Genomic DNA, 97660 nt, shown 5'->3' with positions numbered 1-97660 from the left:
TTTTTATGCACGGATTTAAGTAATTGAACATTTTGAGTATTTTTAATATTGAAATCTCTTTAGTGCAACACTAGTGGCCTTAATTATCATTAATAAAGTGTACGCCAAAATAAAAAACTATTCCCAATCCATTGAAAGTGGAATGATTTTATCTACAGCTTTTATGAACTCTGGGAATTACGGAGCACCAATTATTTTATTTGCCTATGGTGAAATCGGATTCGCCTACTCTGTTTCTTTTCTAGTTCTTCAAGCGATCATTATGAATTTTTTTGGCGTCTATTATGCAGCAAGAGGGAAGGCTGGTATTGGAGTTGCGTTAAAATCGGTATTTGAAATGCCAGCAACATATGCGGTCTTGGTTGCACTGGTCTTAAAAAGCTTAAATTGGGATATACCTAATAATCTATTCCTAACGATTGATATAATCGCAGAAGCTACAGTCCCAACAGTTATGGTCATTTTAGGGATGCAATTAGCACAAATTAAATGGGACAAGTTTAATTGGGGATACATTACATACGGTGTTTTTGTCCGATTAATCATTTCGCCTATCATTGCACTTGCCATTGTCATGATGTTTCCTTTTGATCCGCTTCTTGCAAAAGTACTAATTGTATCAGCCGCTATGCCTTCTGCAGCAACCATTGTCATGTATGCTGTACAATTTAACTCAGAACCAAAACTGGTCTCGAGCATCACATTAATTACAACGTTAGTAAGTATATTTACCATTACATTGTTGTTAGCCATCTTAGGATAATCAGATAAGGAGTGGTTTAAATGAGTAAATTTAAAGTAGTTGTGACGGATTATGAGTATTCAACATTGGCACCAGAGCAGGACGTGTTAAGCGAAGTTGACGGAGTTGAATTCATTGCAGTACAGTGTCAAACAGAAGATGAGGTTATTAAAGCAGCAAAGGATGCAGATGCTCTTATTAATCAATATGCTCCAATTACGAGAAAAGTAATTGAGAACTTACCTAAGTTAAAAATCGTTTCTCGTTATGGTGTCGGAGTCAACACAATTGACATTGATGCGGCGACGGAGAATGACGTTATAGTTGGCAATGTGACGGACTATTGTATGGATGAAGTGTCTGATCATGCTTTTGCTCTTTTGATGGCTTGTGCTAGAAAGGTTGTTTTGTTAAACCGAGAAGTGAAAAGTGGAAGATGGGATTTTAAAGTGAGTGTGCCGATCTACCGTCTTCGTGGAAGCGTTCTTGGTTTAATTGGTCTTGGAAGAATCCCGCAATTGTTAGCTGCGAAGGCTCAAGCGTTTGGCATGAAGGTTGTTGCTTTTGATCCATTTGTTCCAAAACATGTGGCGGAAGGATTACAAGTTGAGTTATTAGAGTTAAATGAGTTATGCGCTCAAGCTGATTTTGTATCTGTTCATGCTCCGTTAATTGAGAGCACAAAAGGTATGATCGGAGAAGAACAATTTAAAGCAATGAAAAAAGAGGCATTTATTATTAACACAGCAAGAGGACCAGTTATTGATGAACAAGCTTTAATTGCTGCTCTTGAGCAAGGAGAAATTGCGGGAGCTGGACTTGACGTTGTTGAGGAAGAGCCTATTCAAGAAGACAATCCATTATTAAAGATGGATAATGTCATTATAAATCCGCATGTTGCCTGGTACTCGGAGGAAGCTCAATTAGAATTAAAAAGAAAAACGGCTCAAAATGTAGCAGATGTTTTAAATGGATTTTATCCAAGTTATCTATTTAACTCGAATGTAAAGGAAACGGTAAAGCTAAAAAACAGGAATTAGGAAGACAGAAATTACGATGTATTTGTGAAATGTACATCCTAACTATTGAAGAAAACTAGTATGAGCTTTATAAAACGGTTGCCGTCATCTAAGATGTAAAAATAAATAAAAGACCTGTAGCTAAGCTAAACGCCCTGTCCGGTTTAGGGGTAGCAGTGCTACAGGTCTTTTTGCTATTTGCTGATATGGAAAATCGTCGTTGACCTCATTACGAGTTATGTCTTTTAGGGAATTAGAATAGTAGAAATATTAAAAATAAGATATGATGAGAGATGACATATTATTCGATTTGCGAAAAATAAAGATTTAGCTTGTTGGGGGAATAAAGATGAAACTCTTCTCATTTTTAAAACCATATAGATTTCCTATTGTGATCGCATTAATCCTTATGTTTGTAGAATTAGTGGTCGAACTGATGCATCCATTTTTTTTAGCTAAAATCATTGATGAAGGAATTATGAAAGAAGATATCAATGTGATTATTTATTGGGGTTCGATAATGGTGGCGATGTCATTACTTGCGTTTATTTCAGGTATCATTAATTCGTTCTATGCAGCTCACGTTAGTCAAAGTACGGGGTTTGATATTCGCTCTGGTTTATATAAAAAGATTCAAATGTTTTCATATGAACAACTTCAATGTTTTCAAACATCTTCATTAATTACCCGAGTGACAAATGATGTGACACAGATTCAAAATACGATCTTTATGAGTTTGCGAATCATGTTAAGAGCACCTTTACTCATAATTGGAGGAACCGTGATGGCATTACTGGTTAATGTCAGACTTGCTCTCATTTTAGTCATTACAATTCCTCTGCTTATCTTTTTTTTAATTTGGATGATGAGAAAAGGAGCAACTCTCTTTAGTAAGGTACAAGAGAAATTAGATGGGGTTAATCATGTAATGCGAGAGAATTTGGTTGCCATGAGGCTTGTGAAAGTGTTTGTTAGGCATGATTTTGAGAAAAAACGTTTTAATCAAAGCAATGAGCAGTTGATGGAGAAAACCGTATCAGCCCTTCGATTAATGGAAGTTGCTATGCCTGTCTTACTCCTACTTATGAATCTAGCTATTATGGCCATTCTTTGGTTTGGGAGTTTTTCGGTGAATACGGGAGGAACACAAATTGGTGAGGTAGTGGCCATTATCAATTATGCGACTAGAATTACATCGGCTTTAACTGTTTTTTCGATGATCATCATTGTTTTTTCACGTGCCCGAGCTTCTGCTGAACGAATTTCAGATGTACTTGAATCAGATTCAGAGGAAGAGGTTGAGCAGAAACCTACCACAACTTTGATAACGGACGGATCGGTGAGTTTTCACCATGTATCATTTCATTATCCGACGATGAATACCTACGCAGTTAAAGATCTAACCTTTCATATACAGGCTGGAGAAACATTAGCCATTTTAGGAGCAACTGGCTCTGGAAAATCTACCTTATTTCAGCTTATTCCAAAGCTATATGAAGCGTCAGAGGGTCAGGTCTACATAGATGGAAAGTCACTGAAAGATTTTTCAACGTTTGAATTGCGCTCTAATATTGGGTATGTTCCACAAGAAGTCTTTTTGTTTTCTGGTACGATCAAGGAAAACATTCAATGGGGAAACGAACATGCCACGATGGATGAAGTTGTGGAAGCTGCAAAGCATGCACAAATACACGATGTTATTAAAAGTTTACCCAACCAATACGATACGAAAATAGGTCAAAAAGGCGTGAATCTTTCAGGTGGTCAAAAGCAACGATTATCGATTGCTAGAGCACTTGTGAGAAAGCCTAAAATCTTATTATTAGATGATAGTACAAGTGCATTAGATGTTAAAACAGAGTCTTTATTTATAAAGGCTTTAGGCGAATATCAATGTACGACTTTGGTCATTACTCAAAAATTAAGTACCGCTAAGCATGCAGATAAAATTATTCTTATGGATGACGGTCGTATTGTTGGAGAGGGGAATCATGAAACTCTTCTGCAAGAATCAAGCCTTTTTCAAGCGATTAATCAATCACAACTAAGAAGGGAGGTTTTGCAAGATGTTTGATCCTTTAACAAAACCGTTTCGTTATAAACGAATCCCTCTTGCTCCTAACAAAAAAGGAAGTCTGTCTCAACCATCCAAAGGAAAAGCTCGCCCGAAAAACTGGGCAAGTACGCTTAGACGAATTTGGAGTTATCTTGCTGTACACAAATGGTATTTATGGCTAGTCATCGGATTGGTTGTTTTAAGTTCCTTTTTAGGTTTGTTAGGTCCCTTTTTAATTGGGATGGCCATAGATGATTTTCTTGAAGAATTTAATATGAATGGTCTTGTACTACTGTTGGTATTCCTTCTTTTTATATATGTTTTTCATTCAACGGCTACTTGGTTACAAAATTATTGGATGATTGGTGTAGCTCAAAAAACTGTATATGAGATGAGGAATCAATTGTTTCATCGACTGCAACGGCTACCGATTTCCTATTTAGATAAAAAGCAACATGGAGAGTTAATGAGTCGCTTGACAAATGATATTGAAAACATCAGTACGACCCTGAATACATCAGTTATTCAAATATTTTCGAGTTTGCTTACGTTTGTTGGTATTATCATTGTCATGCTTTGGTTAAGTCCGCTTTTAACGATTATTACCTTACTTGTTGTGCCTTTGATGGTATTTGGAATGAAATGGATTACTCGTCGGACAGGTGTGTTTTTTAAAGAGCAGCAACGACATCTAGGTGATGTAAATGGATTTATTGAAGAAACAATTTCAGGACAACGAATCGTTAAAGCATTTTCCAAAGAGCAAAAGGTAGTTACTCAATTCCAAGAGAAAAGTGGAAATTTAAAGCAAGCTAGTTTTTGGGCGCAAACATACTCAGGTTTTATTCCTAAGTTGATGAATGTGTTAAATAATATGAGTTTTGCTTTAATTGCCGGTATTGGAGGGATTTTAGCTTTTAATCAATTAATTACAGTCGGTGTTATTGTTATTTTCACGGAATACTCTAGGCAATTCACAAGACCTTTAAATGATCTTGCCAATCAATTTAACACACTCTTATCTGCTATAGCAGGAGCTGAGAGAGTTTTCGATATTCTGGATGAGGAAGAAGAAAAAGATGACCAATTTGCTGAATCTATTCAAACGGTCGAGGGTCATGTTTCCTTTAAGGAAGTTTATTTTTCGTATAACGATCATGATAAAACGATCAAGGATCTTAGCTTTAATGTGAATGCGGGCGATACCGTCGCTTTAGTTGGACCGACTGGAGCGGGTAAAACGACGATTATTCATTTGTTGTCTAGATTTTATAATGCGCAAAGTGGTCAAATTATGATTGATGATCGTGATATAACGAGTATTAAACGAGAAAGTTTACGTGAGAAAACAGGATTTGTCCTTCAAGATTCTTTGCTTTTTCAAGGAACAATTAGAGAAAATATACGTTATGGTAGACTCGATGCCACTGATCAGGAGGTAGAAGAAGCTGCGAAACAAGCAAATGCCTACACGTTTATCAGCAAATTGCCGGAACAATTTGATACGGTTTTAGAACAAGATCATACCGGACTTAGTCAAGGACAGAAACAATTAATTTCTATTGCTAGAGTCATGCTAGCGAACCCTTCCATTCTAGTATTAGATGAAGCTACTAGTAGCATTGATACGATTACAGAGATTAAAATTCAGGAAGCGCTTGAGAGACTTATGAAGGGGAGAACGAGCTTTGTCATTGCGCACCGTCTGAACACGATTAGACGAGCAAACCTCATTTTAGTGTTAAGAGGTGGAAAGCTAGTAGAAAAAGGAACACACCGTGAGTTGGTGGCGAATCAAAGCTATTACTATGAGATGGTCCAACAAACAAATGATAAAGAGGTAGAAGTGTTTTAGGTTCTTGACGAAATTTATAGCAAATAATTACAGGTAAAATGAGTGAGTAACGATAGAAAAATATAAATAGGTCTAAATGAGGTTTAGAGAGATCTAAACTTCTTTTTCATTTGTTAGGAGATGTTATTTACCTTAAGTTAATAAATTAAGTGTTTTATATTTCGTTTAGTTAAAAAAACACTTAATTATATTAACAAATGGTATTATAATGAGGTTATATAGTTACAGAGAGGGTGGTACATATGAAGCAAGCATACCGCGCAACGACGATGGGACCGCATGGCATGATTACATCTCCACACTACTTAGCTTCACAAGCAGGAGTCAATGTCTTACAGAACGGTGGGAATGCTATCGAGGCCGCCATTGCTGCTGCGTCAACGATTGCCGTTGTCTATCCACATATGAATAGCATTGGTGGAGATAACTTTTGGTTGATCTATAATGCGAACACAAAAGAAATGAAAGCTCTGAATAGCAGCGGACGAGCGGGTGAAAATGCAACCATCTCAACCTACAAAAGACAGCAGATGAGTAAAATACCTGCTAGAGGTTTTTTATCAGCTAATACAGTGCCGGGAGCTGTTGCAGGCTGGGATCGGGCCTATCAATATTCCAAAGAGCAACTGAAAGGGACATATCCGTGGAAACGTTTATTACAGTCAGCTATTGATTATGCAAAAAATGGATTTGCTGTAACACCGAGCCAGGAGTATTGGACGAAAGTAAATATAAACGTAAATGATACAGAATTTAGATTTTTACAGCGATTTGAAGAGTTTTCACGTGTTTTTTTGAAAGCTGATGGCTCTCTTTATAACAGAGGAGATTTGATGAAGCAACTGGATTTAGCGCAAACTTTAGAGGCGATTGCGGATGAAGGGAGCGATGTTTTTTATAAAGGTGCCATTGCTCAACAAATTGTAAAAGATTTGCAAGAGAATGGGGGAATCCTTACTTTAGATGATTTTAAATATCACACATCTGACTGGGTCGACCCGATTAGTGTTGATTATAGAGGCTTAACGGCATACAATTTGCCACCCAATACACAAGGTATGGCTTCTTTATCAATCTTAAATATATTAAATAACCTTGACCTCTCCACTATTAAAGAAGGTTCTACTGAATATTATCATTTATTGGTTGAAGCTACGAAACTAGCTTTTGCGGACAGAGATAAGTGGTTAACCGATCCTGAATTCGTAGATATTCCTCTAGGTGACTTACTTTCAAAATCGCATGGCATGAATTTGGCGCAACAAATTAATAAGGATTTCTCGCAGGTTATGAATAAACAGTTAGATCCTAAAGGAGACACGGTCTGGTTCGGTGTAGTCGACAATGATGGCAATGCGGTATCCTTTATTCAAAGCATCTATCATGATTTTGGTTCGGGGATTATTCCGAAAAATACAGGTGTACTCTTACAAAATAGAGGTAGCTTTTTCTCGTTAGATGAAAACCATGTTAATTGTTTAGAACCGAATAAAAGAACATTCCATACTTTAAATCCTGCAATGCTATTAGATGGGAATGCTCTAAGATTGGTATACGGAACGATGGGTGGAGAAGGTCAGCCGCAAACACAAGCCGCGCTCGTAACGAGAATTATTGATTACGAGTTTGATATACAAGCAGCCATCGAGGCACCTAGGTGGTTGTACGGAAGAACATGGGGAGCTGGGTCAAATAATTTAAAAATGGAAGCGCGAATCCCACAAGAGATCGTTCAGTCTTTACAAGATCTTGGGCATGATATTGAAGTTGTTGAGAAATTTACTGATGTCATGGGACACGCTGGAGCAATTCTTGTGGATTCAAGGAGTAATATTAAACTAGCTGGTGCCGACCCTAGGGGAGATGGGGCGGCAATAGGTTATTAAATAATCAGAATGAATGATTTTACAACGGGGGCTTACAATTGAAAACTCATTTAAATTTATTTATTGCTTTTTTTAGATCAGGCATTTTAGGTTTTGGTGGTGGACCATCTGCCATTCCACTTGTGCATAAAGAAGTCGTTACGACGTTTAAATGGATGAATGATGATGAATTTAGTGATGTGCTTGCATTAGGAAATACGCTACCAGGGCCGATCAATACAAAAATGGCTGGTTATATTGGGTATCGTGTGGCTGGGGTAACAGGAATGATTAATGCTGTACTATCCTCAATCGTCCCATCTATTCTAATGATGATTGTATTATTAACGACATTAACAACATTTAAAGATCAGCCATGGGTTGCAGGGATGACGAAAGGAGTTATCCCAATCGTTGTTGTGATGATGGCTGTCTTAACATGGGATTTTTTAAAAAAATCGAATCAAGGATTGGGCTGGAAGATAAGCATATCGATTTTATTAATAAGCTATTTGTTAATTGAATTACTTCATGTCCACCCTGGTATCATTATTGCGGTTCTCCTTTCTTATGCTTTATTAAAGCCAACCAAAAAACAAGAGATGGTTAAAGGGAAAGAAGGTGCAAATTAAATGATTTATTGGGAAATCTTTATTGCATTCTTTATACCAGGAATTTTAGGGTATGGGGGAGGTCCGGCCTCAATTCCTCTAGTAGAATATGAGGTAGTGGCCCGTTATCAATGGATGACAGTAGAAGAATTTAGTGAGGTTTTGGCATTGGGAAATGCTTTACCAGGACCAATTGCAACGAAAATGGCAGGATATATTGGGTATGAGGTAGGAGGCATTCTTGGAGCTATCGTAGGTGTTTTTGCAACCGTGGCGCCTTCTCTTATTTTAATGATTGGGTTACTAGGACTATTATATAAATATAAAGAATCACCAAAAGTAAAGCGAATGACGGCACTCGTTCGTCCGACGATTGCGATTCTTTTGGGGGTCTTAACGTATCGCTTTTTAGAGAGTTCTTATTTTGGTGCCGGCATTTGGCATACGTTATTTTTATTAATCGCTGGATTTGTATTATTGGAGAAATGGAAAGTCCATCCTGCATTTGTCATTATAGGGGGGCTTGGCTATGGAGCTATTTTTTTAAGTTAATATTAAATAGGTTAGAGAGGTGAATGATGCCTCTCTTTTTGTTTTGGTTAAATCGTACATGATTACAGAATGTTAGACATATGCTTGGATAGATGGGAGGGAGTTACAATGGAAGTTTCAGTTCGTTCTGGAGATAGCTTACCGTATTATAGCCAACTTTTTTCACTACCCATGCAAACGTTAATTGACGCGAATCGCTCCATTACTCCTAATCAACTTCATGTAGGGATGAAGGTTAGTATTCCTGGTTATAGGCTAGTTCCTTATAAAATACAAGTAGGAGATTCTCTTTGGCGAATTTCAGAACGTCTTGAGATGCCACTCGATCGCTTAATTCTTATTAATCAAAAAATAAATCCAGCTACTATGCATGTCGGGCATTATATCAATGTACCTAAAGAAGTTGAGGAAAATAAATAATTTATTTTAAGACGGGTTTGGTAGAGGATAGAACACTTGAATTTTATCAAGTGTTATTTTTTTTACGTTAAGTGGAGGATAAAGAAATCTCCAAATCATTAACATTTTTAATTAAGGGATGTATAGAGTGGTGAATCTTTTTTACACAAAGTTTCAAATTTTGCAGGGTGATTAGGAGAGTTTGTCGAATATATGCGTTATAGATAAGAATGTGTCAAGTATCATGGTAAACAGGTGGGGAGCCTTTAAATGATTGCTGAGAAACTCCTATTTCATGTCTTAATCGTATTGATGCCTATCTTAGTGGTAAGTTTTTTTGTCGATGGTCGGAAAGAAAAGCAATCAAAGACAGTACTAATTGTGCTGTTAACGATTGCCTCCATTTTTTGTATGGTGTTTTCCTATGAAGAAAAAGGATTACACTGGGATTTACGGTATGTTTTACTACTGCTTGCATTTTTATACGGCGGACGTAAGGCAGGCTGGATCGTGTGTGGCGTTTTACTTGTGACGAGGACGATCATTGATGAGGATAGTTTACTAATTGGGTATTTAGTTATTTTAGCCGCTTCTATTATCTTTCATTGTGCTTATTATAGCTATCAACTCAAAGTACAAAAATGGGATCGGGTTCGGTTTTCGCTTCGACTTAGTCTGTGGCCTAGTTTGATTATAGTAACTCTAGTTGGTGTCTATTTGGTAGTAACAGGGGATCTCGAAACTGAAATAGGACAATATATAACGTATGTTATTGTCTTTACGAGTACACTTGTTATTGCCACTGGTTTTTCCATTCTCTTACTTGAACAACTGAAGGAAAGAATCCGTATGCAAGAAGAAATGCAGCGAGCTGTTAAAATGAATGCCATTAGTGAACTAGCGGCTTCTATTGCTCACGAGGTAAGAAATCCTTTAACGGTGGTCAAAGGTTTCTTGCAACTTATGGAAAAGGATGAGCAAGGCAAGAAGAAAGAGTACTTTTCCATTGCACTCTCTGAAATGAAACGGGCAGAAGAAATTATTAATGATTATTTGAACTTTGCAAAGCCGCAAATGGTTTCTTCAAAGACTCTTGAGGTCAATCAAGTTTTAAGTGAGATTATTAATATTTTGACACCGTATTCCTTGAAGGAGAATGTAGAGCTAACTTTTGCATCGACAAAGGAATTATTTATAAACGTTGATCGAAACCAGTTTAAACAAGTATTAATTAATCTTATCAAAAATGCCATTGAGGCGACTCCTAAAAATGGTAACGTGCATGTAGATTTAAAGAAGGACCGTACTCTAGTTAAAATCACCATTTCTGATACAGGGGAAGGTATGTCTGCTGAGCAATTAGCAAAAATAGGTACTTTATTTTACTCTACAAAGGAACAAGGCACTGGACTCGGTACCATGGTCTCTTTTCGAATTATAGAGGATATGGGTGGGACGCTCAGATTTGAAAGTAAGTTACAACAAGGAACGTCAGTAACTATAATATTGCCTTTGGTTCAAATCGTACAAAATGAAAAGGCAATAAAGAATAACTGCTCGTAAAGAGTAAAAGGGAATAAAATGAATGAGGATACAGAAATATATAAGTTTAACAGGAGCTTTATCAAGAAGAGAAGTGAATCGCCTGATAGCCCTAGAGCGAGTGACAATTAATGGCGTGGTTGCAGTGAAAAATAGTATGGTGACTGAAGGAAGCTTAGTACGAGTAGACGGACAAGAGCTTAAACATAAAAAAAGAGACATTTACTTATTGTTAAATAAACCGTTAGGGATTACTTGTACGGCACAACCTGCTGTGAAAGGTAACATCATAGACTTTCTTCAATATCCTGAAAGAGTTTTCCCTGTTGGCAGATTAGATAAAGATTCTGAGGGCCTGATATTGCTGACCAATGACGGCGATATTGTAAACAAATTAATGAAAGAAGAAGGAAATCATGAAAAGGAATATGTGGTTACCGTCGATCGCCCTATTCCAGATCATGTGTTGATAAGTCTTGAGCAAGGTGTGGAGATTTTAGGACAACAGACGAAGCGGTGTAGAGTCAAACGTCAATCCTGTGATACATTTACAATTGTGCTTACGCAAGGGTTAAATCGACAAATCCGAAGAATGACAAAAGCCTTTGGATATCATGTGAAAAGATTAGTGCGAATTCGCATATTAGATCTATCTATTCAACAATTGGATGTTGGTCAATGGCGAGAATTAAATGAAAGTGAAATTGTACAATTGAAAAATCAACTTAGATCCAAGTGATAAATAAACTTGGATTTTTTTATTTTGCGGCATGAAATTCATTGTTTTTTTCCTATATGAACCATATTTCTTGAACTTGTCTCATATCATTTAGGGACAGGTAGTAGGGGAGAGAAACGATGAATATTTTTTTAAGAAGTGCATTATTGTTGATTGTTGCTGCTTTCCTAGGGGAATGCATTGAATTTTTGATTAATATGGTACTAGCGCGCGAATTGGGAGAAGAGGGACTCGGTTTATACATGTCCATTTTACCGACGATTATGTTTATCGTTGTGATTGCCAGTTTAGAACTTCCGATTTCCATTTCTAAGTTCGTTGCGGAGAAAGATCCAATATTTCATCGTAGTATGTTATTGCATGCATTACGATTTGCGGCCATTTGTACGATTGTATTTTCACTAATAGCTTTATGGTTCCTCCCGTTAATTCCTGTATTTGATCGATACCACCCGCTTGTACCTTGGTTCTTTCTATTACTCATACCAGTTATTGCTTTTTCCTCTGTGGCAAGAGGGTATTTCATGGGTGCTCAAAGAATGGGGAAAATTGCGGTTGCCAACTTTTTGAGGAGAGCCGGACAACTCTTGTTGCTAATTGCCATTTTTCAAGTTACTTATTTTGAATCAGAGATAGCGATATTAATTGCCTTATGCACACTTATTGCAAGTGAATTTCTTGTTCTTGGTTATTTATTTATCTCCTTTCTCATAGAGATGCATGTGCTGAAAGGAAGACCTAGAGCTCACTTACCTGGAAACAAAGTGCGTAAAAGTTTATTAGAAGTGTCCATTCCGACAACGGGTTTACGGATATTCCATGCGGCAACCTTTGCTGTGAAACCCTTTTTTATTAAAGAAACCTTAGTTCGTGCAGGGATGATTGATACGGTTGCAATGGTGCAATATGGAAAAATGGCGGGAGTCGCCTTTACAATTGGTTTCTTTCCAGCCTTTATTGCACATTCGTTACTCATTGTATTAATCCCAACCGTCTCTGAAGCTTATGCAAAAGGGGATTTAGCACGACTGCGTTCCTTGTTAAGAAAAGTGATGTTAGTTACGGTATGTTATGGAGTTCCTGCTGTTTGTATCTTTTATTTTTGGGCGGAGCCACTAACTGGACTTTTCTTTGAGAATTCACCTGCAGTTCGATATTTGCAATTATTGGTCCCATATTTCCTGTTTCATTTTTTTGTTATCCCAATGCAGGCTTTTTTAATTGGACTCGGTTTAGTAAAAGATGCATTTGTTCATGCTCTCTATGCCACGCTGTTATCGTTTGCAATGATGTATTTCCTAGGTTCAATGCCTAGTTTACAAATGGATGGGATTATTATGGGTATGAACATGAGTGCTGTCTTGCTAACGTTGTTGCACTATGTGACGATATGTAAAAAAATTAAAGTGAATTTATTTTTAAAATAAGATTTTATTAAACTTTCAAAAGCGGTGTTCTTGAGATGAACACCGCTTTTTGTCTTGCTCATAAGGCGTTCTTATTTATAGGGTTAAAAGTATATCTCATCATATTTTAGAGAAAATACCAATGAATGTAAGACTTTTGGGTGTAACGATCAGTGGTAGAGTGCTCAAAAAACGCGCTGTGCAATATTATCGTTGACACCCTTGTATATACAAGTTAAAATAAGGCGAAAGTTAATTTGTATATACAAGTATAATTTAGTGAAACCGCAAACAAAGTTTTGTGTTTGAACAAATAAGGGGGATGTAGGATGAGCAAATATACAGACTCAGCAAAAAAATTGCTTGAGCATGTTGGGGGTAGTGAGAACATTAATGTGGTTACTCATTGTGCCACTAGATTACGGTTTGTATTAAATGATCCGAGTAAGGCAGATGTAAAAAAGGTAGAAGAAATCGACATTGTGAAAGGGACATTTACACAAGCGGGACAGTTTCAAGTAATTGTGGGGAATGAAGTACCAACCTTTTACAATGAATTTACAAAGATCGCTGGTGTCGGGGATACGTCGAAGGATGAAGCTAAAGTAGCAGCCAAACAAAATATGAATGTGCTTCAACGTATGATTGGGCATCTAGCTGATATCTTTACACCTTTAATTCCTGCGTTAGTCGTCGGGGGTCTTATTCTAGGTTTTAGAAATGTGATTGGTGAAATCAATATGATCAATGGTGGTACACAAACATTGGTCGAAGTTTCACAATTTTGGGCAGGGGTCCATGCCTTTCTTTGGTTGATAGGGGAAGCTATATTCCACTTCTTGCCAGTTGGTATTACATGGGCCATTTCAAGAAAAATGGGTACAACTCAAATATTAGGTATTGTTTTGGGTATCACTTTAGTGTCTCCTCAGCTCCTAAATGCCTATGGAGTAGCAGGTACAGACGCCATTCCATATTGGGATTTTGGATTCGCGCAAGTTAACATGATTGGGTATCAGGCGCAGGTTATTCCAGCCATTCTAGCTGGTTTTGTACTAGCGTATCTTGAACTAGGGTTACGTCGAGTAATCCCGAATGTTGTTTCAATGATCTTTGTCCCTTTCTTTGCGTTAATTCCAGCTGTGTTAGTAGCACACGTTGTTCTAGGTCCTATTGGTTGGACGATTGGTTCTTGGGTTTCTAATGTTGTTTATACAGGATTAACCTCAGCTTTTGGTTGGTTATTTGCAGCTTTATTCGGCTTTGCTTATGCACCATTAGTTATTACAGGTCTCCATCACATGACTAATGCCATTGACTTACAGTTGATGAGCGAATTTGGTGGAACGAATTTATGGCCAATGATTGCTTTATCAAACATTGCCCAAGGTTCTGCTGTTGTAGCGATGATTATTTTAAATAGAAAAGATGAAAAAGAGAAGCAAGTTTCTGTACCTGCGGCCATTTCTTGTTACCTGGGTGTCACGGAACCAGCCATGTTTGGGATTAACTTACGCTATGTCTTTCCATTCTTAGCAGCTATGGTTGGATCTTCTTTAGCAGCTATCATTTCAGTAGGTAGTGGAGTAATGGCTAACTCTATTGGTGTTGGTGGTATCCCTGGTATTCTATCTATCCAAGTTCAACATATGCTTGTTTTTGCAATCGCAATGGTAGTAGCCATTATTGTGCCGATTATTTTAACGATGGTACTTGCTAAAACAAAAATGGGTGTGAATGCATACAAGCGTTTAGGTAAGTAAATTAAATGGGATATCGAGTAGCAACCAGCAGTGGTTGCTATTCCCCTTTTGATAAGTAGTTCTTTCTGATTCATATTTAGTGAGCAAAAGAATGTACGCCCCTTGTAGAAGATAAAGAATACATGAAAGAAGTTACATAAAGGATGGTGCAAAGATGAACGAATGGTGGAGAAAGTCAGTGGTGTATCAAATTTATCCGAAAAGTTTCAATGATACAACAGGTAATGGTATTGGTGATTTGCAAGGAATTATTGAAAAGTTAGATTATCTGAAAGAGCTTGGTGTAGATGTACTATGGTTAACTCCTGTTTATGCATCGCCGCAAAAAGATAATGGATATGATATCTCTGATTACTATTCCATTCATGAAGAATATGGAACGATGGAAGATTTTGATCAGTTACTTGAAGAAACGCACCAGCGTGGAATGAAGCTTATTATGGATCTTGTTGTGAATCATACGTCAACTAAACATAAATGGTTTAAGGAGTCACAAAAATCAAAAGAGAATCCATACCGTGATTTTTATATTTGGAAAGACCCGGTAAATGGAGAAGAGCCAACGAATTGGGTTTCGAAGTTTGGAGGGAATGCTTGGAAGTTTGATGAGGAAACGGGACAATATTATTTACACCTATTTGATGTGTCACAAGCTGACTTGAATTGGGAAAATGAAACGTTACGAAAACATGTGTATGATATGATGCATTTTTGGTTTGATAAGGGCATTGATGGCTTCCGTTTAGATGTGATTAATTTAATCTCAAAAGATCAAACTTTTCCAAATGATGACGGTAGTATGGCACCTGGTGATGGACGAAAGTTTTATACGGATGGGCCGCGTGTTCATGAATTTTTACAAGAGATGAACCGCGAAGTGTTATCTAAATACGATAGTATGACTGTTGGGGAAATGTCTTCAACATCCATTGAGCATTGTATCAAATATTCAAACCCAAAAAGCAAAGAATTAAGCATGACGTTTAATTTTCATCATCTTAAAGTCGATTACCCTAATGGAGAAAAATGGGCGATTGCAGATTTTGACTTTTTCGCTTTGAAGAAAATCTTATCGAAATGGCAAGTTGAAATGAACAAAGGTGGAGGTTGGAACGCTTTATTTTGGTGTAACCATGATCAACCAAGGGTGGTCACTCGTTATGGAAATGATACGACGTATCATGAAGAATCCGCTAAAATGTTAGCAACGACGATCCATCTTATGCAAGGAACACCTTATATTTACCAAGGTGAAGAGTTTGGAATGACAGACCCTGCGTTTGAATCGATTGATCACTATCGTGACGTTGAAACACTTAACTATTATCAAATCATGAAGGAAAAGGGTTTGCCTGAAGAAGAGATTATGGAAATCATCAAGCGGAAATCACGTGATAACTCTCGTACACCTGTTCAATGGAATGATTCTCCACATGCCGGTTTTACAACTGGGACACCTTGGATACCGGTAGCTCCAAATTTCAAAGAAATCAATGCGGAAAAAGCAGTTGGAGAGCCAACATCCATTTTTTATCATTACAAAAAATTGATTACTCTACGTAAGGAACTTGATCTAGTTACGACGGGAACTTATCGAATTCTCGCTCAAGATGACCAAAACGTATTTGCTTATGAACGTTCAAGCAACGGTAATAAACTGATCGTGATAAATAATTTTTACAGTAATGAGACGTCTTTTTCTTTACCAGAAGAATGGCATGAGTGCATAGAGAAAAGTAAGTTACTAATATCAAATTATGCTGAAGGAAAAAATCTTGAAAAAACATTGATGCTTCGTCCTTATGAGTCTCTCGTTTACTATAGCTAAACATGATACACTCAAGTTGGGTGATGATCTATGAAAAATAAGTTCCGAGTGATTTATGAGGACTTAACTCAAAAAATACAAAGTGGGCAATTCCAAGCCAATGACTTACTTCCATCAGAAAATGAATTAGCTGAAACATACAAAGCGTCTAGAGAAACGATACGAAAAGCATTAAAGCTTCTTTCTGAACACGGGTATATCCAGAAGATGCAAGGAAAGGGATCTGTTGTACTAGACATATCGAAGATTAACTTTCCTATTTCTGGACTTGTCAGTTTTCGAGAATTAGCCGAGAAAATGGGCAAACGTGAACAGACGGAGGTGGTTTCTCTAGAAAACCATCTAATGGAAAAAGAGATCCAAGAACATTTTCAAATGTGTGGACAAGTAGAGTCATGGAAAGTCATTCGTGTGCGGGAAATAGATAGAGAACGTATTATTTTAGATAAAGACTTCTTGCTAGCTTCGGTCGTTCCAGGCTTAACAAAGGAGATCTGTGAACGTTCTATTTATTCCTATATTGAAAACGAGTTGGGTCTAACAATTAGTTTCGCTAAAAAAGAGATTACAGTTGAAGTGCCTAATGCAGAGGATCAAGAACTGCTGGATTTAGCTGGTTATGATACGATTGTTGTAGTAAGAAGCCATGTCTACTTAGATGATGCTACCATGTTTCAATATACGGAATCGAGGCATCGACCAGACAAATTTCGATTCGTTGATTTCGCTAGACGTCAAAAGTAATTCTATGAGCATACAAATTCGTACTTGATAACGATTCTCTGTATAATGAATCTAAAGTGTGGGAGGCGATTAGAATGAGTGTTCATGATTTTACAGTCTTGAAACCAAATGGCAACGAAGTACAACTCGATTCGTATAAAGGCAAAGTTCTTTTAATTGTTAATACGGCGACTAAATGTGGTTTAGCTCCTCAATTTAATGGCTTGGAAAAATTACACCAAGAGTATCAAGATCAAGGGCTTGTGGTCTTGGGATTTCCGTGTAATCAATTTATGAGCCAAGAACCGGTTAATGATGACCAAATGGAGGAAACATGTAAGCTTAACTTTGGTGTCACATTCCCACTTTTTGCAAGAATTAATGTAAATGGGAAAGATGCTCATCCGCTTTACAAATATTTAAAAAAAGCGAAAAAGGGCATATTGAGTTCAGAAATTAAGTGGAACTTCACTAAATTCCTAGTTGATCAAAATGGTCAAGTAGTGGAACGCTACGGACCAAATGTGGAACCAGCTAAAATAGAAGCTGATATAAAAAAATTAAAAAATTTGTAAGATCCGACATGCCGTTCATGAGAACGGCATGTTTTTTTGACGAATTCATGAACGAGAATGGCACATATACGGTAAACAAAAGAAAGTGAAGTATGATGCAAGTACAGGTGTAAAATGTTGGCTCCAGCCTACAATAGAGAAGAAAGAACATATAGAGATGGGTGAGTAATGATGACGAATGTGCTTGCAGAAGCAAACTATTTTATTAACAGTTGCTACAAGGAACTTGGTTTAAATGAGAAAGCAATAAAGAAACGACTAACCATCATAGAAGAAGAAATTAAGGAAACAGGTACGTATACTCATACATATGAGGAATTAGCCCATGGCGCGAGAATGGCCTGGAGAAATAGCAATCGATGCATTGGCCGTTTGTTTTGGGAATCGATGCATGTGTTAGATGAGAGATTGCTTGAAACAGAAGAAGAAATTGCAAAGGCTCTGTTTTTTCATATGCAGTATGGAACGAATGGAGGAAGAGTTATTCCTACGATCTCTATCTTTAAACCAGGGCACGTAAGAATTTGGAATCATCAATTGGTTCGTTACGCTGGCTATGAACAGAAGGAAGGTGTTCTTGGAGACCCTGACTCTGTTGCTTTGACAAAATGGTGTGAATCGCTTGGGTGGGAGGGTGAAAAGACGGCTTATGATATCCTCCCTCTAGTTATTCAAGTCAATAGTAAAGAACCTAAATGGTTTCCTATACCGGAGCAGTGTGTGGTTGAAGTAAAGGTGACTCACCCAACTATCGTGGAATTTGAGCGACTTAAATTAAAGTGGTATGCAGTTCCATTCATTTCTGATATGAGATTAGAAATTGGAGGTATTGCTTATCAAGCTGCACCTTTTAATGGGTGGTACATGGGAACAGAGATAGGTGCTAGAAACTTAGCTGATCAAAAACGGTACAATGTGTTACCTAAAGTAGCTGATGTCTTAAGGTTAGAAACCAAACGTGACTCTTCTTTGTGGAAGGATCGCGCACTTGTTGAATTAAATATAGCGGTCTTACACTCTTTTAAGGAAGCGGGTGTGAGTATGGTTGATCACCATACAGCAGCCAAACAATTTAAACAATTTGAAGAAAGAGAAGTTGGACAGGGCAGGAGTGTAACAGGAGACTGGACCTGGCTCATCCCACCTGTTTCACCTGCAGCTACACATATCTTTCACACTTCTTTTAATGATACCGTAGTGACACCCAATTATTTTTATCAAGAGCGCTTGTACTAAATATAAACGCTTCTTACTAAAGATGTGAACGTACAACAGGCCAACTAATGCATGAAAGCTAATTTTGCGTTAAGATAGAAGGAAAGCTAATCAAATGAAGGCGGAATAAAAATGAGTATTTTACAGGTTGAAGGGTTAACTAAAACGTTTGGAGAAAAGATATTATTTAATGATCTATCATTTACGATCGGTGACAAAGAGAGAATTGGTTTAATTGGCGTGAACGGTACGGGGAAATCTACATTGCTTAAAATTTTAGCAGGGATAGAATCACCGGACGAAGGGCAACTCATCCATGCAAATGATTTTCAAATAGAATACCTCCCTCAACAACCCGATTTAAATGAAAACTTGACGGTTATTGAACAGATTTATTTTGGCGACTCTGCTGTAATGAGAGCGATGCGAGCATATGAACATAGTCTGTTGTTATTTGAGAAAGACCCAGAAAAAGAAGAATACCAGAAACAATTTATGAAAGCACAACAAAAAATAGATGAGCTTGATGCTTGGGAGGCAAATACTTTAGCTAAAACGGTTCTTTCTAAGCTAGGAATTAAAGATTACCAAGCTTCAATAAAGGAACTATCTGGTGGGCAAAAGAAGCGAGTAGCTATTGCGAAAGCGCTCATCCAACCAGCGGATTTGCTTCTATTAGATGAGCCAACAAATCATCTCGATCACGAAACAATAGAATGGCTAGAAGGCTTTTTGTCTTCTTACAAAGGCTCCATTATCTTGATTACGCATGATCGTTATTTCTTGAACCGTGTGACTAATAATATGTTCGAGCTCGATCAAGGCCGCTTGTTTAAATACCAGGGTAATTATCAGACTTTCCTCGAAAAAAAGGCGGAGCGAGAACTTGAAGAGGCAAACAGAGACCAAAAGCGTGCCAATATCCTAAGAAGAGAATTAGCTTGGTTACAACGTGGGGCTAAAGCAAGAACGACGAAGCAAAAGGCTAGAATCCAACGTGTCGAGGCTTTAAAAGAAGAAGAAGGATTTTCCGGTCGTGGAGAATTTGATTTTGCAATCGGTTCAAAACGCTTAGGAAAACAAGTTCTAGAGTTACAACAGGTTTCTAAAAAGTTCGGCGAACAAACTCTAATCTGGTCCCTAGATTATCTAATAGTAAAAGGGGAGCGATTAGGGATTGTGGGTCCAAATGGTAGTGGGAAAACGACATTATTAAATATGTTGGCTGGGAGAATTACTCCTGATGAGGGTGACATTACAACTGGGGAAACCGTAAAGATCGGGTATTACACTCAGGAGGATGAGGAAATTGATGGAAGTTTACGAGTTATCGATTATATTAAGCAGATAGCAGAAATCGTGTATACCGTCGATGGAACGGTCATTACAGCTGAGCAAATGCTTGAGCGTTTCTTGTTTCCAAGATCAATGCAGTATACGTACATTCACCGCCTATCAGGTGGTGAGCGTCGACGTTTATATTTATTAAGGGTACTGATGTCTGAACCGAATGTACTGTTTTTAGATGAGCCTACCAATGACCTAGACACAGAAACGTTATCGGTACTAGAAGACTATCTTGAACAATTTCCTGGCGTTGTGATTACCGTTTCGCATGACCGCTATTTCTTAGACCGAGTGGTAGATCATCTACTTGTATTCAAAGGAGCCGGTATGGTTTCTCGTTTTCAGGGAAACTATACAGACTATTTAGCTCATGAATCTGAGCAAGAAGCATTCGAACCAGTAAAAGAAAAAAGTGCTGTAGCAGTTTCTAAAAAGGAACCAAGAAAAAAACTTTCATATAAAGATCAACTTGAATGGAATCAAATTGAAGAGAAAATTATGAAACTTGAGGAAAAAATAGAAGGGCTAGAACAAAGCGTAATCGATGCAGGAAGTGATTATGGGAGAATTTCTGAGGTTATGAAAGAAAAAGAAGAAGTGGAATCTCAACTAGAGCAAGCAATGGATCGTTGGACAGAACTTTCGATGTTAATAGAGGAAATAGAGCAAAATAATTAAACATATAAAATGTCGAGGCGTCAAGGTGGAGAATTCCTAAATTGACGCTTCTTTCAGTTTTGGCAAAGGACAAGAGCGAAGTAGCTATTTCTTTGACGAATTAATAGGTAAGGGTGAAAGAGGAAAATCTAAAAAAGTTACCGCTTTCTTTTTTTTTGTGAATATTGATTGAAATTGATTGAAATTGATTGATTATGAGTGTTATTGGTTGTATACTAACCTTGTAGATAAGTTGAGGTGAATAAAATGTTAACAATAGAACGGCATCAGAAAATTCTCGACTTATTAAAAAAACGAACAATCGTTAAGATGAAAGAGCTAGTCGAAGAGTTAGATGCTTCTGAGTCTACGATAAGAAGAGATTTAACCGATCTCGAAGGTGAAAAGAAATTAAAGCGTATTCATGGAGGGGCGACGTTGCTCCAAAAAAAGTTAGATGAACCATCAATCGCTGAAAAAACAGTCAAAAACAGTCATGAGAAAAAGAGAATAGCAGAAGAAGCAGCTACTTTCATTGAGGATGGAGATTGTATTTTTCTTGATGCAGGGACGAGTACAGTAGAAATGATTCCTTTTCTTAAAGGAAAGGACATTGTAGTTGTTACAAATGGATTAACTAATATTGCCCTGTTAGCGGACTTAAATATTACAACACACGTTATTGGAGGATATGTAAAAGCTGGAACGAAGGCTTTTGTTGGACGGAATGCCATCCGTACTCTTGAGACATTTCGATTTGATAAAGCTTTTTTAGGAGTGAATGGGGTAAGTGAATATGACGGATGCACTACTCCAGATCCTGAAGAAGCATTTATAAAAGAACATGCGATAGCAAGATCGAGACAGAGTTATGTGTTATCTGATCACTCTAAGTTTGGCGAAGTATCTTTCTCGAAATTTGCCGATTTAGACGAAATTACTCTGATTACTTCTAACGTAAATGAAGAAATAACAAACAGCTTTAGGACTATAACAAACTTAGAGGTGGTTTCCTTATGATTTACACTGTTACTTTAAATCCAGCACTTGACTATTTTGTTCAATTAGATCAAGTGAATCTTGGAGCCGTTAATCGTTCCGAATCTGATCATAAAGCACCAGGCGGTAAAGGAATTAATGTTTCAAGAGTGCTGAAGCGACTTGGCCATCAAAGTGAGGCGTTAGGATTCATTGGGGGCTTTACCGGTAAGTACGTACAAGAAGTAATTGAAAAAGAAGACATTCATACCAATTTCATTGAGGTGAATGGAGATACAAGAATTAATGTGAAAATCAAGAGTCAAAAAGAGTCTGAGATCAATGGAAGATCACCGGAAATTACGGTTGGTGATCTTGAACAATTAAAAAATCAACTTTCTCTTTTGAAGGAAGGCGATGTTCTCGTACTTGCCGGAAGTGTTCCATCGACGATTCCGGTTGTCATCTATGAAACATTATGCCATGAGGCACGTGAAAGAAAAGCGGAAGTCTATATCGATTCAAGTGGTGAACCGATGAGAAAAGTGTTAGGGGCAAAACCGACGTTTATAAAACCGAATCATCATGAATTAGGCGAGTTGTTTTCTGTTGAAGTAACTAAGCCGAAAGAAGCTGTTCCTTATATTCAGAAGCTTGTAGAACAAGGGATTCAATATGTATTAGTTTCTTTTGCAGGAGACGGGGCGATCTTAGCAACGAAAGATCAGCTATTATTTGCGAATACACCTAAGGGAGTAGTGAAAAATTCAGTTGGAGCTGGTGATTCAGTCGTGGCTGGTTTCGTAGCTGCTCAAAAAGAAAAAATGCCATTGAAAGATGCTTTTAAATTCGCAGTAGCTTCAGGAAGTGCTACAGCATTTTCAACGGCATTTGCAAAAAGAGAACAAGTAATAGCTTTAACAGAAGAAATAACAATCTCTGATTGGGGAAAGGGTGAGTAATATGAGAATTTCAGATTTACTAAAAAGAGAAACGATTGTCCTTAATATGAGTGCTTCAAACAAAGAAAGTGCTATTGATGAGCTAGTTTCGAGTTTAGACAAAGCAGGTAATTTAAACAGTGCTACTGAGTATAAAAAAGCTATTTGGGCACGTGAAGAACAAAGTACAACAGGGCTTGGAGAAGGGATTGCGATTCCACATGCTAAGAGCGATGCAGTTAAAGTGCCTTCGATTGCATTTGGTCGTAAAGTAGCGGGTCTTGATTATGAAGCCCTTGATGGTCAGCCTACGCATTTATTCTTCATGATCGCGGCTTCAGCTGGAGCAAATGAAGCGCATCTCGCTACATTATCAAGATTATCTACTTTCTTAATGGATGAAGCGTTTCGTGATAAATTAATGAAAGCTAACTCAGAAAATGAGGTCCTAGAGGCCATTGATAGAAAAGAAAATGAAACATTAGAAAAAGAAGAAAAAGAGCAAATGAATGCTAAAGATGGATATACCATTTTAGCAGTAACAGGCTGCCCAACGGGGATTGCTCATACGTATATGGCAGCAGATGCCCTAAAAGCAGAAGCTAAAAAACAAGGACTGACAATCAAAGTTCAAACGAACGGTTCAGGTGGTGTGAAGAATCGTTTAACAGCCGAAGAGATTAAACAGGCTCAAGGAATTATTGTTGCAGCTGACACAAAAGTAGAGATGGAACCATTTGAAGGGAAGCCTGTTTTACAAGTTCCTGTTGCGGATGGGATTAAAAGACCAAAAGAATTAATTAATCAAATTACTTCAGGGGATGCCCCGACTTATCACGGAAACTCTAAGAACTCAAGCGAAGACTCTCAATCTACTACAAAAGGGAAGTCTGGTTTTTATAAGCATTTAATGAATGGGGTTTCCAATATGCTACCATTCGTAGTTGGTGGGGGTATCTTAATCGCAATCTCTTTCATGTTTGGAATAGAAGCGTTTGATCCAACTCACCCATCTCATAATGCTTTTGCTGAGATGTTAATGACCATTGGTGGTGGAAATGCGTTTGGACTGATGATTCCTGTTCTAGCGGCATTTATTGCGATGAGTATTGCAGATCGTCCTGGGTTTGCTGCCGGTATGGTAGGTGGTTTGATTGCCTCAACAGGTGGCGCTGGATTCCTTGGAGGATTAATTGCTGGTTTCCTTGCTGGTTATTTAGCATTATTTGTACGCCAAGCTCTAGAGAACTTACCACAATGGCTTGAAGGAATTAAAACGGTTTTATTTTACCCAGTTATTAATATTTTCTTAACAGGTATGGCTATGCTTTGGTTAGTTGGTCCACTGTCTGCTTTCAATGCAGGTCTTGAAAACTGGCTTGGAGGTATGGGTACAACGAATATGATCTTACTAGGTATTATACTTGGTGCGATGATGGCTGTTGATATGGGAGGTCCAATTAACAAAGCTGCATTCACATTCGGTATTGCCATGATTGATGCTGGTAACTTTGGTCCACATGCTGCTGTCATGGCAGGTGGAATGGTTCCGCCACTTGGAATTGCTCTTGCAACGACTTTGTTTAAGAGTAAATTTACGAAGCAAGAACGTGAGGCTGGTAAAACGAACTATGTATTAGGAGCTTCTTTTATTACGGAGGGGGCTATTCCGTTCGCTGCAGCAGACCCAGGTCGAGTGATCCCTTCAATTATCGTAGGTTCTGCTGTTGCTGGTGCACTTACTGCCGTATTTAAAATTGGATTACCAGCTCCGCACGGAGGGTTATTCGTTATTCCACTCGTTTATGGAAATGCATTTATGTATTTAATAGCTATTATTATTGGGGCGATTGTTACTGCTTTAATGTTAGGTTTTTGGAAAAAGAAAACAGTTTAAAAGATTGTTAGGCGGGAGAGAATCTTGATTCTTTCCTGCTTTTTATTTGTTCTTTTACATGCTAAAATTTCTTTGTAATCCGTAATAAATCCACTGAGAGTAGGTATAGCAATGGTGAACCCTAAATTTGAAAAAATGGAGCAAACGTGGTTTCCTCATACAACGATAGATGAACTTCAGTCAAAAATGGATGAAGGCGAGTTAACTTCAAAGGAACTGGTTCTTATTTATTTGAGCCGAATTGCCCGATTTGATCAAGATGGACCTAAGTTGAATTCTGTTATTGAGGTAAATTCAGAGGCCCTCCATATCGCAGAAGCGTTAGATTTTGAACGTGCAAAAACGGGGAAGAGAGGTCCTCTTCATGGGATTCCTATCTTATTAAAGGACAATATTGATACGGCTGATAAGCTACATACTAGTGCAGGTTCACTTGCGTTAAAAGATTCTTATGCTAAGAAGGATGCTCCATTGGTGACGAAACTTCGTGAAGCCGGGGCAGTGATTTTAGGGAAAACCAATATGTCGGAGTGGGCGTATTTTATGTCTACTGAAAATATGCCCAGTGGATACAGTTCGAGAGGTGGACAAGTAAAAAATCCTTATGGTACCCAATTCGATATCGGAGGATCAAGTTCAGGCTCTGGAGCAGCTATTGCGGCGCAGCTGGCTACGGTTGCCATTGGAACTGAGACTTCAGGTTCTATTTTAAGTCCTTCAAGTCAAAATAGTCTTGTGGGGATTAAACCAACGGTCGGACTCGTTAGCCGAAGTGGGATGATTCCGATTTCACATACGCAAGATACAGCAGGACCAATGGCGAGAACCGTAAGAGAAGCTGTGTATACACTAGCTACTATAATGGGGAAGGATCGTTCGGATGCTGCAACATTGAAGAATCCACTAACAGCAGAGTCATTACTTGAAGCACTTAAAGAGTCCACCTTAAAGGATGTAAGAATGGGTATAGTAAGAGAAAGCTTTTTTGATCAGTTGTCAGTAGAGAAGAAAGCGGTGATGGAGCAAGCGATTGAACAGCTAAAGCTTGGAGGCGCTACCATTGTTGACAATGTGGTGATGCCATCAGCTAAAGAGAAATGGACAATTGATGTTCTAGTCTATGAATTCAAAGCTAATTTGAATGCGTACTTATCGAACTTGAGTCATCAGGTTTCCGTTCGGACACTGAATGACGTCATTCGTTATAATCAGGAAGATAGCCAAGTAAGATTGCAATACGGGCAATCACTGTTAACCAAGTCTGAGAAAACAAGTGGCACATTAACAGAGAAAGAGTATTTAGATGCTTTACAATTTGACCAATATCATTCTACGATTAATGGAATAGATGCTACTCTTGCTGAAAACCAACTCGATGTACTTGTGTTTCCGAATAATATTGGAGCAGCTATTCCAGCTAAAGCAGGTTATCCATCAATCACGGTTCCTGCTGGATATACAAGAAAAGGAGAACCTGTTGGAATCACTTTTACTTCTAAGGCGTTTTCTGAGGAAAAGTTGATCAAGGTAGCTTCCGCTTTTGAACAGGCGATGAACGCAAGAAAGAATCCACAACTTTTCTAAATTGTGTTATACTAACCAAGTCAAAAAAATAATGTTTATCCACTAGGGGTGTCATGTGACTGAGAGAGGTATGTCCTCAACTCTAAGTACCTGATCTAGTTCATACTAGCGTAGGGAAGTGGCTGAGTAATGAATCAAATGTTTGTTTAATCGTGCAGACATGACCAATTTCAATTACTAAACCTCTTTTTGTGGATAAAACAAAATGGAGGTTTTTTAGTATGAATCGCGATCGCTTACTTACAATGATCGAGGTAGCTGTAATGACGGGCTTAGCTTTGGTCTTAAATCAAGTGAAATTTGGTGCACTTTGGGCAATGGGTGGCTCGATTTCTCTCATTATGGTTCCGATCTTTGTTATTGCTTTTAGACGTGGGTGGAAAATGGGGATTGTAACAGGCTTTCTAGTGGGTATGCTTAATCTTATTACTGGTGGATATGTTGTTCATCCAATACAGCTGCTTCTTGATTATCCGGTTGCTTATCTTGTTTTAGGGTTCGCAAGTCTTTTTGCTTTGAAGAGGGATTCAGTTCCTAGTGTGAAGATGATTGTTACAGGATTAATTTTTGCAACGACTTTGCGTTTTCTCAGTCATTATACGTCCGGTGTCGTTTGGTTTGGTGAGTATGCACCAGAAGGGTGGAATGTATATTTATATTCGTTCTTCTATAATATCTCTTACCTAGTTCCAGAAATGTTACTAACACTTGGAGTATTAGTACTTCTCGCGAAAAAATATCCGCAATTCTTTCGGGCGAACCATCAACGGCAATTCGTCGATGCTGCTTAAATGCTTGGGCTAAGTCTATAAGATTTAGTCCTTTTTTGTTAGGAGAATAACCAAGATGATATAATGTAAGGAGTACAAGGATCGGAAAGGAGATTCGTTTAGATGGAACAACATCCTATTATGAAAAAGCTTCAGTGTAAACTAGAAAACCAACCAGTTCTTATTTTACAGGCACCTAAGGAATATCAGGAGGTCATGGTTGATTTCGAAATAGACATTCATACGGAACCTAAAATGGATGAGTATGGATTTATTCATATGTTTGGAACAACAAATGAAGAGTTGAAAACGGTGGCTATTCAAGCTGTTGGTTTGCTTAAAGAAGATGGTTTACTCTGGCTTAGTTATCCGAAGAAATCGTCGAAAAAATACAAAGGTTCTGACTGCAGTAGAGAAACGGTTGCGACTTTATTAGGAGAGAAAGGGTTTGAGCCAGTTCGCCAAGTAGCAATTGATGAGGATTGGTCAGCGCTTCGCTTTCGTCACGTTAGTCTTATAAAAAACATGATAAGAACATTTGCTGTAACGAAAGAGGGGAAAGAGCGTACAAAAGGGGAGGGATTATCATGAAAATAGCTAGTTATCAAATGGATCTAACCCCTGGTAACCCTATCGAAAATAGAAGGAGAGTCCAAGAATGGGTAGAGACTGTTTGTAGGGATGGGGAAGTTGATGTTCTGGTTTTACCTGAAATGTGGACAACAGCGTATACGCTTCCTACATTGAGAGAAATTGTAAAGGCTGATCAAGGGACAACGGAACCCTTCTTGCAAAACTTAGCAAAGACATTCAATGTAAATTTGGTTGCAGGTTCTATTGCAGTGGAAGAAGAGGGAAGTATTTATAATCGTTCCATTATCATGAATCGCGAAGGGAAGATCGTCCATACCTATGATAAGATGCATCTCGTTCCAATGTTAGATGAACATATCTACTTAGAGGGAGGCAAGAGTTCAGTACGTGTGTTTGAATTAGATGGAAAGAAGATGGGTGTCATTATTTGTTATGATCTACGCTTTCCTGAGTTAGTGAGAACACTAGCCTTAGAAGGAGCAGAAGTCGTTTTTGTTGTGGCAGAATGGCCAGAAGCAAGAGCGTCGCATTGGGAAGTTTTGCAGCAAGCTAGAGCGATTGAAGATCAAGTATATATCGTTAGCTGTAATCGTGTCGGTGCTTATAATGGTGTTCAGTTTGCAGGTCGCTCTATGGTCATTAATCCTTGGGGAGACATACTTGTTAAAGCGTCATCTACAGAGGAAGAAACCATTCGTGTGGATTTAGATTTAAACGAAGTTCAACGCATAAGAAAAGAGGTACCCGTTTTTTCCAGTAGAGTACCCAAGTTATATAAGCTAGATTGAGAATTAACTTTCTCTCTGACTAGTACGACATGATGTTAACATGTGTTCTTAGTAGATTCGTTATAAGAAATAGATTAATATGGAAATGAGTATAAGGGTCGAAATCCTATTGGTTTTTTTGACCCTTTGTTTGTGTCTAAATGGTAAATTAATGTAGCGAATTATAACTACTTTGATTATAATTAAAGTAGTGGACACTATCGTGTTGAATTTTATCAGCAAAGCAGAAGTCGTATCTGAAAAACAGTTAAGCTAAGCATTCTCGTTAATGAGTAGCATAAAAAGTGTTGAAACATTTTTTATGTTCAACACTTTTTATTTGTTATTTAAAGTTCTTTAGACTTTCTGTAATTTATCAATAAACTTCAATGAACGGCCGGTACCAATGGCAACAGCTTCTAGTGGATTAGGAGCGATATGAACAGGAACTGAGATCTCCGTTGCTAGCCATTCTTGCATCCCATTTATCAAAGCCCCTCCACCAGTTAGGGTAACGCCTTGATCGACGATGTCTCCACTTAATTCAGGGGGACAATCTTCTAGTGTCGCTCGGATCGATTCAAGCAGTTGAAGCATGCCTTCTTTTAATGCTTCTTGGATTTCGACTGATTGCAAGGTCACGGTCTTAGGCAAGCCGTGCACTAAATCCCGCCCTCTAACTTCTGTTTCTAATATTTCATGGTCAATAGGTGCATAACCAATTTCCATTTTTATTCGTTCAGCTGTTCGTTCACCAATGATTATATTATACGTTTTTCGAACATGTTGGATGATGCTATCGTCGAATTTATCTCCACCAATTCGGATGGAATGACAGGTTACTACACCACCAAAGGAAATAATAGCGACTTCGGTTGTTCCACCACCGATATCGACCACGACATTAGCGATAGGTTCTTCTACCGTTAAGTCGGCGCCAATGGCTGCGGCTAATGGCTCTTCAATAATATGTGCATGTTTGGCTCCGCAACTTCTAATTGCATCTAATATCGCACGACGCTCAACTGAGGTTGAACCAGAGGGGGCGCAAACGATGACGCTTGGTTTTCTAACTGATAAGTTCAGTTTCTTACTAGCCTTTTTCATGATTGCTTTTAGCATATGTGTTGTCATATTAAAATCAGCGATAACACCGTCTTTAAGAGGACGCACTGTAACGATGTTAGCTGGAGTTTTTCCTACCATGTTTTTAGCTTCTAAACCTACAGCTAGTACTTCATTTGTATCAATATTAATAGCTACAACAGACGGCTCGTTTAGAATTATGCCTTTTTCTTTGCTGTAGACGAGTGTATTGGCTGTTCCTAAGTCTATTCCTATTTCTGCATGTTTCCACATTTTTTTCACCATCTTTTGTGTTTTAGTTTAGGCTAGACCTGATTGTAACAATAAAAGAAATGTAAATATAGATGACAGTGTACTCATCTTCTATGTAAGAATATGAGAGGAATATGGGACTTATAAGGTATTTTGACGAATTGTAGGCTTTTTTTAGGTCTTTAGTCCTTGGTGGAAATAAAAGAGAGTGACGAGAAAAGTCGTATTAGGACTTTTTCTGTCACCCTCAAAGGAAGTAAACAAAGTCTGTTAAAGAACCTGAATCGGTATTGAAACTTATTTTGTTTCTTTATATAGGTATGCTAAAACGTGGGCTTTATACTGTTCAATTTTACTTCCTTCGAGATATCGAATACCTCTGTCTTTCAGTTGCTTGACATACCAACCTTTACTACCAATTTACATCTTAACATCACCCTTTTCATCAAAATAAATAAACAGAACGAGAAAGCAATGTGGCTAACTCGTTCTGTTTTTATAGGAGTGAACCCTGGCTTTTACATATATATGCTTAGGATGTTAAGAAGATGCTAAGAGAATGAAAGGTCCCGCCGTTAACCGGAAGGACCCTTTATTACTTACTTTTGCTTAATGGAGATAACAGAGTCACCTGTTCCAACTTGTTGTTGTTCTTTACTGATGTGAACATACTCACCTTCTGCAAGGTTTGTAAACACAATCGGAGTAATAGAAGAAGTTGCATTTGCTTTAATGAAATCTAGATCAAAGCGTAGCAATTCTTGTCCTTGTTTGATCTTATCATCTTGTTTAACAAGAGTTTCAAATCCTTCACCCTTTAGGTTAACAGTATCAAGACCAACGTGGATTAAAATTTCTTTTCCTTCATCTGATAAAATACCGATCGCATGCTTAGTAGGGAAAAGGTTAATGATGGTACCAGAAACAGGTGATTTCACAAGTCCTTCAGTTGGCTCGATTGCAAAACCATCACCCATCATTTTCCCTGAGAAAACTTGGTCAGGAACTTCCGTAATAGGGAGGACTTTCCCTGCTATAGGTGAAACAAATGAGATATCTCCTACAACAGCTCCGTTAGTAGTTGTTGTTTCTTCTGTTGGAACTGGTGTACGACCACTGATAATATCTTGCATCTGTGTTTTAATCTGATCGGAACGAGGTCCGAAAATAGCTTGGATGTTATTACCCATTGTCATAACACCTGAAGCACCGAGTTTCTTTAATGTGTCTTTTTGGACTTTTTCAACATCATTTACACTTACGCGAAGACGAGTGATACATGCATCTAAGTTTGTTAAGTTTTCTTTGCCACCTAGTGCTTTAAGTACGTCATATGGTAACTCAGATGTACCACCAGCTGATGCAGGCTTATCATCTTCTGCCATATCTTCACGACCCGGTGTCATTAGATTCCACTTCTTAATAGCGAAACGGAAACCGAAGTAGTAAATGACAGCGAACACAAGACCGACTGGAATAACGAGCCACCAATCTGTTCTGTTCGGAAGGACCCCAAACAATAAGAAATCAATAACCCCACCAGAGAATGTCATCCCAATTTTAACATCTAGGATTTGCATAACCATAAATGATAAACCGGCAAACACTGTGTGAATCGCAAATAGAACCGGAGCAACAAATAAGAAACTAAATTCGATTGGTTCTGTAATCCCTGTTAAGAAAGAAGTTAAAGCGGCAGAACCCATGATACCAGCAACAATTTTCTTTTGTTCTGGACGTGCGCAGTGGTAAATAGCTAATGCTGCAGCAGGTAGACCAAACATCATGAATGGAAACTTACCAGTCATGAATGTACCAGCCGTTAATTCAGCGCCGTCACGAATTTGTGCGAAGAAGATTCGTTGGTCACCACGAACAATATCCCCGGCTGCATTTGTATATTGACCAAATTCAAACCAGAATGGTGAATAGAAAATATGGTGAAGCCCGAATGGAATCAAGGCACGTTCAATAACCCCAAAAATAAAGGCAGATACGGTTTGATTCGTTTCAACCATTAGGTAAGAAAGGTTGTTTAACCCTACTTGAATCGTTGGCCATACAAAGTATAGGGCAAGACCTAATAATAAACCGAAAAACGCTGTTGCAATTGGAACGAAACGTTTTCCTGCGAAGAAACCGAGGTAAGACGGGAGTTCAATGTTAAAGTATTTTTTGTACGTATAGGCAGCGAGCAAACCGGCTATAATCCCTCCAAATACTCCTGTTTGTAAAGTTGGAATACCTAGTACATATGAGATACCTGGATCACCTGATACCATTTCCTGTGTCCAATCACCATACCCACCAATGACACTCATCGTTACATTAATAATTAAGTAACCGATAAGAGCAGCAAGTCCAGCAACCCCATCTCCATTTGAGAGACCAATGGCAACCCCAACTGCAAATAAAAGAGCTAAGTTGGCAAAAACGATGTCACCAGCACTTTCCATGATGCTAGCAAGCATGATAATCCACTCTGCATTTAGAGCTGGAATACGAGCCACTAGATCTGGGTTTTGAAGAGCATTACCGAAGGCAAGCAAGATCCCGGCAGCTGGTAATAGTGCAACTGGGAGCATAAGTGCTTTACCGACACGTTGCAAGACTCCAAACGAATTTTTAAACATAATGATTCCTCCTTATAGCTATAGTTTGAATAGTAAATTGAATTTTATGCAACAAAAAAGGCATGAGTGGTAAGGGATAGACAACACTTAGAAAAATTCCTCTAAGTGTAATCATTTCCTTTCCTCTCATGCCTGCATAACCAGTAACACGTAAAAAAGTTTATGATAATAGCATTTTATTGCTTTGAAAGTCGTTGAAGGTGAAGAGTTAAATAGACAGCTTCAGCATCTGGAACCGACTTTTTCAAAGTCTGTTGCATAATTTTCATCAATTTCCAAGACAAATTGTAGCATAACGGATATTCCACTTGCAATACTTTTTTTAAGGGTTCTTGATTTTCGATGTATTGATCTTTATTAATCCGCTCAATAGCATGGTGAAGATGACGAACTAATCTAAGGTAATTAAGATCTTTTCGATCAATATCGACTTGAAGAGATTCCTCAATAACATGAATTAACTCAGCGATCAACTGTGTATGTCTGTTGACTTCCATTAGCGATCGCCTCGACAGCGCGCTATGAATGTGCAGGGCGACAAAACCGATCTCACCAGGTGGAATATCAATGTTTAACTGTTTATTTAAATACTCGATTAATTCATTAGCAACGGTAAACTCCTTTGGATAGGCAAGTTCCGTTTCTGAGAGAAATGGATTTTTGATATCCAACCCTTGTTTTACTCGCTTTATCGCATAAAATAAATGATCTGTCAGAGTAATATGAATGTGCTCGTCCAAACGATTTGAAAACCTATCTTCGACAATTTCAATAATATCGTTCATAAGACCGATAAAATTTTCATCAACATAATCAAGGAGTTGTTTATACTGCTCTTGATCTTTCGCTTCTCTTAATACAAAGAATTTTTCAGCTTGTTCTCCTGCTACGGAATCCCCAGTTTTTTTCCCAAAACCCAACCCTTTTCCAATAAGGACAACTTCCTCATATTCAGGGTGTTCTGCGACAAGAACATTGTTATTTAGTACTTTCTTCACTATTAACATAGGTGCTCCTCCTCTCAAAATTGATGAATTTTGTCGAATGATACGTATTTATACTTATTTATCTTAGCTCGTAAAGGCTTTCTCGTCAATGAACTACCACTATTTCAGTTAATGTAAAAAAATAGTCGCAATTTCATGATAAATCTACTACTATGAAGGTTGAATTTATGATTAGGAGCTGTATTTTTAGTGGAAAAGCCTTTAAGTTATAAAGAGTTGTCTAGCAAGGTGGAATTGATTAATAAACGTCAGTATGATTATGATCTCCCGTTTCTAGATGTAGTAGATCAAGTTTTAGACGAAAGTGAAGGGAAGCATGTTAAAAATGTCTTAGCGGAGGCATTTGAGAAACTTCTGTCCCAAGTAAGTACGGAGGTTAATAAAATTGAAGACGAAGTAAGTTTAAAATCATCATGTACTTTGGGGTGTGCGCAATGTTGTTTCCTTCCAATCGTAATCACGCGCTTAGAAGCAAAATTAATGTTGATGTTCATTAATCAAATGGACAAGGAAAGAAAGAAACAAGTCTTAAATCAAGTATCGGCCTATATCGATAAATACTCTTCACTATTAAGCGATGTTAAGCAAATTGATTTCAAAAAAGATGATGCTTATAAAATAAAGTACAAACAGTTAGGAATCCCTTGTGTGTTTCTAGATCAGAAAACAAACAGTTGTATGGTCTATGAAATTAGACCGATCTCTTGTCGTACGTATGTAAATTATGTCGATGCAAGTGTGTGCTCCAATGAATATTTACCCAAGGAGCCTCTTAACTTTGAATTTATGCAGCGGTTTTATGTTCAAGGCATGGATGAAGTTATTCAAGAAATACTTGAGGTCGTCGAGGGCAAGTCCCTTGGTTTTTCCTATCCAGACGATGCGGCAGAGGTAAATTATTTACCGCTCTTACTTCAGGAAGAGTTGGACGCTTTATTGAATCGTTGAGATTAAATCAACTCCCCTATACAAATGATGAAATTAGTTGGAGGGTGTGTGCAAAATTGTTTACGATATATAGAATTCTGCGCTGATTTATTGAGGTTTACTCTAAAGAATAGATGTTGGCGATATTAAAGAAGCTTGATTTAGGGAATTGGTTGTTTTGCATACAGAGAAGAGCGCTTTGCATGAGAGGAAGTGATACCTCTCTAATGATGTTGATTTGAGTAGTAGCGTGAATGGCATCCAAAGAAGAACGCTTTGGATGAGAGGAAGTCATTTACCCACCCAAAGAAGAGCACTTTGGGTGGGTAAATGACTGTAACAAAATTTTCTAAATCTTTTTCGTTTAGTATGTACATTACTCGTGTTATTATTAAAATATGTTGTTAGTTATTCTGAATGAGTGGGATACTGCATAGGCTTAAGTACGATAATCAACCATTGATGTGACTCACTGTTTTTTTTTGTTTCAGATAGAATGTTTTTCAGGGAGGGATTGCTGGTGGAGAAGGAAGAAGTTTGTACGTATTTTGAAGATCGAGTTTTAAAAGCCAAAAATCAATTTGAACGAACGGTTGATTGTAAGCATACGGAGTTTGATGATCTTTACCCGTATATGACGGAACAGCCTCAATTTTTCTGGTATAAACGCTATGTTGCATGGCAGGAGTTACTGACCGTAGTGAAAATTGCGGAAGATATGGACGTGGAGTGGAAGAATTTATTTTTAGAAAAGCAAGCGGCTTTTGTTGAAGGTCGAGTGTTAGATGCGAAAGTATTAGATGATTGGTATGAAGAACAGGAAAAGTTAGAAACAGAGTCATCTAAAAATGAGTAATCGACGGCCCCCTAAGTTATCTTAGGGGGATGTTTTTTTGAGAGGGAGGTAGCAAGGTGAAAAAAATATCTATTGTGATCGTATTTCTAGTATGGATCATTACAGCTTGCCAAACGATGATAGAGCCTGAGAGAGACGAAGTTGATTTAGATTCGAAAGAAAAAGGAGAAGAGACTTCAGACAAGATAGAGGACCCTGTTACAGAAGACGAAGATGATCAGGTTGAAATGGACTTAGCTACATACGAAAATCGTCAACCACTTCAGTGGGGGGAAAGTGTAGAAGGCGTGAAAACGAGAATAAATACGGATGAAAAAGTGATTGCTCTGACTTTCGATGCATGTGGAGGACCTTTTGGAAATGGGTATGACGAGGAATTGATGAATTTCTTAAAAGAAGAACAAGTACCAGCTACGTTATTCTTTAATGAACGATGGATTAAGGAACATGAACAAGCTTTCCTCGATTTAGCGAACAATCCTTTGTTTCAAATTGAAAATCATGGTACTGATCACGTGCCTTTGTCTGTAAATGGTCAGTCAGCTTGGGGAATAAAGGGTACTGACAGCCCTGTCTCCATTCAACATGAAGTTATGGGGAATCAAGAAACGATTAAAGCTTTAACAGGAAGGGCCCCGACTTTGTTTCGCTCAGGAACGGCTTATTATGATGAAGTCGCAGTGGAAATTGTGAATGAATTAGGAATGGAAATTGTGAATTTTGATGTTTTAGGTGATGCAGGAGCAACGTATTCAGCAGAGCAAGTTCATCAAGCAATACTTGGAGCAACCAATGGATCGATTGTTCTTTTACACATGAATCAACCAGATAGTGGAACTGCAATGGGAGTCAAAAAAGCTGTTCAAGACTTAAGAGACAAAGGGTTTACATTTGTTTTACTTGAAGGTATGGATCTTAAATAAACGTTTAATTAATCTCAAAAATAGTAAGAGGCTATTGAAAAAGGTCAAAATCAACCTTTCTCAGTAGCCTCTCTTGGATTTTTCTCTTCTTTTTAATTCAGTGTAATATGCGAGTCGCGATGTTGATAGATGCCATCAAGTTTGTCGCCGATATCTTCTTCAATCTCTTGGTTTGATGGGAGAGAGTCATAGCTCTCAATGATTGTAAATGTTTCAAGGCAGAGAAGGTGGTATGGAAATTTTTCACCAAGATCTTCTATAATGGCATAAAGTTTATTTCCTTTTGTGCTTATAAGGTCACCAGGCTCTTTAATTGAACGTTTGCGATTAATGGTTACATTCATGCTGGATTGCACCTCGTTTTTAGGACCATTATTGACAAGAACTACTGCCTGTAAACATTTTAAAGATTATTTTTTCTTTTCGTTCGCTTTATTACTTCCGTTATCAATCATTTCACTTGAAACATCTTCGTTTAATAAGTTTTCTTTAGGGGTTTGATTGTTCGTTAACGCTTTACCTTTTTGTCTATTTCGTTTATCCATGGACGAAGCCTCCTTGTGATTGTCTAAAAATGGTTTCACTGTTACTATTTCATTAGATCAAAATCTTATTCAAAGAGTAGGTGTCATTGTGGCAAAAAAGAAATATTATGTTGTCTGGAAAGGAAGAAAGGCGGGGATTTTTACGACATGGGCTGAATGTGAAGCTCAAGTAAAAGGTTTCACAGGAGCCAGATTTAAATCCTTTCCGAGTAAAGAAGAGGCTGAAGCTGCTTTTACAGGTGGGACAAATTCAAGTGGCTCTAAAATAAAGTCAAAAACGGTAAAGCAAGAAGTAAATGAGGAAGTAGATTGGGATAGCATCTCGGTTGATGTAGGCTGTCGGGGGAATCCTGGTATTGTTGAATATAAGGGTGTAGACACAAAAACAGGAGAAATTCTATTTGCTCATGATGAAATTCATATTGGTACGAATAATATGGGGGAATTTCTTGCTATTGTCCATGGATTAGCTTATTTGAAAGAGCAAGGGAGCTCCAAAACTATTTATTCCGATTCAATGACAGCGATCAAATGGGTCAAGCAAAAAAAGGCGAAGTCCACATTAGAGCGTAATGAAAAAACAGCATATATATGGTCTTTAATGGACCGGGCAGAAAAATGGCTACAAACAAATAGTTATAACAATAAAATAGCCAAGTGGCATACAGAACAATGGGGAGAAATAAAGGCTGATTACGGACGTAAATAGTATGTTAGTCTTCACTGTATAAGGGAAAAAGAGGGAAACGATGCAACTAACGTTAGGAATCTTGATTTTACTGTTCATTTTGTCTTTTCTATCACTCAAAGAAGTTTTTTCAAAAAATAATCAGAATGGAATAGAAGTAGAATCCCCCGTATTCTATCTTCTGACGTCTTTTGTTATGACCTTTGTTCCGGTTCTTATCAATCCAGTTGGTGTCGATCTGATTCTTATTATTTTTTTGATCTTCATTGCAGTTATAACAGGTTGGAGGTATTACCGGCTTCCTAAAATAACTCTCTATCAAACCGATTGGCTCTTTGCAGTCAGTACGGTTCGTAGAGTGCTTGATCATTTAGGTTATGACTATGAAAAAGAAGTTAAACAGAAAGATATTTCGGAGTCTCATGTCTATATATTTCAATTAGAGAACAAAAAAGGGGCTAGAATTGAAATAGAATGGGAGCAGGATGAAGAAGATAATGCAAAGAAAAGAGACATAATGATAAGATTTAAAAGTCTGAATAAAATAGATAATGCTGTTTATTTGCATGGCCAAGTTCTAGAGGCCTTCCGTTTAAGAAGAGAAGGTCAACGATCATCGAAGCAAACATTTATGAAGAGAATGAAGAGTGTGTTTGCGATCGTGGTTCCAATAGCATACTTACTATTTATCATATTGAAATAGGAGAGAGAATCATGTATGTCGATCTGTTAGAAAGACAACGATTATTTTTTCATCAAGGAAAAACTCGAGATATCTTTTTTCGCAAAGAGCAGTTAGAAGTTTTAAAAAGGTCCATTAAAACACGTGAACATGATTTGATGAACGCGTTAAAGGTCGATTTGAATAAGTCGACCGAGGAAGCGTTCCTAACAGAAATTGCTCCTCTTTATCAAGAAATATCTCATACCATTAAACATTTAACAAAATGGTCTAAACCTCAAAAAGTAAAGGCACCTATTTCTCATTTTGGTTCTAGGGGAGTTGTGTACTCAGAACCACATGGCTTAACGCTTATTATCGCTCCATGGAATTACCCTGTTCAATTAGCATTTGCGCCTTTAATTGGAGCCATTGCAGGTGGGAACTGTGCTGTGATAAAACCATCGGAGTTAACTCCGAACACTTCTAAAATTATTAAAGAGCTTTTGAATGAATCTTACAGTAAAGATTACATTTGCGTTGTAGAAGGTGCGGTAGAGACAAGTCAACGATTGTTAGAGCAACCATTTGATTATATTTTCTTCACAGGAAGTGTGGCAGTTGGAAAAGTAGTAATGGAAGCGGCCGCCAAGCAACTAATTCCTGTTACACTAGAGCTTGGAGGCAAGAGTCCAGCAGTTGTTGATAAGAGTGCCAAGCTAGACTTGGCTGCTAAACGAATAGCTTGGGGAAAGTTTATTAATGCAGGGCAGACATGTGTAGCTCCTGATTATGTGCTCGTCCATGAAGAGGTAAAAGATAGTTTTCTCAATCATTTAAAGAAACAGATGGATGAGTTATTCTCACAAAAGATAAAAAGTGGGAGTTACCCTAGAATAGTGAGTGAGCGCCACTTTGAACGATTACTTTCATTCTTAAATGAGGGTGAAGTGATTAAAGGTGGAGATTTCAATCGTGAAAACCTTGTGATCTCACCTACACTGCTTGAGGAAGTTGATTGGAACGAAACAATGATGAAAGAAGAAATATTCGGACCTCTTTTACCTATTTTTTCTTATCGAGAAGCGGAAGAGGCAATCTCAATCATTCGTGATCGACCATGCCCATTGGCATTTTATATATTTGCTGAGAATGAAGAAATGCAGAAACGGTTTATTCATGAACTTCCATTTGGCGGAGGGTGTATCAATGATACGGTTATGCATTTAGCTACACCTTATTTGCCGTTTGGTGGAAAGGGTGAAAGTGGAATAGGTGCTTATCATGGATATAACAGTTTCTTAGCTTTTACCCATAGAAAAAGTATATTGAAGCAGACAACTCGATTTGATCTACCTATTCGTTATAGACAGGATGAAAAGGCAATGAGTCTCTTAAGGAAGATCTTCCGTTAAATAAGCATTTAATGAAGAGTTTTTTCAATAGGTTTACTTAAGATGAGAAAATAATAGAGTGCTCCATAGGTATTAAACCTGTAGAACATTGGTTCTACAGGTTTTTTGTCATTAAGAAAAAGTAATTTCAATTCTTTCTTTAAAATAATTATCGTTTATCGTTGACATTGGTTTGATCGTTTTGTAAAATGATAAACGTAATCAGTTAATAATAATTATAAAAAAGAAGTTATTGTAGTTTCTGAACTTTGTAATTCAGCAAGTATTACATTTACATTCTATAATTCTCTAATTCTCTATTCCTATTAATAGAATTCATCTATACATGAATAGGAGTGGAAGAAAAAATGGAAATGGCTGGGTTGGGTGGTAGGTACTTCTTTAACGTTCTAAGTACATTGCGATACATAATTCCAGCAATGTAAAAGTTACCTGATGAAACGACCAAAAACGTTGTTGATCACTCCTTAAATGTGTTCCATATTTAAGGGAATAGGTTAAAAACTAAATAAACAAATGTTTTAGAGGAGGAATAAATATGAAAAAATTATCAACAAATCAAGGTGCTCCTATTTACGACAATCAAAACTCTCGTACGGCTGGTCAACGTGGGCCGACTTTACTTGAAGACTATCAATTAATTGAGAAGCTAGCTCATTTTGATCGCGAGCGTATTCCTGAGCGTGTTGTACATGCCCGTGGTGCTGGAGCTCATGGTGTATTTAAAGTAAAAAATGACTTAAAGCGTTATTCAAAAGCCGCATTGTTTTCAGATGTAGGTAAAGAAACACCAGTGTTTGTTCGTTTCTCAACAGTTATTCATGGTCTCCATTCTCCTGAGACTCTTCGTGACCCACGTGGTTTTTCAACTAAATTTTATACAGAAGAAGGAAACTGGGATTTAGTAGGAAATAATCTTCCAGTATTCTTTATTCGTGATGCGATGAAATTCCCTGACTTAGTTCATTCTTTAAAGCCAGACCCTCGTACTGGACTTCAAGATCCTGATCGTTACTGGGATTTCTGGACGCTAAGACCTGAAACAACGAATATGTTAATGCATCTATTATCAGATGAAGGAATTCCTGCTGATTACCGTCATATGCGTGGTTCGAGTGTTCATGCTCTTAAACTAGTTAATGAGTTTGGTAACACGGTTTATGCTAAGTTCCGTTGGGTTCCAAAGCAAGGTGTGAAAAATCTATCAGCTGAAGAGGCTGCTGAAATTCAAGCTAACAACTTTAACCATGCGAGTCAAGATTTATATGAAGCAATTGAAAATGGTGATTTTCCAGAGTGGGACTTCTATGTTCAAATTCTAGAGCCAGCTGATATGGATCATTTTGATTTTGATCCACTTGATGCAACAAAGGATTGGTTTGAAGAGGATATTCCGTATCAACTTGTTGGAACAATGACACTAAACAAAAACCCTGAGAATATCTTTGCTGAAACGGAACAAGTTGGATTCAACCCAGGTGTAGTAGTACCAGGAATTGAGCCTTCTGAAGATAAATTACTTCAAGGCCGCTTGTTCTCGTACTCAGATACACAACGTTACCGCGTTGGTCCTAACTATTTACAACTACCAATTAACTGTCCATTTGCCCAAGTAAGCAACAATCAACGTGATGGTGCAATGACATTTAAGCAACAAGAAGAACGTATTAACTACGAGCCAAATCGTTATGAGCACACGCCAAAAGAAGATGGTGCTTATACAGATGCCCAAATGCCTATTCAAGGTGTTGCTGGCAGACGAGAAATTGATAAGACGAACAATTTTGGTCAAGCTGGTCAAGTTTACCGTCGTTATTCTAAGGAAGAGCAAGACGCTCTAGTGAAAAACCTGACAAATGACTTACAATCTGTTGCTGAGCAAACGAAACTTCTTGCTGTATGTAACTTCTACCGTGCAGATGAAAGTCTAGGAAGTCGTCTTGCAGAAAACTTAGGATTTGATATTTCTCCATACTTGCAACACATTAATAACTAATTCTCAGAAAAAGGAAGGCTCTCTGGAGTCTTTCTTTTTATATTACATAAAAAAGATGAGAAGAGTTTAGCTACCAAAAAAGAAATCAATTATATTTGATGCGGTTGAAGTTTGACTATTATATAGTTCTGAGTAACCGCAATTTGTGCAATAGACAACAAGAAATTTATTGTGCTGAATGTCAAACATTTTGGAAAGACCTGTTCCAGTAGTAGCTGGATAAAATACTGGAATTATCAGAAAAATGAAATCTTTAATAGACGACGTTTGTTAGTTTCCATTATAATTAAAATATAATTGTTTAGTTTTTCGAAATAAATAGATCGTTAAGGGGGAAATAACATATGAGTTTTGATGCGCATACATATCCTTATTCATCTCAAAGAAACGTTGTATACGGCAGAAAAGGGATGGTTGCTACTTCGCAGCCGTTAGCAGCTGAAGCTGGATTAGATATATTAAAACTTGGAGGTAATGCGATTGATGCAGCGATTGCAACTGCTGCTTGCTTAACGGTAGTAGAACCAACATCTAATGGCATAGGCTCTGATTGCTTTGCTTTAGTGTGGGTAGATGGAAAGCTTCATGGACTTAATGGAAGTGGTCAGTCACCAAAAAACCTGTCGATTGAGGCGGTTAAAGAAGCTGGTTATGAAAAAGAGTTACCTAAGTTTGGAATGGTTCCGGTGACCGTACCAGGAACTCCTGGAGCTTGGGCGGAGCTTTCGCAAAAATTCGGAAAATTATCATTAACAGATGTATTAGCACCTGCTATTAAATACGCAGAAGAAGGGTTCCCTCTGTCTCCTACGCTCGCTAAATATTGGGGTAATGCCTACAAAGCTTATTCACGTTCCGTAGAAGGAGACGAATTTAAGCCATGGTTTGAGACTTTTGCGCCTAATGGAAAAGTTCCTAAAGCCGGTGAGATGTGGAAATCTTCTGGACATGCCTATACGCTACGGTTAATCGCAGAAACAAACGGAAAAGCCTTCTATGAAGGAGAGTTGGCGGATCAAATTGATGCCTTCTTCCAACAGCACGGAGGCTTTTTAAGAAAAGAGGATTTAAAAGCATATAAGCCTGAATGGGTTGAGCCGATTAGTGTTGAGTATCGTGGCTATCAGGTTTGGGAAATTCCACCGAATGGCCAAGGGTTAATTGCGTTAGAAGCGTTGAATATTTTAAAAGGTTATAGATTTACAGAAAAAGAATCAGTCGATACGTATCATAAGCAAATTGAAGCCATAAAATTAGCTTTCGTTGATGGAATGAAGTATATTACAGATCCGAGTTCGATGAGTGTTTCTGTTGATGAACTTCTTTCTGAGGAGTATGCGAATACACGTCGCGACCTAATTGGTGAAGAAGCGATTACTCCTGAGCCGGGGACACCACAAAAAGGTGGAACGGTCTATTTAGCTACAGCTGATGGTGAAGGAAACATGGTATCTTTCATCCAAAGTAACTATATGGGCTTTGGTTCTGGTATTGTTGTTCCTGGGACGGGGATTGCGATGCAAAACCGTGGACATAACTTTTCACTTAATCCAAGCCACGACAATGCCCTCAAGCCAGGCAAGAAAACGTACCATACGATTATTCCTGGCTTTCTCACAAAAGGAGACGAGGCAGTAGGTCCATTTGGTGTAATGGGTGGGTTTATGCAGCCACAAGGTCATGTACAAGTGGTTGTTAATACAGTTGATTTTGCATTGAATCCACAAGCGACCTTAGATGCTCCGCGCTGGATGTGGTCAGTAGGAAAAAGAGTTCATGTTGAGCGTTCTCTTTCTCCACATATTGCAGAGGCTTTAACCCGAAAAGGACATCAAATAAAAGTGGAAGTAGATGGTGGGCCGTTTGGAAGAGGTCAAATTATTTGGAGAGATCCTGAAACTGGAGTCTTAGTTGGAGGAACGGAGTCAAGAACAGATGGTCATATAGCGGTTTGGTAATTTTATCTATCAAGATGTGAGAAGAACGTTAAGAGATGAATCCTCCTAACGTTCTTCACTTTAGTTAGACTTTTTATTTATTTATTTATTTATTTAACGACCAAGGAGTTAAAGGTGTCCGAGTCGAACTATTTATATAGATGTGTGTTCATTACAATTTCATGCCACTACGGCTTTTAAAACGTCTAAGCAAAATATGACTTTCAACTCTAGTGATTCCTTTTAAAGCATATAGTTCTTCATTAATAAACTGTTCTAATTGCTCAAAGTCCTCGACAAGTACATGCATATGAAGGGTACTAGGACCTGTCATTTGATAGCAACTAGCTACTTTAGGATTCTCTGCTAATGTTTCTGCTACTGAAACGAGACATGTCGGTTCGCAATCTACTTCAAAAAAAGCCGAAACTTTTTTTCCTATTTTATCTGAATTGATCACAACGCTAAATTTCTCGATTATTTCCTCTTCCATTAGCTGATTGATACGTTCACGAATAGCTACGCGAGAGAGCCCGAGTTCTTTTGCGATATCTACATATGACATACGCCCATTAATCGTTAAGAGCTCTAGTATTTTTCGGTCGGTAGTGTCTAGTTTCATTCCTGTTTTCACACCCCTTTGTAACATAGATATCCACATTATAGAACATTTTGTAAGGTGAAAACATCTTTCTTAGTATTTGTGGTTTAATTGTTAAAATTCTGATAAACTGTTATTACGGGTATCGAAATATTGAGGAGGAATCGTTTTATGAAGTTTCCGGAAGTTTGGGATTTAGAATCGATTTTTAAAGGTGGAAGCACGTCAGAAGAATTTAAATTATTTGTGGCAGAAACAGATCAACTTTTGGAAAATCTAGATCATCTACTTAATGAGGAAATGACGCTAGACCGATTAGAAGCCTATATACATAATGTACAAGTTTATATGCAGCGTTCGAGAGAGGCTGGAGCTTTTATTAGCTGCTTAACAGCACAAGATGTAAAAGACAAAGAAGCTATGCTATGGCTTGGAAAGATCACAGAACAAAATACTCAAATTCAAAATATTTGGGGCGTTCTTGAAGATATAATGGTTGCTCTATCTACAGAGGAGTGGAACCGTTTAATCTCACGTCCTTCTTTGTCAGGTGTCATTTTCAATTTAGAAGAGCGTCGTACACAGGCAAATGAAAAATTGCCTCCAGCACAAGAAAAGTTAGCAGGACAACTTGCTATTGACGGCTACCATGCATGGGGAAATGTTTATAATAGTGCAGTTGGTCGTATGCAAATTCCATTTGAAGAGGATGGAGAAGAAAAATTATTATCAGCAGGTCAACTGCAAAACCGTTTAAATAGTGCTGATCGTGACGTGCGAGAGAAGGCGTTTGATATTTCAGAGAAAGCGTGGGAAAAAGAAGGAGATTTATTTGCTTCCACCTTAAATCATTTAGCGGGTTTTCGCCTAAATTTATATAAAGCAAGAGGATGGGATAGTGTATTAAAAGAACCACTTGCCATTAACCGTATGAAAGAAGAAACGTTAGATGCTATGTGGCAAACAATTACAGATAATAAACCGAAACTATATAAGTTTATGGAACGTAAAGCGCAGTTACTAGGAGTCGAAAAGCTTGCGATGCATGATGTTCATGCTCCACTACCAGTTGAAGGGGATACAACGATTTCATATGAAGATGCTTGTGAGCTAATTATTAAGCATTTTAACACGTTTAGTCCGAAATTGGCTTCGTTTACAGAGGGAGCTCTACGTGATGGATGGATTGAAGCAGAAGATCGCTCTGGAAAAAGACCAGGTGGATTTTGCACATCATTTCCTTTATCTAAACAGTCGCGCATTTTTATGACTTACGATGGCACGATGGCGAATGTCGCAACTTTAGCTCATGAGCTTGGACATGCCTATCATGGGCATTGCTTAAAGAATATGGACCCACTTGCACAACGATATGCGATGAATGTAGCTGAGACGGCCTCTACATTTGCTGAAACGATCATCTCGGATGCTTTAGTGAAAGAAGCTCCTTCAGAAGATGTAAGGCTATCATTACTTGAAAATAAAATCTCGCGCTCGCTCGCTTTCTTTATGAATATTCATTCGCGCTTTCTATTTGAAACAAGGTTTTATGAAGCTCGTAAAGAAAAAATGTTGTCAGTTGATGAGCTGAATTCAATAATGGAAGAAGCTCAAAAAGAAGCTTATGGAAATCAACTTTCATCGTATTCGCCAACTTTCTGGGCGTCAAAATTACATTTCCATATTACAGGTGTTCCGTTTTATAATTTCCCGTATACGTTTGGTTTCTTATTTAGTCTTGGTATTTATAAAAAAGCGCTCGAAGCTGGACGTTCATTTGAAGATGATTACATTGCTTTGCTACAGGATACAGCGAGTATGACAGTTGAAGACTTAGCTCTGAAGCACCTTCAAATTGATTTAACAAGCAAAGATTTCTGGCAGGAAGCCATTGACCTTGTGTTAGTAGATGTTGATGAATTTATGGAACTGACAGAAAAGTAACAAAATAAGATGGCAGAGAGGACTAAATCCATTACGATTTAGTTCTTTTGCTTGTTGCCACATTTACAAGTAAATAAAAAGCCACCTGTTTTCCTAAAAGTTAGGATTAAACGGATGGCATTAGGAGACATCAATGTCACTATTCATATTTTCACTCCAAAGTTTAGTTAGTGTATTGGCTTATCATTTGTTCAACTTGTTCTTGTGTTACAGTTTGAATGAATTTTATCATATCGATTGGCTGCATCCCAAATAGCTCGCATTGTTCAGTGTATTGTCGATAAGCTCTCTCGTACGTTTCCATTTAGCATCCTCCTTTACTCCGCGTTTTCTTCTTGAAAGTAAGTTGTTTCATAAATGTGTTCAATATCAGCATCTGTCATATAAAGCAAATCATCACGATGAATCCTTCTTGTCTGTTCAATATATCGGACCATGTTTTGGCGCTCCATTCTACTCATGATTAATTCCTCCTCTCTTTCTGTTTTATAACAATAAACCTATGTTATTTTCTATTATATAACAGATTAAAGGTGAGTCAACAGCTATTTTGAAATTCTTTGAATTTTTGTTAGAACTTTAGATGGGAAATCAAACAGTTTTCATACATAAAATGCTTGTAATTGTTTTTTAAGCTCGAAAAATTCCATATAAATAAGGTATAATATAACCTAGTTGTATTAGGGGAAAGATTAAACGCTATAAAGCGATAAGACGCTAATGTGAGATATAAATGGAAAGAGAGTGAGTTACGTTATGGGTCGTAAATGGAATAATATTAAAGAAAAAAAGGCGTCAAAAGATGCAAATACAAGCCGGATTTATGCAAAGTTTGGTCGTGAAATCTATGTAGCGGCAAAGCAAGGTGAACCAGATCCTGAATCAAACCGAGCGCTTAAAGTTGTACTTGAGCGTGCAAAAACATATAGTGTACCGAAATCAATTATTGATCGTGCCATTGAAAAAGCCAAAGGCGGCTCAGAAGAAACGTATGACGAACTTCGTTATGAAGGATTTGGACCAAATGGATCAATGGTTATCGTTGATACGTTAACAAATAACGTCAACCGTACAGTTGCTGAAGTGCGTTCTGCGTTCAAGAAAAATGGCGGTAACATGGGAGTAAGTGGATCAGTTGCATTTATGTTTGATGCCACAGCGGTAATTGGTCTTGAAGGAAAGACAGCAGATGAAGTACTTGAACTTTTGATGGAAGCAGATGTCGACGTTCGAGATATTATAGAAGAAGATGAAGCGGTTATCGTTTATGCTGAACCAGACATGTTTCATGCAGTCCAAGAAGCGTTTAAAAATGTTGGGATCACAGATTTTACCGTAGCTGAATTAACAATGCTTGCTCAGAATGACGTAACACTTTTGGAAGAAGATCAAGTTCAATTTGAAAAATTGATTGATGCATTAGAGGATTTAGAAGATGTACAGCAAGTCTATCACAATGTTGATTTTGGTGAGTAAAAAATAGTCGAGCAAAGCCGAATCGAATATAAGGGAACAAAAGAAGTCGAGTGTAAAATCGAATAGGTTTTTATACTCGGCTTTTATTATTTGTTTTTTTTCTTTTAAACTGCTCAAACGAAAAGCCACCCATATTTGGATAACTTTTCGTTCGAGGATTACTTCGTATTTACGCTTTTTTAACAAATTCAGATTTTAATTTCATCGCTCCGAAACCATCAATTTTACAATCAATATCGTGATCCCCTTCAACTAGACGAATATTTCTTACTTTTGTTCCTATCTTTACGACTAGTGAACTTCCTTTTACTTTGAGATCTTTGATGACTGTTACAGTATCACCATCATTTAGAATATTTCCGTTTGCATCTTTGATCGTCTTATTCTCTTCGATTGTTTCAGTTTCTGACTCAAGGGTCCACTCATGTCCACATTCTGGGCAAACAAGGAGATTTCCATCTTCATATGTATATTCTGAATTACATTTTGGACAATTTGGCAAATTAGCCATAATCTTAATTCCTCCGCTCGTTAATAATCATTCAAAAGACAAAGATAACCAATATTTCTTATAGACTAAAAAAACGTTCAACAGAAGCACAAGTAAATGCATTCTTATGCTTTTTCCCTTATTACGTACGATTCAATTATTATAGCAGAGATGGATTAGTATAAGTGTAGCCTTTTATAATGAAATGCAAAATATTTTCTGATCTAGAGACCTAACTATACACTTTAGGTACTTCAAATCACGAAAAACGAGAATACACTGTCATAATTCCCTCTTTGGTACTTCATGTCTTTCCCTTTCCCTTTTTTATTTCGAGTCACGGAAAATAAACTCTGCACTTCGTACACTTTGAATACATTACACATTGTAGTTGAAGATGTATTAGACTTAAAAGTATTTGAAGATTGAAGAGATTTGAATAGAGCACAAAAATCTTGAGGACATTTTTCCTCAAGATTTTGTGGTTTATTAAAAGATTTAGTGAGGTGCTTCCTGTCTCAAATATCGCTTATCTTTCATAAACAGACGCCAGAACCAGATGAAAACAGGAATGAGTATGGCCATCCCAACCCCATAGCCGATTAACAAGGATTGAAACATGATCTCATTTGTGAATGTATCGTAGATCGTGACATTTGGATAAAGGAAGTAGGGCATATGGGCTGAACCATAGGCAAAGCTCGCTAACCCAAACTGTAAAGCAATTAAGAGTACGGCTACTCGTGGTTGGCCGACACTTACTTTTTTAGACGGCCACCAAAGGGCACTATAACCGGTGGCAAAAGCTAGTAAGGATAAGGTGAATAGCAACCATTCATTAGCCATATTTTCAAACATCCAAAACGCTTCTGGAATTAACGTGAAAATTGCACCTACAGCAAAGGATAAGGTTATAGGTCCAAGGATAATCGCATTTTTACGGTATACATGATATGTTTCTTCTGAATTAGCTTCACGTGCATAATCACTTAATAACAAAGAGGACAAAAATAGCTCTGTACTAAGTCCAAATCCTAAATGGGTGTAGAAAGTAGGGCTTGTGAACAGCTGATTGAGCAAGACATATTGTCGATCGCCAATCGTTTCAACAAATCCTCCTATTGCGGCTGGCAAAATACTAATTAGTAGGGCAGGAATTAATAATCCTGTTACCCCTGAAATGATAACGAGCATATTAGTGTATTTTTGAACGGTGTAAGAATAAACCATGAAGGCACTTCTAATCGTTAAAAAGAATAGAACCAAGCAAAAAGGCACAATCATTAGTGTTCCTAGTGTTGCTGCAGCGCCAGGGAAAAAACCAACTAAGGCGACAACAAGTAAGACCAAAAATACGTTGGTCACTTCCCACGAAGGAGATAAATAACGATTTGCAATACTTGCGGCTTTTGTATCCGTTCTTTTCCGGTAGTACATCGCCCAAAATCCGGCTCCAAAGTCAATCGATCCCGCAATAGCGTACATAAAGAGAAAGATCCAAATAATAATTATCGCAATATAAACAGATTCCATGAGATCACTCCTCTCTAAACAGATTTTTAGTTAATGGTATGCAATTCTTCTGATACAGGATTTCGATAAAAATAAAAATGCATGACAAGTCCTGTAATAACAAGCAGTACAACATAAAGGGAGATGAACAATACAAAAAGCATACCTAAATTTCCTGAATTGGTGGCAGCCTCACTTGTCAGTTGAAATCCATAAATGGTCCAAGGTTGTCGACCTGTACAACTGAAAATCCATCCCGTCTCAATCCCGATCATAGCAAGTGGTCCTGAAACAACAATCCCAGCTAAGAGCCATTTAGGGAATGGCTTTTGTTTTTTACGACCTAGAAACCAAAATAACCAATAGATTCCGGCAAGGGCAAGGAGCGCTGAGCCTATTCCGACCATAACGTTAAAGAGTGTATGAACAAATAAAGGGGGCCACTCTTCTTCGGGATAATCATATAATCCGCGAACTACTCCGTCAGTAGAGCCTGTTGCAAGCCAGCTGAGCATACCAGGGATTTCAATGCCGCCAACAACTCTCCCAGCTTCAGGATCAGGTGTGCCCATAATTGCCAATGGAGCATTGGGTTGGGTTTCAAATAAACCCTCTGCTGCAGCGAGTTTAACAGGAATATGCTCATGTAACATGATGGCTGTATCGTGCCCACTATTAGCTGTATAGACAGACATGAGCAAAGCAACAGCAAGTGAAAGAGACAAACCTTTTCGATGATAAGTAGTTTCTCTATCGCTAAGTCCTCCACGGAATAGCTTATAAGCAGCAACAGCTGCAAGAACAAAGGCTCCTGTCATATATGCACTTCCGACCACGTGTAAGGAAGTCACAAAGAAACTAGGATTGAATACAGCAGCTAAAGGTTGTACATTTGTAATTTGACCATCAACCATTTCAAACCCTCTAGGGGTATTCATCCATGCGTGAGCATCTGTAATTAGAACGGCTGAAGCCGTTGCGCCAAGTGCAACAAAGAACACACTAATAATTCTCATCGTCGGAGAAAGACGATCAGCAGCATATACGTAGATAGAAAGAAATAATGCTTCTAGAAAGAAAGCAAAAATTTCAATTTGAAAAGGAAGAGCAATGACTTGCCCTACAATTTCCATGAAGCCTGGCCAAAGAAGACTAAGCATGACAGCTACGATTGTTCCTGATGGAATCGCAACCCCAAGTAAGATCGCAACGCCCTTTGTCCACCTCTTGGCAAGAGTGCCATAATCCCCGTCTTTTCGAATGATCCGCATGATCTCAGCAAGAAGTATCATTAACGTAATTCCTACACCTAGAGTTGCGAAGATAATATGAAAAGCAATTGAAGAACCAAAAATTGTGCGCGCAAGCATGACATTATCCATTTTTCTTACTTCCTTTCGAATCAGATAGATGTAAAAATATGCTCATTTAGAAAAAATGATCATAACGAAAAAATCACATCTAATGCTTATACTGTGCGTTAACATCATTAGTAATATTCGTAAAAAGATCCATTTAATTAAATAAAAAGAACGAGTTACCGTAACTGGTAACTCGTTCTCAATATTATTTAGTATAATTTTTATCTTGTTCAGTTGTCTTAGACGAACGTTCATCGAGTCGTTCATCGATTTTCGCTAAGGCTTCAGGATCATTTAGTAATTGCTTTTTATTTTCTAACACTAATTCTTCAAATGAAGTTGATTGTCTTCGCATTTCCAGCCCACCTTTTAATAGTGAAAATATCTTCTACACCATTGTAACAAGTAAAACACTATAATAATAGAATAATTGTTACAATTTTTAGAATAAAATAATATTAGCAAAATTTGTCGATTTAGGAAAGGGAAATGTATACCGATCGAAAACCACAGACTTATCCACAGTGTTTTATCTTGTTTTAGTGGATACTCACAAGGAAATGAGAATTATACACAAGTTTATAGGTAGTTATCAACAGTTTGTGTTGATAAGTCTGTGTATAAAAAATGTGCCTGTACAAGATAAAAAAACTATTTACAAAAACGGCTTCTATTGTTAGAATATTTTTAACAATTAGAAAAAGTAACTGTGACGCTGTGTTGAAAGTGAGCGACTGCTCGATCAACTACATTATATAAAAAAAAAAGGGAGAGAGAACCATGACCGTATCAGAGAAAAAAATGATTGAAGAAATGCAAAAGAAATTAGATCGTTTAGCTAATGAATTAAATGAACTTAAGAAATCAGGGCACGATGGATTTGAAAAATTAGAAACAGATCATTTCTTAACACAAGCGTATAACTAACGCGCATAATTTAAGAGTGTCTAATGAATTTAATTAGGACACTCTTTTTTGGTTGTGCAGATAAATATTAAAAAGAGGAGTGCTATTCTTATGACCGTTCAATCGGAAACGATTCATCAACTTACCATTCCCACTCCATTTCTGGTAGGACCTGTTCACGTTTATTTAATTTGTAGTGATACGTTAACACTCGTAGATACGGGCCCTTTAACACTAGAAGGAAAAGCATCACTAATCAGTCAATTAGATATTCTCGGTTATAAACTGGAGGATATCGAACAAGTTATCCTAACACATCATCATCCAGATCATGTCGGGCTTGCGGGACTTTTTAAATCAGCTGTATTAATAGGACATCGATATTTACGCCCCTGGTTAAGGAAAGAGGATCAATTTTTTAAAAGATACAAATCGTTTTTTGAAGAGTTTTATCATGCTCATGGCTTTTCACAATCAAATATTGAAAAGGTTTCCAAGTCTAGTCAAGCATATATGAGTTTTATTGAGAAGACAGACTTGGATGTGATTGTAAGTCATGGAGATGAAGTTCCTGGCCTAAAAGGTTGGCGTGTATTAGAAGTTCCAGGTCATGCGCAGAATCATATTATGATTGTGCGAACAAAGGATCATACTGCTATTGGAGCTGATGTGCTTCTAGGATCAATCTCTTCAAATGCCTTATTAGAAGCCCCGATGGATGGTGGGCAAGAGAGGCCCAAAACACTTATTCAATATCGAAAATCCTTACAGCTCGTCCAGGATTTAAATTTACAATTATTAATGCCTGGCCATGGGGAAATAATTATGAACGTTAATGACCTAATTGATCAGCGTCTAGAAGGCCATCTTACTCGGGCCAATGTCATTAAGAATTTATTAGGTAATAAACGTTTGAGTGCGAACGAAATTAGCTATCAGCTATTTAAGGAGAAACATCTTAAACAACCCGATTTAACTTTTTCTGAGACTTTAGGGCATTTAGATTTATTAGTAGAGCAGAGTGATCTAATAGTCACAGAGATAGAAGGGATTTATTTATATCATAAAATTGAATGAGTAATCATTCAAAAATAGATCTGGTTAGACCTTTTCTTTTTCTGACTTTTCTTGCTAGAATAAGAGTTAGAAGATAAATAAGAGGAGGGACTCTGTTGGACAAGAAAAAAAGCAACTCATTAAAGTTAGTCTGGATTTTTGGATTACTACTTGTTTCAGTTATACTAGCTAAGAGGGAATGGAGAACTAGAATTTTAGCTGAGCTAAAACAGGCAAAAGAAACAACTGAAAATACGATTGAGTTCATTAGAGATAACCGCGAACAAGTCTTTGAACAAGTAAGAACGACTGTAACCGACGTTTCTACTGTAGTTCGAGATATCACAAATGATGTAAAAAAGATTAGTGAGACTGCCTCACATTTGAAAGAAAGCTCCGAAGAAATTGTTAAAGCAACAAAAGAAGCAGCGGATGAAATGAAGAATTTAAAGAAGAGTTTACATAGTGGAGATACAAATCCTTTTAGATAATGCTTGGTGTAGAGACTCAAAAAGAGCGTAAATTACCTTTTGAGTCTCTTTATTATGTTACTCTATTTTCATTTTTTCGATTTTTGGATTTACGAGAGGGAAAGATTTATGCGACTCTTTGGATTATATACTACTAGCAGGCCAAACTCCATGATGTTCAGAGCAAATGTAACTAATTAAGAAGGGGCAATGCCTAATGAAAGTGGAGATAAAAGTGGCATTGCGCTGCTTCAAATGGTCATTCCTCGTTGCAAGAAAGCTGTTCTTTTGAATACTCAAAAAGCATCGATATAAGTCGATGCTTTCTGTCATGTATTTGTAAGAGGTTTTTTAAAAGAGGTAACAGCGAGGAAGACAACAAATAACATGGTGCTAATAATGAGAAAAAAGCTCAACCCACCAATAAATTGAATAAAGACTCCACCTAAGTAAGGACCTAATAAACTCCCTAAACTAAAGGCAATGCCACAAAGGATATTTCCAGTAGGTAAAAGAGATTTTGGAGTTAAATCGGTCATATAACTGATCCCGAGTGAAAAGGTGGACCCAACAAGCATACCAGCTAAGAACAAGCAAATCGTTAATCCAATAATGGTTTGTTCTAAGAAACTAGCGATGAAAAAGGATAGGCTTCCGAAGAACAAAATGAGAGATAAGATTCTTTTCCTTCCATATTTATCGCTTACTATCCCCAGGGGAAGTTGAAAAACGATTCCTCCAAAAGCAAATGATGCTAATAAGATCGATACCTGAGTGACATCTAGCCCGATTCTCAACCCGTAAATGGGGAAACTTCCATTGAGAGAAGCTTCTAAAAATCCGTATCCTAAAGCTGGTAACAAAGCCACCCAAGCATATTTGAGAGTTTTACCGAAACGACTTGCAGTGTCCCAGAAAGAGGACAATTCTAATGCTTGTTCAGGAAAATCATTACGTAAAAGAAATAAAAACAACCAAGCCACTAAACAAAGCCCTGCTGAAATCATAAACGGTAAAGCTTCGTTAATCGAAACTAAGGGTGTTATTAAAGGTCCAGCAGCAAAGCCGATTCCAAAGAACAAACCATAAATGCTTATGTTCCGTCCACGCTGTTCTTTTGGGGTGGAAGAAGTAATCCATGTTTGAGTACCAAAGTGAAGAGCGTTATCGCCAATCCCTATGCATAAGCGAAGGAAGAACCAAAACCAAAACGTTTTCCACAAAGGGAATAAGGCTAATGCGATTACCACGATCAAGCCACCTGTTAGAATGATGGGCTTATACCCATATCTTCTTAAGGGAGGTTCCATGAATGGAGAAATAATTAGAATTCCTATATATAGGGCGGTTGCGTTTAAACCATTTAAGGTAGCAGACACCCCGTCTTGTTCAAAGATTATCGAGATAAGTGGTAGAAGCATACCTTGGCTAAAGCCACTTATAGCAACAATGCTTACTAATATCCAAAAACGCAAGCGGTCCATATTATTATTCCCTCACTTCTAAAATGCGACTTTTTTATTTTATCTCCTTCTATCTCAAAATACCATATGTCATTAAGAGAAAGAACATGACGTTCACTTAGGAGACTGTTACAATAAAAGACATGTATATTGAAGGAGGGAAACGAATGGAATTTACAATGAAAGAAAATAGCTTTGTAACAGAATTTGAATTTGGAACACTTGAAGTGTCTGGGAATGCCGATTATGGATTTAGGCCATATCAACTTCTCGTTTCTTCCATTGCTGTATGTAGTGGTGGCGTGTTAAGAAAAGTGTTAGATAAAAAGCGAATAAAATACGAGGATATTAAAATAAATGCTAACGTGAAACGAAATGAGGCAGGTGTGAATGAAGTGACAGACATTCATATTCACTTTGTTCTTGTTGGAATAGACGGAACTGATGAAAAAATAGCGAAAGCATTAGAAATCGCAACGAAAAATTGCCCGATTGTTCAGTCCGTTAAAGATTCTATCCGTATAACAGAGACGTTTGAACGCGTAGAATATGAATAGTAAGGATATACAATCCCTGGTCGCCTTAGCATGTGGAGCAGTGCTACAAGGGGCGGCCATGGCTTTGTTTTTATTCCCTCATAATATCGCATCTGGTGGAGCGGCGGGTATCGCTATTTTAGCTGAATTATGGTTCGATATTCCCCATGCAGTCACGATTTGGGGCTTAAACCTTTCTCTCCTCCTAGTGTCATTACGGTGGATAGGATATAAAAGTAGTTTTAAGACGATCTATACGGTAACGATTACTTCGTTTACAATCTCCTTGATTCAATTATTCCCCATTTCATTTGCCGTTCCCATTTATTTGAGTATGGTAATTGGTGCGGGTCTGTTTGGATTTGGAATTGGGGTGCTCTTTCGAAACGGAGCTTCTTCAGGTGGGTTAGCGATCATTGCCCATATCTTTTATCAAGTTCAAGGGATTTTGCCTGGTAAGTCTCTATTTGTGATGAATATGTTTGTTTTCTTAATCGTTTCTTATTTCATCGATTGGCGTTTGTTTGTATTTGCAGTTGTTACACAATGGGTTGCAACAAAGGTTCTTAATCAAGTCGTAATCTATCCATTAACTAAAAATGAAACGAAAGATACCGCTGTTTCGGCTTAGCCTTTGTTTGATTAAAGAGGGAGAATAACATGTTACAATCTAAACAATTAGATTTTACGGAAGGCCGTATCATGAAAAAGATGATTCTGTTTTCTTGGCCGATTTTTCTGACCAACTTACTGCAATCTTCTTATCAATTGATTGATTCGATTTGGGTGGGAAACTTATTAGGGCCCAGTGCGTTAGGCGCGATTACGATCTCAGCAACAGTTGTGTTCACCATCCTTTCTTTTATTATTGGTTTAAATGGAGCGACATTGACGGTTTTAAGTCAACGAAGAGGAGCCAATGATGAAGAAGGATTAAAAAATTCTCTAAATGCATTTGTGTTTGTTTTAGGTACATTAGCTCTTTTGCTAGGTTTGATTGGTTTTTTGTTTTCAGGTCATATTTTACGCTTTATGGGGACTCCCGGTGATATCTTGCCGCTTGCTCAATCTTATTTACAAATTAATTTTATTGGAATCTTGTTTTTATTTGGGTACAACTTTATTGGAACCGTGTTAAGGGCGTTAGGTGACAGTAAAACACCGATTCGTTTTATTATCATTGCGGTAGTACTTAACACAGTATTGGATCCGCTATTTATTCATGTATTTCAATGGGGGATTGATGGAGCGGCTTATGCTACGATTATTTCTCAAGGGACGGCGTTTCTTTATGGGCTCCTTTATTCAATTTATAAAGCAAAGGTACCGTTTCAAATTCCTCGACTTCCGGAAAGAAGGTATTTTATCGTTTTGTTTAAGCTGGGACTGCCTGCCGGATTATCAATGATGACAATTTCAGCAGGGATATTAGCCATTATGACCGTGGTAACAGGGTATGGTGAAGAGGTTGTAGCTGGTTTCGGAGCTGCGCAACGATTAGACAGTTTAATTATGCTTCCAGCACTCACTCTCGGTTCTGCCGTAAATAGTATGGCTGGTCAAAATATTGGAGCACAGCTATGGGAGCGAGTAAATGACATTGCCAAACAGGCAATCATACTTATAAGCATTGTTTCCATTACAATCAGTACGGTCATTTTTTTAGGAGCAGAGCAGCTAATCAGATTATTTGTACAAGATGAAGGAACAGTGCAGTTTGGGGCCGTCTATGTTAAAACAATTGCTTTCTTTTATCCATTTTTAGGGGTGAATTTTGTTCTAAATGGAATAGCCAGAGCAGCTGGTGCGATGTTTCCGATTCTAATCCTTAACATTATCTCTTTTTGGATATTAAGATATCCTTTAACTGCTATTTTCTCAAAATGGCTAGGTGAAAGTGGCATTGCTTTAGGGATGGGGCTTAGTTTCGTCATTAGCAGCGTAGTGGCTTCGGTTTATTATTTCCGCGGAAATTGGCGGAAGATTAGTGAAGATGTTGGCGAAAAAACGGGTAATAAAGAAAAAAATAAAGAAACTGATCAATAGAATAGAGGAAATGTTTATATGAAATCAGTTATGATTAGAGCTTTAAGTTATATCGGGGGGTTGTTAATTGTCTCCTTTGGAGTAACATTGACCATCTTGGCTGGGCTTGGTGCAGGTGCCTGGGATGCATTGAATGTAGGATTGGCCATTCAAACACGATTTTCGGTTGGGAATTGGGTTATATTTGTTGGAATTATCTTGATTGGTGTAAATGCGCTATTAACTAGAACTAAGCCGGTAGTCCATTCTTTGCTTACAATTCTCATCCTAGGATATTTCATTGATTTTTGGCTAATTATTGTATTTAATGATATGTTATTTAGTGGATTTATGTTGCAAATGATTATTCTCTTAATAGCTATAGTCGTTATTGCTTTTGGAGCATCTATATATATGCAAGCTGAATTCGCGCTTATTCCAATAGATGGTTTTATGTTTGCGATAAGGGATGTTTTAGGAGTTAAGTTAATGGTGGCCAAAACGATTGCTGAGCTAATTGCATTAGTAGCTGCATTTATAGTGGGTGGTCCTATTGGAATAGGAACGATTCTTGTCACGTTTTTAATTGGCCCATTAATTCAATTTTTCTTCCCACGAATTGAAAAAAGAATTAATTGGAAAGCGATTCAATAAAATAAAAAAGAGTAACAAAAAGCAGCCTGAGACAATCTTCAGGCTGCTTTTTGTTACTCTTGTCCTTGTTGTTTCGCTCTTTTATTTGTTGCATCAACAGCTTGACCAATTATGTCCACAAACTGGTTATCGGCAAGTGTAGCGAGTCCTGCCGCTGTTGCACCGCCTGGAGAGGTTACTTGCTCTCGTAACTGAGCAGGCTCACGATGCTTATCCAACATAGCGGCGCTACCGATCACCATTTCAAGGACAAGCTTTCTTGCTTGCTCTTTGGTAATTCCAAAGGATAGAGCTGATTGCTCAAGAGCTTCGACAAAATGATATAAAAAGGCTGGTGCACTGCCAGTAATGGCGGTTAAATCGTGGACCTGTTGTTCCGTTAACTGCTCTGCAGTTCCAATAGCCCCAACGATCTGCTGAAAAAGCGCTTGTTGTTCTTTCGTCACATATTGCCCGAATGTATAAATAGACATCGATTTTCTAACATCTGCAGCGGTATTTGGCATCAGCCATGCGACTGCTGTCCCCTTTGGTAAAGCAGCTTCTAACTTTGTTGGGCCAATTCCAGCAGCGACGGTAATCACAAATTGGTGCGATTGAATCATCGGGTTCATTTGATCTAAGACTTTATCGTGTACAGATGGCGGACATGCAAGAATGATCACATCTGCTTGTGGAAAAATATTTACCCAATTAGAGACAGTCTGCACGGGATATTTAATTCCTAGAGTGTGAAGGCGTTCTTGATCACGGTGGTTGGAAATAGTTATTTTGACGTTTAATTCATTCTGAAGCATTCCAGAAAAGATGGCTTCAGCCATTCTCCCAGCTCCAATAAATAAAATATGTAATGGTTTTTGCATGGTATCCTCCTTTTGGAAAGGTTCCTAATATTATGTTTCTGCAATGGCTCCATACGATGTGAGCAAAAGCACGCTCAGATTTTGCTTAAGAGCTGGCATTGTTCGCTCAGTGCAAAGAGTGAAAAGAGTGAAAAGAAAATAAGAAAGCTCCTTTTTTTACTATATCTACGTTACCAGAAAAATGAAGCTTTCGGAAGCGATGGATAATATTTGCCGGAACGCTCACACTAAACTTAATAATATGTCTTCTAGAATAATTAAGGAGGTAATACAGATGAATCGAATAATCGTAGCATTGGTTGCGATATTCTTATTAGCAACATCTGCACACATTTTTGCAGAAGATGATGTCAAAAAGGAAGAGAAAAAAGGATTTACAGTACCAGACTCTGTTGTTAAAATTTCAAAAGAAAATACGTACACGAATCCAACACAGGATTTGCCATACCTTCAACCAAGTGAATTAGCAAAAGAATTGTTAGAGAGCACAGATGTGAAAATTGAAAATCCTGACTTAATTCGTATTTTAAATGAATCAACTATTAATGACTCAAAGTTAGCACTAGGATTTCGTGCTTCAATCTACCTTGGAGAGTGGCCATTAGCATACGATTCAGATGGAACAGAAGTAAACTGGGAATACCAAAAAGTAAACACGAATTATTTGGACAATCGTGGAGGGCGTTCACCACAAAAATTGACATACTTCCAAGAGCAACAAAAGAAAGTAAGTGGTGGTCTCACAGCAAAAATTCCAAATAGTGACGCTGTGAAAAAAATGATGATGATTAAAGCAACAGAGCATACGAACCTACCTTTATCATTTGAAACGGTCATTGGCCAAGGGACAAAAAAAGGAAACACTTACAACATTGCTCCTAAGCAAGTAGGGTATTTAAATAGTTTTGTTCCAGCGGCAAACGAAAAAGGTAAGGTCACGTATGGAGAAGTATACTTAACCTTTAAAGGTGGCAAGCGCAAGCTAGAAGTGAAAAATGTCACACAACAAGGAATTGGTGCGTGGATTCCTATTCAAGATCATCTATCCTTTAGCTTTGTAGCAGCGAATCAGCCTAAATAATATAAACCACTCGGAAATTCAAATCCGAGTGGTTTTTTTACCTATTTTGTTAATGGGACTCGCGATACTTTAATTCCTTCCGTTATCTGAAACCTCTAACGTCATATGTTTGACTTTTTCTTTGTAAAATCAACACTAGGATAGTAAGCATCTTTTACTAGTACGTTCGGTCCTAGGCATTGAACAGATGGGCAATGACAATTGAGTGATTTAGCAAGATTAGAGTTCATCCAAGTGGAATAGGCGTCTACTAAAGTAGTGTTCTGAATATTGCCTAATGGAGGAGTGTCTCCGAAATCTGTTACTATGATATTCCCATCAAAAATGTTTACATTAAGACGAGAACGCCCATCAGGATCGTTTCGAACGGTTACATCCTTTTCTGAATATAACCTTTTTTGTAAGCTTAAATCTGCTTCATTGTCACTACAAGGGTAAAAAGGTAAAGTGCCAAAAAGCATCCAAACATTTGGATCTCGTACGTCTAACAAGCGATGGATGCCTGAACGAATCTCTTCCAATGAAGCAACTTCGAGGTTGCTGGCAAAATCACTTGGGTACATTGGATGAACTTCATGACGTTGACAACCCATTTCAACAATTTGTTCATGAATTTGTTCTAGATGTGGAAGAGTCCGTTTGTTAATCATCGTTTCTGCTGAAACAAGGACGCCTTGACTCGTTAACGCTTTAGCGTTTTCTACCATACGATGAAATAAAGACGCTCTTTGTTCAAAACTTGGCTTACGATCCATCACAGCGAAACCAATCTCAGCAAAATCGTTAACACTTCCATAGTTATGTGAAATATGGAGAACATCAAGATATGGGATAATCTCCTCGTAACGTTTTAGATCCAATGTTAAATTAGAGTTAATTTGAGTACGAATGCCGCGTTCATGTGCATATTTCAGAAGTGGTACAACATAATTGTTAACTGATTTTATTGAGAGCATCGGTTCCCCTCCTGTGATGCTAAAAGCACTCAAAGTCGGGATCTCATCAAGTCTTTGAATAAGTAAATCCAGGGGCAGGGGATCTGGATCTTTTGGCTGTAACGTGTACCCAACTGCGCAATGTTCACATCGCATATTACATAAGGTAGTCGTCGTAAATTCAATATTGGTTAAAGTTGGCTTTCCAAACTTTTTTATATCCTCATACGCTTCCCAAGGGTCGAAGGAGGGCGTTATCGTTGGCAATGAATCAATCACAAAGATCGTACTCCTTTAAAAAAATATTACTGGTCTCATCATAACGTAAAAACCGATGTTTCAAAAGAGCTAGTTTTGACTGCTGACCTTCATTGTGATTGAAGATAGAATCTGTTACACTCTATTTGAAATGATGTGTCATAAAAAGGAGAGAATGAAATGGGTGGAGCAATTCATGATAAAAAAGAACAAATGAACTATTTGCATAATAGATTAAATATGGTTATGACCGTTCTAGATACGATTGAGCCGGAAGAAGCTGGAGTGGAAGAGATTGATCGTCTTCTTGCAATGCTAGATGATATTGAGACAAAATGTAAGCAATTTCGTCACGATTGGTCTGAATAAGGAGTGGTATCGTGAATCTATATTTGATTCGACATGGAGAATCAACAGGGAACCTTGCGGGTAAAATTCAAGGGTGGGAAAATTTCCCTTTGTCTGACTTAGGTCGCAGGCAAGCTGACCTTCTCGCAAATTATCTCAAAGAGATACAGCTCGACTACATTTATAGTAGTGACCTTGTGAGAGCGTCTGATACTGCAAAGACTATAGCGAAGAAAAAAAGCCAATCGGTAAATGAGTGGGATAAAGTCAGAGAGGTTCACCTTGGACCGTTACAGGGATTATCCCGTTCTGAGATCTATGAAAGATTTCCAGAGACTATTGAAAACTCAATTCTAACATCGGGTGTTGTCGGAACAGAAACAATTGAAGAGTTAACAGCCAGATGTCAATATGTGATCGAACAGCTACAAAGAGCTCATAAAAATGACCATGTTGCCATTGTGTCTCACGGTGGATTTATTAGTATTTTGCTCATGTACCTCCTTACTGGAGAGCAGTGGCATATGCTGCACCGACCATTTCAAATTGGGAACACGAGTATTAGTCATATAGAGTGGCCTAAAAATCGAACGAAGCCACTTATTCATTATATTAATCGAACCGGACATCTAGATGTCCTAACTGAGGAATCAGCGAATATGGGTTTATTGTAGGGCGCTCTTCTTAAACAGGGCGTCTATTTTTATTGTCGTAAGTTAGTGGGGAGATCGTTTAAAGGAGTGACAGATTAATGTTCCGGACTCATAGACAAATAGGAGAAGTCAGAGAAAAAAGTATCAGCTTTCTCTAAATGTAAGGTGTTTTCCTAATCTTGGTCTGTACACGCTTCCACTTTTCCCTTTCGGAATTTTTGGACTAGCATTATAATAGATATGATAAGAATCTGTTGTACGGAAAAGGAGATGGATGAAATGAGAAAATTAGAAGAAAGCATGTATCAACTGATTGTTGAAACATCTACTAATCTACCAAATGATGTACGTCGTGCGATTGCTGCAGCTAAAGCTAAAGAGAATGCAGGTACACGCGCAGCTTTATCATTATCTACAATTACTGAAAATATAGGAATGGCTGATGAGAACGTTTCACCTATCTGTCAAGATACAGGAATGCCTACGTTTGAAGTAAAGGTCCCTGTTGGTGTAAACCAAATTGAAATGAAAAAAGCGATCCACGCTGCTATCGCAAGAGCAACAAAAGACAGTAAACTTCGCCCAAATTCTGTAGATTCTCTAACTGGAAAAAATACAGGCGATAACCTTGGGGAAGGGACACCTGTAATCCATTTTCATCAGTGGGAAAAGGATGTTATTGATGTTCGCTTAATCTTAAAAGGGGGGGGCTGTGAGAACAAAAACATTCAATACAGCTTACCAACTGAATTAGAAGGTTTAGGCCGTGCAGGTCGTGATTTAGATGGAATTCGTAAATGTATTATGCATTCGGTTTATCAAGCTCAAGGTCAAGGTTGTAGCGCAGGTTTCATCGGTGTAGGAATTGGTGGAGACAGAACGACTAGTTATTCTTTAGCGAAAGAGCAGTTATTCCGTACTGTTGACGATGTCAATGAGAATCCTGAACTTCAAAAGCTTGAAGATTATGTTCTTGAAAATGCGAATAAACTTGGAATTGGAACGATGGGATTTGGTGGAGAAGCAACTTTACTTGGCTGTAAAGTTGGCGCCATGAACCGCTTACCAGCTAGTTTCTTTGTGTCTGTTGCTTATAACTGCTGGGCTTATCGCCGTTTAGGGGTTGTGCTTGACCAAGAAACAGGAGACATTCAAGAATGGCTTTATAAAGATGGGGAAAAAGTAGACCTAAACGAAGCTGAAAAAGAAATTGCAGCGACCGAAGAAGCAACTACTGAAGTGCGTGAAGTGGTTTTACAAGCGCCAATTACAGAAGAGCAAATTCGTGAACTAAAAGTCGGTGATGTCGTTATTATTAACGGAATGATGCATACAGGCCGAGATGCGATTCATCATCACCTAATGGATCATGACGCTCCAATTGATTTGGACGGTCAAGTGATCTATCACTGTGGTCCTGTAATGATGAAAGATGATCAAGGGGAGTGGCATGTGAAAGCAGCTGGTCCAACAACAAGTATTCGTGAGGAGCCTTATCAAGGCGATATCATGAAGAAATTTGGTATCCGTGCTGTAATAGGAAAAGGCGGAATGGGTCCTAAAACATTAAAAGCACTAGAAGAACACGGTGGAGTTTATCTAAATGCGATTGGTGGAGCAGCACAATATTATGCTGACTGTATTAAGAAAGTAAAAGGCGTGGATTTAATGGAGTTTGGAATTCCAGAAGCGATGTGGCATTTGGAAGTAGAAGGATTTGCAGCGATTGTGACAATGGATTCTCATGGTAATAGTTTGCATGCAGATGTAGACAAGTCTTCACTAGAAAAACTAGGGCAATTTAAAGAGCCTGTTTTTAAATAAAATATGTTTAGGGTCGCTGTATAAAGCGGCTCTTTTTTCTTTAGAAAAAGGTACTTTACTTACTCAATTCATCCATTTTACCATGTCAATCGGTAAGGATACATAAAGGATTTATATCGTGAGAAACTAACAAAAAAAAGAGGGAGAAGATGCTTGATGTTAAAAAAGACACCTGTCCTTGCTACATTTATATTTGTAGCCATTTTTTGTTGCTTATCTCCAGTCGCTTCAGCGTATAGCAATACGGTCTATAATTGGAGTTACAAGCCTGAGAAAGATAACAAACCAGTTACCACAGAGCCAGAATACTTAGATATGCTAGAAAGAGCGAATGGTTTTTTTATTGGAGATACAACCCAAAAAGAGCTCTATCTAACTTTTGACAACGGTTATGAAAATGGCTATACGGAAAAGGTGCTTGATGTCTTAAAGGAAAAAGAAGTTCCAGCCGCTTTTTTTGTAACAGGTCATTATTTAAACGATGCTACAGATCTAGTCAAACGGATGGTCGATGAAGGTCATATTGTCGGAAATCATTCGTGGCATCATCCTAGTTTACCTGGAGTAGGAGACGGTCGGTTAATGAGTGAGTTAAACAAGGTAAGAGAACGATTTACAGAGATTACAGGGGTAAAGGAGATGAATTATCTTCGCCCGCCAAGAGGTCAATTTAGTGAGCGTTCTTTAATGCTGTCCGAAAAGCTAGGCTATACTAATGTCTTCTGGTCGATGGCTTATAAGGATTGGGAAGTCGATAAGCAAAAGGGTGGAGATTATGCGTATAATCAGATTATGAAGAGAATACACCCAGGTGCAGTCATGCTCATTCATTCTGTATCTAGTGATAATGCCGAGGCTTTGCCGCGAGTGATCGATGATGCTCGTAAGCAAGGGTATGTATTTAAGAGCCTTGATGATTATATGTTCAAAAAGCAAACAGATGGATTGCCTTTTCCTTAAAGTGACGGGGTTAAGTGGCTTCTGCTCCTTAAGAATAATCATTTGTTCCTGCAGTCAATCGATTCGCAGAAAAGATTATAGATAACACGGATAAGAGAAGAAATGTGCTTAGTAAATACGGTTCGCTGATAAAAATGGTTTTTCGCAGATATCCTTAGGACTTCGCTGATATATCTAAAAAGTCGCAATAAAAATCCCGCTACGAGAGTTACTCACAGCGGGATTCCATTAATTTGCGAAGCTTTCTTGACCAATAGCAGATGCAATCGTTTCTAATGTACTAACATCTGTTACATCAAACGCGATTGGTTGTCTGCTTCGAACAACCATCATACCAATCTCTTCTTTCATCGAATTAGTGATTGGAAACTTAAGTTCTCCGTTGCATTCCCATCTAAGGTCATCTTCAAATGAAGAAGCTGCCACTAATTTGTGATCTAAATTTTCATACATATAAATGCCTACCCAATCAATATAAGGGACTTGTTCAACAAGACTTTCCACTGTCTTATCAAAAATAGAATTTAGACTTTCTTTCTTAAATACGTGCGCCATAATTTGTAGCGATGCTACATCTGTAGGTATAGACAAAATTATCTCTCCTCTTTTCGTACTTTCTTTGTCCTATTTTAGCAGATTAACACTCTTTTTCGGTCTAGTAAGTTTAGGAAGAAATGTGCGAACATGCTATAATAGGATCGCACTGAAAGGAAGGTGTTAAATATTGAAACAAAAACAAGGAAATCAAACAATTAATATGGAAATTGGCCAGCAATTTCCTTTAACGATAAAACGTCTTGGAATTAATGGAGAAGGGGTAGGCTATTTCAAGAGACAAGTGGTCTTTGTTCCTGGTGCGCTACCGGAAGAAGAAATCGTTGCAGAAGTGACGAAAGTAAGCCCACGATTTTCAGAAGCAAAAGTAGTGAAAATTCGTAAACGTTCCAAGGAGCGAATTGAACCACCATGTCCAATCTTTTCAGAGTGTGGAGGTTGCCAATTACAACATATGGAGTACCAAGCTACATTGAGGGAAAAACGAGATATTGTCAAACAAGCCTTTGAGCGTCATACGAAAATAGGCGTTGATCAATTACAACTCTTACCTACAATTGGAATGGAAAACCCATGGGATTATCGAAATAAAAGTCAACTTCAAGTGGCTAAAAGAGGCGAAAATGTACTTGCAGGTTTGTATGCGTCTAATTCACATAAATTAATTGATCTCTCAGAATGTAAGGTACAACATCAAGCTACCAATAAAGTAACGCAAGTAGTCAAACAAATTTTAGCAGATTTAAATATCTCCATCTATAATGAGCGAAAACATAAGGGAGTCGTTCGAACTATTGTCACGCGGGTTGGATTTGCAACAGGACAAGTGCAAGTAGTCCTTGTAACAAAGGATGACACTCTACCTAAAAAAGAGGCGATTGTAGAAGAGATTCAAAAAAGACTGCCTGAGGTTACTTCGATTATCCAAAATGTAAATGGACAAAAAACATCGATCATCTTTGGCGAGAAAACCGTTCATTTGGCGGGTGAAGAAACGATTGAAGAAAAGTTAGGTGATCTTTCTTTTGAATTATCGGCACGCGCTTTCTTCCAACTTAATCCTACACAAACCGTTAAATTATATAATATGGTGAAAAAAGCAGCCCAGTTATCAGGGAAAGAAAAAGTAGTCGATGCGTATTGTGGAGTGGGAACAATTGGACTTTGGCTTGCAAAAGAAGCAGCTGAAGTACGAGGAATGGATGTCATTGAAGCATCTATTGAGGATGCAAGAAAGAATGCAAAAAATCATGGCTATCATCATGTAATCTATGAAGTCGGAAAAGCAGAAGAATGGCTACCACGCTGGAAAAAGGAAGGGTGGAAACCAGATGTCGTGGTTGTTGATCCTCCTCGAACAGGCTGTGATGACAAACTATTACAGACAATCATCGAAGTGAAGCCAAAAAGAATGGTGTATGTGTCATGTAATCCATCCACCTTAGCTAAAGATGTTGATCGTTTGAGTAAGAAGGGGTACAAGGTGAAGTCCATTCAACCTGTTGATATGTTCCCGTGGACGGCTCAAGTAGAGAGTGTAACGGAGTTAGTTTGGAAATGATTTGATCCTATCGCAAAAAACGGATTAATGATAAGCCATTTGTCAAAAGGCTATTGAATTGGATTAACCAGGGATAGTAAATAGGGAAGAAAGGTAAGTCAGGATGAATATTTGAGATAAAGGCATTGCTAGTGCAAGTATGGTTTATCTTTATCTTAAGTAAACTTGGAGGTATGACTTTGGAGGACGTATCAAAACAAGAGTGTATTCAAGCGTGTATCATTAAGATTCAAACTGAGTCACTGCTATATGGACATTCATCTCCCCATATGAAAAAGTATACGGACTTTTACAAATTACCTGTACATATTTGTAAACACGAGTATGGGTACGTCGATGCAGTCGGATACAAGTTGTTTGTTCAACGATTCTGTCCAAGTAAACCGCTTAGCACCGTTTTTCTTTTACATGGCTACCTTGATCATGTAGGGTCATTTGCAACAGCCATTCATTTCCTAGTAGAAAATCAGTATGAAGTAATTGGGTATGACTTACCGGGGCATGGGCTTTCTAGTGGAAAACGTGCAACTATTAGCAAATTTGAGGATTATTTAGCAACATTACAGGTCGTTTATGATGTAGTGGTGCAAAAATCAACCAATCACCCGTTACTTGTTGCACACAGTACGGGAGCCATGATCGCTCTTGAATATGCTAAGCGTACAAAAGAAAACTTTCAAAAGATGGCTTTTGTTGCACCTCTTTTTCAACCGCATCTCTGGAAACTCTCCAGATTAGGGCTTATTCTGACTACACCATTTCTTCAATCGCTAACAAGAGTATTTCAAAAAAATTCTAGTGACCAAAGCTATCTGCTATTTACAGAAAAAGACCCGCTTCAAGAAAAACGTTTACCTGTTTCTTGGCTTCACGCTTTAAATGCATGGATAAGAAAAAATAAGCGCAGTCGCACGGAAAACCTTTCATTCTTAATGATACAAGGCAATCGAGATAAAACAGTTGATACAAGATATGGATTTAAGCAGGTACGCTCCTTGTACCCTAATAGCTCAATTGTGTTAATAGACAAAGGTCATCATCAGCTCTTAAATGAATGTGCAGTTATCAGGGAACAAACCTTTTCGATTTTATTGAGATATTTTAAAAAAGAAGATAAAAATGAGGTTCTCTCATAATTATCTTCTTTTCCAACTACTCTTCTGTGTCATATTTACTCCGGCGATTCATCTCTTCAGCTTGTCGATAAGCGTCTAACATTCCCCAAATCCACATGATAGGGTAGGTAATAAAACCAATAAAAATGAACATGAGACAGGCATTAATAAACTGGATAATCATAAAAGCAATACCTTTGCCAATTTGACCATTGTAAATTTGACCTAAGCCGCACCACAGTGCGCTTAGAACAGCAGCTAAACCAGCATTCTTGAGAGGTTGATCAGGACGTGTAGACATGTAATTTTACCCCCTTGTTAATAACCTGTTACAATTAATCGTATTATGATAGTGCCAATTTCATAACTGAAAGTTCTGAGGAGGATATTATGCAACGTATTCAATTAACGGAAGATTTATCGTTTTCTCGTCTCATACATGGTTTGTGGCGTTTAGATAGTTGGAATCAAGAGAAAAAGAAAACACTTGATTTAATCAAGTATGCGATGGAGCAAGGAATTACGACATTTGACCATGCAGATATATATGGAGGTTTTACTTGTGAGGAATTGTTTGGACAAGCGCTCTCGTTAGAACCATCTATACGTGAGAAAATGGAGCTTGTTACTAAATGTGGGATTGTTTTTGAGGCACCGGCTAGGCCACAACATAAGTCTCATCACTATAATACGTCGAAAAAACACATTATAGAGTCAGTGGAAAATTCATTAACAAATTTAAAAACGGATTACATCGATGTCTTACTTATCCATAGACCAGATCCGTTTATGAATCCGGAAGAAGTGGCCGAAGCTTTTAGACAGTTGAAAAATTCTGGTAAAGTCCGTCACTTTGGTGTATCTAATTTTAAACATCATCAGTTTACGATGTTGCAATCTTATCTAGATGAAAAGCTTGTTACGAACCAGATTGAACTTTCCGCTTATCAGTTAGAGAATATAGAAGATGGTACATTAAATCTATGTCTTGAAAAAAGAATGGCACCAATGGCATGGTCCCCTTTAGCAGGTGGGGCTTTATTTAAGGGAACTGATGAGAAAAGTGTTAGACTTAGAGAAACACTAGAGAAAGTAAAAGAGGAAATAGAGGCTTCGTCAATTGATGAAGTGGCCTATGCATGGTTACTTGCTCATCCAGCAAAGATTATGCCGCTTATAGGTTCTAGTCAAAAAGAGAGAATGGCCAGGGCTGTTCGATCTTTAGAGTATCATCTGACGTTAGATCAGTGGTTTGAGATTTTGCAAAGCTCGATGGGGCATGATGTCCCTTAATAATAGAAGGGCATCTCCTCATTGGAAGAGATGCCTATAGCTGTTTACTTAAGATAATCGCCTACATTTACTACCTTTCCATCTGGAAAATTACGAGCGGTAAGTAAACGAATGATCACTTCGGCAACGGTATTCGGAGGAAGCAACTGGCCCTCATTTTTATAGGCTTGAAAGGTCTCGACATTGATAAAGTCCGTTTTATCAGTGGAACGGATTTGTTCTTGCATAGCGGTATCCATAATGCCAGGGCCAAATGAGCATATTTGGACAGGATGAGCTGAACCGATTTGATCGGTCGCCGCATTCTGACTAAAGAGATCAAGTCCAGCTTTGGATGCCCCGTAACAGCTCCAGCCATAATGGTCCGTTTTCCAGCTCCAGACGAAATATTAATCACCCTTTTTTCACAAATGAGATCTTTCGACTGTTTGATGAATTCTGATGTTATAATGATAGGTGCGAGTAAGTTAACATTTAAGTTTGTAATAATTTCTTCAGGTAGAGCACGATCGATCGGTTTAATAGGATTAAGTAGTCCCGCATTATTAATAAGATGTATCAATTCGTATCTGCAAAACGTACCTTTGAAAAAATGCTTTGCATAAGCTCTGGAATATCTTGTAAGTGGTTTAAATCAAAAGGGAAAAATTCATAAGGTACTTTATGCTCGTTAGCTAATTTGGCTAATTGTCTATTATTTGAGCGAGCTACGCAAAGGATGCTTGTATCTCCTCTTTCAATTAACTGCTTCACAATTGCTTCTCCAAGACCTTTGGAGCTGCCAGTTACAACAACATAATTCATATAAAACCCTCCTCGGTTAAGTGAGCACTTAAAAATAGTTTATCAAAAAGAGAAGGGATTCGCTTCAAATTGGAGAAAGTTTTAGTGACTCTTAGTTAACAAGTAATTACATAAAAATATGAGGTAAAGGAGAGATGATATGGACCTATACAAAGCTCATTTTATCCATCCGCACACTCAAGTGCCACTCATCGTTTATTTTAATAAAAGTGATGGATATGTGACGTTCGAAAAAGATAATGAGGTTCTGAAGCTATTATTACAATTAGAAATAGGTCTTACAAAGGATGAAAAATTCTTGAGGAATATTAGCCAAACGTCAAATCTTTGTCAGACTCAATATCCAGTTAACTCTTTTAATGAGGTCTACCAATTTTTAGAGCAACTAGGGATAGAAAAGGAAGAGCTTACATTTAAGCAATTATTTCTTCATTAATATTTAATATTTGAGGGGTTAGAGAATGAAAATACTAATTACATGTAAATTACCTGATCAACTACTTTTACCTTTAAAAGAGAAATATGAAATTGTAATGGCAGAGACTGAAAATGAACCAATGAGTCGTAAGCGTTTACTATCTGAAATAGAAGAGGCAGACGGTTTATTTACAAATGTTGCTGATACGATTGATGAAGAAGTATTTGACCGAGCGAAACATTTGAAGGTAGTAAGCACAATGGCTGTAGGATATGACAATATTGATCTAGAAGCGGCTAAAGAACGAGGCATTTTAGTTGGCCATACACCAGGTGTCCTAACAGAAGCAACAGCAGATTTAACCTTTGCCCTTTTAATGGCGACGGGTAGAAGGCTGCTGGAGGGCATGGATGTGATTCGAGAAGATCAATGGAAAAGCTGGGGTCCATTCTTCTTAACAGGTCAAGAAATCTACGGAAAGACCATTGGAATTATAGGAATGGGAAGAATCGGACTTGGTGTAGCTAAAAGAGCAAAAGGCTTCTCGATGGATATTCTTTATCATAACCGTAGTCGAAAGGAAGAGGCCGAGGTTGAGCTAGGAGCAAGATATGTAGAATTTGATGAGCTTTTAGAGCAAGCTGATTATGTAGTACTTCTCGCTCCTTCTACAAAAGAAACTTATCATATGATGGGTGCAGCGCAATTTAACAAAATGAAGGAATCAGCCGTATTTATTAATACCTCCAGGGGACCAAATGTAGATGAAGACGCTTTATACGAAGCTCTACAATCAAATCAGATTTGGGCGGCTGGATTAGATGTGTTTCAAACGGAACCGATAGATGCTAAACATAAATTATTAACGTTAAAGAATGTCACGGCTCTTCCTCATATTGGTAGTGCTGCGATTGAAACACGAATGAACATGGCTCGTTTAGCAATCAATAATCTTGTAAACGGATTAGAAGGAAACGCTCTTGTCCATCAAGTGAAATAGCTGTTTTTTGTGTGTAATCCTATTAAACCTATAATAGGATTACTATTGTTTTTATATCGGTAATGGGAGGATATATGAAGAAGTTAATCATTATTAGTAGTATTTCTCTTACGTTGATCATAGTCCTCTGCTATGCTTTGAACGAGATATCTAGCTCTAGAACCTTTCAATTCTTTGGCGGGCTTGTTGAAAAAGTTAAGACAGAAGCTCCCATCGTAGCCTTAACCTTTGATGATGGGCCTGGTGTTCATACAGAAGATATATTAAACATCTTAAGGGAAGAGGAGGTACAAGGTACTTTCTTCTTAACAGGGAAAGAGATAGAGGCTTATCAAGAGGATGCCATAAAAATTGTAGAGGCAGGACACGAAGTCGGTAATCATTCGTATTCACATCCACGGATGATTCTAAGATCTCCCACGTTTATAAAAAAAGAAATCGAAAAGACCGATGAATGGATTCGGCAGATAGGATATGAAGGTGAGATTCTGTTTCGACCACCATATGGGAGAAAGTTCTTGTTTTTACCTTACTACCTTCACCAACAAGACAGAGAAACGATTTTATGGAACTTAGAGCCCGAAACCTATCCAGAAATTGCAGTAGATTCACAGAAGATTATTGACTATGTTGTGACAAATATTGAACCTGGTTCCATTATTTTATTGCATGTCATGTATGAAAGCCGAAGAGAGTCATTACAAGCCGTGAGAGGAATCATCGTCTCTCTAAAGGAGCAGGGGTATACATTTACAACGGTTTCTGAACTATTAAAATATGATAATCAGTAAAACGAAAAACGCGCTAGAATCACTAATATGACATATCGAGACAGTCTGTTTAAAAGAGAGAAAAAGATAACCATCTGTCGATCGACTTTAGAGAAAGTAAGGGCTCCATTGTTCATAAAAAAAGACGGCGTAAGCCGTCTTTTCTTATATTAATCTTCATCCACAGGATAAACACCATTTTCATCATGCACTTCTCTACCCGTAATAGGAGGATTAAATACACAAACCATGCGCATATCTCCCTTTTCACTTGCACGAAGTAAGTGTTCGTCGTGCTTATCTAACACATAAATTTCATCTTTCTTGATTGGCCATACTTTTCCATCAGCAAGAGTTTCTACTTCGCCTTCACCTTCAATACAATAAACAGATTCAAGGTGATTTTGGTACCAGATGTGAGTCTCTGTACCAGCTTTAATAATCGTATCGTGTACAGAATAGCCCATGCCATCTTTTTTTAGTACTAGACGACGACTAACCCAATTGCCTCCGTCTACATCGTGCTCTGTTCCAATTACATCTGCTAATTTAACTACTTTCATGTTTAAATACCTCCAATGAATTTATGTAGAGGAGTACAAGGCCTCCTCTATATATTGTTAAGATATAACTAATTCTTTTGCTCCAAGAACAGCTTTTACACTGTCCTCAATAATCTTTAGACCTTTGTCAAGACCTTCATCATCAATAATAAGTGGTGGGAAAAGCTTAAATACTTCATCCTTTGGACCGGACGTCTCCATAATTAAGCCACGCTCAAACGCTTCGGCTGCAACACTTGAAGCAAGCCCATCAATCTTAGTTTCAATTCCGACCATATATCCACGGCCTTTGGCTTCACCCTGTAGCTCTGGGTACTTAGCTACAATTCCTTCTAAGAAATTAAAAATCTTCTCAGATTTTTCTTCGATATTCTTTTCGAAACTTGGATCTTCCCAATAGGAAAGAGCAGCAGTAGCTGTTACAAAAGCATGGTTATTTCCACGGAATGTACCGTTATGCTCTCCAGGTTCCCAAATATCTAGATCAGGACGAATTAATGTAATTGCGAGCGGCAAACCATAGCCACCGATGGATTTAGACATACATACGATATCAGGTTTGATTCCTGCTTTTTCAAAACTAAAGAAGGTTCCAGTACGACCAACACCTGCTTGAACATCATCGACGATAAGCAGAATGCCCCAACGCTTGCAGATTTGCTCTACGCGTTGTAACCACTCGAAACTTGCAGCATTAATACCGCCTTCACCTTGGACTGTCTCGAGGATCATTGCAGCAGGGATATCAACACCGCTACCGCCATCCTCTAGGAAACGCTCGAGATACTCCAGAGTGTCGAGGTTGTCGTTAACAAAGCTATCATAAGGCATTGTTACAACATTTTGTAATGGAATTCCGGCACCTTTACGCTTGAAAGCATTACCTGTAACGGAAAGTGCTCCAATGGTCATTCCGTGGAAGCCATTTGTGAAACTAATAATGTCTGTGCGACCAGTTACTTTACGAGCTAGCTTTAACGCACTTTCAACGGTATTGGTTCCAGTAGGACCTGGGAACATGATTTTATAGTCAAGATTTCTAGGTTTTAAGATTACTTCATTAAAGGTTGTTAAAAATTCAGCTTTGGGAGCTGTAGCCATATCTAGTGAATGTGTGATGCCATCACTTAAGATGTAATCAACTAGTTTTGCTTTCATCATTGGATCATTGTGACCGTAATTTAGCGCACCAGCACCAGAGAAGAAATCAATGTATTCTGTACCTTTCTCATCCCACATTTTATATCCTTTTGCTTTTGTAAAAACAGTTGGAAAACTTCTGATATAGCTACGTACCTCTGATTCAAGTTTCTCAAAAATGGTAATATCCGTTTGACTCATATTCATTCTCCTCCTATATTACCCATACGGGGTAATGTATATATTGTTTTTCACTAATCCCTAGTCTTACTGTGTGTTATCTCTTTTTGATAGGACCTACACGGAAGGTTAGTTCTTCTTCATGTCCTTCTTCAGGGAATAAGTCCTCAGAAAAACATGCACTTACTTCACATTCAGTATGATAACTACGGGCTAAGCGGCGAAACAACGCTTGAGATGCTTCATTTGACGGAGTTACAGTTGCTTCCACATATTCAACTTCCTTGCAACCAGATCGGCTAACAAGTTGATGTAATAACTGAGAAGCTAAGCCCTTTCCTCGTTGCGAAGCATGAACTCCTATTTGCCAAACGAAAACTACATCTTGTCGCTCTGGAGGAATGAAAGCAGTGACGAATCCAACAAGTTGATCGTTTTCTTTTGCGACAACACACGTTTCTGCAAAAAATTCACACATCATAATGTACTTATAAGCAGAATTTTGATCGAGTGTTGACTCATTTACTAATTCCCACATTGCCGCACCATCTTCAACAGTCGGTTTCTGAAAGTGAACCGCACCTGTTTTTGAAGGAGCGGGAGCCATTTGACTTTTAATGTCGGTGTCCCCCTTCAACATTCTTTTTTGTTTACTTTATAATAATAAGGGGAGTCTGTGAGAGACGCAACTTAGCTTAACAGGGATTAATTAGCAAAAGGAAGGCTTAGATGGGATTAAGGTACATAAGGGCAATCATTGCTGTAAATGCTTCCGAATGGTTAAGTTTTCTAACTAATTGAAATAGACAGACCAAGAAGTGAAGAAGGAAACCCCAATACAAGAGGGGTTATGAGGGAATTCAAAAAATTGGTTAGAAACACAAAAAAAGAAAACAACCTTCAAAAAGGGCTGTTTTCTCGCATTTAGGCAGTGTCTAAGTTACGATTTACTACGATTTGCTGCTCGATCAGCCGCTCTAAACTCTGATCCATAGTTCACTTCTTGAGCTTTTCGTAAGGTTTTGCGTTCATCTTGACCGCGACGTTTCTTATTATCCATACTGACCACCACCTTCTAAAGGAATAGTATCAGTATGGTCCAATCTTAATCATGCTAACCATCTATTTAAGCTTCTTTTATTTCTAATACTTCTTCTTGCTCTGTTCTCATTAGATGCAGGTGATACTGGTCTTTTTCAATTTGAAAGAGATTGTATACATCGCCGTTTGCATTAATTTGATCGTAGACATCACGTCTAAACTCATTAGCGATCGTGCAATAAGGAAGTTTACTAGCAGCCATGTAGGAACGAACATTTTCCTTGCGAATTCTCATAAATACCGTTTGAATATCACATGTGAAAAACAATTCATCAAAGAAAGCATCCTTTGCGATTTTGTTATACCCTTTTCCAAAGTAGGGCTTTCCGATCCAAGTTCCTAAAAAACCACTATTGTTTGAGATATCAAATAAATTAATCGTACCAATGGGTGAACCCCACTCATCAACAATGGTGCGGGAGATGAGCTCGCCGCGTTCTTCTGCTTCAATTGTCTGTTTTGTTAAGAAGACAAACTCATCATATGAATATGCCTTTTGACGAACAAATGGAAACACAGCCGGGTCCACTAACAATTCGAACAAAGCATGACAATCAGCGACGTCTCTTTTTTTCAAAATCACAAAAAGCCCTCCTTTTTTGATGAGGGCAGAAAAAGTCGCTCCACCCTCGAATTTAATAGTCGTTCATATCAAATTCGGGGTGGGAATCGAACCCACTAGAACCAGCTTTGCTGGTGGCGCACCAATTGCCTTCCCAATGCTTATATATTGGTTTATAAAGCGATAATGGGGATTCTAGCGTGTTTATGTTAGCTTAATGTATTTATAAGGATGAAATACGCTCATATACTCTTGAATCCTTTTATATATTAAATGTTTTTTTGCAAAAAAGATACCTCTTTTTAATAAATTTTTCGTGAAAAAATCTCCCAATTTTATTAATATTATTAAGAAATTTCTAACTGTTTAATAAATTCGATAAAGCTGGTTCTAAAGAAGGGTGAAGAAAGGTATAACCAGCTGTTTCAGCTTTGTGTGGCAAGACTTTTTGACCATCAAGAACGAGGGTGCTCATCTCACCAAGTAAAAGCTTTAAAGCGAAAGAAGGAGCTGGTAGCCAATAGGGTCTACTTAATACATGGGCAACGATTTTTCCGAAATCATTCATCTTGAGTGGGACAGGTGCAGTTAAGTTAAAAGGACCTTTAATTTCACTATGTTCAATTGCGAAAGTAAACATCTTAACCACATCATCAATATGAATCCAGCTTAACCACTGCTCTCCTGAGCCAAGAGGTCCTCCGGCAAAGAAACGAAATGGTAATAGCATGCGTGTCAAAGCTCCTTCAGCTGAGTCGAGCACAACGCCTAACCGACAATAAGTGACTCTTACTCCATAAACGCTTGCTGCCTCAGCTTCTTGTTCCCACCTTTGAACGACTTGAGATAAAAAATTCTCCTCGACAGGTTTTGATTCTTCAGTGAATGTGTGTGTTAATGAATGACCGTAATAACCAATTGCAGATGCGTTCACAAGAACTCTCGGTTTGATTGGAAGGTCTTCAATAAGACGAACCATTGATTGAGTCGATTGAATTCGACTTTGGAGAATTTGATCCTTACGTTCGGATGTCCATCTGCTTGCACCTATTGACTCGCCAGCAAGATTAACAATTGCATCAACTTGGCCTAAGGACTTTGCTGGCTCTGTCCCATCGGTTAGCCATTCAATATAGGTCACATTTGGTTTTGCTGGTTTATTTGATGCATCTCTTGTTAGAATGTAAATAGAATGACCGACACTAATTAAATGATTTGTTAGCTTTTGACCAATAAAACCCGTTCCACCTGCTATCGCAATTTTCATTTCAAATCCTCCTAGTCGTTTTAACCATAGTGTACGTTCTATCAAAGGATCTTTGCAAAAATAAAGTCTAGAGGTGAAAGACTTGGCTGTAATCACGAAAATTCAAGTGCAACAACGAAATAAAAGTCGTTATAATATTTTTCTTAATAGGGGAAAAGGAGAAGAATATGCTTTCAGTGTAGCTGAAGACGTCTTAATTAAATACGGGTTAAAAAAAGGACTCGAGCTTAACGAAGAATCGTTAATTAAAATTATTGATGAAGATGAAAAGAAAAAAACGTACTTCTTGGCGATAAATTATTTATCCTATCGTATGCGCTCAATAGAGGAAATGAGAGTCTATCTCTTGAAGAAGGAAAAAGAACTACAACACATAAATGAAGTTATCGAGGAACTCACCCAACAAAAATTATTAGATGATCAGGAATTTGCTCGTGCTTATATTCGGTCGAAACAATTAACCTTGATGAAGGGACCATTAAAGCTAAAACAAGAACTGCTACAAAAAGGTGTAAAAGATGTTGTTATTGATGGAGCGCTTGAGCAATTTCAGAAATCGGACCAAAAGGAATCCATTATTAAATGGCTTGATAAACAAAAAATGCGTAGCAGTAAGTTATCTAATCAAGCATTCATTGATAAATTATCTAATCAATTGCAAACAAAAGGATTTACACGCGATGTCATAAAAGAAGCGCTTAAAGAAGTCGACATGTCAAATGACAATGAAGAAGAGTGGGAGTCCATTTGTTTTCAAGGAGAAAAAGCAAAGAGGAAATTTGCGAACAAATACTCCGGTTGGGAGTTTAATCAGAGAATTAAACAAGCACTTTACCAGAAAGGATTTTCCCTTGATTTAATAGAACGATATATAGAAGAAACAGAAGAAACCGTTTAGAGGAAGAGAAGGTAACTTCTTTTCTTTTTCGTAAAGTATGTGAAATGTTGAGCAATATTATTGTATAATGGATATAAGGAAACAAATAAAAGCATTAGGTAAAAAGGAGAATGATGATGTTAATTCTTATTGCTTTAACCCCTATTTTAGCCGTTTTGCTTTTCTTAGTATTTTTGCGGATGCCTGCAATGAAGGCGATGCCAATTAGTCTTCTGGTCACCGCTGTTATTGCTTATTTCTATTGGCAAGTTCCTTTTGTCCAATTAGCAGCAGCTTCTATTGAAGGGGTATTAATCGGATTATCGATCTTATATATTGTTTTTGGAGCGATTCTTTTGTTGAACACACTTCAAGCAAGTGGAGCGATCAATACGATACGAAATAGCTTTCTTGGTATTAGCAATGATCGTCGTGTGCAAGTTATTCTAATTGCCTGGTTATTTGGCGCTTTTATTGAAGGCGCAGCAGGCTTTGGAACGCCAGCTGCCATTGCGGCACCACTACTAGTTGCACTTGGATTTCCACCGCTAGCGGCCGTCGTTCTAGCGCTCATTGCCGACAGCAGTCCAGTATCCTTTGGTGCTGTTGGAACACCTGTTATTGTTGGTGTTCAGCAAGGATTACAGGAAGGAGCCTCTGTCGCTCCGGTAGCAGCGTTTTATTTTGCTGATCTAGAAATGACTGAATTTCTTAGACGATTATCATCCCAAGTCATGCAGATTGACGTAATTGTTGGTACGTTAATGCCTTTAATCCTTGTTCTATTACTAACTAGATTTTTTGGTGAGAATAAGTCTTGGAAAGAAGGCCTCGTCATGTGGAAGTTTGCTTTATTTTCCGGTCTAAGCTTTACCCTACCAGCATTAGTTGTTGCTACATTAATGGGACCCGAATTTCCAGCTATTGTAGGTGGACTTACAGGATTAGTCTTTGTTCTATCTGCATTAAAAAAGCGGTGGTTTTTGCCTGAGACATCTTGGGATTTTGGTGAACACAACACTTGGAATAAAGAGTGGTTTGGTTCAATTAAAATTAAGCAAAAGCAAGAACAATCAAAATTACCTTTAGCACTCGCTTGGGTTCCTTATATTCTACTTGGGGTTATCTTAGTGTTAACGCGTCTAGAAATGTTACCGATTAAACAATGGTTGGTCAGCTTCGTTATCGGTTGGGAAAATATACTTGGCACTTCAATAACAGCTCTTTTTCAACCTCTGTATTTACCTGGAACCGTTTTTCTAATTGTTATTGTGATCACGTATTTTATCCATCGAATGAATTTACATTCTTTTGGTTCGGCTCTATCTGCTTCAAGTAAGGCACTAGTTGGAACAGCGATTACCTTGTTCACCGCTGTTCCAATGGTTCGAATTTTTATTAACTCAGGTGTAAATGATGCAGGACTTGAAAGTATGCCTGTTGAACTTGCCTATCAAGCATCGGCCTATTTAGGAGGAGCGTGGCCATTTGTTGCTCCATTTATTGGAGCACTCGGTTCATTTATTTCAGGAAGTGCTACTTTTAGTAATATGATGTTTACATTGTTCCAATTTAACGTCGCTGATCAAAGTGGGCTTGATCCGATGCTTATCTTAGGTTTGCAAGTACTCGGGGCAAATGCGGGTAATATGATTTGTGTCCTTAATGTGGTGGCTGCTGCATCGGTTGTTGGCCTAGTAGGAAAAGAAGGCACCATTATTCGAATGACGATGTTGCCAATGCTTTATTATGCTGGGTTCTCAGGACTAATCGGCTTACTTTTTGCTTATCTCTAACCATTCTTTGTCTGAATAGCTTGTTTCATCTATAATAAAGGTGATGAATTAGAGAGGGATGAACAAAGGATGGAACAACAAAAGAGGTTTAGTCAAATGAATGACTATGAACTAAGAACAGAAATTGCTCGATTAAATGAAAAAGCAAAGAAAGCAGAACAGTTAGGAATGTCTAGTGAGTTTGCCGTTTATGAACGTCGTGTGCTTTTAGCTAAAGCCTATTTATTAAATCCAGAAGATTTTAAGCCAGGAGAGACATATATAATTGAAGGTGGATCTACTTTTAAGATTTCTTATTTAAACGGCTATTTTGCGTGGGGGTACCGTGATGACGCAGTTACTCTAGAAGGAATTCCGATTTCTTTATTCGAAAAAGAAGAAGGAGGGGTCAATTAAGACTTCTCCTTCTTCTAAAGGTGGAAGGTATTATCTCTGTTCTGCCTTCCTGTGTAAGCGAACTTTAATGTCTGTTTGACTCATTTGCGTTTCGCCGCCGATTTGCTTAGAAGCATGTTTTGGTTTTGCACGCGGTGAATCGAATGGACTTTTATATTCTGTGAAATTAAATGCATCTTTCCTCTTACCCATAGCTAGGCACCTCCTGAAACGTTGGAAGCTAACTGATTTAGATCAATTAGCAAAATTGATAAATCAAAATCACCTATTAATTATTCGTATCACCATCACTCGTTCTCATTCGATCTCTAGGACGAGTATTAATATCTAAATTAGCTTTTTTGGATTCATTTTTGTTTCTGATATCCTTAGGTGAATTCCCATCGAATTTAATATGATTTGGAAAGCCTTTTGCTTTGTTCCGCATGTGGTGACCCTCCCTTCCAACGTGTTCTCTCATAGTATGAACACGTAAAGTAAAGATATTAGACGTAAAGATTGTCAAAGGAGGAAAGAAAGATGGAAGATCGTTTTCAACGCCTTACCGAGCAGCTCTTAGCAGTTAATTCAGAAATTACTTTGGCTCAAGCTAGAACTTGGGTAGAAAGTTTATGGGAAGATTTTGAAACAACTCGTGCAAAAGGAGGTTGGTCGTACAAAGGGCAAGATGTGACAGAAGAAATTGTAGCACGTTGGATTAAACAATACGGACCTCATTTGCATAAATATGCTTCAACGAAAGAAAAATTCTCCCACTTAAATAAAGATGAGGACCAACTAAAACATTAAAGGACACAAAATAGCCCGCTATGATTATCATAGCAGGGCTTATTTTTACTCAGTGACAATATTTAGTTTCTTTTGAAGCGTTTCTTCACTAAATACCCATCCGGTGTAAGAACTAATAATGTTCAATTGCTGGTCAAGTTGAACAATCGCCACAAATGGATAGTGTCCTTTACTTCGATAACGCAAGTCAACGAATCGAACTTCGGTAATATCATCCTTTTCCTCAATTTCCCACCTATAAGTAGGTGAGAAAGATAAGAAGGCTGAAAGGTTTGAGTCTTTTCTAGCGGCATTGATGATCGGAATATCTGGTATGGGATCAAATGAATACTGCTCAAAATACTCAATCTCATGGTTACGTGATTCTGTTACAAATAGGATATCTGGCGTTCTGATGACGACATGCCATTGATTCCACCTAATTGTTGGTGAAACAAAAATATGTGTCGCATCGGGATGTAGCTTTTTGGCGTGATGAACGACACGTTTTTTCTCGCTAATTCTCCACAGGTAATAAGCGATGAGCCCCAAATATAAAACAAGAATCGTCCTTCCAGGTGGCAGCCCAAGCGCCCAAAATGAAAAAGCAGCTAAATGACTAAAGAAAATAAATGGATCGAATATATTAATGACTCCTAAGGCGATCCAGCGGTTTGAAAAAGGCCGTAAAGCTTGTGTTCCGTACGCATTAAAAATATCAACAAACACATGAAGGAACACAGCTATGAATGACCAAAGTAACACCGTTAACCAATTGGTCTCAGGTGTAAATAGAACAATGCCACTTGTAATGAGTAGGGGCCAGATCATTACAGCAGGAATCGAGTGTGTGATTCCCCGATGGTTCCGTATGTAAACCGCATTATTTCTTAATTTTAATACAGTATCAAAATCTGGTGCTTGAGAACCAATAATGGTGGCGATCATGACCGAAGTGGGAAGCAGTGGATCGCTTGCTATGTTGGGATCTAATGTGGCAAGACCGCCTAATGATATTCCCATTACTACATGAGTACCTGTGTCCATCGTACCTGATCCCTCCTTAATTTTTTTGATGATCGTATAATTGAAATCTTTTTATGGTAAAGCTTAAAAAAGATAGTTTTCATGAAGGTAACATGTTATATGTAAGGTTTGCAAAATGTGTGCTACAAGTTTACACAAAACGGTAAAGAACGAACTTTTTAGCCTTATTTAATCTTAAGCTGAAGAAGTGGCAATGGCTCCGCACGATGCGCGCCTTCTCTGAGAAAGCACTCAGAGAAGGCTTAAGAGATTGGCATCGGCTCCGCTCATTGCTTCGAAATTGCTCCAAAAGGTAAAAACCAACCTTTTGGAACAATTTCTGATATAGTTTATTTATACCCGAATTATCAATGATTAAAAAGGGGATTAGGAAAAAATGACAAAACGTTTACAGATTTTTATGGAATATAAAGTAAAAGCCAATCAGATTGAAGCTTATGAACGTGCGATGAAAGAAGTAATTGAAGCGCTTGTTGATTACGAAGCGGAAAATATTCAATGGTATGTGGCAGAGGATGAGGATCAACCTTTCCTTTATGTCGAAATGTATGAAGTGCCGACTGCGTCCCATTACCAAATTCTTAAACAAATTAGGCGCCAAGCAGATCATGCGGTTTTTGGGAAAATTGTCCCTTTTATTGAAGGGGGAGCAGAAAAGATTCATTGCTGGGCTTTTTTAAAGAAAGGAATAACTTAAGTGACACAAGAATATCTTAGAGATTTTAATGTAACAGGCTTCCAAGAAAGTTTAGTCGACTGGTTTTTAGAAAACCAAAGAGAATTACCGTGGCGTGAATCAAAAGATCCTTATCGTGTTTGGGTATCTGAGATCATGTTGCAGCAAACAAGAGTTGATACAGTCATTCCGTATTATCAAGCATTTATGAGGGAATTCCCAACACTTGAAGCGTTAGCTGAGGCTGAAGAAGATCGAATTCTAAAAGCGTGGGAAGGGTTAGGGTACTATTCTCGTGTTCGAAATTTGCAAACGGCTGTTAGGGAAGTGGTTGAAAAATATGAAGGAACGGTTCCTGATACAAGAAAAGAAATTTCCTCTCTAAAAGGAGTTGGACCTTATACAGCTGGTGCTATTTTAAGCATAGCTTATGGAAAGCCCGAACCAGCAGTCGATGGTAATGTCATGCGAGTCCTTTCAAGAGTTTTTCTAATTGATGAAGATATAGCAAAACCAGCTACGAGAAAGATATTTGAAGGTATACTATATGACCTTGTTTCAAAAAAGGATCCTTCTTCGTTTAATCAAGGGCTAATGGAGCTTGGGGCACTTATTTGTACACCGACTTCTCCGGGATGCTTGCTTTGCCCCGTAAGAGAGTATTGCAGAGCGAACGAAAAAGGAGTACAAGCTGAGTTACCAATTAAGACGAAAAAGAAAAAACAAACCGTTAAGCAGATGGCGGCTATTGTACTAAGAAATGAGTATGGAGAAGTGCTGATTGAAAAGCGACCAGAAACAGGCCTTCTAGCACGGTTATGGCAATTTCCAAATATAGAAATCACTAATGAAAATGACCAAAGTCAATTACTTACCAAATTCCTTTCCGAACAATTTAAGGTAGTTGCTGAAGTAGGACCGGATATTCAACACGTTGAACATGTGTTTTCTCATTTAGTTTGGAACATAACTGTTTTTGAAGGACATATAAAAGAGAGACCCAACCTTGAAAGCGAAACGAGGAAATGGGTGAGCCAAAGCGAAATAGAACGATATGCGTTTCCTGTATCTCATCAAAAAATTATTCAACAGTCATTGATGACTCGAGTATAAGGCAAGGAGGCGGAGTAAGTGAATTTAAATTTAAAAGACAAAGTGGTACTTGTTACAGGTGGATCAAAAGGAATTGGTCTTGGAATTGCGGCTACATTTCTAAATGAAGGTGCCAAGGTTGCGATTGTAGCAAGAGGAGAAGAAAGCTTGAAACAAGCGAGAGATCAGTTTGTTGAGATGTTCACGATTCAAGCAGATTTGTATGACGAACAAGAGAGAGAGCGTGTAGTTAAAGAAGCGGTTGAACACTACGGAACGATTGATGTTCTCATCAATAATGTCGGTGGTAGTAACGGCTCAACAACAGCTGAAACCGATCTGACCCTATTTCACGAAGCCTTCGAGCTTAATTATTTTTCAGCTGTTCATTTTAGTAAACTCGTTTTGCCACATATGAAGGAAAAGCAAGCAGGGAGTATTATCAATATCTCTTCTGTGTTTGGGCGCGAATCTGGCGGGAAAGTTACGTACAACAGTGCCAAGGCAGCGATGATTAGTTTTACTAAATCATTAGCAGATGAAGTGATAAAAGATGGAATTCGGGTAAATGGTGTCGCTCCAGGGTCGATTTTACATCCTTCTGGTAACTGGCAAAGAAGACTAGAGGAGAACCCTGAAAAAATTAATCAGTTTGTTGAAGCTGAAATTCCAGCTGGTCGTTTTGGAACGGTTGAAGAAATCGCCAATGTTGTGACGTTTTTAGCATCGGAAAAAGCGAGTTGGGTTGTTGGAGCTACGATTAATGTCGATGGAGGACAATCCAAATCTAACTTTTAAAAGTAAATTGCCTCAAGGGGTTCATAGTGAACCTTTGAGGCAATTTCTATGATTTAAAGCGGGGTATCTCGCTCAGTCTTATTATCTAAAGGATAGGCATCATCATTTACCATGTGGATTTCTTTTATTTGTGCTTTTGTTTTGGGTGTTCCAAGGCGATAAAGGGCTTCATATACATCATTTAATCCACGCTGATATTCATTTCGATCTGTGTCGACTTGCTCATCGTCAAAATGTCTAAATGTGAATAGGTTTCCAAGCTCTAGATCATGAGCTTGCACCTCACTTAATAAATCCTCCAAGGCTTTTTTCTCTGTTAGTGTTGCTTCTATTTCATATTCAATTAATTGACCATCATTCACAGGTGTCGGACTAATGTCTTCCATGCTTATCGGATTCAAGTTTACATAGTACAGCTGTTTTTCCATTATACAGGCTCCTTTCTAAACTAAGCTATCATCTAGTTTTCCCTCGTTTTTAAATGTTATGAGGAAATGAAAATGAGACGTATAACGAAACGACTTAGAAGTACATAGAAAAGACGAAAATAATCGTAACAATTAAGGTTAAAATCAAAAAATGAAATCGACAAAAACAGTAATTTGTGTAGCCAAATGTATAGAGTGAGAGAAAATATTTAACCGCCGTGCTGATTCATGCTGAAATGAAAAGGAGGTCTAAACCAGGAAAGTTAAGACCTCCAATCAATAGGGCCTTAATTAAGATGATTGAGAATAATCCGGCCATCGTATTGTTTGGACTCCAATGCTTCGTGCGCTACTGCGGCTTCCTCGTAAGAAAAGACTTTGCCAATATGAGCAGTTAAAGTACCACCCGCAAAGCCTTCAGAAATGGCTTGACCAGCAGTTTGTAATTCCACGCTTGGTGCTGTGAAAAGTAGTACCCCAATTAAAGAAGCGTGCTTCATATTTAACTGTCTCCATAGAAGAGGGGGAGTGTTGTTCACAGGAGAACCAATCGTAATAATTCGTCCAGTAACAGCAATCATCTCAAGATTCTTTTCCATGTTCTCACTGACCGACATATCTAAGATGAGAGAAACACCTTTTTGATTGGTGAGCTCCATCACTTTTTCTACTAGATCTTCTTCTTTATATAAGATAACCTCATCAGCTCCAGCTTGCTCTGCAAGTAGTGCTTTTTCGGGATTGCCTGCAGTCGCCAGAACATGAGCCCCAGCTTTTTTTGCAAGTTGGACAGCAGCATGCCCGACAGCTCCGGCTGCTCCGTAAATTAAAATCTTTTCATTTTCTTTCAGTTGACCTCGATTAAATAAAGACAAATAGGCTGTCATAAAAGGCATTGCAAGCGCAGCTCCATCTATATAAGAAAGGGGATCAGGAAGTGGAAACACACAATCAGCAGCAATCGCTACATACTCAGCTGAGGCTCCCTTCGCATTTGTCGCCCAAACACGGTCACCAATCTGAGTGTCTGTTACATCTGTTCCAACTTTTACGACTACTCCGCCTAAGTCAAAATGTGGAATGTGAGGAAATGAATCTACTTCACGTATCCCTTTTCGAAAATAAGTATCGACAGGATTAATGCCACTTGCCTTAACCTGGATGAGTACTTCATTGGACTTAATAGTAGGCTTTGAAACCTCCGATAATTTTAGAACGTGAGGATCTCCATATGCTTCGTAAACAACCGCCTTCATTTCTATCTCTCCTTTTTAAAAAATATGTATTATCTTGATTCTAATCGAATTTAGTAAAAAATCATATAAAAGAGTGACTCAGGAAGATCGATTAGATCTTCCTGAGTCACTTCACATAGTTCCTATGTTTAATCGTAATGAGGCTTCGTTCCTTGTGTCCATGTTGCTTCTTTATGCAAGCCACCACGTGCTTCAATCTCACGGATAATTTCGCGGTGAATCGTGGTGCCTTCAATATTTAAGTAAGGGGTCATTTGTTGAAGTCCATGGTGAAAGTACGATAACTCTTTGTCGGTCCATTGATCAATGGACATCATTGAAAGCTCAGTCATATCTCTTCCTACATACACGAATGATCATCCTTCCATTCTTTTTCTGTTAGTGTTCCTGTTCGCAGGATGTGCTATACGATATAATAAAGCTAATTAATGATATTGGAGGATTTTACATATGGAGCAAAAAGTTGCATTGGTCACTGGGAGTAGTCGTGGAATTGGAAAGTTGATTGCCTTGAAATTAGCAGAACAAGGGTATGATCTCGTTATCAATTATGCACGCAGCAAGCAAGCGGCATTAGATACAGCGAAGGAAATTGAGGCTCTTGGGCGGAAGGCACTGGTTGTAAAAGCGAATGTCGGTAAGCCTGAAAAGATTAAAGAATTATTTGCTCGAATAGATGAAGAATATGGTCGTTTAGACATTTTGGTTAATAATGCGGCATCTGGAGTTTTACGCCCTTTAATGGAACTTGAAGAAAATCATTGGGACTGGACAATGGATATTAATAGCAAAGCACTTCTGTTCTGTGCTCAAGAAGCTGCTAAACGAATGGAAAAAGTAGGTGGCGGTTATATCGTCAGTTTAAGTTCACTTGGTTCCATTCGGTACTTAAAAAATTATACAACAGTAGGGGTTTCAAAAGCTGCTGTAGAAGCTTTAACTCGCTACTTAGCAGTTGAGTTAGCTGAAAAAGATATTGTCGTCAATGCTGTTTCAGGGGGTGCTGTTGATACAGATGCGTTAACTCACTTTCCAAATCGAGAAGAATTACTTGCAGATGCAGCTGCCAAAACTCCTGCTGGTCGTATTGTAGAAGCAGAAGATCTCGCTAATACGGTTATGTTTTTGCTATCAGAACAAGCTAAAATGATCAGAGGTCAAACTATTATTGTAGATGGTGGTATTTCTCTTTTAGTCTAAATTATATGAAATTTCTTTTTAAAAAGATTTAATCATTTACTTGAATAAAGTATTTCACTCCCGGACATCTTAATAGTCGTGGAGGTGATACACATGGATAGACAACAACAAGCATCAAAAACTAATGCTCAAGAAGTAAGAAGACAAAACGCTGCTTCTGCTCAAGGTTCGAGCAACCAAACAGAATTCGCTAGCGAAACTGATGTACAAGAAGTACGTCAGCAAAACGCTCAATCTCAAGCTCGTAAGCAACAGAACTCTTCTAAACAACAATAATTGTAGTACTTAAAACAAAGCACGCTTTGGCGACATCGTCCAAAGGGTGCTTTGTTTTTATATATACATATTACTTAGGGATAGGAATAATTAAACTTTTCATCCTTGAAGTTTCAATATAGAGGAAAAAACGGTATAATGAAGAAGACTTGAAGAAATAGAAAGTGTTTATTAGAAAACTTAAGTAGAAATGGTAGTAGGACAAGTTATTTACATCGTTAGTTGGTTACCTACTCTATCTACTGACGTCCGAAAAAATGCCATAGAAGGGAGTTACTTATGAATTTTCCCAAAGTAGGCAGCAATATTCAAATCCATAGCTATAAGCATAATGGATTGATTCATCGCATTTGGGAAGAAACAATCGTGCTTAAAGGGACGTCAAAGGTTGTAATTGGAGGGAACGACCGTATTTTAGTGAAGGAATCTGATGGAAGAAATTGGAGAACTCGTGAACCGGCCATTTGTTATTTTGATTCCGAACAATGGTTTAACACAATCGGTATGATTCGATCAGATGGTATTTATTACTATTGCAACCTTGGTTCGCCTTTTACTTGGGACAACGAAGCTTTAAAATATATTGATTATGATCTCGATATAAAGGTGTTCCCCGATATGACCTTTAAGCTCTTAGATGAAGATGAATATGATTTGCACCGTAAACTTATGAATTATCCACCAGCTGTAGATGATATTCTAAAACGAAGTGTTGATGAATTAATCTCATGGATACACCAAAGAAAAGGACCGTTTGCTCCTCAATTTGTTGAAAATTGGTATGAACGTTTCTTACAATATCGTTAAAACAGTAGGTCTGACCATGGTTAGCGAACCGACACGAGGTTCTAATCAAGTCAGGCCTTTGTACGTGAATGAATTGTGTGGATGAACGCTCAAAGTTAAGGGAAAATAAAAAGAAATCTAACTTGCATAAGTGTGAGAAACGTTAAAAAAGAGAGTTTGACAAAAAAGGGGGTGGCGAAGCTGGGTAGCATTAAACGCTATATGGCTTTCGTCAAGCCATATTGGAAAGAGATTATTGTAACTGTTTTTATTGGAATTTTTAAATTTGGGATTCCGCTTCTATTGCCGCTAGTCATGATGTATGTTATTGATGATATTATCTTTGCAGAAGCGATGGCCCAAGACGAGAAAATTTCTTTATTATTAAAAATCATGGTTGTCATGTTTGCTATTTTTGTTTTCTTACGTCCTCCGATCGAATATTATCGCCAGTATTTTGCTCAATGGATTGGTAGTAAAGTGCTCTATGATATTAGAGATCAATTATTTACTCATATTCAGAAATTAAGTTTGAAGTTCTACTCAAATCGAAAAGTCGGTGAAATTATTTCTCGAGTCATTCATGATGTAGAGCAAACGAAGAATTTTGTTATTACAGGTTTAATGAATATTTGGCTTGATTTGGTTACAATCATAATTGCCATTATCATTATGCTAAATCTTAATGTCTGGTTAACTCTTGTTGCCATTTCCATGTTTCCGCTATACGGCTTCTCAGTAAAGTATTTCTACGCCAGATTAAGGCATTTAACTCGAGTACGTTCACAAGCTTTAGCTGAAGTGCAAGGGCATTTGCATGAGAGAGTTCAGGGGATGAGCGTTATTCGTAGTTTCGCCTTAGAGGAATATGAACAAGAACAATTTGCTAAACGTAACGGTCATTTTCTTAACCGAGCTATTGATCATACGAAATGGAATGCGAAAACATTTGCAGTAGTAAATACGATCACTGATGTGGCGCCTTTATTGGTGATTTTTGTTGCTGGTTATTTTGTCATCATCGGTCAGTTAGAAGTAGGGGCGATGACTGCATTTGTTCTGTATATGGAGCGACTTTATGGGCCTCTTAGACGATTAATTAATTCTTCTACGACATTGACACAAGCCATTGCTTCTATGGACCGGGTGTTTGAGTTCATTGATGAGAAGTATGATATCGAAGATGAACCTGATTCCAAGCCATTAAAAAGAGCGCAGGGGCATCTTGAATTTCGTAATGTAACGTTTCAATACAACGAGGATGATAATCCCGTTCTAAAACATATAAGTCTTGATGTGAAACAAGGAGAGACGATTGCTTTTGTCGGAATGAGTGGTGGAGGAAAGAGCACCATCATTAGTTTAATTCCACGTTTTTATGATGTTACAGATGGTCAGATTATGTTAGATGGAACTGATATTCGAAATTATCAAGTAAGAACACTACGAGATAACATTGGAATGGTGCTACAGGATAACATTCTCTTTAGTGATTCTGTCAAAAAGAACATTTTGATGGGAAGACCAGATGCGACGGATGAAGAGGTCATAGCAGCGGCAACCGCAGCTAATGCTCATGAATTTATCGTAGGGCTTCCAAAAGGATATGACACCGAGGTTGGTGAAAGAGGGGTAAAACTCTCTGGAGGGCAGAAGCAACGTGTGGCGATTGCAAGAGTGTTCTTAAAAAATCCACCTATTCTTATCTTTGATGAAGCGACATCAGCACTTGATCTAGAAAGTGAGCACTTTATTCAAGAAGCTCTTGAGAAACTGGCAAAAGATCGAACGACCTTTATTGTTGCTCATAGACTTTCTACAATTACACATGCCGATCGAATTGTTGTGATTGAAAATGGAGAAATCGTTGAAGTGGGAAGTCATGATGATCTGATGAAACGAGAAGGTAGTTATAAAAAACTATTTGATGTACAGCAGTTTCACTGATTCCATTTAAAACGAGTATCAAACCATATTAGGGTTTATACTCGTTTTTTTATGTATGATAAACCTTATGGAAATTAGTAATGAGAACGATCAAATAATAAAAAATGAGTGTTCATTTATTTTGCGTAGGGATTTCTCTTTTACTTATAGCGATTTTCAAAAAACACAAAGAAGAGCTTGAGGATATCCTCAAGCTCTTTCTCAACCTATTATTCTTCTTCAGGAGCTGCAATTTTCACTTCATTATGCTCTTGGTGATAGGTGAAGAAGCTATCAACTAAATGATTCAAATGCTCGAGTTGTTCTTGATATTCAATCATTTGTGAAACGGCAGGCAATAGATGAAGCCATTGATTGTAGTCAATACATGGTTGGTTTTGGAGGCTAATATAATAATTCATTAATTCTTCTTTACCGAGGTTCATTTTTTCTACTAATTCATCTGAGTGACTAGAATGAACTTTTCCGATATAGCGTAATAAAATGCGATCATGATAGGAAGTAAGATACTCAAGTTGCTTTTCAAATTTTTTATATGTTTCATCTGGCATAATGGAGAGTTCTTCGGATCGCCTTTCTAAATTTTTTAGTACAAAAAGTGATTTTTTTGCAGTAATGAGCATTTGGCGATAAAGAACGACCTTGCGCGCTTTTCCATATTTATTTTTCATAAAGTAATTTCGTTCTTCTTTATAAAGTAAATATAAATTTTCAAGCTTAACCATTTGTTCTTCTAATCTATTTAGATCTTTCTTTAAGGCCCTGTGTTCAGCAGCATTACGAATCAATAACATTGTCCACTGATTAATGTCTTCCGTTGCTTTTAATACTTTGTGATAAAGCTTTGTTTCGTATCTCGGAGGAATGAAAAGCAAATTGATAATAAAAGCAGCTAATACGCCGCTGATGACTAGAGTGAAACGTCCTGCTGCAAATTGTATAAAGTCAGTAGCTGGACTTTCCATAATAATAATAACTGTAACAATTGCCAATGGGATGGTGGTTGGCTCTAATTTCACTTTAAGAATTATGGATATGGCTAAAACCACTACGAGTCCAACAACGAAAGGATGATGGCCAAAAGTCATAACAAAGATAACAGCAAGGACAGCCCCGATAATATTGGCTTGAATTTGCTCTAAAATCGTTTGGAAAGTCCGGTAGAGCGATGGTTGAACAGCAATAGCGGCAGCAAGAGCAGCAAACATAGGTGGTTCAAGTCCAATCCACATCGCTAAATAAAGAGAGAGCATTACGGCAAGCCCTGTTTTAAATATACGAGCCCCAAGTTTCATAAATAAAAATAACTCCTTTGATCCAAGCAATTTGATGTTTCCTTTTATTAGTATTTCAAAAAAGAAACTCTAATAAACTTAAAAGGACACCGAAGGGTAATATACAATGTATTGCTTGTCTTAATCAATAGTTTTCTTTTGAAAAAGGATAGGGGAATATGTGAATAGGTGTTACCACCGAGGACTAGTCAGGGAAAGGAGATACAAATCACGTACCATTTATATCTCCAAGTTAATACTTTTAGAAAAGGTTTACACGGAAGCCATCGCCTCAAAAGCCTCATCAACAGCTTGTAGTGTCTTAGTAATATCTTCTTTTGTATGAGCAATTGTTAAGAACCAAGCTTCGTATTTTGATGGAGCCAGGTTGATTCCCCTTTTTAATAATTCTTTAAAGAAGATGCCAAAGAGCTCTCCATTTGTATTCTCAGCCTGTTCATAATTTTTCACTTTTTCATCTGTGAAGTAGACAGTTAATGCCCCTTTTAAACGGTTTACTGTAATCGTATGTTTGTGTTTTTTGGCTAAGTTGAGAATACCGACTTCTAGTAAAGCGCCTAATTGATCAAGTTTTTCATATGTTCCTTCTTCTTTTAGGACTTCTAAGCATGCAATTCCTGCACTCATTGATAAAGGATTTCCAGCCATGGTTCCAGCTTGATAAGCGGGTCCAAGAGGTGCGACTTTTTCCATAATGTCTATTCGGCCACCGTATGCGCCAATAGGTAGTCCGCCACCAATAATTTTGCCTAAGGCAGTCATATCGGGCTCAACCCCTAAATAGTTTTGAGCCCCACCGTACATAAAGCGAAAAGCAGTGATGACTTCATCATAAATGACAAGAGCACCTGCCTCATGAGTTAGTTCGTTCACCGCTTCAAGGAATCCTTCGTCTGGCTCAACAATTCCGAAGTTCCCAACAATCGGTTCGACGAGAACAGCCGCAATGTCATCTCCCCATTTATGAAGGGCTTCTTTGTAGGCATCTATATCATTAAATGGAACGGTAATGACTTCTTTGGCAATACTTTTCGTTACTCCGGCAGAGTCGGGCGTACCAAGTGTGGAAGGTCCAGAGCCAGCAGCAACTAACACAAGGTCAGAGTGTCCATGGTAGCACCCCGCAAATTTAATAATTTTATCTCTACTGGTGTAGGCTCTAGCTACTCGGATCGTCGTCATGACTGCTTCTGTACCTGAGTTCACAAAGCGGACTTTTTCAAGGGATGGAATGGCATCTTTAAGCATTTTCGCAAAAGTATTTTCCAGTTTTGTCGGTGTACCATATAAGACCCCATTTTCAGCTGCTCTTTGAATGGCTGCTGTTATATGAGGATGAGCATGACCCGTAATAATGGGGCCATAGGCAGCTAAATAATCTATGTATTGATTACCATCTTCATCCCAAAAATAAGCTCCTTTCGCTCTTTCCATAAAAATAGGGCTACCGCCACCAACAGCTTTAAAAGCGCGTGAAGGACTATTAACTCCTCCAACAATGTGTTTTTGCGCCTCTGTATATAACGTCTCAGATTTTGTCCAGTTCATTTTTTTCCTCCTGTTACGATCTTTTACAAGTCATTTCTTGTCACTTAATCATAGACGAGTGAGGAGAGTAAATACAACTCAGATAAATTAAAAAAACTGCATGTAGAAAAATCCAAAATTTGAAACTGTAAAAATAGCAAAATTTAATTATAATTATTGTTATACACCAAAGATTATAGGAGGGGCGAGAGATGACTCAAACGTTGATGTATATTGGAAATCAGGTGAGAAGGCTGAGGAAGGAAAAAAAGTGGACACTGCTAGAATTGGCAGAGAAGAGTGGTCTTACACTTAATTATCTTGCTCAAATTGAACGCGGAGAAGTGAATGTTAGCATAGGAAAACTAGAAGCAATTCTTCAAGCACTAGAAACCGATTGGTCCTATATATTCCCTCATATAAAATTAGAGAATCAACTTCAACAAGAAATTTTATTGAAAGTGATGGAGATGAAAGAGGAAGCAAGCTTTAGATTGGTACTTGCTCTTATTCGAGAATTAGAGGATGTAGTTGAGACTGAAGATTACGCTTTAAAATCTCATTAAACAGCAACTCTATAAAGTCATTATTAAGTTTTTGCTCGATTGCACGGTAATAGGTTTGAAGTAACAATTCATCGGTTAAAGAATACATGGTGTTAACGAGACCTCCTTGGATTTAACTTTATATAACCATACTACCCATTAATTATAAAAATAACAATAATAACCAATCGATTTTGACAATTTAACAATAATGATATGCAAGTTTAATTCAAGTGATTATATACCCAATTCCCATTCAGATTCTAGATTATGGACTAGCTACATAGAGTTAGTTGAGGGGTGTGAAAAAGAAGATGAATTGGATCGTATCAATCATATTAATAATGGCTACCATTGGAACGATTGTTAGTATTCTCATGCTGCTTCGCTACCGTCCTATACGTGGGCGGCACTCTGTTTCGTTAAGGCATTTTACGTTACTTTTACTCGTATATATAACGGTTATCTTATCGTTTTCTATATTATATTTAGGGCTTGAATTACTTGGAATACATGTTCTAAAAGAAGGGAATGCGTGTGTAGGTGGGAGTGTTTCTCACCTCATTGAAGATATTGTTTATTTTAGTGCTGTTACTTTACTTTCTGTTGGTTATGGAGATTTAGTTCCTGTTGGAATAGGACGTTTTATTGCCATTGTCCAAGCTTTATTCGGCTATTTACTTCCTGCTGCATTCGTGGTGACATCTGTTTTACATGTGACCAAAAGGGAAGAATAGTTGTCTTTCTTGCAAACTTCGGCTACGCTTATTTAAATAATTGGTTGAAAGGATGGTTTTAATGATTCAAGTAGGGCAAAAAGCTCCAGTGTTTTCTTTACCAGCAAATAATGGAGAAACGATAGCATTAGAATCGTTACGCGGGAAGAATGTTGTTTTGTATTTTTATCCTAAGGATATGACACCTGGATGTACAACGCAGGCATGTGATTTTCGCGATAAAATAGAAGGATTCTCTACGCTTGATACGGTTATTATTGGAGTGAGTCCAGATCCTGTGGCAAAGCATGAAAAGTTTATAGCCAAATATGACTTGCCTTTTTTATTACTTGCTGATGAAGATCACCAAATAGCGGAAGCTTATGGAGTTTGGAAATTGAAGAAAAACTTCGGAAAAGAATATATGGGAATAGAGCGTTCTACCTTTATTATTGACAAGGAAGGAACGCTTATAAAAGAGTGGCGCAAGGTCAGAGTAAAGGACCATGTTGAGGAAGCTTTAACATTTATAAAAAATGAGCTTAATTAACCCATAATAATTAAAGGCTAACAGGAACATTGAGCTCTATAAGCGAATAAAAGTAGGTAAAGGCATTAGGATGGGGGTGTAACTGTGAAGCTTCTAGTATGTATCATCGATAATGTGTATGCAGATGAAGTGGAAATACAGTTAAAAAAGCAGGGATACCGTATGACAGAGTTAGCTAGTTCGGGAGGCTTTTGGAGAAAAGGTAATACGACCTTTTTGTTTGGTGTAGATGAGGTTGATGTTACTCAATTACAAGAGGCATTAAAAAAAGCCTGCTTAGATTTCGAGAAAAGAAAGCGCCGAGCTAGTAAGCAAGCCCATCGATATACCTCCTTTTTGTTAGATGTAAAAGATGCAGCTCCGTTTTTAGGCTTACACACGTAGAAATAGTGGATACGTTGACAGTCTTGCGATTTTTATATTATACTAATTATAAAGTAATAATCGTTTTTTCTGAAAGAGAGGTGCATGACAATGTCTGATCATCGCTTACAAGATGCGCTTGATGCTTTAAAAAGCACCCGTGTGCGTATGACTCCGCAACGTCATGCGATACTAGAGTTCCTATATGAATCTATGACCCATCCAACTGCCGATGATATATATAAAGCGTTAGAGGGGCGTTTTCCCAATATGAGTGTCGCGACAGTGTATAATAATCTGCGCGTATTCAAGGAAGCTGGCATCGTAAAAGAGTTAACGTATGGTGATGCATCTAGTCGCTTTGATTCTGTTACATCTGATCATTATCATGTGATATGTGGTGATTGTGGGAAGATTGTTGATTTCCATTACCCAGGATTAGATGAAGTGGAGACATTAGCTGAACATGTTACTGGCTTTAAAGTTCATAATCACCGAATGGAGATTTATGGGGTTTGTCCGAAGTGTCAAAACCAAAGTAATACTTTAAATTAAAATGAATCATTCCTAAGGGGTTAGGAATGATTCATTTTTTTGTCTTTGATTTACGATTGTAATTTTCGTCAAACTCTATTCCTTCGAGGGATTTGTCCATTGTAAGTGGTTCGCTGCAATGCATACATGCATCTACTCTTCCTAACATCTTTGTTGCTCCTCCGCAATTGGGACAGACAACTTGAATGGTTTTGGTTGAGAGCATCCCAATCCAAAAATAAACGACGGTACTTCCTATAATAAAGAGAAAGCCAAGTAACATCGCAATCGTCATAACAATGTAAGATTCTCTGAAGAAAATCCCAACATACATAATAAGGATACCAACGAAAACAAGGGATAATGCAAATGTTCTTATTTTGTTGATTTTGTTTGTATATTTTAATGCCATCTTTGTCCCTCCTAAATCTAGTAGTAGTATAGCATAGTCTCGATGAAATCTCTTCTATAGGATGTTAACAGGTGATGAAGTTTTGATTATTAAGTATGCAGGAGAAAAGGTTATGGTTGTAGAAATTGTTATTTCTGATTCCTATAAGTTTGTTTAGAGGTAGGAGAGAGGGGATTTCATGATGGACATGTTATTGCGCCAACTATATCAGGACCGCGCTAGTGAAGATGATACACTTGCTATTCTTATAATAGAAAAAGAACAGTCGCCTTTGTCAATTACAGATGGTTTTAATGTCGTAATTCTTTTAATTAACAGCAGACAGAACATATCTTGGGAAGTTAAACATTATAAAATAGGGGGGAAAAGAGTCTCATTTCACTCTCTTAGTCAAGCTATGATGCATCAAACATTGATTGTTGGAAATCATAGACGTTTAGTTGACTGGTTGGTTAATGGAAAGATTGTTTTTGATCGTAATGAATATTTGCAAGAAGTGAAGGAACGAATTGAAACCTTTCCTCCGGGTGACCGAAGTAAGAAAATTACGATTCAATTCACTAAGATGCTTAGAAGATTCGAAGAGGGTAAAACGCTTTTTCAAAATAAACATTATTTTGATGCCTTCAGTAATATGATGCATGCCCTTCATCATCTAGCGCGTTTATCGGTTATTCAACATGGATTTTATCCAGAAGTGACGGTTTGGGAGCAAGTGAAGCATATTGAACCGCCAACATACAAACTTTATCAAGAATTGTTAAAAAGTGAAGAGTCACTTGAAAAGCGAATAGAGCTTCTTATATTAGCAACGGAACTAGCTATTCATTCTAAGACGATGATCGGAAGCGGGCATTTCCTCTCATTAACGGAAGAAAAAGAAAGGCTGTACTTGATTTCAGATTTAATGGGGATTGGCGAAACGGAGGATTATCGGGTTGACTTAGAGTTGCTCGTTCGCCATTTGGTTGAAAAAGGGGTTATTACTTGCTTCAAAGAAGAAACAAAAGCAGAAGGTATAATGAAAACTTATTATCAATTTAATAAAATATAAAATAGGGTTGACGGAAGAATTTTATAATGATATATTATTACTTGTCGCTGAGGCGGTGGTGTTGAAAAACATCTTAATTTCTTAAAAAAATATTTGACAGATTGTTGGTTGAATGTTATATTAGAAAAGTCGCTGTTAGGTGACAAGTAGTTCTTTGAAAACTGAACAAAAGCCAAGCGAAAAGAGAAAACATGATTTTCTCGTCAATTTTTAGCAATTTAGTAA

General features: G+C 37.9%; 105 protein-coding genes, 1 pseudogene and 1 riboswitch. Of the genes and pseudogenes, 69 read left to right on the top strand and 37 right to left on the bottom strand.

Annotation, left to right across the window (positions count from 1 at the left end; translation table 11 throughout):
* The first annotated feature begins 73 nt into the window (after positions 1 to 73).
* The 24 genes from PQ474_RS17720 (at position 74) to PQ474_RS17605 (ending at position 28446) form a co-directional block, all read left to right on the top strand.
* Positions 74 to 763, top strand: coding sequence for an AEC family transporter (locus PQ474_RS17720; RefSeq protein ID WP_273846010.1), 690 nt, complete (start codon positions 74 to 76; stop codon positions 761 to 763).
* 20 nt (positions 764 to 783) lie between these two features.
* Positions 784 to 1782, top strand: a complete 999-nt coding sequence (locus PQ474_RS17715) for a C-terminal binding protein (RefSeq protein WP_273846008.1) — start codon at positions 784 to 786, stop codon at positions 1780 to 1782.
* 328 nt (positions 1783 to 2110) lie between these two features.
* Positions 2111 to 3835: an ABC transporter ATP-binding protein gene (locus PQ474_RS17710; protein ID WP_273846007.1), complete on the top strand. Its 1725-nt coding sequence runs from the start codon at positions 2111 to 2113 to the stop codon at positions 3833 to 3835.
* Positions 3828 to 5672 carry an ABC transporter ATP-binding protein gene (locus PQ474_RS17705; RefSeq protein ID WP_273846005.1) on the top strand — a complete coding sequence of 615 codons (1845 nt, stop codon included), beginning with the start codon at positions 3828 to 3830 and terminating at the stop codon, positions 5670 to 5672. Before PQ474_RS17710 ends, PQ474_RS17705 begins: the two co-directional genes overlap by 8 nt.
* Before the next feature lie 242 nt (positions 5673 to 5914).
* Complete coding sequence (gene ggt, locus PQ474_RS17700; protein ID WP_273846003.1) at positions 5915 to 7558, top strand: gamma-glutamyltransferase; 1644 nt, start codon at positions 5915 to 5917, stop codon at positions 7556 to 7558.
* A 38-nt stretch (positions 7559 to 7596) separates the two neighbouring features.
* A complete protein-coding gene (locus PQ474_RS17695; RefSeq protein WP_273846001.1) occupies positions 7597 to 8169 on the top strand; it encodes a chromate transporter in 573 nt (190 codons plus the stop codon).
* Positions 8170 to 8700, top strand: a complete 531-nt coding sequence (locus PQ474_RS17690) for a chromate transporter (RefSeq protein WP_273846000.1) — start codon at positions 8170 to 8172, stop codon at positions 8698 to 8700.
* Between the two features lie 108 nt (positions 8701 to 8808).
* Complete coding sequence (locus PQ474_RS17685; protein ID WP_273845998.1) at positions 8809 to 9120, top strand: LysM peptidoglycan-binding domain-containing protein; 312 nt, start codon at positions 8809 to 8811, stop codon at positions 9118 to 9120.
* 249 nt (positions 9121 to 9369) lie between these two features.
* Entirely contained in the window at positions 9370 to 10662 is a 1293-nt protein-coding gene (locus PQ474_RS17680; protein ID WP_273845996.1) for an ATP-binding protein, read from the top strand.
* A 22-nt stretch (positions 10663 to 10684) separates the two neighbouring features.
* Positions 10685 to 11380 (top strand): pseudouridine synthase, encoded by a 696-nt coding sequence (locus PQ474_RS17675; protein ID WP_273845993.1) that lies wholly within the window; start codon positions 10685 to 10687, stop codon positions 11378 to 11380.
* Between the two features lie 119 nt (positions 11381 to 11499).
* Positions 11500 to 12807, top strand: a complete 1308-nt coding sequence (locus PQ474_RS17670) for a polysaccharide biosynthesis protein (protein ID WP_273845990.1) — start codon at positions 11500 to 11502, stop codon at positions 12805 to 12807.
* Between the two features lie 308 nt (positions 12808 to 13115).
* On the top strand, positions 13116 to 14549 hold the full coding sequence (gene treP / locus PQ474_RS17665; protein WP_273845987.1) for a PTS system trehalose-specific EIIBC component: 1434 nt from the start codon (positions 13116 to 13118) through the stop codon (positions 14547 to 14549).
* A gap of 154 nt (positions 14550 to 14703) precedes the next feature.
* Complete coding sequence (gene treC, locus PQ474_RS17660; protein WP_273845985.1) at positions 14704 to 16377, top strand: alpha,alpha-phosphotrehalase; 1674 nt, start codon at positions 14704 to 14706, stop codon at positions 16375 to 16377.
* 30 nt (positions 16378 to 16407) lie between these two features.
* Positions 16408 to 17121 carry a trehalose operon repressor gene (treR, locus tag PQ474_RS17655; RefSeq protein WP_273845983.1) on the top strand — a complete coding sequence of 238 codons (714 nt, stop codon included), beginning with the start codon at positions 16408 to 16410 and terminating at the stop codon, positions 17119 to 17121.
* 74 nt (positions 17122 to 17195) lie between these two features.
* Positions 17196 to 17675, top strand: coding sequence for a glutathione peroxidase (locus tag PQ474_RS17650; RefSeq protein ID WP_273845981.1), 480 nt, complete (start codon positions 17196 to 17198; stop codon positions 17673 to 17675).
* Between the two features lie 171 nt (positions 17676 to 17846).
* Positions 17847 to 18911, top strand: a complete 1065-nt coding sequence (locus PQ474_RS17645) for a nitric oxide synthase oxygenase (RefSeq protein ID WP_273846024.1) — start codon at positions 17847 to 17849, stop codon at positions 18909 to 18911.
* Between the two features lie 111 nt (positions 18912 to 19022).
* Positions 19023 to 20915, top strand: a complete 1893-nt coding sequence (locus PQ474_RS17640) for an ABC-F family ATP-binding cassette domain-containing protein (RefSeq protein ID WP_273845979.1) — start codon at positions 19023 to 19025, stop codon at positions 20913 to 20915.
* A gap of 246 nt (positions 20916 to 21161) precedes the next feature.
* The gene (locus tag PQ474_RS17635) at positions 21162 to 21914 is read left to right on the top strand and encodes a DeoR/GlpR family DNA-binding transcription regulator (protein WP_273845977.1); all 753 of its coding nucleotides are present in this window, start codon (positions 21162 to 21164) and stop codon (positions 21912 to 21914) included.
* Positions 21911 to 22834 (top strand): 1-phosphofructokinase, encoded by a 924-nt coding sequence (gene pfkB / locus PQ474_RS17630; protein WP_273845975.1) that lies wholly within the window; start codon positions 21911 to 21913, stop codon positions 22832 to 22834. Before PQ474_RS17635 ends, pfkB begins: the two co-directional genes overlap by 4 nt.
* Position 22835: 1 nt before the next feature.
* Positions 22836 to 24710 (top strand): PTS fructose transporter subunit IIABC, encoded by a 1875-nt coding sequence (locus PQ474_RS17625; RefSeq protein WP_273845972.1) that lies wholly within the window; start codon positions 22836 to 22838, stop codon positions 24708 to 24710.
* Between the two features lie 111 nt (positions 24711 to 24821).
* The gene (locus PQ474_RS17620) at positions 24822 to 26294 is read left to right on the top strand and encodes an amidase family protein (protein ID WP_273845970.1); all 1473 of its coding nucleotides are present in this window, start codon (positions 24822 to 24824) and stop codon (positions 26292 to 26294) included.
* 34 nt (positions 26295 to 26328) lie between these two features.
* Positions 26329 to 26428: riboswitch (TPP riboswitch) on the top strand.
* Between the two features lie 87 nt (positions 26429 to 26515).
* Positions 26516 to 27085: an energy-coupled thiamine transporter ThiT gene (thiT, locus tag PQ474_RS17615; protein WP_273845969.1), complete on the top strand. Its 570-nt coding sequence runs from the start codon at positions 26516 to 26518 to the stop codon at positions 27083 to 27085.
* Between the two features lie 102 nt (positions 27086 to 27187).
* Entirely contained in the window at positions 27188 to 27655 is a 468-nt protein-coding gene (locus tag PQ474_RS17610; protein WP_273845967.1) for a DUF3052 domain-containing protein, read from the top strand.
* The gene (locus PQ474_RS17605; RefSeq protein ID WP_273845966.1) at positions 27652 to 28446 is read left to right on the top strand and encodes a carbon-nitrogen family hydrolase; all 795 of its coding nucleotides are present in this window, start codon (positions 27652 to 27654) and stop codon (positions 28444 to 28446) included. The genes PQ474_RS17610 and PQ474_RS17605 overlap by 4 nt, the downstream gene beginning before the upstream one ends.
* Positions 28447 to 28782: 336 nt before the next feature.
* Here the strand turns inward: PQ474_RS17605 and mreBH are convergent, their stop codons facing one another.
* The 4 genes from mreBH to glcT all read right to left on the bottom strand — a co-directional run bounded on the left by mreBH (position 28783) and on the right by glcT (position 33403).
* Positions 28783 to 29784, bottom strand: a complete 1002-nt coding sequence (gene mreBH, locus PQ474_RS17600) for a rod-share determining protein MreBH (protein ID WP_273845962.1) — start codon at positions 29782 to 29784, stop codon at positions 28783 to 28785.
* Between the two features lie 276 nt (positions 29785 to 30060).
* Positions 30061 to 30183: a DUF2639 domain-containing protein gene (locus PQ474_RS17595; RefSeq protein ID WP_273846023.1), complete on the bottom strand. Its 123-nt coding sequence runs from the start codon at positions 30181 to 30183 to the stop codon at positions 30061 to 30063.
* Positions 30184 to 30362: 179 nt separating this feature from the next.
* The gene (gene ptsG, locus PQ474_RS17590) at positions 30363 to 32396 is read right to left on the bottom strand and encodes a glucose-specific PTS transporter subunit IIBC (protein WP_273845959.1); all 2034 of its coding nucleotides are present in this window, start codon (positions 32394 to 32396) and stop codon (positions 30363 to 30365) included.
* Between the two features lie 176 nt (positions 32397 to 32572).
* Positions 32573 to 33403: a glucose PTS transporter transcription antiterminator GlcT gene (gene glcT, locus PQ474_RS17585; RefSeq protein ID WP_273845956.1), complete on the bottom strand. Its 831-nt coding sequence runs from the start codon at positions 33401 to 33403 to the stop codon at positions 32573 to 32575.
* 189 nt (positions 33404 to 33592) lie between these two features.
* Between glcT and PQ474_RS17580 the strand changes: the two genes are divergently transcribed.
* From PQ474_RS17580 to PQ474_RS17570, 3 genes are all read left to right on the top strand, one after another.
* Positions 33593 to 34351, top strand: coding sequence for a YkgJ family cysteine cluster protein (locus tag PQ474_RS17580; RefSeq protein ID WP_273845954.1), 759 nt, complete (start codon positions 33593 to 33595; stop codon positions 34349 to 34351).
* A gap of 499 nt (positions 34352 to 34850) precedes the next feature.
* Positions 34851 to 35186, top strand: coding sequence for a hypothetical protein (locus PQ474_RS17575; RefSeq protein WP_273845952.1), 336 nt, complete (start codon positions 34851 to 34853; stop codon positions 35184 to 35186).
* A 56-nt stretch (positions 35187 to 35242) separates the two neighbouring features.
* Entirely contained in the window at positions 35243 to 36109 is an 867-nt protein-coding gene (locus tag PQ474_RS17570) for a polysaccharide deacetylase family protein (RefSeq protein ID WP_273845950.1), read from the top strand.
* Between the two features lie 92 nt (positions 36110 to 36201).
* On the opposite strand, the gene PQ474_RS17565 is transcribed toward PQ474_RS17570, so the two are convergent.
* Both PQ474_RS17565 and PQ474_RS17560 read right to left on the bottom strand, forming a co-directional pair.
* Complete coding sequence (locus PQ474_RS17565; RefSeq protein WP_273845947.1) at positions 36202 to 36453, bottom strand: hypothetical protein; 252 nt, start codon at positions 36451 to 36453, stop codon at positions 36202 to 36204.
* 66 nt (positions 36454 to 36519) lie between these two features.
* Complete coding sequence (locus PQ474_RS17560; RefSeq protein ID WP_273845945.1) at positions 36520 to 36654, bottom strand: hypothetical protein; 135 nt, start codon at positions 36652 to 36654, stop codon at positions 36520 to 36522.
* Positions 36655 to 36742: 88 nt separating this feature from the next.
* On the opposite strand from PQ474_RS17560, the gene rnhA reads away from it, so the two are divergent.
* The 4 genes from rnhA to PQ474_RS17540 all read left to right on the top strand — a co-directional run bounded on the left by rnhA (position 36743) and on the right by PQ474_RS17540 (position 41414).
* Positions 36743 to 37363, top strand: coding sequence for a ribonuclease H (gene rnhA, locus PQ474_RS17555; RefSeq protein WP_273845942.1), 621 nt, complete (start codon positions 36743 to 36745; stop codon positions 37361 to 37363).
* A 40-nt stretch (positions 37364 to 37403) separates the two neighbouring features.
* A complete protein-coding gene (locus tag PQ474_RS17550; RefSeq protein WP_273845941.1) occupies positions 37404 to 38045 on the top strand; it encodes a hypothetical protein in 642 nt (213 codons plus the stop codon).
* Between the two features lie 11 nt (positions 38046 to 38056).
* Positions 38057 to 39418, top strand: coding sequence for an aldehyde dehydrogenase (locus PQ474_RS17545; RefSeq protein WP_273845939.1), 1362 nt, complete (start codon positions 38057 to 38059; stop codon positions 39416 to 39418).
* Positions 39419 to 39956: 538 nt separating this feature from the next.
* Positions 39957 to 41414: a catalase gene (locus PQ474_RS17540; protein ID WP_273845937.1), complete on the top strand. Its 1458-nt coding sequence runs from the start codon at positions 39957 to 39959 to the stop codon at positions 41412 to 41414.
* A 66-nt stretch (positions 41415 to 41480) separates the two neighbouring features.
* Here PQ474_RS17540 and PQ474_RS17535 read toward each other — a convergent pair.
* Positions 41481 to 41630: pseudogene (locus tag PQ474_RS17535) on the bottom strand (zinc ribbon domain-containing protein); the annotation flags it as partial.
* A gap of 128 nt (positions 41631 to 41758) precedes the next feature.
* On the opposite strand from PQ474_RS17535, the gene PQ474_RS17530 reads away from it, so the two are divergent.
* Positions 41759 to 43372 (top strand): gamma-glutamyltransferase family protein, encoded by a 1614-nt coding sequence (locus tag PQ474_RS17530; RefSeq protein ID WP_273845935.1) that lies wholly within the window; start codon positions 41759 to 41761, stop codon positions 43370 to 43372.
* Between the two features lie 151 nt (positions 43373 to 43523).
* Here the strand turns inward: PQ474_RS17530 and PQ474_RS17525 are convergent, their stop codons facing one another.
* A complete protein-coding gene (locus tag PQ474_RS17525) occupies positions 43524 to 43973 on the bottom strand; it encodes an Lrp/AsnC family transcriptional regulator (protein ID WP_273845933.1) in 450 nt (149 codons plus the stop codon).
* A 150-nt stretch (positions 43974 to 44123) separates the two neighbouring features.
* On the opposite strand from PQ474_RS17525, the gene PQ474_RS17520 reads away from it, so the two are divergent.
* The gene (locus tag PQ474_RS17520; RefSeq protein ID WP_273845931.1) at positions 44124 to 45896 is read left to right on the top strand and encodes a M3 family oligoendopeptidase; all 1773 of its coding nucleotides are present in this window, start codon (positions 44124 to 44126) and stop codon (positions 45894 to 45896) included.
* Positions 45897 to 46059: 163 nt separating this feature from the next.
* Here the strand turns inward: PQ474_RS17520 and PQ474_RS17515 are convergent, their stop codons facing one another.
* Positions 46060 to 46200 (bottom strand): hypothetical protein, encoded by a 141-nt coding sequence (locus PQ474_RS17515; protein ID WP_273845929.1) that lies wholly within the window; start codon positions 46198 to 46200, stop codon positions 46060 to 46062.
* A 13-nt stretch (positions 46201 to 46213) separates the two neighbouring features.
* Positions 46214 to 46357 carry a BH0509 family protein gene (locus PQ474_RS17510; protein WP_273845927.1) on the bottom strand — a complete coding sequence of 48 codons (144 nt, stop codon included), beginning with the start codon at positions 46355 to 46357 and terminating at the stop codon, positions 46214 to 46216.
* Positions 46358 to 46652: 295 nt separating this feature from the next.
* Between PQ474_RS17510 and PQ474_RS17505 the strand changes: the two genes are divergently transcribed.
* The gene (locus PQ474_RS17505; RefSeq protein ID WP_273845925.1) at positions 46653 to 47372 is read left to right on the top strand and encodes a YebC/PmpR family DNA-binding transcriptional regulator; all 720 of its coding nucleotides are present in this window, start codon (positions 46653 to 46655) and stop codon (positions 47370 to 47372) included.
* Between the two features lie 169 nt (positions 47373 to 47541).
* On the opposite strand, the gene PQ474_RS17500 is transcribed toward PQ474_RS17505, so the two are convergent.
* The 4 genes from PQ474_RS17500 to PQ474_RS17485 all read right to left on the bottom strand — a co-directional run bounded on the left by PQ474_RS17500 (position 47542) and on the right by PQ474_RS17485 (position 51090).
* On the bottom strand, positions 47542 to 47883 hold the full coding sequence (locus tag PQ474_RS17500) for a zinc ribbon domain-containing protein YjdM (RefSeq protein ID WP_273845923.1): 342 nt from the start codon (positions 47881 to 47883) through the stop codon (positions 47542 to 47544).
* Positions 47884 to 48360: 477 nt separating this feature from the next.
* Positions 48361 to 49395: a cytochrome d ubiquinol oxidase subunit II gene (locus PQ474_RS17495; protein ID WP_273845921.1), complete on the bottom strand. Its 1035-nt coding sequence runs from the start codon at positions 49393 to 49395 to the stop codon at positions 48361 to 48363.
* A gap of 26 nt (positions 49396 to 49421) precedes the next feature.
* Positions 49422 to 50756, bottom strand: a complete 1335-nt coding sequence (locus PQ474_RS17490; RefSeq protein ID WP_273845919.1) for a cytochrome ubiquinol oxidase subunit I — start codon at positions 50754 to 50756, stop codon at positions 49422 to 49424.
* A gap of 184 nt (positions 50757 to 50940) precedes the next feature.
* A complete protein-coding gene (locus PQ474_RS17485; RefSeq protein WP_273845914.1) occupies positions 50941 to 51090 on the bottom strand; it encodes an FbpB family small basic protein in 150 nt (49 codons plus the stop codon).
* 425 nt (positions 51091 to 51515) lie between these two features.
* Between PQ474_RS17485 and PQ474_RS17480 the strand changes: the two genes are divergently transcribed.
* The 3 genes from PQ474_RS17480 to PQ474_RS17470 all read left to right on the top strand — a co-directional run bounded on the left by PQ474_RS17480 (position 51516) and on the right by PQ474_RS17470 (position 53188).
* Complete coding sequence (locus tag PQ474_RS17480; RefSeq protein WP_162831770.1) at positions 51516 to 51662, top strand: hypothetical protein; 147 nt, start codon at positions 51516 to 51518, stop codon at positions 51660 to 51662.
* A gap of 90 nt (positions 51663 to 51752) precedes the next feature.
* Positions 51753 to 52718, top strand: a complete 966-nt coding sequence (locus PQ474_RS17475; RefSeq protein ID WP_273845908.1) for an MBL fold metallo-hydrolase — start codon at positions 51753 to 51755, stop codon at positions 52716 to 52718.
* A gap of 95 nt (positions 52719 to 52813) precedes the next feature.
* Entirely contained in the window at positions 52814 to 53188 is a 375-nt protein-coding gene (locus PQ474_RS17470; protein WP_273845906.1) for a hypothetical protein, read from the top strand.
* A 308-nt stretch (positions 53189 to 53496) separates the two neighbouring features.
* On the opposite strand, the gene PQ474_RS17465 is transcribed toward PQ474_RS17470, so the two are convergent.
* Entirely contained in the window at positions 53497 to 54651 is a 1155-nt protein-coding gene (locus tag PQ474_RS17465; RefSeq protein ID WP_273845904.1) for an MFS transporter, read from the bottom strand.
* Positions 54652 to 54797: 146 nt separating this feature from the next.
* On the opposite strand from PQ474_RS17465, the gene PQ474_RS17460 reads away from it, so the two are divergent.
* The 4 genes from PQ474_RS17460 to PQ474_RS17445 are packed head-to-tail and all read left to right on the top strand — an operon-like array spanning position 54798 to position 57845.
* Positions 54798 to 55187 (top strand): OsmC family protein, encoded by a 390-nt coding sequence (locus tag PQ474_RS17460; protein WP_273845903.1) that lies wholly within the window; start codon positions 54798 to 54800, stop codon positions 55185 to 55187.
* Positions 55180 to 55797, top strand: coding sequence for a YitT family protein (locus tag PQ474_RS17455; RefSeq protein ID WP_273845901.1), 618 nt, complete (start codon positions 55180 to 55182; stop codon positions 55795 to 55797). The genes PQ474_RS17460 and PQ474_RS17455 overlap by 8 nt, the downstream gene beginning before the upstream one ends.
* A gap of 29 nt (positions 55798 to 55826) precedes the next feature.
* Positions 55827 to 57212, top strand: a complete 1386-nt coding sequence (locus PQ474_RS17450; protein ID WP_273845900.1) for an MATE family efflux transporter — start codon at positions 55827 to 55829, stop codon at positions 57210 to 57212.
* Between the two features lie 18 nt (positions 57213 to 57230).
* Positions 57231 to 57845, top strand: coding sequence for a YczE/YyaS/YitT family protein (locus tag PQ474_RS17445; RefSeq protein ID WP_273845898.1), 615 nt, complete (start codon positions 57231 to 57233; stop codon positions 57843 to 57845).
* A gap of 53 nt (positions 57846 to 57898) precedes the next feature.
* Here the strand turns inward: PQ474_RS17445 and proC are convergent, their stop codons facing one another.
* Positions 57899 to 58708 (bottom strand): pyrroline-5-carboxylate reductase, encoded by an 810-nt coding sequence (proC, locus tag PQ474_RS17440; RefSeq protein WP_273845896.1) that lies wholly within the window; start codon positions 58706 to 58708, stop codon positions 57899 to 57901.
* A 274-nt stretch (positions 58709 to 58982) separates the two neighbouring features.
* Here proC and PQ474_RS17435 point away from each other — a divergent pair, with 274 nt between their 5' ends.
* Complete coding sequence (locus PQ474_RS17435) at positions 58983 to 59789, top strand: YfkD famly protein (RefSeq protein WP_273845895.1); 807 nt, start codon at positions 58983 to 58985, stop codon at positions 59787 to 59789.
* Positions 59790 to 59890: 101 nt separating this feature from the next.
* Here the strand turns inward: PQ474_RS17435 and yfkAB are convergent, their stop codons facing one another.
* The gene (gene yfkAB, locus PQ474_RS17430) at positions 59891 to 61000 is read right to left on the bottom strand and encodes a radical SAM/CxCxxxxC motif protein YfkAB (RefSeq protein ID WP_273846021.1); all 1110 of its coding nucleotides are present in this window, start codon (positions 60998 to 61000) and stop codon (positions 59891 to 59893) included.
* Positions 61001 to 61162: 162 nt separating this feature from the next.
* On the opposite strand from yfkAB, the gene PQ474_RS17425 reads away from it, so the two are divergent.
* The 4 genes from PQ474_RS17425 to pdaA all read left to right on the top strand — a co-directional run bounded on the left by PQ474_RS17425 (position 61163) and on the right by pdaA (position 64767).
* Positions 61163 to 61351 carry an SE1561 family protein gene (locus tag PQ474_RS17425; protein ID WP_273845892.1) on the top strand — a complete coding sequence of 63 codons (189 nt, stop codon included), beginning with the start codon at positions 61163 to 61165 and terminating at the stop codon, positions 61349 to 61351.
* Positions 61352 to 61362: 11 nt separating this feature from the next.
* Positions 61363 to 62004: a histidine phosphatase family protein gene (locus PQ474_RS17420; RefSeq protein ID WP_273845889.1), complete on the top strand. Its 642-nt coding sequence runs from the start codon at positions 61363 to 61365 to the stop codon at positions 62002 to 62004.
* A gap of 258 nt (positions 62005 to 62262) precedes the next feature.
* On the top strand, positions 62263 to 63807 hold the full coding sequence (locus tag PQ474_RS17415; protein ID WP_273845886.1) for a fumarate hydratase: 1545 nt from the start codon (positions 62263 to 62265) through the stop codon (positions 63805 to 63807).
* Between the two features lie 156 nt (positions 63808 to 63963).
* Positions 63964 to 64767, top strand: coding sequence for a delta-lactam-biosynthetic de-N-acetylase (pdaA, locus tag PQ474_RS17410; protein WP_273845882.1), 804 nt, complete (start codon positions 63964 to 63966; stop codon positions 64765 to 64767).
* A 228-nt stretch (positions 64768 to 64995) separates the two neighbouring features.
* Here pdaA and PQ474_RS17405 read toward each other — a convergent pair whose 3' ends face one another.
* A complete protein-coding gene (locus PQ474_RS17405) occupies positions 64996 to 65358 on the bottom strand; it encodes a GAF domain-containing protein (RefSeq protein WP_273845880.1) in 363 nt (120 codons plus the stop codon).
* A gap of 166 nt (positions 65359 to 65524) precedes the next feature.
* Between PQ474_RS17405 and rlmD the strand changes: the two genes are divergently transcribed.
* Both rlmD and PQ474_RS17395 read left to right on the top strand, forming a co-directional pair.
* Positions 65525 to 66883, top strand: coding sequence for a 23S rRNA (uracil(1939)-C(5))-methyltransferase RlmD (gene rlmD / locus PQ474_RS17400; protein ID WP_273846018.1), 1359 nt, complete (start codon positions 65525 to 65527; stop codon positions 66881 to 66883).
* Positions 66884 to 67062: 179 nt separating this feature from the next.
* Positions 67063 to 68019 (top strand): alpha/beta fold hydrolase, encoded by a 957-nt coding sequence (locus tag PQ474_RS17395; protein ID WP_273845877.1) that lies wholly within the window; start codon positions 67063 to 67065, stop codon positions 68017 to 68019.
* A 16-nt stretch (positions 68020 to 68035) separates the two neighbouring features.
* Here the strand turns inward: PQ474_RS17395 and PQ474_RS17390 are convergent, their stop codons facing one another.
* Positions 68036 to 68299, bottom strand: coding sequence for a hypothetical protein (locus PQ474_RS17390; protein ID WP_273845876.1), 264 nt, complete (start codon positions 68297 to 68299; stop codon positions 68036 to 68038).
* Positions 68300 to 68388: 89 nt separating this feature from the next.
* Between PQ474_RS17390 and PQ474_RS17385 the strand changes: the two genes are divergently transcribed.
* Positions 68389 to 69291: an aldo/keto reductase gene (locus PQ474_RS17385; protein WP_273845875.1), complete on the top strand. Its 903-nt coding sequence runs from the start codon at positions 68389 to 68391 to the stop codon at positions 69289 to 69291.
* A 44-nt stretch (positions 69292 to 69335) separates the two neighbouring features.
* On the opposite strand, the gene PQ474_RS17380 is transcribed toward PQ474_RS17385, so the two are convergent.
* The gene (locus PQ474_RS17380; protein WP_273845873.1) at positions 69336 to 69518 is read right to left on the bottom strand and encodes a Rossmann-fold NAD(P)-binding domain-containing protein; all 183 of its coding nucleotides are present in this window, start codon (positions 69516 to 69518) and stop codon (positions 69336 to 69338) included.
* 331 nt (positions 69519 to 69849) lie between these two features.
* Positions 69850 to 70095 carry an SDR family NAD(P)-dependent oxidoreductase gene (locus PQ474_RS17375; protein WP_273845871.1) on the bottom strand — a complete coding sequence of 82 codons (246 nt, stop codon included), beginning with the start codon at positions 70093 to 70095 and terminating at the stop codon, positions 69850 to 69852.
* A 139-nt stretch (positions 70096 to 70234) separates the two neighbouring features.
* On the opposite strand from PQ474_RS17375, the gene PQ474_RS17370 reads away from it, so the two are divergent.
* From PQ474_RS17370 to PQ474_RS17360, 3 genes are all read left to right on the top strand, one after another.
* On the top strand, positions 70235 to 70531 hold the full coding sequence (locus tag PQ474_RS17370; protein ID WP_273845869.1) for a hypothetical protein: 297 nt from the start codon (positions 70235 to 70237) through the stop codon (positions 70529 to 70531).
* Positions 70532 to 70556: 25 nt separating this feature from the next.
* A complete protein-coding gene (locus PQ474_RS17365; protein WP_273845867.1) occupies positions 70557 to 71513 on the top strand; it encodes a 2-hydroxyacid dehydrogenase in 957 nt (318 codons plus the stop codon).
* A 74-nt stretch (positions 71514 to 71587) separates the two neighbouring features.
* Positions 71588 to 72304 carry a polysaccharide deacetylase family protein gene (locus PQ474_RS17360; RefSeq protein WP_273845866.1) on the top strand — a complete coding sequence of 239 codons (717 nt, stop codon included), beginning with the start codon at positions 71588 to 71590 and terminating at the stop codon, positions 72302 to 72304.
* A 149-nt stretch (positions 72305 to 72453) separates the two neighbouring features.
* Here the strand turns inward: PQ474_RS17360 and PQ474_RS17355 are convergent, their stop codons facing one another.
* From PQ474_RS17355 to PQ474_RS17330, 6 genes are all read right to left on the bottom strand, one after another.
* Positions 72454 to 72846 carry an ectoine synthase gene (locus tag PQ474_RS17355; RefSeq protein WP_273845864.1) on the bottom strand — a complete coding sequence of 131 codons (393 nt, stop codon included), beginning with the start codon at positions 72844 to 72846 and terminating at the stop codon, positions 72454 to 72456.
* A 57-nt stretch (positions 72847 to 72903) separates the two neighbouring features.
* The gene (gene ectB, locus PQ474_RS17350; protein WP_273845862.1) at positions 72904 to 74187 is read right to left on the bottom strand and encodes a diaminobutyrate--2-oxoglutarate transaminase; all 1284 of its coding nucleotides are present in this window, start codon (positions 74185 to 74187) and stop codon (positions 72904 to 72906) included.
* A gap of 76 nt (positions 74188 to 74263) precedes the next feature.
* Entirely contained in the window at positions 74264 to 74806 is a 543-nt protein-coding gene (ectA, locus tag PQ474_RS17345) for a diaminobutyrate acetyltransferase (protein ID WP_390185667.1), read from the bottom strand.
* Between the two features lie 300 nt (positions 74807 to 75106).
* Entirely contained in the window at positions 75107 to 75226 is a 120-nt protein-coding gene (locus PQ474_RS17340) for a YfhE family protein (RefSeq protein WP_273845860.1), read from the bottom strand.
* Between the two features lie 66 nt (positions 75227 to 75292).
* Positions 75293 to 75847 (bottom strand): GNAT family N-acetyltransferase, encoded by a 555-nt coding sequence (locus PQ474_RS17335; protein WP_273846014.1) that lies wholly within the window; start codon positions 75845 to 75847, stop codon positions 75293 to 75295.
* A gap of 340 nt (positions 75848 to 76187) precedes the next feature.
* Positions 76188 to 77096, bottom strand: coding sequence for a TIGR01777 family oxidoreductase (locus tag PQ474_RS17330; protein ID WP_273845859.1), 909 nt, complete (start codon positions 77094 to 77096; stop codon positions 76188 to 76190).
* Between the two features lie 82 nt (positions 77097 to 77178).
* Between PQ474_RS17330 and recX the strand changes: the two genes are divergently transcribed.
* The 3 genes from recX to PQ474_RS17315 all read left to right on the top strand — a co-directional run bounded on the left by recX (position 77179) and on the right by PQ474_RS17315 (position 80165).
* Positions 77179 to 77994: a recombination regulator RecX gene (recX, locus tag PQ474_RS17325; protein ID WP_390185669.1), complete on the top strand. Its 816-nt coding sequence runs from the start codon at positions 77179 to 77181 to the stop codon at positions 77992 to 77994.
* A gap of 116 nt (positions 77995 to 78110) precedes the next feature.
* Positions 78111 to 79769 carry an L-lactate permease gene (locus PQ474_RS17320; protein ID WP_273845854.1) on the top strand — a complete coding sequence of 553 codons (1659 nt, stop codon included), beginning with the start codon at positions 78111 to 78113 and terminating at the stop codon, positions 79767 to 79769.
* Positions 79770 to 79838: 69 nt separating this feature from the next.
* Positions 79839 to 80165, top strand: coding sequence for a YfhH family protein (locus tag PQ474_RS17315; protein ID WP_273845852.1), 327 nt, complete (start codon positions 79839 to 79841; stop codon positions 80163 to 80165).
* A gap of 30 nt (positions 80166 to 80195) precedes the next feature.
* Here PQ474_RS17315 and PQ474_RS17310 read toward each other — a convergent pair whose 3' ends face one another.
* Positions 80196 to 80357 carry a YpzG family protein gene (locus PQ474_RS17310; protein WP_273845849.1) on the bottom strand — a complete coding sequence of 54 codons (162 nt, stop codon included), beginning with the start codon at positions 80355 to 80357 and terminating at the stop codon, positions 80196 to 80198.
* 76 nt (positions 80358 to 80433) lie between these two features.
* Complete coding sequence (sspK, locus tag PQ474_RS17305; RefSeq protein ID WP_273845847.1) at positions 80434 to 80592, bottom strand: small acid-soluble spore protein K; 159 nt, start codon at positions 80590 to 80592, stop codon at positions 80434 to 80436.
* A 92-nt stretch (positions 80593 to 80684) separates the two neighbouring features.
* Here sspK and PQ474_RS17300 point away from each other — a divergent pair, with 92 nt between their 5' ends.
* Positions 80685 to 80954, top strand: coding sequence for a YfhJ family protein (locus PQ474_RS17300; protein WP_273845845.1), 270 nt, complete (start codon positions 80685 to 80687; stop codon positions 80952 to 80954).
* A 45-nt stretch (positions 80955 to 80999) separates the two neighbouring features.
* Here the strand turns inward: PQ474_RS17300 and PQ474_RS17295 are convergent, their stop codons facing one another.
* Positions 81000 to 81980, bottom strand: coding sequence for a metal-dependent hydrolase (locus PQ474_RS17295; RefSeq protein WP_273845844.1), 981 nt, complete (start codon positions 81978 to 81980; stop codon positions 81000 to 81002).
* A 376-nt stretch (positions 81981 to 82356) separates the two neighbouring features.
* Between PQ474_RS17295 and PQ474_RS17290 the strand changes: the two genes are divergently transcribed.
* The 3 genes from PQ474_RS17290 to PQ474_RS17280 are packed head-to-tail and all read left to right on the top strand — an operon-like array spanning position 82357 to position 84546.
* Positions 82357 to 82677 (top strand): MFS transporter, encoded by a 321-nt coding sequence (locus PQ474_RS17290; RefSeq protein ID WP_273845841.1) that lies wholly within the window; start codon positions 82357 to 82359, stop codon positions 82675 to 82677.
* Complete coding sequence (gene mutY, locus PQ474_RS17285) at positions 82678 to 83769, top strand: A/G-specific adenine glycosylase (RefSeq protein WP_273845839.1); 1092 nt, start codon at positions 82678 to 82680, stop codon at positions 83767 to 83769.
* 18 nt (positions 83770 to 83787) lie between these two features.
* A complete protein-coding gene (locus tag PQ474_RS17280) occupies positions 83788 to 84546 on the top strand; it encodes an SDR family NAD(P)-dependent oxidoreductase (protein ID WP_273845836.1) in 759 nt (252 codons plus the stop codon).
* Positions 84547 to 84599: 53 nt separating this feature from the next.
* On the opposite strand, the gene PQ474_RS17275 is transcribed toward PQ474_RS17280, so the two are convergent.
* The 3 genes from PQ474_RS17275 to PQ474_RS17265 all read right to left on the bottom strand — a co-directional run bounded on the left by PQ474_RS17275 (position 84600) and on the right by PQ474_RS17265 (position 86580).
* Positions 84600 to 84974 carry a hypothetical protein gene (locus PQ474_RS17275; protein WP_273845835.1) on the bottom strand — a complete coding sequence of 125 codons (375 nt, stop codon included), beginning with the start codon at positions 84972 to 84974 and terminating at the stop codon, positions 84600 to 84602.
* A gap of 287 nt (positions 84975 to 85261) precedes the next feature.
* On the bottom strand, positions 85262 to 86230 hold the full coding sequence (locus PQ474_RS17270; RefSeq protein WP_273845833.1) for an NADPH:quinone reductase: 969 nt from the start codon (positions 86228 to 86230) through the stop codon (positions 85262 to 85264).
* Positions 86231 to 86358: 128 nt separating this feature from the next.
* The gene (locus PQ474_RS17265) at positions 86359 to 86580 is read right to left on the bottom strand and encodes a cytosolic protein (RefSeq protein ID WP_273845831.1); all 222 of its coding nucleotides are present in this window, start codon (positions 86578 to 86580) and stop codon (positions 86359 to 86361) included.
* 100 nt (positions 86581 to 86680) lie between these two features.
* On the opposite strand from PQ474_RS17265, the gene fabL reads away from it, so the two are divergent.
* The 4 genes from fabL (at position 86681) to PQ474_RS17245 (ending at position 90439) form a co-directional block, all read left to right on the top strand.
* Positions 86681 to 87430 (top strand): enoyl-[acyl-carrier-protein] reductase FabL, encoded by a 750-nt coding sequence (fabL, locus tag PQ474_RS17260; RefSeq protein ID WP_273845829.1) that lies wholly within the window; start codon positions 86681 to 86683, stop codon positions 87428 to 87430.
* Between the two features lie 93 nt (positions 87431 to 87523).
* Positions 87524 to 87706, top strand: a complete 183-nt coding sequence (locus PQ474_RS17255; protein WP_273845826.1) for a gamma-type small acid-soluble spore protein — start codon at positions 87524 to 87526, stop codon at positions 87704 to 87706.
* Positions 87707 to 87985: 279 nt separating this feature from the next.
* Positions 87986 to 88513: a nucleoside tri-diphosphate phosphatase gene (ntdP, locus tag PQ474_RS17250; RefSeq protein WP_273845824.1), complete on the top strand. Its 528-nt coding sequence runs from the start codon at positions 87986 to 87988 to the stop codon at positions 88511 to 88513.
* A gap of 180 nt (positions 88514 to 88693) precedes the next feature.
* A complete protein-coding gene (locus PQ474_RS17245; RefSeq protein ID WP_273846012.1) occupies positions 88694 to 90439 on the top strand; it encodes an ABC transporter ATP-binding protein in 1746 nt (581 codons plus the stop codon).
* A gap of 209 nt (positions 90440 to 90648) precedes the next feature.
* Here the strand turns inward: PQ474_RS17245 and PQ474_RS17240 are convergent, their stop codons facing one another.
* Positions 90649 to 91734, bottom strand: coding sequence for an FUSC family protein (locus tag PQ474_RS17240; protein WP_273845823.1), 1086 nt, complete (start codon positions 91732 to 91734; stop codon positions 90649 to 90651).
* Between the two features lie 252 nt (positions 91735 to 91986).
* Positions 91987 to 93282, bottom strand: a complete 1296-nt coding sequence (locus tag PQ474_RS17235; protein ID WP_273845821.1) for a glutamate-1-semialdehyde 2,1-aminomutase — start codon at positions 93280 to 93282, stop codon at positions 91987 to 91989.
* Between the two features lie 191 nt (positions 93283 to 93473).
* Between PQ474_RS17235 and PQ474_RS17230 the strand changes: the two genes are divergently transcribed.
* Positions 93474 to 93827, top strand: a complete 354-nt coding sequence (locus PQ474_RS17230; protein WP_273845819.1) for a helix-turn-helix domain-containing protein — start codon at positions 93474 to 93476, stop codon at positions 93825 to 93827.
* Here PQ474_RS17230 and PQ474_RS17225 read toward each other — a convergent pair.
* Positions 93769 to 93915, bottom strand: coding sequence for a sporulation histidine kinase inhibitor Sda (locus PQ474_RS17225; protein WP_273845817.1), 147 nt, complete (start codon positions 93913 to 93915; stop codon positions 93769 to 93771). The genes PQ474_RS17230 and PQ474_RS17225 overlap by 59 nt on opposite strands.
* A 205-nt stretch (positions 93916 to 94120) precedes the next feature.
* On the opposite strand from PQ474_RS17225, the gene PQ474_RS17220 reads away from it, so the two are divergent.
* The 4 genes from PQ474_RS17220 to perR all read left to right on the top strand — a co-directional run bounded on the left by PQ474_RS17220 (position 94121) and on the right by perR (position 95990).
* Entirely contained in the window at positions 94121 to 94543 is a 423-nt protein-coding gene (locus PQ474_RS17220; protein ID WP_273845815.1) for a potassium channel family protein, read from the top strand.
* Positions 94544 to 94604: 61 nt separating this feature from the next.
* Positions 94605 to 95072 carry a thioredoxin-dependent thiol peroxidase gene (gene bcp / locus PQ474_RS17215; RefSeq protein WP_273845813.1) on the top strand — a complete coding sequence of 156 codons (468 nt, stop codon included), beginning with the start codon at positions 94605 to 94607 and terminating at the stop codon, positions 95070 to 95072.
* A gap of 84 nt (positions 95073 to 95156) precedes the next feature.
* Entirely contained in the window at positions 95157 to 95456 is a 300-nt protein-coding gene (locus PQ474_RS17210) for a cyclic-di-AMP receptor (protein WP_273845812.1), read from the top strand.
* 90 nt (positions 95457 to 95546) lie between these two features.
* A complete protein-coding gene (perR, locus tag PQ474_RS17205; RefSeq protein ID WP_273845810.1) occupies positions 95547 to 95990 on the top strand; it encodes a peroxide-responsive transcriptional repressor PerR in 444 nt (147 codons plus the stop codon).
* 31 nt (positions 95991 to 96021) lie between these two features.
* On the opposite strand, the gene PQ474_RS17200 is transcribed toward perR, so the two are convergent.
* Positions 96022 to 96381 carry a YgzB family protein gene (locus PQ474_RS17200; RefSeq protein WP_273845808.1) on the bottom strand — a complete coding sequence of 120 codons (360 nt, stop codon included), beginning with the start codon at positions 96379 to 96381 and terminating at the stop codon, positions 96022 to 96024.
* A 181-nt stretch (positions 96382 to 96562) separates the two neighbouring features.
* On the opposite strand from PQ474_RS17200, the gene PQ474_RS17195 reads away from it, so the two are divergent.
* Positions 96563 to 97435 carry a nucleotidyltransferase-like protein gene (locus PQ474_RS17195; protein ID WP_273845807.1) on the top strand — a complete coding sequence of 291 codons (873 nt, stop codon included), beginning with the start codon at positions 96563 to 96565 and terminating at the stop codon, positions 97433 to 97435.
* Positions 97436 to 97660 lie beyond the last annotated feature (225 nt).

It is taken from the genome of Halalkalibacter alkalisediminis (assembly GCF_028610705.1).
In the GTDB taxonomy this organism is placed as follows: Bacteria; Bacillota; Bacilli; order Bacillales; family Bacillaceae_D; genus Halalkalibacter; species Halalkalibacter alkalisediminis.
This window is presented reverse-complemented; position numbering and strand designations above follow the sequence as displayed.

Bases quoted from the DNA above. Each gene is read 5' to 3' on its own strand.
- PQ474_RS17200 (WP_273845808.1), bottom strand. From the start codon at position 96,381: ATGGCATTAAAATATACAAACAAAATCAACAAAATAAGAACATTTGCA.
- sspK (WP_273845847.1), bottom strand. From the start codon at position 80,592: ATGCGGAACAAAGCAAAAGGCTTTCCAAATCATATTAAATTCGATGGG.
- mreBH (WP_273845962.1), bottom strand. From the start codon at position 29,784: ATGTGGAAACATGCAGAAATAGGAATAGACTTAGGAACAGCCAATACA.
- PQ474_RS17340 (WP_273845860.1), bottom strand. From the start codon at position 75,226: ATGGATAATAAGAAACGTCGCGGTCAAGATGAACGCAAAACCTTACGA.
- PQ474_RS17235 (WP_273845821.1), bottom strand. From the start codon at position 93,282: ATGAACTGGACAAAATCTGAGACGTTATATACAGAGGCGCAAAAACAC.
- PQ474_RS17490 (WP_273845919.1), bottom strand. From the start codon at position 50,756: ATGGATAATGTCATGCTTGCGCGCACAATTTTTGGTTCTTCAATTGCT.
- PQ474_RS17690 (WP_273846000.1), top strand. From the start codon at position 8,170: ATGATTTATTGGGAAATCTTTATTGCATTCTTTATACCAGGAATTTTA.
- PQ474_RS17195 (WP_273845807.1), top strand. From the start codon at position 96,563: ATGGACATGTTATTGCGCCAACTATATCAGGACCGCGCTAGTGAAGAT.
- PQ474_RS17715 (WP_273846008.1), top strand. From the start codon at position 784: ATGAGTAAATTTAAAGTAGTTGTGACGGATTATGAGTATTCAACATTG.
- PQ474_RS17530 (WP_273845935.1), top strand. From the start codon at position 41,759: ATGAGTTTTGATGCGCATACATATCCTTATTCATCTCAAAGAAACGTT.
- PQ474_RS17255 (WP_273845826.1), top strand. From the start codon at position 87,524: ATGGATAGACAACAACAAGCATCAAAAACTAATGCTCAAGAAGTAAGA.
- PQ474_RS17365 (WP_273845867.1), top strand. From the start codon at position 70,557: ATGAAAATACTAATTACATGTAAATTACCTGATCAACTACTTTTACCT.
- PQ474_RS17635 (WP_273845977.1), top strand. From the start codon at position 21,162: ATGTTAACAATAGAACGGCATCAGAAAATTCTCGACTTATTAAAAAAA.
- PQ474_RS17485 (WP_273845914.1), bottom strand. From the start codon at position 51,090: ATGCGAAGACAATCAACTTCATTTGAAGAATTAGTGTTAGAAAATAAA.
- PQ474_RS17625 (WP_273845972.1), top strand. From the start codon at position 22,836: ATGAGAATTTCAGATTTACTAAAAAGAGAAACGATTGTCCTTAATATG.
- pdaA (WP_273845882.1), top strand. From the start codon at position 63,964: ATGTTAAAAAAGACACCTGTCCTTGCTACATTTATATTTGTAGCCATT.
- PQ474_RS17705 (WP_273846005.1), top strand. From the start codon at position 3,828: ATGTTTGATCCTTTAACAAAACCGTTTCGTTATAAACGAATCCCTCTT.
- ntdP (WP_273845824.1), top strand. From the start codon at position 87,986: ATGAATTTTCCCAAAGTAGGCAGCAATATTCAAATCCATAGCTATAAG.
- bcp (WP_273845813.1), top strand. From the start codon at position 94,605: ATGATTCAAGTAGGGCAAAAAGCTCCAGTGTTTTCTTTACCAGCAAAT.
- ectA (WP_390185667.1), bottom strand. From the start codon at position 74,806: ATGTTGAAGGGGGACACCGACATTAAAAGTCAAATGGCTCCCGCTCCT.
- PQ474_RS17680 (WP_273845996.1), top strand. From the start codon at position 9,370: ATGATTGCTGAGAAACTCCTATTTCATGTCTTAATCGTATTGATGCCT.
- PQ474_RS17450 (WP_273845900.1), top strand. From the start codon at position 55,827: ATGTTACAATCTAAACAATTAGATTTTACGGAAGGCCGTATCATGAAA.
- PQ474_RS17645 (WP_273846024.1), top strand. From the start codon at position 17,847: ATGACGAATGTGCTTGCAGAAGCAAACTATTTTATTAACAGTTGCTAC.
- PQ474_RS17550 (WP_273845941.1), top strand. From the start codon at position 37,404: ATGCAACTAACGTTAGGAATCTTGATTTTACTGTTCATTTTGTCTTTT.
- PQ474_RS17380 (WP_273845873.1), bottom strand. From the start codon at position 69,518: ATGCAAGAACAAATCCGTTCCACTGATAAAACGGACTTTATCAATGTC.
- PQ474_RS17560 (WP_273845945.1), bottom strand. From the start codon at position 36,654: ATGGATAAACGAAATAGACAAAAAGGTAAAGCGTTAACGAACAATCAA.
- thiT (WP_273845969.1), top strand. From the start codon at position 26,516: ATGAATCGCGATCGCTTACTTACAATGATCGAGGTAGCTGTAATGACG.
- PQ474_RS17495 (WP_273845921.1), bottom strand. From the start codon at position 49,395: ATGGAATCTGTTTATATTGCGATAATTATTATTTGGATCTTTCTCTTT.
- PQ474_RS17275 (WP_273845835.1), bottom strand. From the start codon at position 84,974: ATGGAAAAACAGCTGTACTATGTAAACTTGAATCCGATAAGCATGGAA.
- treR (WP_273845983.1), top strand. From the start codon at position 16,408: ATGAAAAATAAGTTCCGAGTGATTTATGAGGACTTAACTCAAAAAATA.
- PQ474_RS17515 (WP_273845929.1), bottom strand. From the start codon at position 46,200: ATGGAAACGTACGAGAGAGCTTATCGACAATACACTGAACAATGCGAG.
- PQ474_RS17685 (WP_273845998.1), top strand. From the start codon at position 8,809: ATGGAAGTTTCAGTTCGTTCTGGAGATAGCTTACCGTATTATAGCCAA.
- PQ474_RS17310 (WP_273845849.1), bottom strand. From the start codon at position 80,357: ATGGGTAAGAGGAAAGATGCATTTAATTTCACAGAATATAAAAGTCCA.
- perR (WP_273845810.1), top strand. From the start codon at position 95,547: ATGTCTGATCATCGCTTACAAGATGCGCTTGATGCTTTAAAAAGCACC.
- pfkB (WP_273845975.1), top strand. From the start codon at position 21,911: ATGATTTACACTGTTACTTTAAATCCAGCACTTGACTATTTTGTTCAA.
- PQ474_RS17610 (WP_273845967.1), top strand. From the start codon at position 27,188: ATGGAACAACATCCTATTATGAAAAAGCTTCAGTGTAAACTAGAAAAC.
- PQ474_RS17650 (WP_273845981.1), top strand. From the start codon at position 17,196: ATGAGTGTTCATGATTTTACAGTCTTGAAACCAAATGGCAACGAAGTA.
- PQ474_RS17370 (WP_273845869.1), top strand. From the start codon at position 70,235: ATGGACCTATACAAAGCTCATTTTATCCATCCGCACACTCAAGTGCCA.
- PQ474_RS17620 (WP_273845970.1), top strand. From the start codon at position 24,822: ATGGTGAACCCTAAATTTGAAAAAATGGAGCAAACGTGGTTTCCTCAT.
- PQ474_RS17540 (WP_273845937.1), top strand. From the start codon at position 39,957: ATGAAAAAATTATCAACAAATCAAGGTGCTCCTATTTACGACAATCAA.
- PQ474_RS17375 (WP_273845871.1), bottom strand. From the start codon at position 70,095: ATGAATTATGTTGTTGTAACTGGCAGCTCCAAAGGTCTTGGAGAAGCA.
- fabL (WP_273845829.1), top strand. From the start codon at position 86,681: ATGGAGCAAAAAGTTGCATTGGTCACTGGGAGTAGTCGTGGAATTGGA.
- PQ474_RS17225 (WP_273845817.1), bottom strand. From the start codon at position 93,915: ATGTATTCTTTAACCGATGAATTGTTACTTCAAACCTATTACCGTGCA.
- PQ474_RS17385 (WP_273845875.1), top strand. From the start codon at position 68,389: ATGCAACGTATTCAATTAACGGAAGATTTATCGTTTTCTCGTCTCATA.
- PQ474_RS17565 (WP_273845947.1), bottom strand. From the start codon at position 36,453: ATGAATGTAACCATTAATCGCAAACGTTCAATTAAAGAGCCTGGTGAC.
- PQ474_RS17435 (WP_273845895.1), top strand. From the start codon at position 58,983: ATGAATCGAATAATCGTAGCATTGGTTGCGATATTCTTATTAGCAACA.
- PQ474_RS17270 (WP_273845833.1), bottom strand. From the start codon at position 86,230: ATGAAGGCGGTTGTTTACGAAGCATATGGAGATCCTCACGTTCTAAAA.
- PQ474_RS17230 (WP_273845819.1), top strand. From the start codon at position 93,474: ATGACTCAAACGTTGATGTATATTGGAAATCAGGTGAGAAGGCTGAGG.
- PQ474_RS17320 (WP_273845854.1), top strand. From the start codon at position 78,111: ATGTTAATTCTTATTGCTTTAACCCCTATTTTAGCCGTTTTGCTTTTC.
- PQ474_RS17510 (WP_273845927.1), bottom strand. From the start codon at position 46,357: ATGAGTAGAATGGAGCGCCAAAACATGGTCCGATATATTGAACAGACA.
- PQ474_RS17480 (WP_162831770.1), top strand. From the start codon at position 51,516: ATGACCGTATCAGAGAAAAAAATGATTGAAGAAATGCAAAAGAAATTA.
- PQ474_RS17640 (WP_273845979.1), top strand. From the start codon at position 19,023: ATGAGTATTTTACAGGTTGAAGGGTTAACTAAAACGTTTGGAGAAAAG.
- PQ474_RS17525 (WP_273845933.1), bottom strand. From the start codon at position 43,973: ATGAAACTAGACACTACCGACCGAAAAATACTAGAGCTCTTAACGATT.
- PQ474_RS17445 (WP_273845898.1), top strand. From the start codon at position 57,231: ATGAAATCAGTTATGATTAGAGCTTTAAGTTATATCGGGGGGTTGTTA.
- PQ474_RS17465 (WP_273845904.1), bottom strand. From the start codon at position 54,651: ATGGACCGCTTGCGTTTTTGGATATTAGTAAGCATTGTTGCTATAAGT.
- PQ474_RS17290 (WP_273845841.1), top strand. From the start codon at position 82,357: ATGACAAAACGTTTACAGATTTTTATGGAATATAAAGTAAAAGCCAAT.
- PQ474_RS17315 (WP_273845852.1), top strand. From the start codon at position 79,839: ATGGAACAACAAAAGAGGTTTAGTCAAATGAATGACTATGAACTAAGA.
- PQ474_RS17360 (WP_273845866.1), top strand. From the start codon at position 71,588: ATGAAGAAGTTAATCATTATTAGTAGTATTTCTCTTACGTTGATCATA.
- PQ474_RS17505 (WP_273845925.1), top strand. From the start codon at position 46,653: ATGGGTCGTAAATGGAATAATATTAAAGAAAAAAAGGCGTCAAAAGAT.
- PQ474_RS17520 (WP_273845931.1), top strand. From the start codon at position 44,124: ATGAAGTTTCCGGAAGTTTGGGATTTAGAATCGATTTTTAAAGGTGGA.
- ggt (WP_273846003.1), top strand. From the start codon at position 5,915: ATGAAGCAAGCATACCGCGCAACGACGATGGGACCGCATGGCATGATT.
- ectB (WP_273845862.1), bottom strand. From the start codon at position 74,187: ATGAGTCAAACGGATATTACCATTTTTGAGAAACTTGAATCAGAGGTA.
- ptsG (WP_273845959.1), bottom strand. From the start codon at position 32,396: ATGTTTAAAAATTCGTTTGGAGTCTTGCAACGTGTCGGTAAAGCACTT.
- PQ474_RS17605 (WP_273845966.1), top strand. From the start codon at position 27,652: ATGAAAATAGCTAGTTATCAAATGGATCTAACCCCTGGTAACCCTATC.
- PQ474_RS17355 (WP_273845864.1), bottom strand. From the start codon at position 72,846: ATGAAAGTAGTTAAATTAGCAGATGTAATTGGAACAGAGCACGATGTA.
- PQ474_RS17675 (WP_273845993.1), top strand. From the start codon at position 10,685: ATGAGGATACAGAAATATATAAGTTTAACAGGAGCTTTATCAAGAAGA.
- PQ474_RS17415 (WP_273845886.1), top strand. From the start codon at position 62,263: ATGAGAAAATTAGAAGAAAGCATGTATCAACTGATTGTTGAAACATCT.
- PQ474_RS17475 (WP_273845908.1), top strand. From the start codon at position 51,753: ATGACCGTTCAATCGGAAACGATTCATCAACTTACCATTCCCACTCCA.
- rlmD (WP_273846018.1), top strand. From the start codon at position 65,525: ATGGAAATTGGCCAGCAATTTCCTTTAACGATAAAACGTCTTGGAATT.
- PQ474_RS17295 (WP_273845844.1), bottom strand. From the start codon at position 81,980: ATGGACACAGGTACTCATGTAGTAATGGGAATATCATTAGGCGGTCTT.
- PQ474_RS17240 (WP_273845823.1), bottom strand. From the start codon at position 91,734: ATGAAACTTGGGGCTCGTATATTTAAAACAGGGCTTGCCGTAATGCTC.
- PQ474_RS17220 (WP_273845815.1), top strand. From the start codon at position 94,121: ATGAATTGGATCGTATCAATCATATTAATAATGGCTACCATTGGAACG.
- PQ474_RS17670 (WP_273845990.1), top strand. From the start codon at position 11,500: ATGAATATTTTTTTAAGAAGTGCATTATTGTTGATTGTTGCTGCTTTC.
- PQ474_RS17390 (WP_273845876.1), bottom strand. From the start codon at position 68,299: ATGTCTACACGTCCTGATCAACCTCTCAAGAATGCTGGTTTAGCTGCT.
- glcT (WP_273845956.1), bottom strand. From the start codon at position 33,403: ATGTTAATAGTGAAGAAAGTACTAAATAACAATGTTCTTGTCGCAGAA.
- proC (WP_273845896.1), bottom strand. From the start codon at position 58,708: ATGCAAAAACCATTACATATTTTATTTATTGGAGCTGGGAGAATGGCT.
- PQ474_RS17460 (WP_273845903.1), top strand. From the start codon at position 54,798: ATGGAATTTACAATGAAAGAAAATAGCTTTGTAACAGAATTTGAATTT.
- PQ474_RS17330 (WP_273845859.1), bottom strand. From the start codon at position 77,096: ATGAAAATTGCGATAGCAGGTGGAACGGGTTTTATTGGTCAAAAGCTA.
- PQ474_RS17710 (WP_273846007.1), top strand. From the start codon at position 2,111: ATGAAACTCTTCTCATTTTTAAAACCATATAGATTTCCTATTGTGATC.
- PQ474_RS17425 (WP_273845892.1), top strand. From the start codon at position 61,163: ATGGGTGGAGCAATTCATGATAAAAAAGAACAAATGAACTATTTGCAT.
- PQ474_RS17455 (WP_273845901.1), top strand. From the start codon at position 55,180: ATGAATAGTAAGGATATACAATCCCTGGTCGCCTTAGCATGTGGAGCA.
- PQ474_RS17300 (WP_273845845.1), top strand. From the start codon at position 80,685: ATGGAAGATCGTTTTCAACGCCTTACCGAGCAGCTCTTAGCAGTTAAT.
- treC (WP_273845985.1), top strand. From the start codon at position 14,704: ATGAACGAATGGTGGAGAAAGTCAGTGGTGTATCAAATTTATCCGAAA.
- PQ474_RS17545 (WP_273845939.1), top strand. From the start codon at position 38,057: ATGTATGTCGATCTGTTAGAAAGACAACGATTATTTTTTCATCAAGGA.
- PQ474_RS17500 (WP_273845923.1), bottom strand. From the start codon at position 47,883: ATGGCTAATTTGCCAAATTGTCCAAAATGTAATTCAGAATATACATAT.
- treP (WP_273845987.1), top strand. From the start codon at position 13,116: ATGAGCAAATATACAGACTCAGCAAAAAAATTGCTTGAGCATGTTGGG.